Origin of the sequence: Candidatus Pantoea floridensis (assembly GCF_900215435.1) — a bacterium.
GTDB classification, from domain to species: Bacteria; Pseudomonadota; Gammaproteobacteria; order Enterobacterales; family Enterobacteriaceae; genus Pantoea; species Pantoea floridensis.
Genome location: NZ_OCMY01000001.1, coordinates 2,526,424 through 2,641,766, shown reverse-complemented (window position 1 = coordinate 2,641,766; position 115,343 = coordinate 2,526,424). Strand labels below are relative to the sequence as shown.

Annotated in this window: 92 protein-coding genes, 1 tRNA gene and 3 pseudogenes (1 of these 96 running past the window's edge); 32 read left to right on the top strand and 64 right to left on the bottom strand. The window is 54.4% G+C overall.

Annotated features, from left to right (window positions below):
* The 5 genes in view from CRO19_RS12470 to CRO19_RS12450 are tightly spaced (at most 48 nt apart) and all read right to left on the bottom strand, a layout consistent with a single transcriptional unit that may run on beyond the window.
* Window positions 1-213: the 5' portion of a heme ABC transporter ATP-binding protein gene (locus CRO19_RS12470; RefSeq protein WP_097096084.1), read on the bottom strand. 567 nt of this gene lie to the left of the window's left edge; only the first 213 of its 780 coding nucleotides appear in the window; the start codon lies at window positions 211-213; its stop codon lies beyond the left edge, outside the window.
* Window positions 210-1,208 (bottom strand): FecCD family ABC transporter permease, encoded by a 999-nt coding sequence (locus CRO19_RS12465; RefSeq protein WP_097096083.1) that lies wholly within the window; start codon window positions 1,206-1,208, stop codon window positions 210-212. The genes CRO19_RS12470 and CRO19_RS12465 overlap by 4 nt, the downstream gene beginning before the upstream one ends.
* A complete protein-coding gene (locus CRO19_RS12460; RefSeq protein ID WP_097096082.1) occupies window positions 1,201-2,022 on the bottom strand; it encodes a heme/hemin ABC transporter substrate-binding protein in 822 nt (273 codons plus the stop codon). Before CRO19_RS12460 ends, CRO19_RS12465 begins: the two co-directional genes overlap by 8 nt.
* Entirely contained in the window at window positions 2,019-3,050 is a 1,032-nt protein-coding gene (locus CRO19_RS12455; RefSeq protein WP_097096081.1) for a hemin-degrading factor, read from the bottom strand. Before CRO19_RS12455 ends, CRO19_RS12460 begins: the two co-directional genes overlap by 4 nt.
* A 48-nt stretch (window positions 3,051-3,098) precedes the next feature.
* Entirely contained in the window at window positions 3,099-5,420 is a 2,322-nt protein-coding gene (locus tag CRO19_RS12450) for a TonB-dependent receptor domain-containing protein (protein WP_097096080.1), read from the bottom strand.
* A gap of 230 nt (window positions 5,421-5,650) precedes the next feature.
* On the opposite strand from CRO19_RS12450, the gene CRO19_RS12445 reads away from it, so the two are divergent.
* Window positions 5,651-5,938 carry an Rdx family protein gene (locus CRO19_RS12445; protein ID WP_097096079.1) on the top strand — a complete coding sequence of 96 codons (288 nt, stop codon included), beginning with the start codon at window positions 5,651-5,653 and terminating at the stop codon, window positions 5,936-5,938.
* A gap of 60 nt (window positions 5,939-5,998) precedes the next feature.
* Here the strand turns inward: CRO19_RS12445 and CRO19_RS12440 are convergent, their stop codons facing one another.
* The 7 genes from CRO19_RS12440 to CRO19_RS12410 all read right to left on the bottom strand — a co-directional run bounded on the left by CRO19_RS12440 (window position 5,999) and on the right by CRO19_RS12410 (window position 11,942).
* Complete coding sequence (locus CRO19_RS12440) at window positions 5,999-6,538, bottom strand: PadR family transcriptional regulator (protein WP_097096078.1); 540 nt, start codon at window positions 6,536-6,538, stop codon at window positions 5,999-6,001.
* A gap of 91 nt (window positions 6,539-6,629) precedes the next feature.
* Entirely contained in the window at window positions 6,630-7,412 is a 783-nt protein-coding gene (locus CRO19_RS12435) for a siderophore-interacting protein (protein ID WP_097096077.1), read from the bottom strand.
* A gap of 423 nt (window positions 7,413-7,835) precedes the next feature.
* Window positions 7,836-8,021, bottom strand: a complete 186-nt coding sequence (locus CRO19_RS12430) for a hypothetical protein (protein ID WP_320204479.1) — start codon at window positions 8,019-8,021, stop codon at window positions 7,836-7,838.
* 210 nt (window positions 8,022-8,231) lie between these two features.
* Window positions 8,232-9,098, bottom strand: a complete 867-nt coding sequence (locus tag CRO19_RS12425) for a helix-turn-helix domain-containing protein (protein WP_097096075.1) — start codon at window positions 9,096-9,098, stop codon at window positions 8,232-8,234.
* Between the two features lie 247 nt (window positions 9,099-9,345).
* Window positions 9,346-9,513 carry a DUF2474 domain-containing protein gene (locus tag CRO19_RS12420; RefSeq protein WP_097096074.1) on the bottom strand — a complete coding sequence of 56 codons (168 nt, stop codon included), beginning with the start codon at window positions 9,511-9,513 and terminating at the stop codon, window positions 9,346-9,348.
* A gap of 1 nt (window position 9,514) precedes the next feature.
* Window positions 9,515-10,519: a cytochrome d ubiquinol oxidase subunit II gene (cydB, locus tag CRO19_RS12415; RefSeq protein WP_097096073.1), complete on the bottom strand. Its 1,005-nt coding sequence runs from the start codon at window positions 10,517-10,519 to the stop codon at window positions 9,515-9,517.
* Window position 10,520: 1 nt separating this feature from the next.
* Window positions 10,521-11,942 carry a cytochrome ubiquinol oxidase subunit I gene (locus CRO19_RS12410; protein ID WP_097096072.1) on the bottom strand — a complete coding sequence of 474 codons (1,422 nt, stop codon included), beginning with the start codon at window positions 11,940-11,942 and terminating at the stop codon, window positions 10,521-10,523.
* A 565-nt stretch (window positions 11,943-12,507) separates the two neighbouring features.
* On the opposite strand from CRO19_RS12410, the gene yghX reads away from it, so the two are divergent.
* The gene (yghX, locus tag CRO19_RS12405; RefSeq protein ID WP_097096071.1) at window positions 12,508-13,398 is read left to right on the top strand and encodes a YghX family hydrolase; all 891 of its coding nucleotides are present in this window, start codon (window positions 12,508-12,510) and stop codon (window positions 13,396-13,398) included.
* Between the two features lie 136 nt (window positions 13,399-13,534).
* Here the strand turns inward: yghX and CRO19_RS12400 are convergent, their stop codons facing one another.
* Entirely contained in the window at window positions 13,535-13,900 is a 366-nt protein-coding gene (locus CRO19_RS12400) for a winged helix-turn-helix transcriptional regulator (RefSeq protein ID WP_097096070.1), read from the bottom strand.
* Between the two features lie 101 nt (window positions 13,901-14,001).
* On the opposite strand from CRO19_RS12400, the gene CRO19_RS12395 reads away from it, so the two are divergent.
* Entirely contained in the window at window positions 14,002-14,856 is an 855-nt protein-coding gene (locus CRO19_RS12395) for an SDR family oxidoreductase (protein ID WP_097096069.1), read from the top strand.
* Window positions 14,857-15,234: 378 nt separating this feature from the next.
* A complete protein-coding gene (gene treF / locus CRO19_RS12390) occupies window positions 15,235-16,932 on the top strand; it encodes an alpha,alpha-trehalase TreF (protein ID WP_097096068.1) in 1,698 nt (565 codons plus the stop codon).
* Between the two features lie 44 nt (window positions 16,933-16,976).
* Here treF and CRO19_RS12385 read toward each other — a convergent pair.
* Window positions 16,977-17,794, bottom strand: a pseudogene (locus tag CRO19_RS12385) (alpha/beta fold hydrolase).
* 134 nt (window positions 17,795-17,928) lie between these two features.
* Window positions 17,929-18,876, bottom strand: coding sequence for a sensor domain-containing diguanylate cyclase (locus CRO19_RS12380; protein ID WP_097096067.1), 948 nt, complete (start codon window positions 18,874-18,876; stop codon window positions 17,929-17,931).
* 377 nt (window positions 18,877-19,253) lie between these two features.
* On the opposite strand from CRO19_RS12380, the gene CRO19_RS12375 reads away from it, so the two are divergent.
* The 4 genes from CRO19_RS12375 (at window position 19,254) to CRO19_RS12360 (ending at window position 25,079) form a co-directional block, all read left to right on the top strand.
* Complete coding sequence (locus tag CRO19_RS12375) at window positions 19,254-22,505, top strand: transporter substrate-binding domain-containing protein (protein WP_097096066.1); 3,252 nt, start codon at window positions 19,254-19,256, stop codon at window positions 22,503-22,505.
* A complete protein-coding gene (locus CRO19_RS12370; RefSeq protein WP_097096065.1) occupies window positions 22,502-23,203 on the top strand; it encodes a response regulator transcription factor in 702 nt (233 codons plus the stop codon). The genes CRO19_RS12375 and CRO19_RS12370 overlap by 4 nt, the downstream gene beginning before the upstream one ends.
* 130 nt (window positions 23,204-23,333) lie before the next feature.
* Window positions 23,334-24,398 (top strand): mannonate dehydratase, encoded by a 1,065-nt coding sequence (gene uxuA, locus CRO19_RS12365; protein WP_097097649.1) that lies wholly within the window; start codon window positions 23,334-23,336, stop codon window positions 24,396-24,398.
* Between the two features lie 258 nt (window positions 24,399-24,656).
* Window positions 24,657-25,079 carry an ester cyclase gene (locus tag CRO19_RS12360; RefSeq protein WP_097096064.1) on the top strand — a complete coding sequence of 141 codons (423 nt, stop codon included), beginning with the start codon at window positions 24,657-24,659 and terminating at the stop codon, window positions 25,077-25,079.
* Here the strand turns inward: CRO19_RS12360 and CRO19_RS12355 are convergent.
* The 14 genes from CRO19_RS12355 to CRO19_RS12290 form a co-directional block, all read right to left on the bottom strand.
* Window positions 25,076-25,498: a MarR family winged helix-turn-helix transcriptional regulator gene (locus CRO19_RS12355; protein ID WP_097096063.1), complete on the bottom strand. Its 423-nt coding sequence runs from the start codon at window positions 25,496-25,498 to the stop codon at window positions 25,076-25,078. The genes CRO19_RS12360 and CRO19_RS12355 overlap by 4 nt on opposite strands.
* 44 nt (window positions 25,499-25,542) lie before the next feature.
* Window positions 25,543-26,805, bottom strand: coding sequence for a beta-ketoacyl-ACP synthase II (gene fabF / locus CRO19_RS12350; RefSeq protein WP_097096062.1), 1,263 nt, complete (start codon window positions 26,803-26,805; stop codon window positions 25,543-25,545).
* A gap of 10 nt (window positions 26,806-26,815) precedes the next feature.
* Entirely contained in the window at window positions 26,816-28,372 is a 1,557-nt protein-coding gene (locus CRO19_RS12345) for a DHA2 family efflux MFS transporter permease subunit (protein WP_097096061.1), read from the bottom strand.
* Window positions 28,369-29,409: an HlyD family secretion protein gene (locus CRO19_RS12340; RefSeq protein WP_097096060.1), complete on the bottom strand. Its 1,041-nt coding sequence runs from the start codon at window positions 29,407-29,409 to the stop codon at window positions 28,369-28,371. The genes CRO19_RS12345 and CRO19_RS12340 overlap by 4 nt, the downstream gene beginning before the upstream one ends.
* A complete protein-coding gene (locus tag CRO19_RS12335; protein ID WP_097096059.1) occupies window positions 29,406-29,951 on the bottom strand; it encodes a winged helix-turn-helix transcriptional regulator in 546 nt (181 codons plus the stop codon). The genes CRO19_RS12340 and CRO19_RS12335 overlap by 4 nt, the downstream gene beginning before the upstream one ends.
* Window positions 29,952-30,196: 245 nt before the next feature.
* Window positions 30,197-30,889: an amino acid ABC transporter permease gene (locus CRO19_RS12330; RefSeq protein WP_097096058.1), complete on the bottom strand. Its 693-nt coding sequence runs from the start codon at window positions 30,887-30,889 to the stop codon at window positions 30,197-30,199.
* 15 nt (window positions 30,890-30,904) lie between these two features.
* Window positions 30,905-31,591: an amino acid ABC transporter permease gene (locus tag CRO19_RS12325; protein ID WP_320204511.1), complete on the bottom strand. Its 687-nt coding sequence runs from the start codon at window positions 31,589-31,591 to the stop codon at window positions 30,905-30,907.
* 87 nt (window positions 31,592-31,678) lie between these two features.
* On the bottom strand, window positions 31,679-32,494 hold the full coding sequence (locus CRO19_RS12320; protein WP_097096056.1) for a transporter substrate-binding domain-containing protein: 816 nt from the start codon (window positions 32,492-32,494) through the stop codon (window positions 31,679-31,681).
* 20 nt (window positions 32,495-32,514) lie between these two features.
* Entirely contained in the window at window positions 32,515-33,252 is a 738-nt protein-coding gene (locus tag CRO19_RS12315) for an amino acid ABC transporter ATP-binding protein (protein WP_097096055.1), read from the bottom strand.
* A gap of 10 nt (window positions 33,253-33,262) precedes the next feature.
* On the bottom strand, window positions 33,263-33,829 hold the full coding sequence (locus tag CRO19_RS12310; RefSeq protein ID WP_097096054.1) for a peroxidase-related enzyme: 567 nt from the start codon (window positions 33,827-33,829) through the stop codon (window positions 33,263-33,265).
* Window positions 33,826-34,308: a CMD domain-containing protein gene (locus CRO19_RS12305; protein WP_097096053.1), complete on the bottom strand. Its 483-nt coding sequence runs from the start codon at window positions 34,306-34,308 to the stop codon at window positions 33,826-33,828. Before CRO19_RS12305 ends, CRO19_RS12310 begins: the two co-directional genes overlap by 4 nt.
* Entirely contained in the window at window positions 34,305-35,759 is a 1,455-nt protein-coding gene (locus CRO19_RS12300; RefSeq protein ID WP_097096052.1) for an NAD(P)-binding domain-containing protein, read from the bottom strand. The genes CRO19_RS12305 and CRO19_RS12300 overlap by 4 nt, the downstream gene beginning before the upstream one ends.
* Before the next feature lie 368 nt (window positions 35,760-36,127).
* Window positions 36,128-37,087: a LysR family transcriptional regulator gene (locus tag CRO19_RS12295; RefSeq protein ID WP_176519151.1), complete on the bottom strand. Its 960-nt coding sequence runs from the start codon at window positions 37,085-37,087 to the stop codon at window positions 36,128-36,130.
* 290 nt (window positions 37,088-37,377) lie between these two features.
* Complete coding sequence (locus tag CRO19_RS12290) at window positions 37,378-38,286, bottom strand: LysR family transcriptional regulator (protein ID WP_097096050.1); 909 nt, start codon at window positions 38,284-38,286, stop codon at window positions 37,378-37,380.
* A 131-nt stretch (window positions 38,287-38,417) separates the two neighbouring features.
* Between CRO19_RS12290 and CRO19_RS12285 the strand changes: the two genes are divergently transcribed.
* The 6 genes from CRO19_RS12285 to CRO19_RS12260 all read left to right on the top strand — a co-directional run bounded on the left by CRO19_RS12285 (window position 38,418) and on the right by CRO19_RS12260 (window position 44,905).
* A complete protein-coding gene (locus CRO19_RS12285; RefSeq protein WP_097096049.1) occupies window positions 38,418-39,728 on the top strand; it encodes an MFS transporter in 1,311 nt (436 codons plus the stop codon).
* Between the two features lie 14 nt (window positions 39,729-39,742).
* Window positions 39,743-40,831 (top strand): tartrate dehydrogenase, encoded by a 1,089-nt coding sequence (locus CRO19_RS12280; RefSeq protein ID WP_097096048.1) that lies wholly within the window; start codon window positions 39,743-39,745, stop codon window positions 40,829-40,831.
* Window positions 40,832-41,323: 492 nt separating this feature from the next.
* Window positions 41,324-41,506: a con-10 family general stress protein gene (locus tag CRO19_RS12275; protein ID WP_007893075.1), complete on the top strand. Its 183-nt coding sequence runs from the start codon at window positions 41,324-41,326 to the stop codon at window positions 41,504-41,506.
* A 68-nt stretch (window positions 41,507-41,574) separates the two neighbouring features.
* On the top strand, window positions 41,575-42,087 hold the full coding sequence (locus CRO19_RS12270) for a ferritin-like domain-containing protein (RefSeq protein WP_097096047.1): 513 nt from the start codon (window positions 41,575-41,577) through the stop codon (window positions 42,085-42,087).
* A gap of 138 nt (window positions 42,088-42,225) precedes the next feature.
* Window positions 42,226-42,843, top strand: a complete 618-nt coding sequence (locus tag CRO19_RS12265; RefSeq protein ID WP_097096046.1) for a glutathione S-transferase family protein — start codon at window positions 42,226-42,228, stop codon at window positions 42,841-42,843.
* A 10-nt stretch (window positions 42,844-42,853) separates the two neighbouring features.
* Window positions 42,854-44,905 carry a 2Fe-2S iron-sulfur cluster-binding protein gene (locus CRO19_RS12260; protein ID WP_097096045.1) on the top strand — a complete coding sequence of 684 codons (2,052 nt, stop codon included), beginning with the start codon at window positions 42,854-42,856 and terminating at the stop codon, window positions 44,903-44,905.
* 31 nt (window positions 44,906-44,936) lie between these two features.
* Here CRO19_RS12260 and CRO19_RS12255 read toward each other — a convergent pair whose 3' ends face one another.
* Together CRO19_RS12255 and CRO19_RS12250 are read right to left on the bottom strand one after the other, a co-directional pair.
* Complete coding sequence (locus tag CRO19_RS12255) at window positions 44,937-45,563, bottom strand: response regulator transcription factor (protein WP_097096044.1); 627 nt, start codon at window positions 45,561-45,563, stop codon at window positions 44,937-44,939.
* A gap of 292 nt (window positions 45,564-45,855) precedes the next feature.
* Window positions 45,856-48,501 (bottom strand): autotransporter outer membrane beta-barrel domain-containing protein, encoded by a 2,646-nt coding sequence (locus CRO19_RS12250; RefSeq protein WP_320204478.1) that lies wholly within the window; start codon window positions 48,499-48,501, stop codon window positions 45,856-45,858.
* A 750-nt stretch (window positions 48,502-49,251) separates the two neighbouring features.
* Between CRO19_RS12250 and CRO19_RS25765 the strand changes: the two genes are divergently transcribed.
* From CRO19_RS25765 to CRO19_RS12210, 7 genes and pseudogenes are all read left to right on the top strand, one after another.
* The gene (locus tag CRO19_RS25765) at window positions 49,252-55,353 is read left to right on the top strand and encodes an Ig-like domain-containing protein (protein WP_099686968.1); all 6,102 of its coding nucleotides are present in this window, start codon (window positions 49,252-49,254) and stop codon (window positions 55,351-55,353) included.
* 90 nt (window positions 55,354-55,443) lie between these two features.
* A pseudogene (locus tag CRO19_RS12240) lies at window positions 55,444-55,863 on the top strand (DUF3577 domain-containing protein).
* 228 nt (window positions 55,864-56,091) lie between these two features.
* Entirely contained in the window at window positions 56,092-57,987 is a 1,896-nt protein-coding gene (locus tag CRO19_RS12235) for an AAA family ATPase (protein WP_097096042.1), read from the top strand.
* A gap of 291 nt (window positions 57,988-58,278) precedes the next feature.
* Window positions 58,279-58,821: pseudogene (locus CRO19_RS26240) on the top strand (TIGR03759 family integrating conjugative element protein); the annotation flags it as partial.
* 479 nt (window positions 58,822-59,300) lie between these two features.
* Complete coding sequence (locus CRO19_RS12220) at window positions 59,301-59,819, top strand: DUF2778 domain-containing protein (protein WP_097096041.1); 519 nt, start codon at window positions 59,301-59,303, stop codon at window positions 59,817-59,819.
* Window positions 59,797-60,060 (top strand): hypothetical protein, encoded by a 264-nt coding sequence (locus CRO19_RS12215; protein ID WP_176519150.1) that lies wholly within the window; start codon window positions 59,797-59,799, stop codon window positions 60,058-60,060. The genes CRO19_RS12220 and CRO19_RS12215 overlap by 23 nt, the downstream gene beginning before the upstream one ends.
* 1 nt (window position 60,061) lies before the next feature.
* Entirely contained in the window at window positions 60,062-60,553 is a 492-nt protein-coding gene (locus CRO19_RS12210) for an Hcp family type VI secretion system effector (RefSeq protein WP_097096040.1), read from the top strand.
* A 132-nt stretch (window positions 60,554-60,685) separates the two neighbouring features.
* Here CRO19_RS12210 and CRO19_RS12205 read toward each other — a convergent pair.
* Window positions 60,686-60,761, bottom strand: a tRNA-Phe gene (locus CRO19_RS12205).
* 195 nt (window positions 60,762-60,956) lie between these two features.
* On the opposite strand from CRO19_RS12205, the gene CRO19_RS12200 reads away from it, so the two are divergent.
* Window positions 60,957-62,279: a methyl-accepting chemotaxis protein gene (locus CRO19_RS12200; protein WP_097096039.1), complete on the top strand. Its 1,323-nt coding sequence runs from the start codon at window positions 60,957-60,959 to the stop codon at window positions 62,277-62,279.
* 9 nt (window positions 62,280-62,288) lie between these two features.
* Here CRO19_RS12200 and mrdA2 read toward each other — a convergent pair whose 3' ends face one another.
* From mrdA2 to CRO19_RS12145, 11 genes are all read right to left on the bottom strand, one after another.
* On the bottom strand, window positions 62,289-64,163 hold the full coding sequence (gene mrdA2, locus CRO19_RS12195) for a peptidoglycan DD-transpeptidase MrdA2 (protein WP_097096038.1): 1,875 nt from the start codon (window positions 64,161-64,163) through the stop codon (window positions 62,289-62,291).
* Window positions 64,164-64,433: 270 nt separating this feature from the next.
* Window positions 64,434-65,147, bottom strand: a complete 714-nt coding sequence (gene deoD, locus CRO19_RS12190) for a purine-nucleoside phosphorylase (RefSeq protein ID WP_097096037.1) — start codon at window positions 65,145-65,147, stop codon at window positions 64,434-64,436.
* A 33-nt stretch (window positions 65,148-65,180) separates the two neighbouring features.
* Complete coding sequence (gene deoB / locus CRO19_RS12185) at window positions 65,181-66,404, bottom strand: phosphopentomutase (protein WP_097096036.1); 1,224 nt, start codon at window positions 66,402-66,404, stop codon at window positions 65,181-65,183.
* Between the two features lie 94 nt (window positions 66,405-66,498).
* The gene (deoA, locus tag CRO19_RS12180) at window positions 66,499-67,821 is read right to left on the bottom strand and encodes a thymidine phosphorylase (protein ID WP_097096035.1); all 1,323 of its coding nucleotides are present in this window, start codon (window positions 67,819-67,821) and stop codon (window positions 66,499-66,501) included.
* Window positions 67,822-67,979: 158 nt separating this feature from the next.
* A complete protein-coding gene (deoC, locus tag CRO19_RS12175) occupies window positions 67,980-68,759 on the bottom strand; it encodes a deoxyribose-phosphate aldolase (RefSeq protein ID WP_097096034.1) in 780 nt (259 codons plus the stop codon).
* Window positions 68,760-69,053: 294 nt separating this feature from the next.
* Window positions 69,054-69,833 (bottom strand): TatD family hydrolase, encoded by a 780-nt coding sequence (locus tag CRO19_RS12170; RefSeq protein WP_097096033.1) that lies wholly within the window; start codon window positions 69,831-69,833, stop codon window positions 69,054-69,056.
* Complete coding sequence (locus tag CRO19_RS12165) at window positions 69,830-70,882, bottom strand: patatin-like phospholipase family protein (RefSeq protein ID WP_097096032.1); 1,053 nt, start codon at window positions 70,880-70,882, stop codon at window positions 69,830-69,832. The genes CRO19_RS12170 and CRO19_RS12165 overlap by 4 nt, the downstream gene beginning before the upstream one ends.
* Before the next feature lie 174 nt (window positions 70,883-71,056).
* Window positions 71,057-71,218, bottom strand: coding sequence for a DUF1328 domain-containing protein (locus tag CRO19_RS12160; RefSeq protein ID WP_007893192.1), 162 nt, complete (start codon window positions 71,216-71,218; stop codon window positions 71,057-71,059).
* A gap of 93 nt (window positions 71,219-71,311) precedes the next feature.
* The gene (osmY, locus tag CRO19_RS12155; RefSeq protein WP_097096031.1) at window positions 71,312-71,926 is read right to left on the bottom strand and encodes a molecular chaperone OsmY; all 615 of its coding nucleotides are present in this window, start codon (window positions 71,924-71,926) and stop codon (window positions 71,312-71,314) included.
* Between the two features lie 261 nt (window positions 71,927-72,187).
* The gene (gene prfC, locus CRO19_RS12150; protein WP_097096030.1) at window positions 72,188-73,777 is read right to left on the bottom strand and encodes a peptide chain release factor 3; all 1,590 of its coding nucleotides are present in this window, start codon (window positions 73,775-73,777) and stop codon (window positions 72,188-72,190) included.
* Window positions 73,778-74,063: 286 nt separating this feature from the next.
* Entirely contained in the window at window positions 74,064-75,167 is a 1,104-nt protein-coding gene (locus CRO19_RS12145) for a M20 peptidase aminoacylase family protein (protein WP_097096029.1), read from the bottom strand.
* A gap of 238 nt (window positions 75,168-75,405) precedes the next feature.
* On the opposite strand from CRO19_RS12145, the gene ftnA reads away from it, so the two are divergent.
* Window positions 75,406-75,912: a non-heme ferritin gene (gene ftnA, locus CRO19_RS12140; protein ID WP_097096028.1), complete on the top strand. Its 507-nt coding sequence runs from the start codon at window positions 75,406-75,408 to the stop codon at window positions 75,910-75,912.
* 108 nt (window positions 75,913-76,020) lie between these two features.
* Here the strand turns inward: ftnA and CRO19_RS12135 are convergent, their stop codons facing one another.
* From CRO19_RS12135 to CRO19_RS12085, 11 genes are all read right to left on the bottom strand, one after another.
* On the bottom strand, window positions 76,021-78,864 hold the full coding sequence (locus tag CRO19_RS12135) for an EAL domain-containing protein (protein ID WP_097096027.1): 2,844 nt from the start codon (window positions 78,862-78,864) through the stop codon (window positions 76,021-76,023).
* A 202-nt stretch (window positions 78,865-79,066) separates the two neighbouring features.
* On the bottom strand, window positions 79,067-80,803 hold the full coding sequence (locus tag CRO19_RS12130; RefSeq protein ID WP_097096026.1) for an ABC transporter permease: 1,737 nt from the start codon (window positions 80,801-80,803) through the stop codon (window positions 79,067-79,069).
* Between the two features lie 2 nt (window positions 80,804-80,805).
* Window positions 80,806-81,792: an ABC transporter substrate-binding protein gene (locus CRO19_RS12125; RefSeq protein WP_097096025.1), complete on the bottom strand. Its 987-nt coding sequence runs from the start codon at window positions 81,790-81,792 to the stop codon at window positions 80,806-80,808.
* 24 nt (window positions 81,793-81,816) lie between these two features.
* The gene (locus CRO19_RS12120; protein ID WP_097096024.1) at window positions 81,817-82,884 is read right to left on the bottom strand and encodes an ABC transporter ATP-binding protein; all 1,068 of its coding nucleotides are present in this window, start codon (window positions 82,882-82,884) and stop codon (window positions 81,817-81,819) included.
* A 152-nt stretch (window positions 82,885-83,036) separates the two neighbouring features.
* Entirely contained in the window at window positions 83,037-84,737 is a 1,701-nt protein-coding gene (gene olsF, locus CRO19_RS12115) for a bifunctional ornithine lipid synthase OlsF (protein ID WP_097096023.1), read from the bottom strand.
* A gap of 132 nt (window positions 84,738-84,869) precedes the next feature.
* Complete coding sequence (locus CRO19_RS12110) at window positions 84,870-85,574, bottom strand: proteasome-type protease (protein WP_097096022.1); 705 nt, start codon at window positions 85,572-85,574, stop codon at window positions 84,870-84,872.
* Between the two features lie 20 nt (window positions 85,575-85,594).
* The gene (locus CRO19_RS12105) at window positions 85,595-86,392 is read right to left on the bottom strand and encodes a transglutaminase family protein (protein WP_097096021.1); all 798 of its coding nucleotides are present in this window, start codon (window positions 86,390-86,392) and stop codon (window positions 85,595-85,597) included.
* Window positions 86,389-87,318, bottom strand: a complete 930-nt coding sequence (locus CRO19_RS12100) for an alpha-E domain-containing protein (protein WP_097096020.1) — start codon at window positions 87,316-87,318, stop codon at window positions 86,389-86,391. The genes CRO19_RS12105 and CRO19_RS12100 overlap by 4 nt, the downstream gene beginning before the upstream one ends.
* On the bottom strand, window positions 87,312-88,751 hold the full coding sequence (locus CRO19_RS12095) for a circularly permuted type 2 ATP-grasp protein (protein ID WP_097096019.1): 1,440 nt from the start codon (window positions 88,749-88,751) through the stop codon (window positions 87,312-87,314). The genes CRO19_RS12100 and CRO19_RS12095 overlap by 7 nt, the downstream gene beginning before the upstream one ends.
* A gap of 111 nt (window positions 88,752-88,862) precedes the next feature.
* A complete protein-coding gene (locus CRO19_RS12090; protein WP_097096018.1) occupies window positions 88,863-89,471 on the bottom strand; it encodes a hypothetical protein in 609 nt (202 codons plus the stop codon).
* Between the two features lie 529 nt (window positions 89,472-90,000).
* Complete coding sequence (locus CRO19_RS12085; RefSeq protein ID WP_097096017.1) at window positions 90,001-90,693, bottom strand: FliA/WhiG family RNA polymerase sigma factor; 693 nt, start codon at window positions 90,691-90,693, stop codon at window positions 90,001-90,003.
* Between the two features lie 884 nt (window positions 90,694-91,577).
* Between CRO19_RS12085 and CRO19_RS12075 the strand changes: the two genes are divergently transcribed.
* Window positions 91,578-92,060, top strand: coding sequence for a YlaC family protein (locus CRO19_RS12075; RefSeq protein WP_097096015.1), 483 nt, complete (start codon window positions 91,578-91,580; stop codon window positions 92,058-92,060).
* On the opposite strand, the gene CRO19_RS12070 is transcribed toward CRO19_RS12075, so the two are convergent.
* The 3 genes from CRO19_RS12070 to CRO19_RS12060 all read right to left on the bottom strand — a co-directional run bounded on the left by CRO19_RS12070 (window position 92,057) and on the right by CRO19_RS12060 (window position 97,901).
* A complete protein-coding gene (locus CRO19_RS12070) occupies window positions 92,057-93,469 on the bottom strand; it encodes an aminotransferase-like domain-containing protein (protein ID WP_097096014.1) in 1,413 nt (470 codons plus the stop codon). The two genes, CRO19_RS12075 and CRO19_RS12070, sit on opposite strands and share 4 nt — an antisense overlap.
* 97 nt (window positions 93,470-93,566) lie before the next feature.
* The gene (locus tag CRO19_RS12065) at window positions 93,567-95,657 is read right to left on the bottom strand and encodes a putative bifunctional diguanylate cyclase/phosphodiesterase (protein ID WP_097096013.1); all 2,091 of its coding nucleotides are present in this window, start codon (window positions 95,655-95,657) and stop codon (window positions 93,567-93,569) included.
* A gap of 159 nt (window positions 95,658-95,816) precedes the next feature.
* Complete coding sequence (locus tag CRO19_RS12060) at window positions 95,817-97,901, bottom strand: putative bifunctional diguanylate cyclase/phosphodiesterase (RefSeq protein WP_097096012.1); 2,085 nt, start codon at window positions 97,899-97,901, stop codon at window positions 95,817-95,819.
* A 548-nt stretch (window positions 97,902-98,449) separates the two neighbouring features.
* Between CRO19_RS12060 and CRO19_RS12055 the strand changes: the two genes are divergently transcribed.
* Genes CRO19_RS12055 through CRO19_RS12035 form a run of 5 tightly spaced genes read left to right on the top strand, consistent with a single transcriptional unit; the run spans window position 98,450 to window position 103,672 of the window.
* Window positions 98,450-99,019, top strand: coding sequence for a spore coat protein U domain-containing protein (locus CRO19_RS12055; protein ID WP_097096011.1), 570 nt, complete (start codon window positions 98,450-98,452; stop codon window positions 99,017-99,019).
* Window positions 99,020-99,041: 22 nt separating this feature from the next.
* Entirely contained in the window at window positions 99,042-99,557 is a 516-nt protein-coding gene (locus CRO19_RS12050; RefSeq protein ID WP_097096010.1) for a Csu type fimbrial protein, read from the top strand.
* A gap of 25 nt (window positions 99,558-99,582) precedes the next feature.
* Entirely contained in the window at window positions 99,583-100,281 is a 699-nt protein-coding gene (locus CRO19_RS12045; RefSeq protein ID WP_176519149.1) for a fimbrial biogenesis chaperone, read from the top strand.
* A complete protein-coding gene (locus tag CRO19_RS12040; protein ID WP_097096009.1) occupies window positions 100,281-102,710 on the top strand; it encodes a fimbria/pilus outer membrane usher protein in 2,430 nt (809 codons plus the stop codon). Before CRO19_RS12045 ends, CRO19_RS12040 begins: the two co-directional genes overlap by 1 nt.
* On the top strand, window positions 102,707-103,672 hold the full coding sequence (locus CRO19_RS12035) for a Csu type fimbrial protein (protein ID WP_097096008.1): 966 nt from the start codon (window positions 102,707-102,709) through the stop codon (window positions 103,670-103,672). Before CRO19_RS12040 ends, CRO19_RS12035 begins: the two co-directional genes overlap by 4 nt.
* Before the next feature lie 88 nt (window positions 103,673-103,760).
* Here the strand turns inward: CRO19_RS12035 and CRO19_RS12030 are convergent, their stop codons facing one another.
* The 3 genes from CRO19_RS12030 to exbB all read right to left on the bottom strand — a co-directional run bounded on the left by CRO19_RS12030 (window position 103,761) and on the right by exbB (window position 106,419).
* Window positions 103,761-105,080: an MFS transporter gene (locus tag CRO19_RS12030; RefSeq protein ID WP_097096007.1), complete on the bottom strand. Its 1,320-nt coding sequence runs from the start codon at window positions 105,078-105,080 to the stop codon at window positions 103,761-103,763.
* Between the two features lie 182 nt (window positions 105,081-105,262).
* Window positions 105,263-105,685: a TonB system transport protein ExbD gene (gene exbD / locus CRO19_RS12025; protein ID WP_097096006.1), complete on the bottom strand. Its 423-nt coding sequence runs from the start codon at window positions 105,683-105,685 to the stop codon at window positions 105,263-105,265.
* 5 nt (window positions 105,686-105,690) lie between these two features.
* Entirely contained in the window at window positions 105,691-106,419 is a 729-nt protein-coding gene (gene exbB, locus CRO19_RS12020) for a tol-pal system-associated acyl-CoA thioesterase (protein ID WP_176519207.1), read from the bottom strand.
* Window positions 106,420-106,679: 260 nt separating this feature from the next.
* On the opposite strand from exbB, the gene metC reads away from it, so the two are divergent.
* Both metC and CRO19_RS12010 read left to right on the top strand, forming a co-directional pair.
* On the top strand, window positions 106,680-107,870 hold the full coding sequence (metC, locus tag CRO19_RS12015) for a cystathionine beta-lyase (protein ID WP_097096004.1): 1,191 nt from the start codon (window positions 106,680-106,682) through the stop codon (window positions 107,868-107,870).
* A 97-nt stretch (window positions 107,871-107,967) separates the two neighbouring features.
* Window positions 107,968-108,630: a DedA family protein gene (locus CRO19_RS12010; RefSeq protein ID WP_097096003.1), complete on the top strand. Its 663-nt coding sequence runs from the start codon at window positions 107,968-107,970 to the stop codon at window positions 108,628-108,630.
* On the opposite strand, the gene CRO19_RS12005 is transcribed toward CRO19_RS12010, so the two are convergent.
* A complete protein-coding gene (locus tag CRO19_RS12005) occupies window positions 108,631-109,551 on the bottom strand; it encodes an AraC family transcriptional regulator (protein ID WP_097096002.1) in 921 nt (306 codons plus the stop codon).
* Between the two features lie 205 nt (window positions 109,552-109,756).
* Between CRO19_RS12005 and dkgA the strand changes: the two genes are divergently transcribed.
* Complete coding sequence (dkgA, locus tag CRO19_RS12000; RefSeq protein ID WP_097096001.1) at window positions 109,757-110,584, top strand: 2,5-didehydrogluconate reductase DkgA; 828 nt, start codon at window positions 109,757-109,759, stop codon at window positions 110,582-110,584.
* Between the two features lie 62 nt (window positions 110,585-110,646).
* Here dkgA and ftsP read toward each other — a convergent pair whose 3' ends face one another.
* The 3 genes from ftsP to parC all read right to left on the bottom strand — a co-directional run bounded on the left by ftsP (window position 110,647) and on the right by parC (window position 115,243).
* Window positions 110,647-112,074: a cell division protein FtsP gene (gene ftsP / locus CRO19_RS11995; protein WP_097096000.1), complete on the bottom strand. Its 1,428-nt coding sequence runs from the start codon at window positions 112,072-112,074 to the stop codon at window positions 110,647-110,649.
* 119 nt (window positions 112,075-112,193) lie between these two features.
* On the bottom strand, window positions 112,194-112,931 hold the full coding sequence (locus tag CRO19_RS11990) for a 1-acylglycerol-3-phosphate O-acyltransferase (RefSeq protein WP_097095999.1): 738 nt from the start codon (window positions 112,929-112,931) through the stop codon (window positions 112,194-112,196).
* Window positions 112,932-112,972: 41 nt separating this feature from the next.
* Complete coding sequence (parC, locus tag CRO19_RS11985) at window positions 112,973-115,243, bottom strand: DNA topoisomerase IV subunit A (protein ID WP_097095998.1); 2,271 nt, start codon at window positions 115,241-115,243, stop codon at window positions 112,973-112,975.
* Between the last annotated feature and the right edge of the window lie 100 nt (window positions 115,244-115,343).

Below are 115,343 nucleotides of genomic sequence, written 5' to 3'. Positions count from 1 at the left end.
CCATGCATTTAACGGGCGATCGCCGAGCCAGCATTCCCCTGCTTCTGGCATGAGAAAGCCAGTTAGCAGTCGTAGCAGCGTGGATTTCCCTGCGCCGTTCGGACCAATCAGCGCGACCATTTCACCGGGCTGTAAGCTAAGCGAAACGTCATCGATTAAGGCGCGCGCGCCGTGGCTAAAGCGCAGACCGCGCGCCTGCAGGCAATCACTCATTCATCCCCCTTGGGCTCACGCAGAATCAGCCAGAGAAACCACGGGCCACCGAGCAGGCTGGTTAACAGGCCAACCGGCATTTCTGCCGGGATCACCACCGTGCGCGCCAGCGTATCCGCCAGCAGCAGCAAAATCGCGCCCGCCAGCGCCGAGCCCGGCAACATCCAGCGATGATCGCTGCCCAGACAAAAACGCATCAGGTGTGGCACCACTAAACCCACGAAACCAATAATGCCGCTCACCGAGACCGCTGTTCCCACCAACAACGCACTCAGCACCAGCAGTTGACGCTGCGTACGCTTCACATCGATGCCCATATAATGCGCATCTTCCTCACCGAGCTGCAGCAAGTTGAGGCGACGCGCGCGCAGTTGGATAGCAATCAGCGCCGGCAGAATCAGCACCGCACACACCGCCAGACTCGGCCATTGCGCCGCGCTCAGGCTGCCCATGCCCCACAGCGCCAGCTGACGCAGCTGCTGATCGTTACTCAGCCAGGAAAGCACGCCAACCGCCGCACCGCACAAGGCATTAATCGCGATGCCGACCAGCAGCAAACGCGACAAATTGCCCAGCGCCAGGCGGCTAAAACTGAAAATCAGCAGCGTGACGACCAAGCTGCCGATGAAGGCGGCAATGCTCGGCAGCCACAATGCCAGCAGCGGCGGTAAGCCGAGCGGAATAACGATCGAGAGCGCTACCGCCAAACCGGCACCGCTGCTAATGCCGAGTAAACCGGGATCCGCCAGCGGGTTGCGAAACAATCCCTGCATCACCGCGCCCGAAACCGCCAGCGCCATGCCGAGCAGCACCGCCAGCAGCACGCGCGGCAGGCGGATATTGATCCAGATTTGCCACGCCATATCGCTCAGCGGCGCGCGCCATAAGGTACGCATCGAAAGTGGCATCGCGCCGAAGTTGGCGGCCAGCAGCATGCACATCACCATGCTAATGCCCATCAAACACAGCCAGCGCAGCACGGATGCATTAGTCATGTTTTGCGGCTTCAGCGGCACGGCGCAACTTCACAATCGCACCCGGCGTATCCAGGCCAAAGCTCAGCAGCGCCATCTCATCCACCACCAGCAACGCGCGATGCTGACCGGCCGGCGTCATTGCCAGCCCCGGCAGCGCCCACACTTTCTCTTCGCCGCCCAGCGTGCGCAGACCATCTTCGCCCACCACGATTAAATCCGGTGCTGCCGCCACCACGCCCTCCTGCGACAGTTGCTGATAGTGCGGCACCGCGGCCATGGCGTTGATCAGTCCCGCGCTGCGAATCGCACCGTCGGCGCCGGTTTGCGCACCGGCCGCCTGGGTACGCATGCCGCCGTGCGCCATAATAAACAGCACTTTGATCGGTAACGGTTTTTGCGGGATCTGTGCGCGCTGCTTGTTCACTTTTTCAATCAGCGCGTTAGCTGCATCTTCACGATGCAGCGCCTTGCCGATGGTGGCGATTTTTTCCGCGATAGCATCAAGGCTATTTTTACCGGTGACATCCACCACTTTTACCCCGGCTTGTGCCACCTGCTCTAATACCAGCGACGGCTTGGCCAGCTCGCTGCTCAGCACCAATGTCGGCTTCAGCGCCAGAATCCCTTCGGCGTTCAGCTGGCGCATATAACCGACATCCGGCAGCTTATTGGCCTGCGCCGGATGCTGGCTGGTGCTGTCGCGTGCCACCAAATTCGCCTGCGCATCCAGCGCATAGATAATCTGCGTGACATCGCCGCCGATGGAGATGACTCGATCCGCCGCGAAGGTGGGCAGCGTCAGCGCGCAAAGCAGTGCCAGAAGTCGTCTCATGCGGTGGCCCCTGCGCTGTTCAGCGAGGTCACCTGCTCGCGCCAGCGCGCCTGTTCCGGCGTGCCTTCGCTGCGCTGGCCATACAGCTGCGCAATCTGCGTGCCGTCAGCAGCGAACAGTTCAAGACTGGTGACGAAGCCGTCGCCGCTCGGTTTGCGTGTCACCCAGCTTTCACTGATGCGATCCGCCATCAGATGCAGCGTGAAGGTGGGATTGAAGATGTTGATCCAGTTCTCCATCGGCATCAGCTTCTGCACCGCGCCGGTGAAGATCTGCGTGCAGCCACGATTGCCAATGAAAATCATGATTTCGTTGCCATCCTGCTGTGCTGCATCCAGCAGCTGCGCCAGGGAATCATTACTCACCTGACGCGCCAGATCGTCCGGCACCGCGTGGAATGCCTGCGGGCGTGAGAGATTATGACGCTTCAGCAGCCCAAAGAACTGATGCACATCGGTCATCGCACGCCATTCGGCCTCCACTTTGCTGGCATCCACCGTGCGGCTGTATTGCGCCGCGCTGGCGGGCTGCGGATCTACTGTCGCCGCGCGCTCCACCACAAACCCGGCAATCAGCGCATCCCAGGCGGTGATATCGGTGTTGTCGGTGACGTAGATTTTCAGTACCGCATCGGCGTGGCGATCAAAAATCTGAATGCTTTGACGTTCGCCGTGTGCGGTCTGCTCACGCAGAAAGAATGCGCTGTGCCACTGATTGAGAAACAGGCGCTGATCGAGGGCACGCGGATTGAGAATCAGCCCGGCATGTTCGCCAAGATGCAGGTTTTCATACTTGCCCACCTGCTCGTGCACCGCATACTCATTGCGGGTGATACTTTTGGTCTCGCCGACAGCGGACAGCGCCGCCAGCAAGGCGGGAAAATCGGCTTTTAATGCCTGCGCATCCTGACTAACGCGGGCTTCGCACAGCTGTGCTTCGCCAATGCCCATCAATGCCGCCAGATCGCGCGCGTACTTTTTCGGATGCTCGCCTTTCAGCGCCAGATAGTGTTCGTAACGTGGGTTCATTGCCTTGCTCCATGAAAATGCCCTGCGCCACCGCAGGGCGAAAAGGGATTAGAAGTCGACGTTCACACCCAGCTGGAAGGTGCGGCCAGGCATCACTGCCAGATTGATGTCGTTGCGTTCCTGGGCATTGCTGCTGGTCAGCGTACGACTGCTGGTGTAATCCCAGTATTTGCGATCGGTAATGTTGTAGATGCCACCGCTCAACTTGACGTTTTTCGTCGCCTGCCAGTAAGCCGTGGCATCAACCATGCCGTATCCCGGCACGCGCATATAATCGGTGGTGGCATCGGTGATCGGCGTGCCAGTGTTGGTATAGCTTTCGCGGTTGGTGGCGGTAGCCTGCTTACCTTTCACAAAGGTGGCGGTCAACGCGGCGCCATAGCCACGCGCTTTGTCATCCCACGCCAGTCCAACAATGGCTTTCAACGGCGCGACGCTGTCGAGATCGATGTACTTGTCACCGGCATAGCTGGACTTCGATTTCCCTTCGTTATAGCCCAGCGCAAAGGTGCTGCTCAAGCCATCCACCTGCGGGAACCAAGTGCCGTAATTCACTTTGGTTGAGATCTCAGCACCATAAATGTAGGCCTTATCGCGGTTTTCAGCCTGATAGCTGGTGTAGATGTTGCTCGGTACGTTGACGAACATCTCCGGATTAGTGGCGCGACGATAGCGGGTATAAGCGATGAAGTTTTTATACTGGTTGTAGAACACCGACGTGTTAACCGTTACGCCTTCGGTGGCCTGACCTTTCAGGCCCCACTCGAAGTTGTTGCTGGTTTCGGTTTTCAGATCGGTATTACCAATCAGCGCATACTGCGCGCTACCGGCATAGCTGGAACCGAGGTTCCATGAGCCATACAGCTGGCTGGTGGTAGGGAACTGCACGCCGCGTTTATATTGCAGATAGGTGGTCAGCGCGGGCGTCAAATCGTACTGGAAGGTCAGTGATGGCAGCACCTGAGTATCGGAGTTGGTTTTGCCGTACAGCGCATCAACCTGCTCTTCGGTCAGCACCGCGCTGCCATTGGTAAGATCGCCCAGATCCTTCGGCTTAGTGCTTTGATACATCACGCGTACGCCGGGAATGATCGCGAAGTTGTGGCTATCAAGATCGAAGTTGATCTTATCCTGCAAATAACCGGCCACCGCGAAAGTGCGGCTGTCGGCCTGCGGTTGCGTGATGGCGCTGAAGGTACTGGGTGCCGGTTCCTGACGGAACGGACGCTCGCTGTTATCCAGACGCGCATTGACACCGGCGCTGAGCTCATGACGTCCCAGCGTTTTGGTACCGCGCGTGTCAAAGCCGTAAGTATCGACATTGAAATCGGAATAGACGAAGCCGTACTGACTGGCGCTGGTTGGCAGATAGGTATTGTCGTGCGCCTGCGTTTGCTGCCAGTAAACACGCGTGGTCAACGTATCGATGAAGTCATTGTACGGCGTCCACTCATCCGCCAGATTGATGCCCCAGCGGCGCGTATCACTCTGCTGCTGCGCGCTGCCCCACACGGTGTTACCGCTGGTGTCCCAGGTATCGTAGTGACTGTGATTGGTTTTGTGATAGTAATCGAAAGTGGCGCTCAGCTTATGCTGATCGTTCGGCTGCCAGATGCCCGACGTCATAAAGGCATCGGAGTGCCAGTTAGCTGGATAGGCGTCTTTCACGCCGCTGTTATTTTCGGTTTCCTGACCGTCGCGGCGGCTATATACAAACAGGCCGCGCAGCTCGTCATCACCCGCTGCAGCAGTAATGCCGTTGTGCCAGCTGCGGTTCGAGGAGTCATAATCACTCTGGTAACCGAAGTACGTATTTTTGTCGCTGCTAAGGTAGTCATCGGCGGTTTTGTTGTGAAACGACACGTTACCGCCGATAGAGGTGTTGGGTTGATCGACCGCCGTGGCGCCCTTCTCGATATCAACGCTGCCGAACATGTAGGGATCGATGTAGTCGCGGCCAATCCCAAAGGTATTGTTACCGGTGCGGCTGACGTACGGACGACCGGTAGCATCCGGAATCGGGATGCCATCGATATCCATACCCACGCGGTTACTCTCCAGGCCACGGATGTTATAACCGGTGTAGCCCGCGCGGTCGAAGCCACTTTTGCCCGCCGATGAACCGCCGCTGGAGCCGGTTGCGCTGATCAGCGGTTCATAACGCATGATCGAACCGAAGTCATTGGCGCCGCGTTTTTGCAGTTCTTGCGCTGTAATCGTGGTTTTATTGCCGGCCTGCTGTTTTGGCGCAGTGACGGTCAATACCGGTTCATCGCTGGCGGCGTAGCTGCAAGCGGCATGAATAGCCGAAGATAAAATGGCAACTTTGAAAAGACGTTGCTGAGTGAATCCCTGAAAGAGTGAAGACATGCGCGAAATACCCGGTTAATTGTTAGTATTCGCTCACTTGCTTGCTGCCAGAAAGTACGGACTTTGATGCAAAGACCATAAAAAGTTGCGGACTTATTTTATGTAATAAATGATTGCGACAGAAATGTAATGCAACTGGTAATCATTATCAATAGCATTTACATTAAGATGTATCTTAGAGCGCACGATTTGTTAACTTGTTTATTATCAATAATTAAGCAGAGACATCTATGATTCAGAAACCGTCCATCACTATTCATTACTGCACACAATGCAACTGGCTGCTGCGCTCCGCGTGGATGGCGCAGGAATTACTGCATACGTTTGCTGAAGATGTAGGCGCAGTTACGCTTAAACCGGGCACCGGCGGCGTGTTTGAGATCAGCATTGATGGCCAGGTAATTTGGGAGCGTAAGCAGGAAGGCGGATTCCCGGATGCGGCGGCGTTGAAGCAGCGCGTGCGCGATGTTTGCTGGCCGGATCGCGCGTTGGGGCATGTGGACAAGAAGAAGAGTTGAGGTGATTGACGTGTGGTCATTGAAACGGTCGCCATGAATGGCGACCCTACGGGCGATCTGCTAACTTTTGGCGATTTTCTCCGCCGCGTCGTGCAGCGCGCTGATCACCCTCTCCAGCGCCTCAGCCGAAATATCTTCCTGCGCCAGGCGGTGATTCAGCGTGTGTTTTATCAGGTGAATCGCCTGCTCAACCTGCGGAATATTGCGGTTATTCACCAGAATCGCCAGCGAGGTTAAGCGCTCAATAATCGCTTCCACACTGTCACGATTCTCCGCCAACAGTGCCGCCCCGCTCTCATTCAGCGCATAGGCTTTACGTGATGCCTGCGCATCGACCACGCGAATCGCGTCCATCTCTTCAAGCAAGGTGAGATTGGGATAAATGATACCGGGGCTAGGGGAATATTCCCCTTTGGAGAGTTCTTCAACCGATTTGATCAGCTCATAGCCGTGCGCAGAGCCGTTCGCCAAAAAGTGCAGCATTAACAGTCGGATATCGCTGGCATCCAGCATCCGCTCCCGACGCTTCTTACGTGCGCCTGCACAGATGGTCCGCTGTGCGTGGTCGGACTGCCATGGAAAATCCCGCTGCTGTTTCATTGCCTTCCTGAGCGTCAATTAAGGGAGGTTGATAGTAGTCTGCCGCATGGCAAAATTCAACACAGGCGGCAGCGGGCGGCCCAGTCGGGAATTATTTCTGATGCCAGTAGGCCACAGCGCGCACGTAATCGGTGTGCGCACCGCGTCCTTGAGTAAAGTAATCGCTCAGCAATTTCACCGCCTCACCTTCGCCCGTTAGCCAGATGAAGTAGTCGTCAGCGGGCAGCGCAATGCTTTCTAAGCGTGCAGTTAGCGGGGCCAGGTTATCCGCCTGCATAGTACCGCTGCCAAGCCAGTTCACCTGCACTTTCGGCAACTCGCCAAGATAATCGCGGCCGGTCGCTTCATCGACATACGCCAGCAGATGGATCGCCTGCGCCTGCATCTCAGCGTAGCGACGCTTAAACGCGGGCAGGCCGGTTTCATCACAAACGTAAATCTGGCAGGCATAATCGACGGGCACGATAAGCGAACCGCGCGGACCGCCCATGGCAATTTGATCGCCCGGTTTGGCTTCATTAGCCCAACTGCTGGCCACGCCGCCCTCGTGGATGTAGAAATCGATGGTCAGTGAATCGATGCCGTTAAATTCCAGCGGCGTGTAATCACGCGCGGCAGGACGTACCCCGCCCGGCCAGACAATACCGTCATCCGTCATCTTCGGTAGCGCCAGTTCAGCGCCGGTTTTTTCCGGGAAGAATACTTTGATGTGATCGTCAAACGACGGCGAATTGAAGCCTGCCAGATCGTTGCCGTTGAACACAATGCGCCAGAATGCACCGGCAATCAGCGTTTTGCTCACCACAGTGATGTGACGGAAACGCAATTCATTACGTACGCGACGCGGTACGCGTGCGGAAGGGGTAGTTTGCAAGCGTTGTCTCCCTAAAAGATAGTGAAAGTCATTCTCATCTGATGGCGTCAGAATAGTTATGATATATCTTCGATGCAATGCCGAAAAATGCTATTGGGAGAATCAAAAGGTCAAAATAGCGCGATGAATCACGCCGCTACGGTGAAGTGCGATCGGGGATGCGGAGCAAATTTAAGGCAGGAAGTTAGCGTAATACCGCTCACTTAAGCAAAAAATGCCTGTTTATGCAGGTGCGCATGAATGCGCACCCTACAAAAATCCGGCGATATCCACGTAGGGTCGCCATTCATGGTGACCGAGTCACGCTTAAGTAACGAGCATTAAGGATTGGTAGCGGCGCAATTTATTGCGCAATGCAGAGATAAGGATTAATGCCGAGACCGTGCACAGGTTGCGACGGTCTGGACCGGAATTATAAGGGTATTAAGCCTGATGGTTACCGCAGGTGACGAAGCTACCCTCATCCTGGGTATGGTTCGGCAACACATTGTCGCCCAGAATTTCATGCTGTGCACAACGCGGTTGATGCGGATGCAGGCCACCCGGCGGTGAAAAAGGCTCGGCCATCTGTGCACTTGCCAGCGAAGAAAACGCTACAAGCGCTGTCATAAGGAACAACGGTAGAAGTCGCATAATTTTTTTATCTGTTCACTATAGCGGTCCGGAATGGACCAGAAATGCAGGTGATTATCCAGCCTGATGCGTGGCGGCTGGTGATTTACGCGGCCAATCAGGTTTCGATGAAGAATTTTACGCCAATCAGGGCGATGAGTTTATAAAATCGTGCGGTTTGTCACGGTTTACCGCACGAATTATGCATTAGTTAACCGCTACAGGAATATAGAACGTCCCTTGCAGCAGATCGGGCGTGCTGTATTTCAGATCCAGTTTGAGTAAATCTTTGCCCGCCCGTCGCGCCACGCCCAGCGCTGGCAGATGGTTGTAATAGATCTCGGCGGTAAAGGCGTTGATCTCTTCCGGCGCGCCGTGCCAGTTTATTTCCGCATACAAGCCCTTTTCACCGGTCCAGTTCTGCACATTACGTGGAAGTACATCGGCATACTGACTCTCCAGCGCCTGGAACAGGCTAATATGCTGCTGGTCGGCCGAATTCACGCCGGGACTAAACTGGAACCCCAGCCAGCCACGGTTCACGTGCTGACCCGCAAAGGCAATAAAATCGCGCGTGTGTTGCGCCACAATATGATTGTGGTGATCGATGTATTCGCCAAAACGGCACTCCCACTCAATCACCTCGCCACACAGCTGCAGCTCCGGCTTCTCCACCAGATGCGCATTAACCCACTCACGCTGAGTTGAGATGCGGCTGTGGAAATCCTTCATCAGCATATCCGGGATGCGGCGATAGGCACCTGGCGTCATTGAAAAATGACTTTTAAACACTCGGGTAAAATTCTGCTGATTATCAAAGCCAAAGCGCACCGCAATATCGATCAGCGGCATGCTGGTCAGACGCAGCGCCATCGCCGCCATCGTTAAACGACGTTTGCGCGTGTAAGACGCCAGCGTTTGTCCGGTCATCTCTTTGAACATGCGCTGCATGTGCCATTTGGAGTAACCGGATTTTAGGGTAATCAGATCGACGTTGAGTTCGTCAGTCAGATTCGCCTCGATCCAGTCCACCAGATCATTGATGTACTGTTTTTTTAGATTCAGGCTGAGCATGGTTTTGATAATCGAATGAAGTAGTTAACGTAATGAATTTGCGTTATTCGTCACATAAATATAACAAAAACGTATTACTAACGTAAGGAAGAGTAAACGTACCGAAGCGGGAAAAGCATTAATTGCTTAGGTGACTAACGTTTTTCTCTGCGTGGAAATAGAAAAGGTCGCCATGAATGGCGACCTTTCGACAAAGCAGACCTGTGTTAGTAGGGTGCGCATTTATGCGCACCTCAGTGCAGATAACTCAGTGCGAGCGCATGCCCGCTGCCGTCATCATCATACGAAACAGTGATGCCACTACACCCAGTGCCAGCACGCTTGCGCCGTAAATGATCACCAGCCACATCAACTGTTTCCACCACGGAATCTTCGTTTCTGAGTGAGTTTTCATGTTGCTGACCTCGGTTTGCATATCAATGGTATCCTTCGTCGGCTTTGATTTTTCCGCGGAACACGTAGTAACTCCAGAAGGTGTAACCCAGAATTACCGGAATAATCAGCAAGCCACCCACCAACATAAACGCCTGGCTACTCGCCGGAGAAGCGGCCTGCCAGATAGTGATAGAAGGTGGAATGATGTTCGGCCAGATGCTGATGCCAAGGCCCGAGAAGCCAAGGAAAATCAGCGCCAGCGTTAGAATGAACGGCGAGTAATGCGCTTCGCGTTTAATCGCACGCACAATCCCCCACGAACACAGCACCACCAGCACCGGAACCGGCAGGAACCAGAACAGGTTAGGACGCGTGAACCAGCGCTGCGCGATATCGGCGTGCGTCAGCGGCGTCCAGATGCTGATAATTCCCACCACCAGCAGCAGCGTCAACGTCAACGGCGTGGCCAGCGCCGACATTTTACGGTGCAAGTCGTGTTCGGTTTTCATGATGAGCCAGGTACAGCCCAGCAGCGCATAGGCGATGACCAGACCAACGCCACAGAACAGCGGGAACGGCGCCAGCCAGCTCATTGCTGAGCCCGCATATTCGCGGCCAACCACCGGGAAACCATTCAGGATCGCGCCAACCGCAACGCCCTGGCTGAAGGTCGCTAGCAGTGAACCGGCAATGAATGATTTATCCCAGAACGCACGGTGTTCCAACGTGGCTTTGAAGCGGAACTCAAAAGCAACACCACGGAAGATCAGGCCAATCAGCATCGCCGTTAACGGAATCGACAGCGCATCCAGCAGCACCGAATACGCCAGCGGGAACGCGCCATACAGCGCCGCGCCGCCCAGTACCAGCCAGGTTTCGTTACCATCCCAAACCGGCGCAACGGTGTTCACCATCATGTCGCGTTCAACAGGATCTTTATTGAACGGCAGCAGCAGCCCGATACCCAGATCGAAGCCATCCATGACGATGTACATCAAGGTGCCAAAGACGATGATGGCAAACCAGATAATTGAAAAGTCGATCATCTTAGTGCTCCCCACTCTTTTCGCTATGGGTTTTCGCCGCCGACAGCGGACGCGCTGGCGTGTGATGCTGACCCGGACCACCGTGATCAACCTCTTTACCTTCACCGGTCACCGGACCCTCTTTGATCAGACGCATCATGTAGAGGTAGCCCACGCCAAATACCGACGAGTAAACCAGAATGAATGCCAGCAGGCTGATGCTCATGTGCATATCGCCATGCGCGGAAACCGCATCAATGGTGCGCTGTACGCCATACACCACCCACGGCTGACGCCCAATTTCGGTAGTGAACCAACCGGCCAGAATGGCGATCAAACCCGATGGCCCCATCAGCAGCGTGAACCATAAGAATGGACGCGAATGATACAAGCGACCTTTGAAACGCAGCCACAGGCTGACCACGCCCAACGTAATCATCAGCAAGCCCAGCGCCACCATCACGCGGAATGACCAGAAGATGATGGTTGAGTTAGGGCGATCCTCTTTCGGGAAGCTCTTCAGCGCAGGAATCTGCTTATCCAGGCTGTGCGTCAGAATCAGGCTGCCGAGATACGGAATCTCAACCGCATACTTCGTGCGCTCCTGATCCATATCCGGCACGCCAAATAGAATCAGCGGCGAGGCTTCACCCGGTTTATTTTCCCAGTGGCCTTCAATCGCAGCGATTTTCGCTGGCTGATGCTCAAGGGTATTCAAACCATGCGCGTCACCAATCATCGCCTGAATCGGCGCGACAATCAGTGCCATCCACAGCGCCATGGAGAACATCTTACGAATCGCTGGATTGTCATTGCCGCGCAGCAGATGCCACGCGCCCGATGCACCAACAAAGAAGGCGCTGGCAAGGAAGGCACCCACCGACATATGGAACAAGCGGTAAGGGAATGAGGGGTTGAAGATGATTTTCAGCCAATCTTCCGGTACCACAATGCCGTTCTGAATGATGTAGCCCTGCGGCGTATGCATCCAGCTGTTCGAGGCGAGGATCCAGAAGGTGGAGAAGATGGTGCCGAGCGCCACCATGCAGGTTGCAAAGAAGTGCAAGCCAGGGCCGACGCGGTTCCAGCCAAACAGCATCACACCGAGGAAGCCCGCTTCAAGGAAGAAGGCGGTCAACACTTCATAGGTGAGCAGCGGGCCGGTAATACTGCCTGCGAACTGCGAGAAACCACTCCAGTTGGTACCAAACTGGTACGCCATCACCAGACCGGATACCACGCCCATACCGAAGTTAACGGCAAACGCTTTCGACCAGAAATGGTAGAGATCGCGATAGGTCTCGTTACGGGTTTTCAGCCACATTCCTTCGAGCACCGCCAGGAAACTGGCGAGACCGATGGTGATGGCTGGGAAGATAATATGGAAGGAAACAGTAAAGGCGAACTGTATCCTTGCCAGATGAAAGGCATCTAATCCAAACATTGCTTACCTCATTGCCACAAATTACACCGAATTTTTACTTATATTTAACAAGCAGATCGCAACGCAATATTTCGCCTTGCTTAAAGAAATGTCGCACCAATGTAAAAGGAAGCCGTGCGAACGAAAATAAACAGTGGAAGTCGGTAAAACTATAACAGTGTTTTTTGATTTCGATCATTGTTTTCCTTGGAAACTAATACTTTAAAATCACTACGTTAAGGTTAATCACCCTCATTCATTGTGACAATATTGTTATTATTTTCAGGTAATTGCCGCTGCACTTATCAGGTAAATACTTCATTTATTTATTTTTTAGTGCGGAGAATAGATCGATTATTTTTCCCAGGGCGATTTCAGCTGTAAATATTTCCGGACAGGCGCAACGGATCTAAAATGTTAATTAAAAGATAATATTTTTAGAGCAAATGGATATATTCCTGCTGAATATTTTCCACATGAGGTTAATCGGTAGTGGTTAACCCATTGAGTCATAACATTTGCCTGCGGGGACGAGCTGTGCTTTTTTAAAGCAGCAATCAACCCGTTAATCCGCGAAGGAGTGGTTATGACCCGTCTTACTGCACAGGATTTCCCTCAGGAATTGCTCGAACTTTACGATTACTACGCTCATGGCAAGATCAGCAAACGCGAATTTATTTCTCTGGCGGCAAAATTCACCATTGCCGGGATGACGGGTGCCACGTTGTTGAGCGCAATGAGCCCCAACTATGCGCTGGCGCAGCAGGTTGAATTTACCGATCCGGCGATCAAACCCGAATACATTCACTATCCGTCACCGCAGGGTCACGGCGAGGTACGCGGTTATCTGGTGCGTCCGGCAAACGCTACAGGCAAAGTGCCCGCCGTAGTGGTCGTGCATGAGAACCGTGGCCTGAATCCTTATATCGAAGATGTGGCAAGGCGCGTGGCGAAAGCGGGTTATATTGCGCTGGCGCCAGATGGCTTAAGTTCGCTGGGGGGTTATCCGGGTAACGATGACGAAGGTAAAACCATGCAGGCCAAAGTCGACCCCACCAAACTGATGAATGATTTCTTTGCTGCGGTAGATTTTCTGATGCACCACGAAGCAGGCACCGGCAAAGTGGGCATTACCGGTTTCTGCTACGGCGGCGGCGTTGCCAATGCGGCGGCGGTGGCGTTTCCCGACTTAGCCTGCGCCGTGCCATTTTATGGACGTCAGCCCAAAGCCGAGGACGTGCCGCGTATCAAAGCTCCGTTGCTACTGCACTATGCGGCGCTGGATAAAGGGATCAACGAAGGCTGGCCCGCCTATGAAGAAGCGCTGAAGGCGAACCACAAAATCTTTGAAGGCTATGTTTATCCCGGCGTGAATCACGGTTTTCATAATGATTCGACGCCGCGCTACGACAAAGCCGCCGCCGAGTTGGCCTGGAGCCGCACGCTGGGCTGGTTTGAGAAGTATTTGCACGCCTGATGCCGTAAGAGTGCCATGAATGGCGACCCTACGCGGATACAGCCGGTTTTTTGTAGGGTGCGCATTCATGCGCACCTGCATAAAAAGATATTTTTTTGCTTAACTGGTCGGCATTACGCCATTTATGGCGACCCGATTAATGCGCAGGCTTCAAAATGCGATGCACGTTGCTCTCTAACCAATCCGCCAGCCCAACCACCTGCCCTTCCACTTCATGCCCTAAAGACGTCAGACGATACTCCACATGCGGCGGCACCACTTCATAAGCAATACGCTCGACAAAACCATCTTCTTCCATATAGCGCAGCGTCTGCGCCAGCATACGTTCACTCACGCCACCAATCTTGCGGCGCAGTTCGCTAAATCGCAGCGTTTCTTCGCGCAGCGCTAATAATATCAGTACGCTCCAGCGGCTGGTGATACGCTTGAGCACCTCGCGTGACGGGCAATTGACATTAAGCAACTCGCCACGGGTAAATTTATCACTCATCTTTTCAGACACTTAAACCATCTCCGCCAAACTAACAAATCTGTAAGTACTTACTAAAAGTTAGTTTATCTCGTAGGCTGTTTGTAAACCAGCTCAAACTGAAGGAGAACATCATGATTGCGATTACAGGTGCCACTGGCCAACTGGGCCGTTTGGTCATTACCGAATTACTGAAAAAAGTGCCGGCCAGCGACGTGATTGCGGCGGTGCGTTCACCCGAGAAAGCGGCGGATCTCAAAGCGCTGGGCGTCACGCTGCGTGCGGCGGATTACAGCAAACCGGAAACGCTACAGAGCGCCTTTGCTGGCATAGATAAAGTGCTGCTGATCTCCTCAAGTGAAGTCGGCCAGCGCGTTGCCCAGCACAAGGCGGTGATCGACGCCGCGAAAGCCGCAGGCGTTAGTTTAATTGCTTACACCAGCCTGCTGCACGCCGACACCACCCCATTAGGATTAGGCATTGAGCATCGTGCAACGGAAGCGGATTTGAAAGCCTCTGGCGTTCCCTACGCGCTGCTGCGCAACGGCTGGTATACCGAGAACTATGCGGCGAGCATTGCGCCCGCCCTGGCACAACACGCCTTTATTGGCGCAGCTGGTGAAGGTCGCATCTCATCGGCGGCGCGTAGCGATTATGCAGCTGCGGCGGCAGAAGTGATCAGCCGTGACGATCAGGCTGGCAAAGTGTATGAGCTGGCCGGTGACGACAGTTATACGCTGGCGCAATTCAGTGCCGAAATCGCTAAACAGTCGGGTGAAAAGGTTGAATACATCAACCTGCCGCAGGCGGAGTTCGCCGCGGCGCTGAAAGGTGCCGGTTTGCCGGATGGACTGTCTGAGATGCTGGCAGATTCAGATGCCGGAGCCGAAAAAGGTGGATTGTTCGATGATAGCCATACGTTGAGTAAACTGATTGGCCGCCCAACCACGCCGTACGCGGATGTGATTAAGGCAGCGCTGAAGAAGTAAGGTGCGCTTGGTCCCTCACCCCAGCCCTCTCCCGCACGCAGGCGAGGGAGCCGATCGAGTTCGTCTCAGCCGCTGAACATTCCCTCTCCCGCCGGCGGGAGAGGGTTAAGGTGAGGGGAAAACCGCTCAGCTCCCGCTGCGTTTGCCATAAATTGATCAAGCCATCTCGCTCTTTTTTAGTCTTATTTTAGCGATTTTCTTAATTACAGATAATTCTGGGCAGCTATTTAAACATCCATCTCAAGCACTGCTTTCATTTCCTGAAATATAGCCCGTTGTAATCGCTCAAAATTCATAAAAACAGGCTATCCATCGACATGATTTATTACGTTCATAGATAAATCGCATTGTTGTTTAGCCCTCTCAAACCTCTATAATTTGTCCTTTACGCATTCAAGACTTTACCAGGAGGCTGCTATTAATACTAACCAACAGCAATATAACGCTTTCGAGGATCGACGCGCAGATGCTGAACTGGAGTATCAATATAATCCTCATGAATTTGTTCGTGAAGGTGTGCAAGATTCGGAGCCAGAACCCGAGCTGATCGAAGGTCTGCCCGCGCCGGATGCGCTGACGCCTGCCGATCGCTACATGGAGCTGTTTGAGCAGGTGCAAACCTCGCACATATTTGCCGACAGCAAAACGTTTCCAGACTGCGCACCCAAATTCGATCCGCTGGATATTTTAATTCGCTTCCGTCGCCGTAAACGCGCAGCGGATTTTGATCTTGAAAGTTTTGTGCACGAACATTTTTATTCACCGCAGGTGAATGAGAGCTTTTATGTTTCTAATCCGGATAAAACCTTAACGGAACATATTGACGACCTGTGGCCCGTGTTAACCAAAATGCCACAGCAGCATTTAGCACACTCATCGTTACTGCCATTACCGAAACCTTACGTGGTGCCCGGTGGCCGTTTCGGGGAAACCTATTATTGGGACTCTTACTTCAGCATGCTGGGCCTTGCTGATGCGGGGCGCGACGATTTGCTGCGCCACATGGCGGATAACTTTGCCTGGCTGATTGATAATTACGGCCACGTGCCAAACGGCAACCGTACTTACTATCTCAGCCGCTCGCAGCCGCCGGTGTTTGCGCTGATGGTTGAGCTGTTCGAAGAAGATGGTATTCGCGGCGCGAAACGCTACCTCGATCAGCTGATGAAGGAGTACCAGTTCTGGATGGACGGCGCGGGCGAGCTGATGCCGCATCAGGCTTATCGCCATGTGGTGCGCATGCCCGACGGTTCGCTGCTAAATCGTTACTGGGACGATCGTGATACGCCGCGAGACGAGTCGTGGCTAGAAGATATCGAGACCGCGAAAAAATCGAGCCGCCCAGCGAACGAAGTTTATCGCGATCTGCGTGCCGGGGCGGCTTCGGGTTGGGATTACTCCTCACGCTGGCTGCGCGATCCGCAGCGCCTGGCGAGTATTCGCACCACACAATTTATTCCGATCGATCTCAACGCGTTCCTCTACAAACTGGAACTGATGATTTCAACGCTGTCGCATGCCAAAGGCGAAGAGCTGACGGCGCTGGCATGGCAGAAAAAGGCCGATGGCCGCAAGCAGGCGATTCACCGTTACCTGTGGGATAACACCGCCGGGGTTTACCGTGATTACGACTGGCGCCGCGAGCGTTTCGGCGCCTTCACCGCCGCGGCGGTTGTGCCGCTGTTCCTCGGCCTCGCTTCGCCGGAACAGGCGCATTTGCAGGCGGTGGCGCTGCGTCAGTTGCTGCTCACGCAAGGTGGCTTGTTAACATCCATGGTGGAAAGCGGCGAGCAGTGGGATAAACCCAATGCCTGGGCTCCGCTGCAGTGGATGGCCGTTGTCGGTTTGAATCACTACGGTGAAGAGACGCTGGCGACAGAAATTGCCGTCAACTGGCTGAATACGGTGAATAATTTCTATTCGCTGCATCATAAGCTGGTGGAAAAATACGACATCAGTGGCGATCGCGCCCGTCCGGGTGGCGGCGGTGAGTATCCGTTGCAGGATGGCTTCGGCTGGACCAACGGTGTCACCCGCAGGCTGATGACAATGTACGGGCATTTGCTGGCGGATTGATAAACGCTGTAGGGTCGCCATTCATGGCGACCTTTTAACATCAATTACTTCTGCAAAAACGCCAGCAGATCCGCATTCAACCGATCCTGATGCGTCACCGCAAAACCATGTGGACCATTCTCGTAAACCTTAAGCTCCGATCCTTTAATCATCTCATGGACCAGTTTGCCGGTGGCTTCGAACGGCACAACCTGGTCATTGCTGCCGTGAATCACCAGCGTCGGCACATCCACTTTGGCAATATCTGCGCGGAAATCGGTCTCAGAAAACGCCGTCACGCAATCGATGGTGCCTTTCAGCGATGCCAGTAGCGCAATGTTCAGAGTTTGCGTCAGCACGCCGTCAGAAACCGTTTGCCCCGCGTTAATGCCATAGAACGGCGTTGCGAACTCTTTAATAAATTGCGCACGATCTTTGCGTAAGCCATCTTTAATGCCGTCAAATACCGATTGCTCAACGCCTTCTGGATGATCGGCCGTTTTGCCAAAGATCGGCGTTACCGCCCCCAACAGCACTAAACTTTTCACCTTCGCCGTGCCGTAGCGGCCGATATAGCGTGATACATCGCCACCGCCCATTGAAAAGCCCACCAGCGTCACATCATCTAACTGCAGATGTTCAATCAGGCCGTGAATATCATCGGCAAAGGTATCGTAGTTATAACCCTCCCACGGTTGATCGAGCGACCGAAGCCGCGACGGTCAAAAGCAATCACGCGATAGCCACGTTCGGCGAGAAAATTTAGCTGGCTGTCCCACATATCAGCATCCAGCGGCCAGCCGTGACTAAACAGCACCGGCTGGCCCTTACCCCAATCTTTAAAATAAAGATTAACGCCATCTTTCGTCTTAAATGAACTCATTCGTTTGCTCCGTTAGTGAGTGATGTCGTGTGTCTGCCAATAAAACTACATCGAACGACGGGCGGTTTACTGTAAGCAAGTTTAGGCGCCATGGCGGCGGATGGGAGAGAGGTGGGCGTTTTTTTTCGGCAGCGTTAACCCGCTAAGCCAAATCCTTGCTTGCCGTTTTTCTTAATCTGATACATCGCTTCGTCGGCGCGGGTTAGCGCATCCTCAAAACGGTCGAGCTCCTGTACCTGGGCGATGCCTATTGATGCGCCAATTTGTGCATGCCCGTTATCAACATCAAACGGCAGTAGCGCGGCATCCAGCACCGCCTGCAGCATAATGCGCACTTTGGGATAATCGATAAGGAAAGGGATCAGTAGCACAAACTCATCGCCGCCCAAGCGTCCAATCACCACGTTGGGCAGCACCACGGCGCTGATGCGCTGGCTGAGCTGAATTAACACTTCATCGCCGCTGCGATGACCCAGCGTATCGTTGACGTGCTTAAAATTATCCAGATCGACAAACGCCACGCACAGCGGCCCCTTTGCTTTCATCTGATTAAAATGGCTGGGCAGCGCATGGCGATTGGTAAGGCCAGTAAGCGGATCGTGATGCGCCAGCGAGGAGAGCTGCGCTTCGTACTCTTTCTCTTTGGTCATATCAATGTGCGTACCGGTCACCTTGATAGGATTACCTTGATCATCCCATTCGGTCACGCGCCCGCGATCCAGCACCCACTTGATGTTGTCGTTCTTACCGAGCATGCGATGCAGCGCTTCGTAGTAAGGCGCGCGGCCCTCAATATGATCGTAAAAGGCTTTCAGCACGTCGTCGGCATCGTCGGGATGCAGGCATTCACGCCACACATCAAACTGGGCTTTGGTTTCTTTTGGCTGAAAACCGAGCATGGCGCCCCAGCGGCGGTTGAAAATCACTAACTTACCGCTCGGAATATCCAGCTGCCACAAGCAAAGCCCGGTACCATCCAGCGCAGCACTTAACTTATTACGCGCGTCATGCGCTATACGCTTTAAGCGCGCATTGTGCTTTTTCAGGATCTGGATCTGCTGACGCAGCGCTTCTTCTGACATGGTTGGCTGAAGGCGAGGAAATAAGCGCTATTTTGCCTGCCAGGAAGTTTCTGTAAATAAAACAAATGAAAAGCCGATTAGTAGCGGTAAATTGCAGCAACCTCAGGAGTAACGTCGAATGTAACCGGCAAAAACAGCGAACTTCACTAATTTAAGCGCCAGCTTTTAGTAAAATCCACTCACATCCGCTACCCGCCAATGGCGATTCGATAGCCCCATTCAGCCGTCATTTACCAGAATTTTCTCAGCTGCCATTTAATTCCTGCTTAACAGCGTGCCGCTGTGAGATGTCATTGGGCGCGTCAAGATTGCGCCAGAAAGTTGCACAGCCACGCTGGCAGTGCATGACGCCGTTAGCGAAAAGGAAGAGATGAGTCGTGGTAATACGTATTCTAAGCATGATCGTTCTGTGGAGCCTCTGTCTCTCAGCCTGGAGCGCTGCCCCATTAACTTTCACGCCACGTTACGGACTCGTCTCTCCTGAAGTGTCGCTGAGCCCATCGAGCCAACGCTGGCTGTCGCGTCATCCCGTGCTGCGCGTTGGCGTATGGAACAATGCCATTCCGCCCTATATGGTTGAATTTGAAAAAGGAACTTACGAAGGCTTATCGGCTGACTACCTGGCCATCATCGCTAAAACCATGAACCTGCCGGTGAAGATCACGTTATATGACACCCGTCAGCAAATGGTGGATGCGCTGCGAGCCGGCGAGATTGATCTCACTCCCTATTACACCCAGGCAGCCAACCAGGACACACACCTCGAACTGAGCATCCCCTATTCGCTGGCACAGAGCGTGTTAATTAGTCGTCGTCAGGCAAAATTTGATCGGGAATTGAAAGACGCTAATTACCGACTCATGTTTTTCGGCGATACCGCACTCAAAAACTTATTACATCAGCGTTATCCAAAGGCCTATTTAGTGCCCGCTTCACCGCATTTATGGGCGTACACCGAAACAGCATTGAGCAACAACACGGTGTTTTGGAGCAATACCGCCACGCAGCGTTACTTATCGCAACGCGGCCTGCAAAATATTATTGAGTCACACGACACGCCCTACACCAATGACGTTGATGCCCGTTTTGCCACCCGCGCTGACAATCATCCGCTTATCACCGCCATTAATGAGATTCTCGCCAATATCCCACTGCGTAACGCCGTGCAAATCGCCGAGGCCTGGGGCCTGGATTATCGCTCGGTAGTGAAAAATCATCCCCTCGATCTCAGTGATGAAGAGGCTAAATGGCTGGAGCAGCATCGCGATATCACCGTATTTTACGATCCCTCGCACCTCCCTTTTACTTTTGTCGATGCCAAACAGCGCGTGGTGGGATTGAGCGTAGAGCTGCTCAATCTCATCTCTCAACGCACGGGAATTCATTTTCAATACCAGGCGACGCATGGCTTAAACAGGATGCGTGATGCGCTGGTCAAGCAGCCTCATTCGCTATTGGCGGTGAGCGACGCGGCTTCGCAACAAAATAAACATATCCGCTATTCGCGCTCATATATCTATTCACCCTGGGTGGTCGTCACGCGAAAAGAGAGTAAATGGCACAGCCTGGATGAGATGGCAGGCAAACGCGTGGGTCTGTATGAACGCGTTTATTATCGTAACGACCTTCGTCGTAGCTGGCCGGAGGTAGATTTTGTTGAAAATGCCGTCTCGATTGATTTTCTCGGGCAGCTGCAGGATAAGCAGGTAGACGGTTTTATCGTGCCTTATGAATCGGCACAGTTTTTACTCAATAATCACTTCAATGACCGTTTCAAAGTGGCGTTTGTCGCCCCATTACCGATGTTTCGCATGGCAATGGCCGCCAATGTTGCGGATAAACATCTCATTTCAATCCTGAATAAAGCGCTGTCAGATATTCCGCAGCCCACCATCCAATCGCTGATGGAACGCTGGATTAAGTACACGCCGCCCGCCACCAGCACCTCATGGCAGAGCTATCGCAGTTATATGCTGCGTTTCGGCATAGGCGCTGGCCTGTTTTTGCTGTTCTTCCTGTGGCGTAACCATCTGTTGAAATCCTCACTCGCGAAGCAACGCAAGCATGAAGAGGAGATGGGCCAGCAGCTGCACTACATCGAGACACTGCTGGAGGATGTGCACAAAGCCAAGCGGGCAGCGTTACGTTCCAGCGAGGCGAAAAGTACCTTCCTCTCCCACATGAGCCACGAAATCCGCACGCCGCTGGCGGCGCTGATTGGCCTGCTGGAAATCGAGCATTTGGGGCAGAGCGATCAGCAGCAGCGGCAGAAGAATATCGATCTGGCGTGGCAATCCTCGCGTTCACTGCTTTCGCTGGTTGGCGACATCCTTGATCTGGCGAAAATCGAATCCGGCCATTTCAGTATTCGCCCGATGACGATGTCGCTCAGCGATGTGATTCACGACACCGAAGCGCTATTCCACCAGGTGGCACTCAATAAAGGCATAGCGCTGAATGTGATACTCGAAATTGACCAGGATTGTGTGATGTTTGATCCGGTCGCTTTAAAGCAAATCTTGTCGAATCTGGTGAGTAATGCCATCAAATTCACCACCAGCGGCGCAGTGGAAGTCGTACTGTATCAAGCGGATACCAGTAAACCCGACTATGTGCTGGAAGTGTGTGACAGCGGCTCGGGTTTAACGCCCGAACAACAGCAGGCTATTTTCGATCCCTTTATTCAGGTTGATCAAGGCACTAACCGCGTCAGCGGTACCGGACTTGGGCTCAATATTTGCCGCCGTCTGGCGGCGATGCTGGAAGCGGAGCTGCACGTAGAGAGTGAGCCTGGAGTAGGCAGCGTATTTATGCTGCGCTTCAGCGCTCAGCCCAGCACGCTGTTTGAAGCAGAGGTTGAGCCTGAGCAGGTAGATGACATTGCCCACGTATCACTGCGCATGCTGATTGTTGATGATAACGCCACCAACCAGCTGCTGTTGGCACAGCAGCTGCGTTACGCCGGGCATCACGTTTTAGTCGCGGATGGCGGTGAAGCGGCGCTGACATTATGGCGTGAGCATGAAATCGATCGCGTAATCACCGACTGCAACATGCCCGGCATGGACGGCTTCGAGTTTACCCGTCAGCTCCGTATAGAAGAGAAGCGCCTTAATCGCCGCATCGTCCCCATTTATGGCCTCACGGCCATGGCGGAAGAGCGCGTTGCCCAGCTCGCCATTCAGGCGGGGATGAATGGTTGCCTGTTTAAACCGCTGGAAAGCACGCAGCTGCTGAAAGTGGTGACGGGAGCAGCACCGACTCATTCACGCCCTGACACATTACTCACGCTGGAAAACCTTGCGGCCAACGATCCGCAAGCCTGGCACGATTTGGTGACCACCGCCCAGCAGCAGAACGCGCGCGATCTTGCGCAGCTAAAGCTGGCGACGGAAGAAGCGAATTTTGCCAGCGCACGCCACGCCGCACACCAATTGCTCGGCAGCGCCAAGCTACTGCATGCCGAAGCGTTACAACACAGCAGCCTCGCTGCCGAGCAAGCGGCTGAGGAAGAAGATCATGCGCTGCTGCAGCAGCAATTGCCAGCGGTTATCGCTGCCGTGGCGCAGCTGGAAGAACTGTTCCTACATACACTAGAAAAAAACCACATTGATGAGGTGAAACCATGAAAGAAACTGCGATTTGGCAGGTCGCCGTATTAGATGACCATCCGCTGATTGGCAAAGCGATTCAGTATCGCCTGGCACAGGAACCCGAGCTGGAGCTGGTGGGTACTTTTGCCCAGCGTCAGCAGCTGATGAGTTTCCTGCAGCAGAATTCGGTGGATGTGCTGGTACTCGATTACATGCTGGGCGAAGAGGATCTCGACGGCTTGCAGATGGTGAAACAGCTTCGCCTGCGCTATCCCGATTTGAAAATTCTGGTCTCCTCGTCGATGGAGAAACCGGCCATTGTCCAGCTGCTGTTAAAAGCGGGTGTACACGGTTTTATCGGTAAGAGCGAAGAGCAGGAAGTATTAGTGACTGCTATTCATCAGGTGTGCCGCAACAAGCGTTTTCTCACCTCAGAGATGTTGCTGGAGATGGATAAGTTCCAGGAAAGCGATCGGGAGATGCATGACTACTTAATGCCACGCGAACTGGGTGATGAGCTCAAACTGCTGCTGCGCGATCTCAGCCCACGCGAGATCGAAGTGATCCGCTGCTATCTTGATGGCTTGAGCATCACGCAGATCGCGGTGAAATATGCGCGCAGCCGCAAAACCATCAGCGGGCAAAAGCAGACTGCGCTGCGCAAACTGGGGCTGCGATCCGATCTGGAATTATTCAAATACAAGGATCACTTCAGCGGCGTGCTGCACCATTAAGGCCGAACCTGGCGGATAAATTGTGTTCTGTGACGCGGATCAAGGCTTATTGTTGGTGCCGTGTTGTCAGCATGTTTACTAGAATGGTAGTTTATCAGTCATCACAGACACGATGACGGTGGATGACATTATGCAGCTGACAATGCGTTGGTTTGGTCCGAAAGAAGATAAAGTTTCGCTGGAATATATTCGCCAGGTGCCGGGCGTACGTGGCGTGGTTGGCGCGCTCTATGACGTGCCGGTGGGTGAAACCTGGCCTGTCGAAAAGATTAATGCGCTGGTTGAGCAGGTGCACGCCGCCGGTCTGACGGTGGAAGTGATCGAAAGCGTCAATATTCATGACGACATTAAAATCGGCCTGCCCAGCCGCGATCGCTACATTGAAAATTACCAGCAGAGCATCCGCAATCTGGCCAACGCGGGCGTTAAGGTGATCTGCTACAACTTCATGCCGGTGTTCGACTGGATGAAGACCGACATGAACTATGTTTTGCCCGACGGCTCGCTCACCATGGCTTTCGAGAAGAAAGGCATTGATAAGAGCCTTGATGAAGTGGTGCAGGAAGTGCTCGGCAATGCGAATGGTTTCGCCCTGCCCGGCTGGGAACCCGAACGTCTGGCAAAAGTGCAGGATCTGTTTGCCCAATACAAAGATGTGGATGACGCAAAGCTGCGTGAAAACCTCGCCTACTTCCTCAAGGCGGTGATCCCGGTGTGTGAAGAGGTGGGCGTGAAGATGGCGATCCATCCGGACGATCCGCCGTATTCGATCTTTGGCCTGCCGCGCGTGGTGAAAAATCGCGACGATCTTGACTGGATCTGTAACGTGGTGGATTCCGAAGCTAACGGCATCACGCTTTGTACCGGATCGATTGCGGAAGATCCCAGCAATGACGTGTACGCCATTCTGGCCGAGTTCTCCCGCCGCAGGCGCATTCCCTTTGCCCACGTGCGTAACATCAAAATTATTCAGGACAAAGATTTCTACGAGTGCGCGCACCCAACGGAGTACGGCTCGCTGGATATGTATAAAGTGCTGCAATCGATGTACGACAACGGCTTCGATGGCTACATCCGCTCGGATCATGGTCGCTTTATCTGGGGCGAAACCGGTCGTCCGGGCTATGGTTTGTACGATCGCGCGCTGGGTACTACCTACCTGCTGGGGCTGTGGGAAGCGCTGGGTAAGCGTTGAGTTTGGTGCGTTTTTTTCCCTCACCCTAACCCTCTCCCGCCCGCGGGAGAGGGAACCGATCGCGCCCCATCGAACATTATCTCACTCCCTCTCTTTCACGGAAAATGGCTCTTTCTGCTCCCTCTCCCTGTGGGAGAGGGCTGGGGTTAGGGCATCAGAATGCAGCAAACTCCGTATAAAGCACAACTTAACAAATCCCTGCTCCTCGTTTGCCGTTAAATATATACAGTTAAACTGTATATATTGCGGAGAATCACCATGTCTGAACAGAACAAAGCCGTTGTGCGTCGCTTTAACCAACAAGTGATCGCCGAGGGGGATCGTCAGGCCTTTGATCGGCTCGTCGCCGCACACTTCGTTAACCGCTCAGCACCCGCGGGCGCACCCAACGATCGCGAAAGTTTGTGGCACACCTTCGATCGGATCCTGCGCCCCGCGCTCTCCAATTTACAGGTGAATATTGAGGAGCAAATCGCCGAGCGCGATTGGGTCACTACGCGCAAAAGCATTGGCGGCGTTCACAGCGGATCGCTGATGGGCATTGCGCCCACCGGTTTAGCCGTGACGATCGCCGTGATCGATATGGTACGCATTGAAAACGGACAATACGTTGAACATTGGGGGATGAACACGCTGGCGGCGGTGATCAATCACCTGCGTAGCGCCAGCCCGTCGGTTTAAAGCAGCTTGCGCAATGCAGCCAGGCCTTTCTGCAGATCGTCACGATCGGATTGCTCAAGGCTGGCGTTAATGCGCGCCGCAATCCACTCCGTGCGCTGTTCGCGTGCCGTGACCAGGTGTGCGCGTGCGCAATCCCTCAACACAATCACCTGCGCTCGCGCGTCCTGCGCGCTTTTTTGCCGCAGTACCAAACCTTGCGACTCCAGCTCGTTAATCACCAACCGCATACTTTGATGCTTCACGCCGCGCAGCCGCGCGAGCTCGGCGATGGAGAGCGACTGATGGCTTTCGAGCAAGTCTAAGGTTTCATACTGCGAGGTGCGCACGGTCGCAGTACCAACCCGCACGTTACGCACGAAGTGGCTGACAAGCTGACGGAGCTCTTCCGCCAGCTGCTGAGTTTCGGATTTCGGAGTCAAAGGGGGCCATTCCTGCACGCTATCGTTGCCCCATTATAGGAAATCTATCGCCAGGCTTTAAACAACAAACTGGCATTAACCCCACCGAAGCCAAACCCATTCGATAGCGCATAGGTCATCGCCGTTGGCTGCGCGGTGAGCGCCACCAGATTGAGCCCGGCCGCCGCCTCATCCGGATTTTGCAGGTTCAGCGTGGGCGGCGCAATCTGGTCGCGTAGCGCCAGAATGGAGAAGATCGCCTCCACGCCACCCGCCGCTCCCAGCAGATGTCCGGTAGCGGATTTGGTTGAGGTGATCGCCACTTTGCTTCCCGCGAAGAGCGAACGGATTGCCGCCAGCTCGCCTTTATCGCCCACCGGCGTCGAGGTGGCATGCGCATTAATGTGCTGTACCTCCGCAGCCGCAATGCCCGCCTGCGCCAGCGCAGTTTCCATCGCCCGGCGCGCGCCTTCACCATTTTCCGGGCCGGCGGTGAGATGATAAGCATCGGCGCTGGTGCCGTAGCCCACCAGCTCGGCCAGCGGCGTAGCGCCGCGCGCCTGCGCATGCTCCAGCGATTCAATCACCAGTAACCCGGCGCCCTCGCCCATCACAAAGCCATCGCGGTCGCGATCGAACGGACGCGAAGCCTGCTGCGGACGATCGTTAAAGCCGCCCGACATCGCCTTTGCGGCGGCAAAACCGGCCAGGCTGACGCGATGAATCGCCGCTTCGGTACCGCCACACAGCGCAATATCCGCCTCGCCGCTGCGAATCAGTCGCGCCGCATCGCCAATCGCCTGCGCCCCCGCCGCACAGGCGGTCACCGGGGCACCAATCGGTCCGCGAAAACCGTGCGCAATCGAGACGTGTCCCGCCGCCAGGTTGGCGAGAAACGAAGGAATGGTGAACGGCGACAGACGGCGAGGTCCACGCGCTGCGGTGGTTTCTACCGCGTTGGCGATTTCGTTAAAGCCGCCGATGCCGGTGGCGATCACCGTGGCAGTACGCTGCTGCTGTGCCACATCCTGCGGCGACCAGTTGGCCTGCGCCAGCGCTTCATGGGCAGCCACCAGCGCGAACTCGATAAAGCGATCCATCTTCTTGCGATCTTTGGCGGCGATAATGCCGTCGGGGTTAAAACCGTGCTGCGCATCCTGCTCTGGCGTCGGCACCTGGCCCGCTACTTTACAGGCGATATCCTGCACCATCTCCGGCGGCAGCGCGCTGATGCCGGATTTTCCCGCCAGCAGCGACTGCCACACCGCCTCCGTGCCGCAACCCAGTGGCGAGACCAGCCCCATGCCAGTAATAACAATACGTTTCATTGATAACTCCTTAAGCCGCAGGCTTTTTCATAAAAGGAACCAGCAGCGCGGCGATACAAAATCCGACCATAATCAGCCAGAATGCGTCTGAAAATGCCTGCGTGCGCGCCTCGCGGAGCGTCAACTGCGCCAGCGATTGCAGCGCCGCAGTGTGCGCCGCATCCGAACTCAGGCCGCTGCCGATGAGCGCCAGCGTGCGTGATTGCAGATAGTCACCCAACGTCAGGCTGGCAGAGTTGAGATGGTCAGCCAGACGGCTGAAGTGCAGATTGGTACGATCGTTGAGCACCGTGCCACACAGCGCGATACCGATAGCGCCACCGAGGTTGCGCATCAGATTAAACAGCCCTGAAGCTAATTTTAGTCGCGCCGGGGGCAGGCTACCCAAAGTCAGCGTTACCGTAGGCGCCACGGCAAACTGCTGCGCCATGCCGCGAAACGCCTGCGGAAACAGCAGCTCTTTGGCGCCCCAGTCGTGGGTGATCGGCACAAAAAAGTACATCGACACGCCAAAACTCATCAGGCCAAACGCCAGTAGAATGCGCAGATCGACGCGATTCGCCAGCCAGGCATACAGTGGGATCGACAGGATCTGAAAAATACCGGTAGAGAAGATCGCCATCCCGATCTCCAGCGCGCTGAACCCTCGCACCTGGCTGAGAAACAGCGGCGTGAGATAAATGGTGGCGAAGATGCCGACACCGGCCATAAATGAGAAGTAACAGCCGAGGCTAAAACCAGGATCTTTCAGCGCGCGTAAATCCATGATGGGTCTGGCGTGATGCAGCGTACGAACAATAAAAAACACGCCGCATACCAGTGCGATCCAACCAGTGGTCGCGATGGTGCTATCGTCAAACCAGCCCCAGCGCGGCCCCTCTTCCAGCGTGTATTCCAGACAGCCGAGCGACGCCGCTAGCAGCACAATGCTGAAGTAATCGGCGCCACGCAGCAGTTCACGATTCGGCGCGTCGATTTTCACCAGCAGCGGCACGGCAACAGTAATGTAAATGCCGGGAATGATGTTGATGAAAAACAGCCAGTGCCAGCTGTAGTTGTCGGTAATCCAGCCGCCCACCGTCGGCCCTAGCGTCGGCGCCAGGGAGGCCAGCGCGCCCACCGTGGCCGCCGCAATCACCCGCTGCTTGCCCTGAAAAAAGGCAAACGCGGAAGTGAACACCAGCGGAATCATCGAACCGCCGGCTAATCCCTGCAGCGCGCGGAAGGCAATCATGCTTTGAATGTTCCATGCCCAACCGCACAGCAGACTCATGATGGTGAATCCGCAGGCCGAAGTGGCAAACAGCCAGCGCGTTGACATCACGCTCGCCAGCCAGCCGGAGAGCGGAATGATGATGATCTCCGCGATCAGATAACTGGTCTGCACCCACACGGTTTCATCATCGCCGGCCGACAAACCGCCACCGATATCACGTAGCGACGCCGACACGATCTGGATATCCAGCAGCGCGATAAACATGCCGATGCACAGCGTGGCGAAAGCCACTATTTTCTTGCTCACCGGCATTTGCGCCGGCGCCACCAGCGGTGCGGCGACGCTGCTCATCGCGCGCTTCTCTCATCCACCGTGACCGTCACCGACAAGCCGGGACGCAGCAGGCCGAGCGCCGCATCATCGCCCTCCAGCATGATGCGCACCGGCACGCGCTGGACAATTTTGGTGAAGTTGCCGGTAGCATTTTCTGCGGGCAGGATACTGAAGCGTGAACCGGTTGCCGGGGATAAGCTGGCAACGTGGCCGCTAAAGGTCCGGCCTGGTAACACATCGGCAACGATGTGCGCCGCCTGTCCCGGCTGCATGTTCGCCAGCTGGCTCTCTTTGAAATTAGCGTCGATCCATAAGCCGTGCGACGGCACCAGCGACAGCAGCTGCGTGCCGCTGCTGACGAACGAACCGGACCACGCGCGACGGTTGCCCACCACACCCGCAAAAGGCGCACGAATTTCGGTGTACTCAAGATTGAGCTTCGCCATCGCCAGCCCGGCCTGTGCTTTGGTCAATGCCGCTTTCGCCTGCAGTTCACGCGCGTCTAACACCTGAAGCTGTCGCTCCGCTACCGTTTTATCGGCGCGGGTTTTGCTCTCTTCGGCAATCGCCTGATGGTAATCGGCCTGCGCATGATCGCGGATCTGCTGCGACACCGCCGCACTGCTGGCCAGCAGGGTGTAGCGCCGCTGATCGGAGGTGGTTTTTTGCGTCACCGCCTGCGCCGCCAGCAGCGAGGCGTGCGCACCGGCAATGGTGGCGAGCTGCAGCTGGCGAGTGGCGGCGATATCACTCAGCGCCGCTTGCTGCGCGGCCACTTCACCCGAGGCCTGCTCCACCGCCGCGAGATAATCACGGTTATCCAGCTGAACCAGCAGATCGCCCTGCTTTACCTGCGCGTTATCCTGCACCGCAATGGTGTGAATATAGCCGGAGACTTTAGCCGAGATGGCGCTGATATCCGCGCCGACGTAGGCATCATCAGTTGAAGGCATAAAGCGCGCGGTGTGCCACCAGTAATAACCGTAACCGGCCAGCGCGATACCTGCCGCCGCCAGCGCCAGCAACAGCGCAGATTTTTTGCGCGTCAGCATCATGATTGCGGCTCTGTCAGCGAAGGCGGCGCAAATTTCTGGGCGTTATCACCGGCGCGTTTTTTCTGCAGATAGTCATGGCGATAGTGCATCATCGGCACCGCCGCCGGGCCGGGTACCATCTGATATTTGTCCAGGGTAAGCGGCTCACCATTCTCGCTATCGACCAGCTGCATCTTCACCGGACGCTGCGTGGCGGTTTCTATCAGCTGTATCTGGCGTCCTTCCGGCGAGAAGTGGGTGCTGCCCCACTCTGCCAGCGCCAGAATCACGCTGCGGAAATCACGTCCGGCAGGCGTGAGGTGATATTCATAGCGCGCGGGGCTGGTGCTGTAACACACCTTCTGCAGCAGGCCATCTTCAACCAGCTCTTTCAGCCGACGCGACAAAATGTTGGGTGCCACGCCGCTGCTTTTCTGGAACTCATCGAAACGCGTGAAGCCAGCCAGCGCATCACGCATGATCAGCATGCTCCAGCCATCGCCAATACGGCCCAGGCTGCGCGCGATGGGGCACGGCATATTGTAGAGGGGTTGGTTTTTCATGATTGGGTATCCGCATCTTTCTGATGCGGGATACTGTTACAGAGTGACTTTCATTTTGCAAGTAACTTGCATAATGAAAGTTATGATAGCGATAAAAAAGGTGCGCATAAATGCGCACCCTACAACGACTCGGTACGGATTTGTCGGGTCGCCATTTATGGCGATAAAAAAGGTGCGCATAAATGCGCACCTTACGTGATTGGGTATGCGGGTTTTGTAGGGTCGCCATTTATGGCGACCAGGATTTACGTCCGCACCCGCAGCGCAGCCTCAATCTTGTCGGCAATCTTGGTAACCACATAAGCAATCACCATGTAGAACACCACCGCAATCAGGAAAGCTTCGAGGTAGTAGAAATTCAGCGCCGCAGTCAACTGCGCCTGAGCGAAGATATCCACCACTTCGATAGCAAACGCCAGCGACAGCGCTTTCATGATCACCATAAAGGCATTCGCCAGATCGGGGATCGCCGCCACAATAATTTGCGGAAACATCACGCGGCGGAACAGCTGGCCGCCGCTATAGCCCAGCGATAGCGCCGCATCCGATTGGCCGCTATCAAACGAATTCAGCGCGCCCTTCCACACTTCCGCCTGGAACGCCGCCACGCAGGCGCTGAGCGCGACAATGATAATCACCCAGTTCGGCAGCGAGTGCGCATTCACTTCCACGCCAAACAGTGTGGCAACAAAGTGCAGCGCCGGTGGTAAACCGTAATAGGCGAGGAAAATTACCACCACCATCGGCACGCCTTTAAAGGCAATTTTGTATGCGATCACCAACTGGCGCAGTACCGGAATGCGGCGATGCTCGACAAAGGCAAACAGCCCGCCGAGCAGCGTTGAGCAGATAAACACCGTCACCGCCATCAGCAGCGTAACCGGCACCGCATCGAGAATGCTCCAGAAGTCTGGCAGCAAAACCTCAAGATCAAACATGGTTGCTCCCCTTTATCAGACGCTGGTGAATTTAACGCGCGCAGCGGTTTTTGAGCTGTACTTCGCGTGACGTTGTTCGAAGAAACGGATAATCAACCAGGCCACGCCGCACAGCAGCGAATAGAGCACCGCCAGCACCAGATAGGTACCGAACTGATATTGGTTGTAGTCACGTTCCATAATCAGATGCGCCGTCGCCATGACATCCGCCGCACCGATGTACATCACCAACGCCACGTTATGAATTAGATAGATAATCGCATTGCCGTAGCCCGGCAGCGCATAGTGCACCGCCTGCGGACCGACAATGCGCAGCATTTTCTGGCGAAAGCTGTAACCCATGCTGTCGGCGGCGTCATGCTGGCCGCGCTCCACGGCAAGAAACGCCGGACGCATCACTTCCGACAGATAACCGCCGTGGTAAAGACTCAGGCCAATCATCGCCGCGATATTGGCGGTGACAAAATCGCTGAAACCAAACTGCTCGGCCACCAGCGGCAGGCCATAAAAGGCGACAAACAGCTGCAGCACCACCGGCACGCTGCGCGCGTACGAGACGTACAGATCCACAACCTGGCTAATTACTGGGATGCGGCGCACGCGGAACACGGTGGCGATCAGCGCCAGGAAGAACCCGACGATCATCGCAACAAACATTATGCCGAGCGTCAACGGCAGCGCCGAGAGCAGCTCGGGAATCATCGAAGTCAGATTCACGGTGAAACACTCCTGCTAACAATGAAGCAGCGCCCGGCTCAGCACCGGGCGCAGCGGCTTCAGGTGAATCGCTTACTTCATGTATTTAGTGACGTCTTCGCCGAACCACTTCTGCGCCAGCTTATCCAGCGTGCCGTCGGCCTTCAGCTGCTGCAGCGTTTTGTTGATGTCATCGTTCAGCGCCTGGTTTTCAGCAGAGCGGTGAATCAGCACGTAAGTGTTGTTGATGGCCACCGGCTCGCTGGCTTTGATCGCCAGCTTCTGGTTGTCGATCACCGTCTGCTCGCCGAGGTTAGAAGGCAGGATCAGCGCATCATATTTACCGCTTTGCACTTCTTTCAGGCGATCCGGATACGGCACGCCGGCGCTCGACGCCTTGATCGCCACTTTGTCGTTCGGATTTTCCTGCTGCCACTGGGTCACAAATTTGTATACGCCGCCGCCAGCAGTCACCGGCACGATGTTCTTACCGACCAGATCTTTCATGCCGTTGATGTTGCTATCGCTGCGGCTGTAGATCTTCATCAGGCTGGCGCCGATTGGCGCATCCGGGATCAGGAACTGTTTGCTGCGGGTCGGCGCTTTGTAATAACCGCCGGTCGCCATGTCATATTTACCGGTCGCCAGACCGGTTTCCTGGGCGATATCCGCCGCCCCTTCCATGACGAATTTGTACTGCGGCAGCCTGGCGTTGATGGCTTTCAGCACGTCCGGCTCGTAACCCTGCGGCTCGTGACCAATTGCGCCCCACGACAGCGGTTTCGATTCCGCCGCGGTGGCGATTTTGATGGTGCGCACGGCGTCAGCAAAGCTGTTACCGCTAATGAGCGCCAGTGCGATGATGCCAGGCACGGCCAGGCGACGTAATGTGGTTTTGATTGCAGGCATGTGGTTGATTCCTTTAATTATTAGAATACGCGTTCTGAGTTGAGGAACTGAGCAAGGCGCGGCAGGGTGGGATTATCGAACATCTCAGTCGGGCTGCCCTGCGCGGCCACCACGCCCTGATCCATAAACACGATGCGATTGGAGATGCTTTTCGCGAACTGCATCTCGTGCGTCACCAGCAGCGAGGTAATGCCGGACGACGCCACGTCTTTAATCACTTTCAGCACCTCGCCCACCAGCTCCGGATCGAGCGATGAGGTCGGTTCATCAAACAGCATCACGTCCGGACGCACCGCCAGCGCGCGGGCGATGCCGGTACGCTGCAGCTGGCCACCGGAAAGCTGCGACGGATAGTGATCCAGCTTGGTGCCCAGACCGACGCGCTCCAGTTCTTGCACCGCGATATCGCGCGCCTGCTGTTTGCTTTTACGCTGGATGACGATCAGCGGATCCATCACGTTTTCCAGCACCGTCATATTTTTGAAGACGTTGAACTGCTGGAACACCATCGCGGTGCGCAGGCGGATCGCCTGGATCGCCGCTTTGTCCGGAGCCTGATAATCCATGCGGATCTGATCGAGCTGAATAGTGCCGGACGCCGGTTTCGCCAGATAGTTAATGCAGCGCAGCAGCGTGGTTTTACCGGTGCCGCTTGGCCCGATGATCGACACCACGTCGCCGCGTTTTACCGATAGATCGACGCCTTTCAGGATCGGCGTGCTGCCATAAGCGAGCTTGATATCGTTGAGTTCTAACATGCAGCAGCCCCTATTTGTTCAGGTCAGCATGGCCAAGCACATGCATCAGACGGTTGGCCCAGCCAAAAATGGCGATGGCGTGGATCAGATCGATAATCTCCTGATCGTTCATGCCGACCGCGCGCAGTGCCGCCATATCCTCGGCGCTGGCCTCTGATGGCGTGACGGACAGATGACGGGCAAAACGGTAGATCGCCGCATCGCGCTCGCCGAGCACATCGGCACGATCGAAGTAAATCGCACTCACTACCGCATCACTTTCTGCCAGCTGCGCATGGCGGCGCGCATGCACCACCGCGCAATATTTGCAGCCGTTAACGATTGAAGCGCCCAGCGCACCGAGCTCGCGATCTGCACGATCCAGCCCGCCATCGACATACATAATGGCGTTGAACAGCACGGTACGCGCCACGTAGCTGTCGGGATCGTGCGCCAGCGTGCGCACATACTCGGAGATCTTCTTGTTCGAGGGCGTCACTTTCATCGCATCAAGCTGCGCGGGCGTGGCATCTGCCACCTCAACCGGCGCGATGTAAGGATGCCAGTGCAGCGGCTTGAGATTAACCGACGGAATCATGCAGACCTCAACAAACGTAATCCGGCCGCGACGCGCGTCTGGAAGTTAACAAAAGCGATCAGCTCTGAGAGCGCCACGATCTGTGGATTACTCAATCCTGCCTGTTCCAGCAGGCGAATGTGCTGCTCGGTGGCGTTCATTGGCTGCTGCGTGACGAGATCGGCATGCCGCGCGATAGTCGCCAGCGGTTCGGCGAGATCGCTGGCACCGGCCGCCAGCGCCAGCAGCGCGTCTGATGGCTGCAACGCCGCCAGCTGCGCCTGATAATCGCGCTGCAGCTCGGCATCGCCATTCAACTTCGCCATGCGCTGCGCCAGCGCAAAACGCACATCCGGTGCTAAGCCCTGATCATCATTAGGTGCCAGCACCGATATACGGCACTGTTCTGCGCCATCAACAAATTCCGGGCGCAGGCGGCGCGTGCCGTACAGCGCATCTTCAGCGTTTAAGCCGACTGCGCGATCAATTGCGTCACTCACTGCGCGTTCTCCTGGTTGAGTAAGGGCGTGGAATCCACCCATTCATCGCCCTGCAATTCAGGGGTGTCAAAAGCCTGTAAGTTGGCGTAATGCTGCTCGACGTCTTCAGCAAACAGCGACGCGCTGATGCCGCGCACCAGACGATCGACACCGGCGCTCACCGCCGGAATATCACCGGAGACTTTGCCGTGCGTCAGCATCGCCGCATCGTTGAAGCAGTGAATATGCGCCAGTCCGGGACACGCGCCGGGCGTCAATTCGCGGAACTCAAAGGCGGGACCGAGATCCGGCGCTTCGAGCAGATTGGCACGCGGCGCGCCCATTTCTGGCTGATAACGCCCGTCGCGCCAGCTGCGGATGTGCGGTGCGATGGCGGCAAACTCTGGGCGTCCGTGGAAATCGTTGCTAAAGCCAGTGGCGGCAATCAAAAAGTCGTAGCGCAGCGCGCCCTGAGTGGTTTCGATCAGCAAACCCTCGGCCTGCTGTTTTACCGCTTTGATGCCGCAGTTGAGGAAGAAGCGTGCATTGGCATGACGTGAAACGCGCAGCGTCGAAGAACGCGGCGGTGGCGTTTGCGTGGTAGCAGTGTAATCCACAAACTTCCATTTCCACGCGTCCGGCAATTGATACATCCCGTGCACCACGCCCTGGCTGCCGATGCCGGTCATTTTGTTAATGCGCGGCATCTGTGGGCGACGGATCAATAGATCTACTGCACCGGCACCGTTTTCCAGCGCGGTGGCGGCGTTATCCATCGACGATGCACCCGCGCCAATCACCGCAATGCGTTTGCCCTGCAGGGCCGCGAAATCAATGTCGTCGGCGGAGTGCGCCCAGAATTTGCGGTCAATGCCTTGCAGGAAGTCCGGCACGGCAAAACCGCCAAGGCCAGAGCGTCCGGTAGCCAGCACCAAACGGCGGGTGTAAATCCGGCCGGTTTCGGCACCACTAAGATCGAGCGCGATTAACTCACCTTCGAAAGTAATAATGGTGACGCGCACATTGTTGCGCACCGGCAGATTCAGCACCTTGCGATACCAAATCAGATAATCCATCCACTGCGCTTTGGGAATTTTATCCAGCTCCTGCCAGGCTTCTTTGCCCCATTGCGCGGTGAACCACGCGCGGAACGTCAGCTGCGCCATGCCGAGCGCCGGGCCGTGTAATGTCTTTGGCGATCGCAGCGTTTCCATGCGCGCAAAGGTCACCCACGGACCTTCCAGCCCGGCGGGCGCGGCATCATAAGCCACCACGTTACTGATGCCGGTTAGCTGCAATTTGGCCAGCGCCGCTAGGCCGCACATACCGGCACCGATCACCACCACATCACGCACCGGGGCGCCATCCTGCGTGCGCGCTGGCACCCAGGATTTTGCAGGCAGTTCAAGATATTCCAGATCCTGCTGCAGCTGAGCTTCCAGCGCGGCAAGACCGTCGGCAGCATTCGTCATACGCGTTTTCCCTGAAATAAGCGGCAGCCAGCAAGCGGGCGAAACCACTAAAGTACGTTGGTGACTATGTATTTTCATTATCTCGATAACACATAGTTAGTGTGCTTTAATCACCAAATCACATAGTAAGAGCTAAGGTTTCGCATAATCCTCTTGCCCTAAAACGGAGTCAACAATCTCGCTCAGCTTTTGACCAATGGATTTCTTATATCTTATGCCGAAATTGTTATAAGCGAGGTGGGAGCTGGCTGGCGGTCGCCATAAATGGCGACCCTACGGGTTGGTCGTCATTTATCATGGGAAAGAGCTGCACGAGGCGATTGTAGGGTCGTCATTTATGACGACCTTGTTGATACCCGCACTGTTGTTTAATCCTGATTAATCAGGCGCATAATGCGCGGATGCTCGCTGGCAGGCAGACGCTCAAAGCCTGGCAGCAGATGAGCCGCAGCGTCGGCTAAGGCCTCCACCAAGGCCTGTGCAGCGGTGGAGATTTGTCGCCCCTGCGGCGTGATCACGCCAAAGTAGTACGGAATATCCTCCTCCAGCGGACGAATCACCACACCGGCCAGCGGCATGCCCCAACCGGTCACCGGCTCAAGGATCGCTACGCCCAATCCGGCGCGCACACAGCCGAGAATATTGGCGGAGGAGTTAGTCTCGATGGTTTCCTGCAGCGGCGTTTTGACCTTTTTCAGCGCCTTTTCATAGCGCCCGCGCAGACGCTGCGGGCTCCACGGCGCAATCAAACGGCGTCCCGCCAGGCTGCTGAGCGACAGCCGCGTGTGCGCCGCCAGCTCATCGTTCTCCGGCAGCGCCACGACGCACTGCGACTGCCCAATCCAGTGCAGCTCTACCGCGTGATGCTCCAGCGGCAAGCTGCACAGACCGAGATCGGCCTCTGCGGTGATCACGGCATGCGCGGTATTAACTGCGGATTCGCTGATGATCTGCACTTTGTTCTGCAAATTGAGCGCGGCCAGCGCCTGCGGCAGCAATCCCGCCGCCAGCGCGGGCGTGGCGGCAATACTCAGTGGACGATGCTGCTGATGGGCGATCTCCTGCGCACGCAGGCGAATTTGCTGCAACGAGAGCAGCGCTTTCTGCACGTATTGATGCAGCTGCAATGCCTCTTCCGAAGGATGGATACGCGGGCCGTTGCGGATAAACAGCGGATAACCGAGCGACTGTTCCAGTTCCTGAATCAAGCGCGACACCGCCGGCTGCGAGCGATTGAGCGCCTTTGCTGCCGCCGTAACGCTACCGGCAGAGATCACCGCCGAGAAGGCCTCCAGCTGCCGCAAATCCAGGTCGTTTAAAATAGTCATCGCGCGATTTTTCCCTAACTCATTGATCACTCCCGACATTGGCGCGGGAAAGTTTTCATCATAGAGAGAGTCGCGGCAATTAGCCACTGGGTGGACAGTGCGCTTTGTCCCTCACCCTAGCCCTCTCCCGCAGGCGGGAGAGGGAACAGTCCTCTGCGGAATTCAGCATTTTTCTCCCACCTAATCATTCCCTCTCCTTCTGGGAGAGGGAACCGTCCTCTGCGGAATTCAGCATTTTCTCCCAACTAATCATTCCCTCTCCTTCTGGGAGAGGGTTAGGGTGAGGGAAATCACAACTTCTCCGTCAACTCACATTCATTCTCATGCAGCAGCCGCAGCATCTCGAGTAAAAACGCGTCTTCGTTGCCCTTTTGCCAGGCAATACTGAGCGGCAAGCCTTTGATTTGTTCGGGCAGATCCAGCGCTATGTAGCGCACGCTGTCGCTGTTCATCGTGCGGTACGACGCGGGCACCACGGCCAATCCCAAACCGGCCGATACCAAACTCAGAATGGTTTGTTTCTCTTCGGCGAACTGCGCGATGTGCGGCGTGAGTCCCGCCAGTTTGAACAAACTCATCGTCAAATCGTGGCTGTGCGGGCGCGTGCGGCGATCGGGAATAATCATCGCTTCATGCTGGAAATCCACCACCGCCACCCGTTCGCGCTGCGCCAGCGCATGCTGAATTGGCACCGCCAGCACGCAGCTTTCACGGGTAATAAAGCGCACCGCTAAAGACGCATCAATACTTTGCGGTTCGCGGATAAAAATCATATCCAGCCAGCCCGATTTTAATTTCGGAATTAAATTAATGGTTTTGTCTTCAATAATATGAATATCACTGTGCGGATGCAGCGGCACAAATAAGTTAAGCAACGCCGGAACTAATCCGCGCGCGGCGCTATCGATGGCACCAATGCGTAATGTACGACGCTCATCTTTTAATCCGACTTTAAATCGCTGCGCCAGCGCATCAAATTGATCGATTAATTTGCTGGCCTCATCAAAACATATCGCGCCTTCGGCGGTTAATGAAACATTACGCGTCGAGCGATTTAACAAGCGCACGCCAAGGTCTTCTTCCAGTAAACGAATGAAGCGAGAAAGTGACGCAGGCATCATTTCCATTCTTTGAGCAGCGCGCCCGAAATGGAGTTCTTTACCCACGGCGACAAAACAACGCAATTGATTTATATCCACATTTCCCTCGCCCGTTGATTATGCAAATACTTTATATAATCCACGCCTGATGATCCCCCAAAGCAAAACTGCATACTGAACGCGAAGACAAAAAAATAATACTACCCCTACACAATCTGGAGCACGTTAATATGAACTCTCACCTCGAAAAAAGGGTGATGCGTAAAGTGACGTTACGCATTGTGCCCTTCATCATGCTGCTCTACTTCATCGCCTTTCTCGATCGCGTCAATATTGGTTTTGCTGCATTAACCATGAATCAGGATTTAGGTTTCTCGCCCACGGTGTTTGGTTTTGGTGCCGGAATTTTCTTTCTCGGTTATTTTCTGTTTGAAGTACCGTCGAATTTAATTCTGCACAAAGTCGGCGCACGCATCTGGATCGCCCGCGTGATGATTACCTGGGGATTAGTCTCCGGCTGCATGGCCTTCGTGCAGGGCACCACCAGCTTCTATGTGCTGCGCTTCCTGCTCGGCGTAGCGGAAGCCGGATTCTTCCCCGGCATCATTCTCTATCTCAGCTACTGGTTCCCGGCGGCGAAACGCGCGCAGGTCACCGCTATCTTTATGGCTGCCGCACCGCTTTCGACGGCGCTCGGTTCGCCAATTTCTGCTGCGCTGCTTGAGATGCACGGCCTGCTAGGCTACGCCGGCTGGCAATGGATGTTTGTGCTGGAAGCCATCCCGGCGCTGCTGTTCGGCATCGTGGTGCTGTTCTACCTCACCGATCGGCCAGCAAAAGCCAAGTGGCTGAACGATGAGGAGCGCGCCTGGCTGGAAAACACCCTGCGGGCGGAAGAGCAGGCGCGCGCCACTAGGCAGAGCCACAGCAGCGCATGGCGCGGACTGGCCGATAAGCGCGTGTTAGCGCTGGCGCTGGTCTATTTCGGCACCTCGGCGGGCTTGTACACGCTGGGCATCTGGTCACCGCAAATTATCCGCAGCTTTGGCGCATCCTCAATGGAGATCGGTTTCCTCAATGCCTTCCCGGCGGTAATTGGCGTGATCGGCATGATCCTCTGGGCGCGCCATTCGGATCGCACCAAAGAGCGCAGCTGGCACGTGATCGGCGCCTGTTTACTGGCGGCGGCCGGACTGATTTATGCCGGCAACGTCAGCACGCTGTTTACGGTGATTATCGCCCTGACGCTGGTCACCGTTGGCATCAGCGCCGCCAAACCGCCGCTGTGGAGCATGCCGACGCTGTTCCTCAGTGGTCCAGCGGCGGCAGCGGGCATCGCCACCATCAACTCGATTGGCAACCTCGGCGGTTTTGTCGGCCCGATGATGATTGGCGTGATTCGCCAGCAAACCGGCAGCTACAGCTGGGGACTCTATTTCGTGGCGGGACTGCTGGCGATCTCCGCCATCGTGGTTCTGCTGCTCTCCACCCGCGGCAATAAGCCGCAAACGGCGGAGCTTCCTCATCCTCATACTCATTAATCTGGAGATACAACATGCGTAACTATTCGATTGCCGCTATTCCCGCAGACGGCATTGGCCCGGAAGTGATCTCTGCCGGTGTGGAAATCTTGCACGCGCTAACGCGCCAGGATCCGCAGCTGAAGTTCAATGTCGAGACCTTTGACTGGGGTTCGGATTACTACAAACAACACGGCGTGATGATGCCGGAAGATGGCCTGCAAACGCTGAAGAAGTTCGATGCGATTTACTTCGGTGCGGTGGGTGCGCCTGACGTGCCGGATCACATCACGCTGTGGGGTTTGCGTCTGCCGATCTGTCAGGGCTTTGATCAGTACGCCAACGTGCGCCCCACCAAAATCCTGCCGGGCGTGACGTCACCGCTGCGCAATCGCGGTCCTGGCGATCTTGATTGGGTCATCGTGCGGGAGAACTCAGAAGGCGAATATTCCGGCAACGGCGGGCGGGCGCACCGTGGTTTGCCGGAGGAAGTCGGTACCGAAGTGGCGATTTTCACCCGCGTCGGCGTAACGCGCATCATGCGTTATGCCTTCAAACTGGCGCAGTCGCGCCCGCGCAAACTGCTCACCGTGGTGACCAAATCCAACGCCCAGCGTCACGGCATGGTGATGTGGGATGAGATTGCCGCCGAAGTGGCGATCGAGTTTCCGGATGTGCAGTGGGACAAAATGCTGGTTGATGCCATGACGCACCGCATGACGCTGCATCCACAAAGCCTCGACACCATCGTGGCCACCAACCTGCACGCCGATATTCTGTCGGATCTGGCGGGTGCGCTGGCGGGCAGCCTCGGCGTGGCGCCGACCGCCAATATCGATCCCGAGCGTCGCTTCCCGTCGATGTTCGAACCGATTCACGGCTCAGCGTTTGATATCACCGGCAAAGGCATTGCCAACCCGATCGCCACCTTCTGGACCGCAGTGCAGATGCTGGAGCATCTCGGCGAGCGCGACGCGGCGGCGCTGATTATGCAAGGCATCGAGTTTGTCTGCGCCAAAGGCATTTTGACCCCGGATGTCGGCGGCACGGCCAACACCGCCGAGGTGACGCGTGCGGTAGTGCAGTTTATTACGTCCAAAGCCAGCGTGGCAGAAGCCCTCTGATTTAACCCAGTGCGGGTTGAATCATCCCACCTTCCATAGCGGCGCAATGAATTGCGCCGCTATGGCTCGTGCATACTGTGATTCGACGTGTGTCGACTGGAGAAAAATGGCGGTGCACAGGTGCTGGTGAAATTAAGTCGCCCGATATAAGTAAATAAATGATTCATAGCCCTTACAAGAAAAGGGCTAATAATCCGATTCACAATCATTTCTCAGCATAACAAAAAAGTAATATTAATGATGATTGATTTCATCAGCTTGGTAATTAAAAATAAATATAAGCGGTACGGATAATTACCTGGCACACAATCAAGCCAGGAAAATTTATTTATTCTTACGCGAAAAATAATTAAGCAAACTCTAAGAAATAATCGAGCCTTTTCAATACCGATAAGATAACTCCTAATTAGTCCGCCTTGTGCGTTAGGCTTTAACGACTAGCCTTAAGGTGTAACTGAAATAATAGTTATCTAACTTTTTGAGGCAATAATCATGACAACACCACGTGGCGGTTCTGGCAATTTTGCCATGGACCCAGAAAGAGCCCGCGAAGCGGGAAAAAAAGGCGGCCAGCTTAGCGGCGGTAATTTCCGTAATAATCCGGAACGCGCTATTGAAGCAGGGAGAAAAGGCGGAAAAAAAAGCCGTCGCGTCGTGGATAAATCGCCTGAGTAACGTCTCTGCGGCTAGCAATTAATAGGTGAAATAGCCGCAGCACCCTATTTTCAATAAGGTAGCATATTATGAGCAATAACAGCGAAACACACTTTCTCGATTGGGTCAGAGATGCCCATGCCATGGAAAAACAAGCGGAAAGTATGCTGGAAAAAATGGCCTCACGCCTTGAGCACTATCCCGATCTCAAATTACGCGTTGAACAGCATATAGATGAAACTCGCCAGCATCAGGTGCTGGTACAAAGCGTAATTGACCGCTACTCCACCTCGCAATCGGTATTAAAAAATATCGCCGGCAAAATATCCGCTTTTGGTCAGGCGATGGGCGGCATGATGGTAGAGGATGAAGTGGTGAAAGGCGCGATCAGCGGAAATGTGTTTGAGCATCTTGAGATTGCCAGTTACACCTCGCTGATAGCCGCAGCCCAGCATCTCAACGATCATGAAAGCGTCGATATCTTTAATCGTATTCGTGAACAGGAAATTGCGATGGCAGAATGGACGCTGAACAATCTGCCGGTGGTGACGGAACAGTATTTGGTTCGCTCTGCCACGCCGGGCGTTGAGGCGAAAAAATAACGCCGAAGCGCACAGCATGACTCTTCCATTTTTCGCAATAATGACTTCGCTAATTCGGCTATTCTGCCGCTAAATCGTCTGTGCGAACCTTATGGCATGGCTCGGGATCGTCCCGAGCATCACCTAAGGAAGCACACGATGAAACTCTATCATTTCCCCCTTTCCGGCCATGCACACCGTGCACGCCTGTTTCTGTCGCTGCTCGGTTTACCGCATGAAATTATCGATGTTGATCTCAAAGCGGGCGAGCACCACACGCCGGAATTTCTCGCCATGAACCCGTTCGGGCAAGTGCCGGTGCTGGAGGATGACGGTACGTTTATTGCCGATTCCAACGCCATTCTGGTCTATCTGGCAAAGAAAACCGGCCGCAGCGAGTGGCTGCCGGAAGATGCACAGGGCGCAGCAGCGGTACAGCGCTGGCTGACCGTCGCAGCGGGCGATATCGCGTTTGGTCCGGCAGCAGCGCGCTTGATTACCGTGTTTGGACGGCCGTTTAATGCGGAAGAGGTCATCGCCCGCGCGCACCTGGTGCTGTCACGCATAGAAAACCACCTCCAGAACCGTGAATGGCTGGTGGGCGATGGCCCAACCATCGCTGACATCGCACAGTACAGCTATATCGTGGGCGCACCAGAAGGCAACGTCGACCTTTCCGGCTACCCGACGGTGAAGGCACTCTTGCGCCGTATCGAAGCGCTGCCGGGCTTTGTGCCCTTCCCGCAAACCGCTGCCGGCCTGCGCGGCGTCGCCTGAGCGTACCATTATGATTAAGAAACTGCCGGTGTGGCATCAGGGTGAAATAGCCCTTCAACAGCAGGCGGGCGTGGCGGAGCGCATGGCGGACGTGGGTCGGCGCGTGGTGCGCGATCACATGCCCGATCAGCATCGTGACTTCTATGCGCAGCTGCCATTTATCGTGGCAGGTAGCGTTGATGCGCAGGGCGATGCCTGGGCCACGCTGCTGGAAGGCCAGCCCGGCTTTATCTTCTCACCCAATGCCACCACGCTGGACATCGCAGCGCGTGCGGATAGCAGCGATCCGGCCGCGGCCGGGATGCAGGATGCTGCCCCGATTGGCCTGCTCGGCATCGAGCTGCACACTCGTCGCCGCAATCGCATGAATGGCGTTCTGACGGCAATTGGCGGCGGGTATCGCGTGCAGGTTGATCAAAGCTTTGGCAACTGTCCGCGCTATATCTCGCTACGCGATTTCCGCTTTGCCCGCGATCCGGCCGAGCGCTATGACGCAGCAGCAGAAACCCTGAGCGCGCTGGATGACGCAGCGCGCACCACTATCGGCACAGCGGATGCATTCTACGTTGCCAGCTATGCCGACCAGCCTCATCGGCAGGTTGATGTTTCCCATCGCGGCGGCAAACCTGGCTTTGTACGCATCGGCGATGACGGCCTGCTGACGATTCCCGATTTCAACGGCAATCTGTTCTTCTCTACCCTTGGCAACATCCACCTGAACGGCAAAGCGGGGCTGCTGTTTGTCGACTATGCCAGCGGCGACACGCTGCAGCTGAGCGGTGATGCCGAAGTGATCCTCGACTCGCCAGAGATCGCCGCTTTTCAGGGCGCGGAGCGACTCTGGACGTTTCGCGCGCGCCGCATCGTACGTCGTCGTGCCGCCCTCGCCCTGCGCTGGATGACACCGGCAGAGAGCATAGAAGCGAGCTCGCTGATGACGGGGGATTGGCAAAACGCCGCCGAACGTCTGCGTGCGGCGGAACTGGCTTCGCGCTGGCGGCCGTTTAAAGTGACAAAAATTGTCGAAGAGAGCAGCACTATTCGCTCGTTGTATTTACAGCCGGATGACGGTGCCGGCGTGCTGCCGCATCTGGCCGGCCAACATCTGCCGATTCGTGTGCAGCTGCCAGGTGCAGAGAAACCGCTGATGCGCGCCTATACGCTTTCGGTCGCGCCTGCGGATGGGTTTTATCGTATCAGCGTGAAGCGCGAGGGTGCGGTATCGCGTTATCTTCACGATGGGATTGCGGTTGGCGATACGCTTGAGGCGCGTGCTCCGGCGGGCGATTTCACTATCGATGCTAACGAAACGCGTCCAGCGGTACTGCTTGCCGCCGGCGTGGGCATTACGCCCATGCTGGCGATGCTGCGGCATCTGGTGTTTGAAGGCCAGCGTAAGCAGCGGATGCGGCCAACGGTTCTGTTGCAATCGGCTCGCTCTAAAGCCGAGCGGCCTTTCGCGCGTGAGCTTGATCAGCTGCTGGCACAGGCGCAGGGTGCCGTCAAATTGGTGCGTGTGCTAAGCCACACCACGGATGCGGAACAGGGCTTCGATTACGACATCGCTGGACGCATTGATATGGCGCTGCTTTCGCAGGTGCTACCGTTCAACGATTACGATTTCTATCTGTGCGGTCCGCCAGCATTCACGCAGGCGCTGTATGACGGACTGCGCGCTTACAATATCGCCGATCATCGCATTCATGCGGAAGCCTTTGGCCCTTCCTCGCTGCAGCGCACTCAGGATGTTGCCCGGCAGGATACGCCGCAGTTGCCAGTTGCAACCCAATCGGTGCCGGTGAAATTTATGGACTCATTAAAAGAGGCGCGTTGGACGCCGGATGCGGGTTCACTGCTGGAGCTGGCCGAAGCGCGCGGGCTGAGACCGGCTTATAGCTGTCGCGCCGGGCATTGCGGCAGCTGCAAAACCAAACTGCTGCAAGGCGCAGTAACCTATCAAACGGCCCCCAGCGCCAGCGTGGCGGACGATGAAGTATTGATTTGTTGCGCGCTACCCGCTCAACAAGAGGGAGAAAAGCAGGCGATACACCTGGCGTTGTGAGTATCAGGCTTCACACATTAACGGGCATTGATCAGTCCAGATTATGCCGGCGAGCAAAGTTAGCGAGTTCAACCTGATTACTCATACGTAACTTTTTAAGCAACCGGGTTTTATAAGTACTGATCGTTTTATCACTCAGCTTCATAATTTTTGATATATCGATGTTTTTCATACCGCTTGCCAGGTATTTCAAAATTTGCAATTCACGCGCAGACAGAAGAGAAACAAAATCGCCTTCTGAATCAGGGATCGACGACGTTTGTTTATTGTTCAATACGGGCATAGGAAAATAGCTGTACCCGGACTGGATCGCTCGAATGGCATCGTGCAGTTCGGAGAGATTATTCTCCTTGCTGATATAACCATTCGCTCCCGCTTTAATGCTAAGGTTAATATAATGCTGCTCTCTTTTCCCTGTCAGCACCAAAATATAACCGGAAAAACCAAGCCGACGTAATCTATTGACCACTTCAATGCCGTTAATTGAGGGGATATCGATATCGACAATAACCAGGTCGGGCTGTAACGTTTTTGCCATGCTAATACCTTCAAAGCCATCACCGGTCTCTGAGGCAACAATATACTCTTTACTTTCCAACAAAATACGCAGTGCAAGTCGGGTTACTGGGTGATCATCAATAATTAACACTCTTGACATAGGAAACGTCTCGAAAGGCAACTCATTATTATTGTCAGGGCAACTATGCTACGATCTTTAGCGGCATGACACACGCATAATTGGCTGTAGCATTACGCTCGCATTCAGAAAAGTCCTTCTTATTGCGCCACTTCGCCATATTATGGCTTTGAGCATCAGGAAATTCCCTACAGCTTACTTTTTAATTAACCACCAAATACATACGTACGTTCTTTTGCACTAAAAAGGCGATGAAAATACTCATCGCCTCTATTTTACTTGCTGACTACTCTTTCAAAAAATTAGCCAATCATTACCAACTCCAGCGTACCCCAACGCTGGCATTCCATGGTGTTTCGGTTTTGGAACCTTTGCTGTAATTCGCTTCGCTATAGAGTTGCACATCCTGAGTGAGCTGCGCGGATGTACCTAATGTAAATTTACCCTGCACGCCCGACATATCATTGTTAAAACCATTATCATTGATATGAACCTTGTTGTTTTTTGCAAACTCCTCAATGAGTGAGGCACGTATCCAAGGTTGAATTGTCATGCCATTTTCTAATTCAATATTCTTTCCAACAACACCATGCAATGCAGCCTGCTTAGAGGTTGCCATGTCACTATCGGCTTTAAGGCCATTATCTAAACGGTAGCCCGTGCCTTTGATCCATACGCTTGATAACTGCACTGATGGCTCAGCGAACCAGCCGCCATCAAAATCAATACGTTTACCCAATTCAACAGATAACCCGAATGCCGGCGTGCTGTAGCCACCTTTGGCGAGCTGGCCATCACTCATACGCGCGTTAGTATGGTTGCTGAAGTTGTTTGCTTTGATGACGTTATCGATAAACCAACCATCCTGCAGCAGGAAAGTGGAGTAACCGCCGATAAAGAAACTGTCGATAGTGCCGGAACTGTTGTGCGTAAACGCCAGGTTACTGCGGCTATAACCGCTGAACAGGCCCAGCAGCATTTGCGATTGCCCTACATCGATTGCGCTGTCTACACCAACAGAAATACCTGACTGGTTTTGGCTATACCCTTCGCCGTTGGCGTCATGCATTTTAAATTCGCCGCCCACGCCACGTACCCACGCACCACCCTTTTGTTTGCCCTGACGCACATCGCCCAGGCGAGTACGCAAGGTGGTCATTTCGCCATACCATGCGGAAGGCATCGCGTTAAAAATGCCCAGCGCGGTGGCTGTTGAAGGCGTCACAACGGGATCTCCGCCATCATCACCGCCGCCGCCCTCTTTAAATTTCTGGGCTAACACCCAATCGTTATCCTGATGCTTTAACTCGTACTGGTAGGTACCCGCATCCACGACGCCATTTTGCAAAGTAAACTGCTCATCGCCATTGCCAGCCGTTTTTACCACCGCCAGTACATCGTGCGTTTCACCCGGCTCCAGACCGGTATTGTTAATCGAGAGAACGTGATCGCCCGTGGCGTTTCCGCTAACGGTAATCAGATCACCCGTGAGTTTCTGCAGATCGGTTGTCATCGCAAACTGGCTATTGCCGGAGAGATCGCCCAGCGCGAGCGTTTTGAAGCCATCGTCGCTGTGGGCAAATTCAATCATACCCGCTGAAGCCAGCGATTTGAGATCGGAGTTTTTGGTCATCAACCAACGGCTGCTGCCGTCGATGGTCATAGCCGAACCGTTGAGTATGGCGCCGGTTAATTGCGACGATTGCGCAAGATCGACATCCACACGATTGTTACTTTCCGCGATGATGTCACCGCTCAGCAGCACATCATTTTCAGCCTTCAGGCTAACCCTGCTCGGTTGCGTACCGCTCTTACTGTCCAGCAAAATACCGTTACCCGCAATCAGCTGCGAACCATTCTTCACGGTTAAATCGAGTGCGGCGCCATCGGCCATCACCGCTGAACCACTTTTACTCACCAACGAGGTGTTATCTAACACAACGTTGCTGGTGTTAAACCCCGTATCGCTGGTGACATATAACGCTGGTGCATCTCCAAGCGTTTCCAGCTGGCTATTGCTGATATTAAAATTCCCTGAATGCGCGGCAAGAATATAAGCGTCCTGACCATGCGTGAGAGCCTGAATATGGTCAGCGTTAATGGTGCCGCCCGCATCAGCAAACAGGGTATGAGCGGCATTGCCGTAAGTGGTGAGTGTGGTATCTGAGAGGGTTACTGAAGAGTTATTGCCCGCCACAGATATTGCCGTGCCGTCATCATCCTGAGAAGTAATGCTACCACCGTTGAAGGTGGCAGTCGCATTATCGCCAACATTAATGCCAATGCCGCTATCCGTATTAATGATGGTATTGCTAATAGCAATATCGCCGGACTGCACATAAATGGCCTCGCCCTCGGACGTGTGAATATTACTATTATCAAGGGTCATTATGCCACGGCCATTACTGGCACTGTTAATTTCAATGCCGCGCGTTCTGCCATTGGCAGATATATTTAGCTCGTCTGCATTGACGCTGCCATTACCCAATAGTAAACCGCTATTGGCATTACCACGCATGACGATATCAACATTTTTAAGCGTCGCCTGGGAATCACTTGCGGTATTATCGACAAACAGCTTGAGGCCATTTCCCGCTTGCCCATTGCCAAATATATTGACATCTGTCGCCGTCAGGCTGCCATTTTTTAATGCGATGCCGTTGCCACCCACGCCGTCAGCCGTAATGGCAACACCGTTAAGATTGAGTGTGGCGCCATTGTCGGCATGGATTCCATCACTGTTATCTCCGCCCACGGTGATTGATCCACCGTTGATATTCACCGTGCCATTATCAACATTAATGCCATGCGAATTCGCGCCACGGGTAACCAGCGTCGAACTTTCTAAATTTAACGTACCAAGATCTAATACCTGGGCAGCAGCATAATTATCACCCGAAGTACGAAAATCTAACCCAGCAATAGTTTGTAATACGCTATTATCCCCGGATACATACAATGGATAATCTCCAACCGTACGACCAGAGTAACTCGTTGTCGCGGTTAAAGTAGTACCATCAGTCACTTTCCAGGGAGAATCCGCATAGGATAACGATGAAATACTCATCGTGGTGATAGCTATTAGACATTGGTGCGATAATAAGGATAACTTTAATTTAGGTAACATATTCTTACTCCTTGAACGTGTTTCTACCGTGAATACATCTGAAATAAAAAGACATAAAATCCTTCATGCAAGATTGATAAACATTCCTTTAAATGTCATTCGGAACGCTATCTTCCTTTTGTAGTCTTTTTCCCTATGGGGTGTAGGAGGAGGAGAGTTTTTGAAGTGATTTATTTTTTAAAATAAGGCGTATTTTTATTTAAAATAATCCCCATTACGGCGCGGAGAAATATTATAAACGAGTATTATTGCGGGGGAGTTTTTCATCAGCTATTAAAAAATTTTTCACATGCTAATTAAAATTATTTAATAGCACTAATGCTGTCGTCCTCTACTCAATGCCCTCGCCCCGCCAGATGCGAGTAAAGTGTGGATTGAGGTGACGTGAAATAATAACGAAAAATTTAACTTCTAAGCATCAACTTAATCCATTGTATTCATTGAATTTTTAATCCAATGCAAGAGAAATCATCCTGTCTCACCGCGTATTGAGCCACGTCTCATAAGCGCATTTTTTTGAATCCTTATTATAGCGCCGTTAGTTACGTACTGGATGTAGCTAAGTAATAGAGAGTCAATACCATGGAAGAATCGAAAAAGAGTAATGTGCACCGTTCCAGCCACGAGAACGCCACCGTCTCTGTTTTAACCGATGCGCCTGCAGCTGCCATCAATCATGCAGCAGATTCTGCGGTTGGGCAGATCTCAACCACCAACGCCGCGCTCGCAGAAGCAAAGCCGGTTCAGGTTTCGTATGTTGCCGATGACGAGCACGCTAAACAGGTCATTGCCGACGGCATAACCTACGACGCCACCCCACGTTTTGTTGGTACGGCTGAACCCTACACGCCCATCATCATTTACGATGGTGAAAATCAAATTGGTGTAACGACATCTGATGAGAACGGAAACTGGACGTTCACGCCAGCATCGCCCTTAGAAGTCGGGGCACGCAATCTTACTTTCAGCTCAGATAAATCCAGTGATTCCTTTAATTTTGTCTTACTTGCTGAGGGAACGACGGTGATTTCGCTGGATTATCAAATCGATGACAGCGGAGAGCGCAACAACACGATTGTGCCAGGCGATAAAATTCAGGACACCACCCCACGATTTGCCGGAACGGCCGATCCTAATACCACGATCACCGTCTACGACAATGGTCAACCGATCGCGGTAATCACCTCTGAAGATAATGGCAACTGGTCCTTCTTCCCGACGCTGGGAACTGGGGCACACTCGCTGACCTTCGATGCAGGCAATGGTAATACGACTAAACCGTTTACGTTTGAAATCGTCGGTACAGCGGAACCTGAAGTTCCTGTCATTGTGGAACCGGAAACGCCTATCGTTGTAGATCCAGAAATTCCTGGCATCCGGGAGCCTGGAGCACCCGTTAGAATTTCCTTTGTCGTCGATGATGAACGCAGCAAGCAGATAGTCGAGGGCAGCAAAAGTTACGACTCCACGCCACGTCTGATTGGTGATGCAGCGCCAAATACCTTAGTTACCATTTTTGATGGTGAAAAAATGGTCGGCAGCACTATGTCAGATGATAAGGGTTTCTGGAGCTTCACGGTCAAGCCTGCACTGGATGCGGGATCTCACCACCTGATCGTCACTACGCCAGGATCGATCGTTTCGTTTGATTTTGTTGTTCTTCCCGTAGGCACAACCCCTATCACCCTGACACCGCCAGTCGATGACAGCGGCGAACATAACAGCTATATCGCTCCCGGCGATAAAATCCACGACACTACACCACGCTTTGCTGGACGTGCCGATCCTGGCGCCGTCATTACCGTTTATGATAATGGCAAACCGATTGCTGAAATCACGGCTGAAGCCAACGGAAACTGGTACTTCTTCCCTGAAATGGGCGTTGGTGAACATAACCTGATATTTGATGCGGGTAATGGCAACACCACACAACCTTTTAATTTTGAAATCGTTGGTCCTGAAACCGTAGCAACAACCATTGATTACGGTATTGATGATTCCCGCGGCTATGAAAATTATCTTAACCGTGGCGACACCACTAATGACACCACACCACTTCTGCGCGGTCATGCTGCACCGAATGTAGAGGTCACCATTTTTGACAATGGCAAACCTGTTGGTACCGCAATGGCTAACAGCCGTGGCGAGTGGGAATTTACGGCCGAGCTGTCTGACGGCTCTCACAACATCACCGCAAAAGCCAGTACCGGTAATGAAAGCGATACCTTCAGCTTCACCATAGTGGACCCGCAGGGTGTGCAAATTAATATCGGTAACGCTTACGATGATACGCATGGCTATGAACTCGATATTGAGCGCAACGGCATCACTAACGATACCACGCCACGCTTTACCGGCAGCGCCGGTCCGAATGCAAAAATCACCGTATATGACAACGGTCAGCCTATCGGCACCGTTGATGCCAATGACATGGGCTATTGGACCTATACAGCAGATCTGAGCAGCGGCGCGCACAGCATCACCTTTGAGGCAGGCAAAGGCAGCCTGAGCGATGCGTTTAACTTCACGGTAGTCACACCGGAAAGTCAGCCAATCACTGTCGATCACGCCTACGACGATACGCGCGGCTATGAACGTGAATTTGACCGCAACGCCACCACTAATGACACTACACCGCGTTTTACCGGGCGTGCAGGTCCGAATGTAAAAATCACTGTGTATGATAATGGGCATCCGGTTGGTGAAACTGTTGCAGATTCTGCAGGTTACTGGACCTATACGGCGAAGCTGGGCGCTGGCGCGCATAGCATCGCCTTTGAAGCAGGAAAAGGCAGCCTGAGCGATGCATTTAGTTTCACTGTGACAGCACCGGAAAGTCAGCCAATCACCATTGAAGCGGTGAACCAGGACATCAATTACGGCTGGGAACCGATTGGTGAGAACGGCACCACACGTGACACCACGCCGCGCTTTAACGGCAAGGCCAGCCCGAACGTGCAGATCACCGTGTATGACAACGGTCAGCCTATCGGTATCACCACCTCAAACAGCCGTGGTGAGTGGGTCTTCACGCCGGAACTGGGTGGCGGTGCGCACAGCATCAGCTTTAAGGACGCGCAGGGCAACGAGAGCAAACCGTTCAGCTTCACCGTCGATGCAAACATCACCATTGAAGCGGTAAATCAGGACATCAATTACTTCTGGGAACCGATTGGTGAGAACGGCACCACACGTGACACCACGCCGCGCTTTAACGGCAAGGCCAGCCCGAACGTGCAGATCACCGTGTATGACAACGGTCAGCCTATTGGTGTCACCACCTCGAACAGCCGCGGTGAGTGGGTCTTCACGCCAGAACTGGGTGGCGGTGCGCACAGCATCAGCTTTAAGGACGCGCAGGGTAACGAGAGCAAACCGTTCAGCTTCACCGTCGATGCAAACATCACCATTGAAGCGGTAAATCAGGACATCAATTACGGCTGGGAGCCGGTTGGTGAGAACGGCACCACACGTGACACCACGCCGCGCTTTAACGGCAAGGCCAGCCCGAACGTGCAGATCACCGTGTATGACAACGGTCAGCCTATTGGTGTCACCACCTCGAACAGCCGCGGTGAGTGGGTCTTCACGCCGGAACTGGGTGGCGGTGCGCACAGCATCAGCTTTAAGGACGCGCAGGGCAACGAGAGCAAACCGTTCAGCTTCACCGTCGATGCAAACATCACCATTGAAGCGGTAAATCAGGACATCAATTACGGCTGGGAGCCGGTTGGTGAGAACGGCACCACACGTGACACCACGCCGCGCTTTAACGGCAAGGCCAGCCCGAACGTGCAGATCACCGTGTATGACAACGGTCAGCCTATTGGTGTCACCACCTCGAACAGCCGCGGTGAGTGGGTCTTCACGCCGGAACTGGGTGGTGGTGCGCACAGCATCAGCTTTAAGGACGCGCAGGGCAACGAGAGCAAACCGTTTAGCTTCGCGATTACAACACCAGAAAGCCAGCCAGCCACTATCGATCGCGCATTTGATGATAGCGGATGGTCCGATCGTGAAGTCGGCGACAATGACTCGGTCAAAGACACATCGCCACGTTTTAACGGCACGGCGGCACCGAATACGCTGATCACTATTTACGATAACGGTGTTGAGATCGGCTCTGTCGTCTCGAGCTGGGGCGGACGCTGGAACTTCGAGCAGGAACTCGGCGGCGGTAAGCACATCATTACGGTGCAAGCCGCAGGTGGCAGCATGAGCGATCCCTTTACTCTGTATATCAACGCACCTGTTGTGGAGCCAGAAGTACCGGTTGAGCCAGAAGTGCCAGCAATCCCCGTCACTATCGATCGCGCATTTGATAATAGCGGATCATATGATCGTGAGGTCGGCGACAATGACTCGGTCAATGACACATCGCCACGCTTTAACGGCACGGCGGCACCAAATACGTTGATCACTATTTACGACAACGGCGTTGAGATTGGCTCTGTCGTATCGAGCTGGGGCGGACGCTGGAACTTCGAGCAGGAGCTGGGTGGTGGTGAGCACACCATTACAGTGAGAACCGCTGACGGCAGCGAAAGTGATCCGTTTACGCTGTATATCAATGTACCCGTAGAACCGGTAATCCCAGTTGAGCCTGAGCCACAGCCTGAACCTGAACCTGAACCTGAACCTGAACCTGAACCTGAACCTGAACCACAGCCCGAGCCTGAACCCGTTCGTAAAACCAGCATCAATTACGGTCTTTCAGATGTCGGTAACAAAATTGGTTATCTGAAACCACATGATGTGATTCAGGATGACAAGCCTTCGTTTGTCGGCTTTGCAGAGCCGAACAGCCTCATTACCATATATGATAATGGTGTAAAAATAGGAGTGGCGAGAACATCTGACCTTGGTACATGGTCATATATTGTTCATGACTATCTGGGACAGGGCTCACACAACTTTGTGGCAAAAGCTGACAATGGTCAGGAAAGCGATCCGTTTGAGCTGGTGATAAAAGTACCGGTGAGTGCGAATTCTGTGTACGCCAACTCCGGTGAGGAGTCGGGCTGGAATTCAACCTCCGATACCACGCCGGATCTACGCGGCGGCGGTCCGAAAAATGTTGTTATCAATCTTTATGAAGATGGAAACTGGATTGGTTCAGTTAAGACTTTAGCCGACGGAAGTTGGACCTTTACCTTTACCGATCCACTGAACGTTGGCCCACATAGCATCGTGGCAGTCGCGGAAGCAGGCAACGCCAGCGAGACTTACACATTCAACATCACCGCTCCGACGGTAGTTGAGCCGCCTGTTGAACCGGAAATTATCTCCACCGTCGAGTCAGCATACGATAGCGTTCTGGAGTCAGGGCTCATTCCTGCGAATGGCAAGAGCGATGACAGTGTTCCACGCTTTACTGGACATACCTTACGGTTTGCAGTAGTGAAAATCTTCGACAATGGCATTGAGATCGGTGAAACGCGCGCTGATGGTCAAGGTTTCTGGACATTCAAACCTGAAACCGCGTTGCCTCTTGGTGAGCATAACATCACTGCAGGACCAGATGCTGAACATCAAGGCCCAGCCTTTACCTTCACCGTGGTTACCCCTGATCCAGAAAACCCACTACCGAAAGGCACAACTTATGAAGTAACCGCTGCCTACGATAGCGTGCTTGAATCGGGACGCATTCCTGAAAATGGCGAAAGTGATGACTATACCCCACGCTTTACCGGAAAGGCTGATGCATGGGCTGTAGTGAAGATCTTCGATAATGGCATTCTGATTGGCGAAACGCGCGCTGAGGGTAATGGCTTCTGGACGTTCAAACCAGAAACAGCATTATCACTGGGTGAACACAACATCACCGCAGGCTCGAGTCCCGATTATCACGGTAAGGCATTTACCTTCACCGTGGTTCCTGCGGAAGCGGACCGTATTTTAGTGCTGGAAGGAGTGAGTAGTTTCGATGGCGGTACTGAGCATTTCGGTATTGGCCATAGCTCACCGATTTACGACAACACGCCATCCTTAAATGGTATCGCGGCAGTAGGCTCGGTAGTCACCATCGCCATTAACGGTAAAGAGCTCGGCACTGCAATCACCAATGAATATGGTCGCTGGACCTTCGACGTCAAGGAGCCGTTAGAATCAGGCGCGAATCTGGTGAAAGTCACCGGCCAGGGTCAACAGGAAAGCGTTGATTTTAGCTTCGAACTCAAGTCACCAAATGATATTGAAATCCGTTGCGGCGCCTACGACGACGAACAGGGCGATAGCTATATCGTGCCTCGTAGTACTACCTCTGACTCAACCCCAACCCTGAAAGGCGTTGCTGGCCAAGGCATCATGTTGGAAATTTACGACAATGATGAAAAGGTCGGTGAGGTGCGGACAGGTCAGGATGGCTCGTGGTCATTTACACTACCTGAGCGTGATGATGGGGCGCACACCGTTGTGGTTAAAGGTCTCTATCTTGAGAGTCACCCGCTTAACTTTACGGTGCAAGCTGAGTCTAATGAATCAGCGCTGAATATCTCAGCTGCCGATCTTCTCAGTTCCCCGGAGCAAGCGCTGTTTAGTGAAGAAGTTGAAGCACAGCAGCCTGCTGCAAAACCACTGTCTATCGCGCAAGCCGATATGACCGTAGAAACGCAGTCTGGTGTGGTGAACAACAGCGCGTTGCCGCTGATTGAACCTGAAGAGCAAAACTACACAGCAATGTGATGTTTTACTTCATTAACAGGTAAGTAAAAACGGATGGTTCGCCATCCGTTTTTTTATGTCTGAAAAGGCGAATATTACGGATGAGCACCAATGAAAAAAGGGTATCAGTGCTATCTGAGCAACATTCGCAGAATTGAAACCCTCAATGGCCGCTTTCTTAGTATGGTGATTAATACGCTGAGCAGCCCCACTGACAGCCCAACCTATGTGCGCTTTGATGCCACTGTCGCCAGTAAGGAAGCAACGGACCTTATAGACCGCTAACAGAAAGCCTTGGGCGAGGGCTAGAGAGTACTGTTTGGGCTTACTCTCAGCAACCTGACATTAGACATTTTCACACTCAACAAAGGTGATCATGCAGGCGAACAGCGGGTGGGCCTGAAAGCAAGACTGATTGAGTTCGATTGGATCAAGATTGGTCAGGCGATGGTTTATAAGGCTGAGCGTGTGAAGTCAACGCCACCGGCTCAGACTAAGCCTAGTCAGAGCTATGCTGCTAATTCATTTTAACTACACACCCATTGAAATTAAGTTGCATTTTTTCACTTATTATAAAAATAAAAAACTTATTTATAAGAACTACTCGGGATTAAAAACCATAACTTCGCTGTCCAACCAACTAAAAATCAATCAGTTAAGCTTACTTGATACATTAATTAAACTTAAATATTATTGTTATTTTTCCTGGGTTAGTGATATTTAAATATTAACTTATCATTTCATATCAGGAGGATGTAGATGAGACTTCACAAAGTAAACATCAAAAACTTTAGAAAAATAAAAGATTGCGAGATCTTTTTTGAAGATGCCACATTCTTAATTGGTTCTAACAACTCTGGTAAATCTAGCGTTTTCGCAGCACTTGAATATCTTCATGGCAATAAAAACCTTCAAAGAGATGACTATTCTAAGTTTGTAAAGGTTAAAGGGGAGGAAGTTCAAGTAGATGATCAATCTGAAAGCCCTGATGAAACAATTGGTGATGAAGAGATTAAGGAAAAAGTAGAATCTGATGGTTTCCAGTATGAGGATAAAGTTGAAATTATTGCCGAGTATCATAATATACCCGAAGAAGCTAAAGACTGGCTGGGATTTAAAGGCCGTGTAATTTTAAATGATAAAGCAAAAGCTGGAGAAAGTCCTTACAAAATCGTTTATAAAAAAGTTTGGGACATAAAGCTATCCAAACCGAACGTATTCTTAAAAGAATACAATATATATCCTAAAGAAAAATATAAAGATGCAACCACCGTACAAGACCTTATTGGAGATGACTTTTCTGAAGAATTATTGAAAGACATGTTTGGTGAAAAGAAATTAAAAAGCAAGTTGTCATTGAAAGATATAAGTGCGACACTAAAAGGCCTTAGTGACTATTGGGAAGTAAATGAGCAATCTGATGCGGACTGGGTTGAAAATCCTGGGGGTATTCCAGGTAACGTTTTATCTAAACTCCCTAGGGTTGTTATAATTCCTGCTGAGTCCTGCCTTTCTGAACTAGAGAGTAAATCAGGATCATTGCACCTATTGATGACTGAACTTTTTGCAGCAGTGCGGAAAAAGTCAATAAACTATCAACAAGCTCAAACTCTTTTGAATGCTTTAGCTAAGGAAATGGACCCTTCTGACGCAAACACCGACTTTGGTAAACTAATGCGTGACTTAAACGGAATGGTAAAATCAGTATTCCCTGAGTCAAGTGTTCATGTTGGTGCTTCTTTGGAGGACGCAGAAAAAGTAATTCAGCCTATATTTAATGTTGAAATGGAGAGTAACGTTAAGACTCCCGTTAAATATCAAGGGCACGGGATGATTAGAGCAACTGCATTTCAGCTTTATCGTTTTGCGCATGATTTTTACAATCGCGAGGCTCTGATTCCAAGATCTACAATCTTCTGTTTCGAAGAGCCGGAAATCTATCTTCACCCCGCAGCTGCTAATCAAATGAGGGATGCACTGTATAGCCTTGCTGGCGCAACTTGCCAAGTGGTAGCAACCACTCACTCTCCATACATGGTTGACTTATCAACTGATAAAAAAATGAGCCTTACTAAATTCAGCAGGTTAGAATCTGGCTTTACTAAAACCAATGCATTTAATTTAACAGACGCTTTTAAAGATATTGCAGGTGACGAAAAGCTTAATTTAAAAATGCTCTTAAAAGTTGATGATTGTGTTTCGAGAGTATTCTTTACTAATAAGTGTATCTTCGTTGAAGGAGATACTGAGGAAGTTGTTATCCGTGAAACAATCAAAAGATTAACTAAAAATGACAGAGACAGCGTTATTGGTAATTGTGAAGTAATAAGAGCAAGAGGAAAGGCCGTGTTCATTTCATTGGCGAAGTATCTAAACGCACTTGATGTGAATTATATTATACTTCATGATGAAGATAGCCAGAAAGCAGGAGCGAGAATATTTAATGATCTGATTCTTAATGTTTCCACTGCACAAAGAAGAATTATGATAAGAGATTGCATAGAAGATATTCTAAACTATCCGCCCCCATCTTCAGACAAACCTTACAAAGCTCACAAACACATCAGTGATAATTGGACTGATTTTAATTCCATCCCAGAAGCATGGAGAGATGTTTTCAAATTACTGCACTCTCCATACCTAGATCATATCTGATAAATCACCCACGCCATCTCATCAAAAGATGGCGTTAAAAAATCACCCCATAATTTACTTTTCATTTCTCATTTGTTTATCTTGCAATATCACCCTCCATTAAAATAACCTCAATTACATCTTCACTTCTATGGGGTTAGGTTATGAATAATAAAGTCATTGCTATCCGGTTTATGATCGTTTTTTTCTCGTTCCTGCTTATGGCTCTGGCAATAAAGAGTCTGCTTATAGCTCAACAAATATAACTATTAATAGCCTAAATTTTAGCAAATGGCATTCACTTCTAATGAAATGAGCAAACAAGAAAACTATCGTTATGACCTTATTATGAAAGATGTTCGAGGCATTCAATCTCTAAATCTTGATCCAATGTCTGCATTGGGTATTGAAGCCCGCAACAACGCCGAACTATGTGTTAAATAGGAATACTAGCGCACCTAAAAAGAACTCAAATTCCAGCGCGAAGTTGATGCTGCCTGAAAGCGCCTGATATCCAACATGCTGCCGGCGAATATGGGCAACGCAGCAGGAATCGCGCATGACTCAGGCGGCCGGCTCGCGCTGTTCGTGCGCGCATCAGATTGCCAGCGCTGCGATGCTCGCCTCTCTGCCGTCCTCGCCGATAAACGCCCCGTTGATATTTACCTTGTCGATAGCGAAGGCAGTGATAAGAAACTTCGTAGCTGGGCGCAACAACACCCCATTCCTACCGAACAAGTCCGCTAGCGCCGTATCACCCTGAACAACGATGCAGACCGCTGGATGCTACGGCAAGAGGATCATGCCGGTTCTTCTGCAACAGGGGAAAGCGGATGGCATATCGCTGCGTTCTAACCGCCGCTTTGTTGCTGAGTGCCGCCAGCTCAGTGGCATCAACCAACATACAAAGCGTGCCGTCAGGTTATCAGGAAGTCGCGCTGCAGCATGGCGCTCCAGGTGAGTCGCTCTACCCATTAGCAATGGCTGAATCATCACGCAAGCTGCCACACAGAACGCGATCGTGGCCCTGGACATTCAATCTCCCGGACAAAGGCTATCGCTACGATAGCAGGCAAGCCACAGTAGCGGTAAGGCAGATTTGTACTCAAGAGAAACTGTGCCTTCTAATTAATTTGAGTTGTCAGTGCAAGTTTTCATATAGGTCGCGAGCTCAACATCAACCGTACATAGCCGAATTTTTTCTCCCGGCGGCCATAAATAATGTGGGCGGCGAAACAAAATTGATTACATCCCCTTATTATTTCTGGCTCTGAATATCCGCCAGAAGTAACATAACCCACAGTTACTATGTGGGTTCAAATGAGGGGCAGGTAATGGCACTTCAAGGGACATTGATTCTGAACGACGCAGATTACGCACCGTTAAACATCTATGGCGTCGGCGTTTTTATGGCGTTTTCTGGTAATGGCGCTTACCGAAATCGAGGAGGCTGCGGCGCAGTTGCGGGTGACGGTCCACTGCCACCGGGGAAATACTGGGTTATCGATCGCGGCGCAGGTGGCTTCTTTGGTAAGCGAAAGGCGGAAATACAGGATGCCTGGAACAAATACGTGAAAGGCGTAGCCTTTGGTCGAAGTGAATGGTTCGCACTATACCGAGAGGACGCAGCCATTGACGATGAAACATGGTATGAAGGCGTGCGCCGCGAATTATTTAGGCTTCATCCGGGCACCATATCAGAAGGCTGCATTACCATTCCCCATAACTCTGACTATGCACGAATCCGTCAGGCATTTATGAACACTTCAATGGTATCCGTGCCAAGTAAGCCTTCGTTGATGGCCCGAGGATTAATTGAGGTTGTCGCCAATGGCTCAAACACTTGCCCGTAGGGCCGCAAAATGCATTTTATTCCTGTTAATAATGCTTGTTGTGGGCAGATCGCTCGGTGGCGCTGAAACCTATATCTCCCAGTATTTTGCCCGAAAGGTTGCTGTATTTATCAGTGGCGCATCCAATATTGAAACCCTCTACGACGCCTATTTCTACATTGATTTTGTCATTGTGGTGTCCATCACCACGGCTGTTTACTTAATAACCATGAAGTTAATCAATAAAATAAGGAGCAAGTGAAATGCCAATCCCTCCGTATATGTGGCTTAAAGATGATGGTGGAGCAGATATTCGAGGATCTGTCGATGTTCACGATCGTGAAGGCAGCATTGAAATTATCGGCATGAGCCACGGCATTAACCTGCCGGTGGACGGCTCTAACGGTAGAATCACCGGCACGCGCCAGCATTCATCAATGATGATTGAGAAAGAAGTGGATAGCTCCACGCCTTATCTATACAAGGCTGCGGCCACCGGACAGACGCTTAAAAGCGCTGAGCTTCGCTTCTATAACATCAGCGATGCAGGCCAAGAAGTGTGCTATTACACGGTGCTCATGGAAAACGTGAAAGTCACCGGTGTTAACTGTGGCGTGGCCAACGTGAAGCTGGCTGGCAATGACAAACTAAACCATACGGAAAGCGTCAGTTTGCAGTATGAGAAAATTACCTGGCGCATTGTAGATGGCAATATCCAATTCACAGATGCATGGAACGAACGTCCTACTGCTTAATAGAATAAATGTTACCTTTGGCGGTTCCGATAACTCAGTACCGCATCGAGCAATAATCGCCGCAGGATTGTTTGAAGAGTGTCTAATCTCAGAAAAGCAAAAACCCAGCCATAAGCTGGGTTTTCTAAATGTTGGTGCCCGGACGCGGAATCGAACCACGGACACGGGGATTTTCAATCCCCTGCTCTACCGACTGAGCTATCCGGGCAACGGGGCGCATTAAACCCTACTCGCGCCGCACCGTCAAACGCTTTTCGGCAAAAATCCGCTGACTGATGCCTTTTAAAGCAACCGCCAGACCAACCGGTAAAAATACCTCCTCACCTACTAATATTAGCGGTGGATTTTTGAGCATTTGTGCCGATAACCGTGCTGACAACTCATACCAATAATAAGGTCCACCATGTTCAGCACCATTACATCAGGAATCCTGTCACGCCTTGCGTGGCAGAAACGCGGTCATAGCGTAGCAACGCTCAATTCGTTGCAGGATGCTATCGCCATGGTTGAATTCACCCCCGAAGGGAAGATTCTCACCGCCAACGATCTGTTTCTTGAGCGCATGGGGTATACGCTCAACGAGATCGTCGGCCAGCATCACAGCCTGTTCTGCACCGCCGATCAGATCACCTCTCCGCACTATCGCGACTTCTGGCGGCGCCTGAACCGTGGCGAAGGTTTTAGCGACAAATTCCTGCGCGTGGCGAAACACAGCCGTCCCATCTGGCTGGAAGCCAACTATGTGCCGGTGCAGGATCGCAGCGGCCGGGTGATTAAAATCGTCAAGCTGGCAAGCGATATCACCGCGCGCATTATGGATGCGCAGGAGCAGCGCGCGATGACCACTGCCATAGAGCGCTCCATGGCAGTGATTGCCTTCAACTTGCAGGGCGAAGTGTTGATGACCAACGACAACTTCCTGAAAACCATGGGATACAGCGCGGCGGAGGTGGTTGGCGTGCATCACCGCCAGTTCTGTCCGCCAGAGATGCGTAACAGCGACGAATATCGCCGCTTCTGGCACAAGCTCAATCAGGGCGAATTTATCTCCGGTCAGTTTCAGCGCGTGAACAAACGCGGCCAAACGGTGTGGCTGCGCGCCACCTACAACCCGGTGTTCAATGAAGCGGGTGAGCTGTACAAAGTGGTGAAGTTCGCCACCGATGTCACCGCTCAGGTGGAGAAGAATCAGCAAGAGCGCGAGGCCGCGCAGCAAGCGTACCAAACCGCGCTGCAAACCAGCGAAAGCACGCGACTGGGCGCAACGGTAATTGAAAACAGCGTGCAGACCATGAACGATTTAGCGGGCGAGCTGCATGGTATTTCCGGCGATATCAATAATCTGAGCGAATCCTCCGATCGCATTGGTGCCATTGTTGAGAGCATTCGCCGCATCGCCGATCAAACCAACCTGCTGGCGCTCAATGCCGCCGTTGAGGCGGCGCGCGCCGGCCAACACGGCCGCAGTTTTGCCGTGGTCGCTAATGAGGTGCGTACGCTGGCGGCCAATATCAACCGCGCCACCACCGAGATTGAGAATAGGGTGCAGCAGAACCACACATTGGCGGAGAAAGCGCTGAAAGGTATCGCATCAAACCTGAAGCGCGCCGACCAGGGCGTGGTGCTAGCGCAAGAAGCCGGCGGCATGATGGCCGATATTCGCGGCAGTTCCAGCGAAGTGGTACGCGCCATCGGCCACGTTACGGATGCATTGAAAGAGGGCTAAGTCACTTATCTACTGCGCCGCTGTTGCTAACGGCGGCGCTGCAGCTGGCGGCACAAAGATATGGTCGAGGATGTTGCGCATCAGCGGCGCCGCCGTCACGCCTTCATTACCGCCGTTCTCCAGAATCAACGCCACCGCCACTTTCGGATCGTTAAACGGCGCAAAGGCGGTGTAGAAGATGTGATCGCGCAGACGCATCGGCGTCATTTTGGCGTTATAGATCTGATTCTGCTTCAGACTGAAAACTTGTGAGGTACCCGATTTGGCCGCAATGCCGTAAGGCGCGGTATGGAAATATTTGTAGCCCGTGCCGTTCGGCGCGTTCGCCATGCCGAACATGGCGTGACGCACCAGCGACCAGTACGGCGATTTGGCATCGCCAATCTGCGCCTGCGGCAGTTTTGGCTGATAGAGCTGCACCACCGTGCCGCGCTGCGATTTCTCCAGCAGATGCGGAGTGATGACGCGGCCGTTATTGATCAGCGCCACCATCGCTTTCACCATCTGAATCGGCGTCGCAACCCAGTAACCTTGCCCAATGCCCACCGACACCGTATCGCCTTGATACCATACGTGTTTATGCACCTTCTGCTTCCATTCGCGGCTTGGCAGTAACCCAGCATACTCTTCGTTGAGATCGATGCCGGTCGATTTGCCATAGCCAAACTGGCTTAGCATGGTGTGGATGCGATCGATGCCCATCATAAAAGCAACCTGATAGAAGAAGGTATCCGCCGATTCCTCAATAGCACGCGTCACATCCAGCATGCCGTGGCCCGATTTTTTCCAGTCGCGGTATTTACGATCGGTGCCCGGCAGCGTCCAGGTGGGTGCGCCGAAGAAGGTGGTACTTGGGGTGATCACTTTATTGAGCAGCGCCGACATCGCCATATAGGGTTTGACCGTGGAAGCCGGCGGATACAAGCCTTGCGTGACGCGGTTGATCAGCGGCAGGTCTTTATCCTGCAACAGCGTTTTATACGCTTTATAGCTGATGCCTTTGACGAACGGGTTAGGATCGTAACTCGGCGCGGAAACCATCGCCAGCACGCTGCCGTCGTGCGGATCTTCAATCAGCGCCGCCGCGCGTTGCCCTGCCAACTGACTCTCCACGTACTGCTGCAGGTGCAGATCGAGCGTCAGCGTGATGTTCTGGCCCGCAACCGGCGGCACCTCCTTCAGCACGCGCACAATACGCCCGTGGTTATCCACTTCCACTTCCTGATAGCCGGTTTTGCCGTGCAGCAGCGCTTCGTAATAGCCTTCAATGCCCTGCTTACCAATGTTGTGGTCGGCGGCATAATTCTCGCCCAGCCCTTGCGCGTTCAGGCGTTTGTAGTCGTTGTCATTGATTTTAGAGACGTAACCGAGCACGTGCGCCAGGTCCGCGCCGTAAGGGTATTCGCGATCCTGGTAGGTATCGACGGTGACGCCTGTAAAGCGGAACTGATTGACGGCAAAGCGCGCCACTTCCTCATCCGTTAGCTCAGCTTTCAGTTCGACCGGCTTATAGCGGCTGCTCTGTTTGAGATCGTGCTCGAAGGTTTCGATCTCTTCTGGCGTCAGATCAACAATCGGCGTCAACGCCTTCAGCGTCTCCTGCATATTGTCGATTTTGTACGGCGTGATGTGAATGTCATACCAGCTAACGTTACGCACCAGCGGAATACCATTGCGATCGAAAATCAGACCACGAGTCGGCGCGATAGGGATCATTTTGATGTCGTTTTCGTTGGATCGCGTCTGGTAATAGCTGTGCTCATCAACCTGCAGGCGATACAGGTTAACGCCTAAAATGGTAAAGCAGATGACAACCAGGGCAAAAGCGACAATCGCACGGCGGGCAAACAGCTTTTCTTCTGCTTCGAAATTACGGAAATTCATCAGGTGGGCTTAGTCTCTTTGTTATCACGCTAATGATAAGCAGAGATCGTTTCAGAGCCAGCACGAAGATGCACAAGCCTGGGTAAAAGTGTGTCAGATGTTTACGGTGGGAAGCCAGGTCGCCATGAATGGCGACCCTACGTTCGTTGTAGGGGCGGCATTTATGCCGAGCCTACGTTCGTTGTAGGGACGGCATTTATGCCGAGCCTACGTTCGTTGTAGGGGCGGCATTTATGCCGCCCTGGTTCATATGCGCAGCAAGGGTAGAAATTAATCCCCCAGCAGCACCGACTCCAGCGCGATCTTAATCATATCGTTGAAGGTGGTCTGGCGTTCAGCCGCGGTGGTCTGCTCGTGGGTGCGGATATGATCCGACACGGTGCAGATAGTCAGCGCTTTCGCACCAAACTCTGCTGCCACGCCGTAAATACCCGCCGCTTCCATTTCCACGCCCAGGATGCCGTACTTCTCCATCACGTCGAACATCTGCGGATCTGGCGTGTAGAACAGATCGGCGGAGAAGATGTTACCTACGCGCGCCTCAACGCCCAGCGCTTTCGCTGCGTCAACCGCGTTACGCACCATCTCGAAATCAGCAATGGCGGCGAAATCGTGATCCTTGAAACGCATACGGTTCACTTTGGAATCGGTGCAGGCACCCATACCAATCACCACGTCACGCAGTTTTACGTCAGCGCGCACGGCGCCGCATGAACCCACGCGGATGATCTTCTTCACGCCGAAATCAGTGATCAGCTCTTTGGTGTAGATCGAGCAAGATGGGATACCCATGCCGTGACCCATCACAGAAATCTTGCGGCCTTTATAGGTACCGGTGAAACCGAGCATGCCGCGCACGTTGTTCACTTCCACCACATCTTCGAGGAAGGTTTCAGCAATGTGCTTAGCGCGCAGCGGATCGCCAGGCATCAGTACGACGTCCGCGAAATCACCCATTTCTGCATTAATATGAGGCGTTGCCATGTTTATTTTCCTTATAAAAATTGGTGCGCTGTTTTACAGCATGCTCTTGCCGTAGTCCATGCTGGACAGGCCGAAATATTTTGCGATGGTCTGGCCGATATCGGCAAAGGTATCGCGATATCCCAGCGATCCAGGCTTCACATGCGGGCCGTAGATCAGAATTGGAATGTGCTCACGCGTGTGTTCGGTACCTTCCCAGCTTGGATCGCAGCCGTGATCGGCGGTGAGGATCAAAATGTCACCCTCTTTCACCAGTTCCATCAGCTCGGGCAAGCGACGATCGAACAGCTCCAGCCCGCCCGCATAACCGGCGATATCGCGACGATGTCCCCACGTTGAGTCAAAATCAACGAAGTTGGTGAACACAATCGAGGTATCTGGCGCTTTCTTCATCTGCTCAATGGTGGCGTCGAACAGTGCATCTAAGCCGGTGGCTTTCACCTTCTGCGTGATGCCCTGCTCGGCGTAGATATCGGCGATTTTACCCACCGAAATCACTTCGCCGTCTTTCTCGTCGACCAGTTTTTTCAGCATGGTCGCCGACGGCGGTTCAACGGCCAGATCGTGACGGTTGCCGGTACGCTCGAAGTGGCCGGCTTTGTCGCCAACAAACGGACGCGCAATCACGCGGCCAATGTTGTAGCCACCGTTCGTCAGCTCTTCACGAGCGATTTCGCACAGCTCATACAGGCGATCGAGGCCAAAGGTCTCTTCGTGGCAGGCAATCTGGAACACTGAATCCGCCGAAGTATAGAAAATCGGCTTACCGGATTTCATATGCTCTTCGCCGAGCTGGTCGAGAATGACCGTTCCTGAAGAGTGGCAGTTGCCAAGATAGCCCGGCAGATCGGCACGCTTCACCAGAATATCCAGCAATTCCTGCGGGAAGCTGTTCTCTTTGTCGCTGAAATAGCCCCAATCAAACAGCACCGGCACGCCAGCAATTTCCCAGTGGCCCGACGGCGTATCTTTACCCGACGACAGTTCGCTGGCGTACGCGTACGCACCGATGATTTCCGCGTTGGGATCGAGGCCTGGCGGGAAACGACCGGTGGAAAGCTCAGCGGCTTTGCCGAGTCCTAATTTAGTCAGGTTAGGTAAGTGCAGCGGGCCTTCGCGACCTTCATTGGCGCGGCCTTCGAAACACGCTTCGGCGATATGGCCGAGGGTGTCCGATCCTTCATCACCGAATTTATCGGCGTCTTTGCTAGAACCGATCCCGAAGGAGTCGAGAACCATAATAAAAGCACGTTTCATGCAAGTCTCCTGCGCAATGCGCGATGACAAGTCAAAAAAAAGCGATCAGATCAGTATACCCGAACGGCCGCTGCCTGGCACGCGGAAGCGTGCGTTATTCGCTCACGCGACGATAAACGACCGGTGTAATTTCGGGGGCCGCGTCGCTCAGCGTAATCGCGGCTTTCACCGCGGCGGCGGCCTGCTGCCACTGCGCTTCAGAGCTGGCATGAATAATCGCCAGCGGACGCTGCGCGTCTATCGGGGTGCCGAGCGTGGTCATATCGCTTAAGCCCACGCTGTAATCAATGCTGTCGCTGGCGCGCTGGCGACCACCGCCGAGTGACACCACCGCCATGCCGAGCGCACGCGTATCCATGGCGCTGACAATACCGGCGCTGTCGGCATACACCGCTTTGCTTAAGGTAGGTGCAGGTAAATAGTTGTCCATCCGCTCGATGAAATCTACCGGGCCCTTTTGCGCCGCTACCATGCGGGCGAACACTTCAGCAGCTTTGCCGTTATCCAGCACCTGCTGCAGTTTTTTGCGCGCATCGGCGTCGTTTTCCGCCAGTTTGCCGGAGATCAGCATTTCTGAGCACAGCGCCATCGTCACTTCCAGCAAACGTGGATTCCGCGCAACGCCGGTCAGGAATTGCACCGCTTCACGCACTTCCAGCGCGTTGCCGGCGGTAGACGCCAGCACCTGGTTCATGTCGGTAAGCAGCGCGGTGGTTTTACATCCTGCACCGTTCGCCACGCCGACAATCGCCTGCGCCAGATTTTCTGACGCTTCGAAGGTCGGCATAAAGGCACCGGAGCCCACTTTGACGTCCATCACCAGTGCATCCAATCCTTCCGCCAGTTTTTTGGCGAGGATCGAGGCGGTGATCAGCGGAATCGAATCAACGGTGGCGGTGATATCGCGCGTGGCGTAGAAACGCTTGTCGGCCGGTGCCAGCGAGTTGGTCTGGCCGATAATGGCGATACCCACGTCTTTAATAATCTCGCGGAAACGATCGTCGCTGGGGAAGATATCGAAGCCGGGAATCGCTTCCAGTTTATCCAGCGTGCCGCCGGTGTGCCCCAGGCCACGACCGGAGATCATCGGCACATATCCACCGCAGGCCGCTACCATCGGGCCGAGCATCAGCGAGGTCACATCGCCCACGCCGCCGGTGGAGTGTTTATCCACAATTGGGCCGTTGAGGTTGAGCGATTTCCAGTTCAGCACCGTGCCGGAATCGCGCATCGCCATGGTTAGCGCTACGCGCTCTTCCAGCGTCATGTCATGGAAGTAGATAGTCATCGCCAGCGCGGCGATTTGACCTTCCGAGACGCTGTTGTCGCGCACGCCGTTAATAAAGAAGCGAATCTCTGCTTCACTCAGCGCCTGGCCGTCGCGTTTTTTACGAATAATTTCTTGTGGCAGGAACACGGTTGCCTCCCTGGAGGAGTAGAAATTGAAATGATACGGCAGCTAGCACCTGCCGTAGCGGCGCGATTTATCGCGCGATGTTAAGTCGGGGCTGAAGCGTAAAAACCAGCGCGATAAATCGCGCCGCTACGAATCGCAGAACCATCAGCGAAAGAGATTTAGTAGCCCGCTTTACTGGTCGCGGTTTCGTGGCCCAGCGTATTGAGCAGGCTTGCCAGCAGGCTAGAGGCGCCAAAGCGGAAATGACGCGCATCCGCCCAGCCTTCACCCAGCGTGTCGTCAGCCAGCTTCAGATACAGCGCCGCATCTTCAGCGGTACGTACGCCGCCCGCTGGTTTAAAGCCGACCTGCTGCTGCACGCCTTTATCGCGGATCACCTGCATCATGATGGCCGCCACTTCAGGCGTGGCGTTGACCGGCACTTTACCGGTGGAGGTTTTGATGAAATCGGCGCCCGCATCAATTGAAATCTCAGAAGCCGCACGAATCAGTGCTTCATCTTTCAGCTCACCGCTTTCGATAATCACTTTCAGCAGCACATTGGCGTCTGCGCAGGCTTTTTTACAGGCTTTCACCAGTTCAAAACCCACGTCGCGATTACCGGCAATCAGCGCGCGATACGGGAACACCACGTCAACTTCGTCGGCACCGTAGGCGATCGCCGCGCGGGTTTCGGCCAGCGCAATCTCGATGTCATCGTTGCCGTGCGGGAAGTTGGTGACGGTAGCAATGCGAATTTCTGGTGTACCCTGCTCGCGCAGCGCTTTACGCGCCGCCGGAATGAAGCGCGGATAGATACAGATTGCAGCGGTATTGCCGGCCGGCGATTTCGCCTGACGGCACAGCGCGATCACCTTCTCGTCGGTGTCGTCTTCGTTCAGGGTTGTTAAATCCATCAGTTGCAATGCGCGCTGTGCTGCTGCTTTCAGGTCGGTCATGATGCTCTCCAAAATTCAGATCGGCGGGCACAACCCACCGGGGAATGTGATAATTCTAACAATTACCGTGACAACGAATTGCGTTTCATGTCACACATGAACAGAAAACCCGTCATTCATATACAATAATTTAGTGATTAACATCACAAATAATTGCCAATCAAGCCAGAATACCGCCCAGCTCGCCATTGTTAGTATTATCACAAAAAAGGATGCAAAAGTGTACTGTCGGCTCTATCACTGTAGCTAATCAGACGTAAGGTGGCGTAAATGCAGATTTTGTCGGGTGGGGAATCAGGCTGGCAGCGCAAAAAGACGCAGGCTGTTATGCCATAACGCATTGGCGATGGTTTCAGGGGATTCACTGCGCAGCTGGCACAGCACATCAAACACATTACGCGCCCGCTCGGGGCGATTCGGCTGGCCCTGAAAACCCTGCAGCGGCATATCCGGCGCATCGGTTTCCAGTAACAGCGACGCCAGCGGCAGATGGGCGATGGTATTGCGGGTTTTGCTGGCACGTTCATAGGTGATAGTGCCGCCGACGCCAATCGCGTAGCCGAGCTGAATAAAGCGATCAGCCTGCTGCTGGCTACCGGCGAAACCGTGTACCACGCCACGACGCGGCAGATCGTGACGACGTAAATGCATGGCTAACTGATCGTGGGTGCGACGTGAGTGCAGAATGACCGGCAGATCGTACTGCTTCGCCAGCCTGAGCTGCTTATCGAGCAGCCGCGTCTGCTTAGCGAATTGCGCATCTTCCATGTAAAGATCGAGACCGATCTCACCGATCGCCACGCGCTTGCTGTCTGGCTTTTTCAGCCAGCTTTCCAGCGCCTCAAGATGCGCATCTTCCTGATGCTGCGCAATATTAATGGGATGCAGGCCCAGCGCGGCATACAGCGCGTCATGTTGCTGCGCGAGCTGGCTAACCCGAGCGAAACGGCTGGCATCTACGCTGGGCACAATAATGCGCTCCACGCCCGACTGCGCGGCACGCTCAATGCTAGCGTGCGCATCCTCAACAAATGGGGGAAAGTCAAAGTGGCAATGCGTGTCGATAAATCTCATGCCAGCGAACCTTTATTAAAATCTGCATCGTTTTCCGCCAGCGAAGGCGTAATTACAACGCGATTATCTGGCGCATTCGCTACGGCTGCCGGCGGCGTTACCGTGATCTGACGGACAAACGGCTCGGCGTCGCTCAGCCATTGCCCAAGCGTGGCGAGGAAATAACGCCCGCTGCGCCGACCTAAATGGTAATCCTGATTCAGCGACGACATCCTGCTGCCGAGCGCCATGCTCGCCAGCGGTTTCGGCGGACAGATTTCAATGATGCGCAGATTATCCGGTGGCTGCTCAATAAACTGCTGAATCTCGCGATAGCTCTCTTCATGCTGATGCAAGATGTTGATCATCGGCTGCAAGGCGCTGTCGGACAAAAAACGCTCCATGCGTTTAAACCACTTCGGCGTGTATGACATCTGCGAAGGTACGGTGCGGATCACCACAATAGTGTCTGCGCCTCGTCGTGCCGCTTCACGCACCGGAATCGCATCGCTGATACCGCCATCCAGATAACTTACGCCGTCCATCTGCACGCCGCTGCGGTAAAAGCCGGGAATGGCGCTGGAGGCCTTAATGATGTCATGCCAGTTGGTGCTGGTAGGATTGAAATACTCCGCGCGATAATCATCGCTGCGGCAGGCGCACATATAGAATTCGCTGCCTTTGGCAAACAACCCTTCGGCGGTAGTCAGCGCCAGCGGAAACTCCTGCTTGGTAATATCGATTAGCCAATCGAGATCGATAAGATGCCCACCGCGCACGAAACGCAGCGGATCAAAAAACAATTTGCTGGTGGTGTAACGAGAAATCACGCGCCGCGCGTAGCCGGGCTGGCCACAGACAAAGGCAGACAAGTTTTGTGCACCGGCTGAAGTGCCGAGTAATAGCTGAAAGGGATTGAATCCTGCGCGTTGAAACTCATCGAGTACACCTGCAGTGAAGATACCGCGCTGACCGCCGCCTTCGCATACGAGGGCAATTTTATTGGCTTTGAAGGGCGCTAATGCAAGCGGTTCAATAGAACCCAACGTTAATGGAATACGCGTACCCATGGACATCCCTCAGTGTTTTGCTCTGAGGGAGCTGCCAGAGGCAGCATCCCGGAGAACCAGTCATTGTCGTTCCCTGACCAATTGCTTCTGCAATCGTCGCGGCTTCGTAGTATGCCGCAAATGACTGGTCTCCGCTTTAGGTGACTCGCGGGTTAACGTCTAAGACGCAAGTAGTCAGGGTCGTTTGCGCCCGGTAAACAGGCTCACGAGGAACAGAATAATACCGACAATGAACACAATTTTAGCTGCCCATGCTGCCGTACCCGCCAGACCGCCGAAACCTAATGCTGCAGCAATCAGAGCGATGACCAGAAAGATAATACCCCAACGAAACATAAGCCTCTCCTTTACCATTGTGAAAATCGAACTGCTTATTTACACCTTTGTTTTTATTACGAAACGGCATCAGATGATGCCGTAACGCTCGCGTTAAGATTTCACCTTCAGGTCATTCTTCACGCTTTTCACGCCTTCAATGGCTTTAGCGATTTTCTCTGCACGATCGGACTGTGCCTGGTTCGCCACCTCTCCAGATAACTGCACGACGCCATCGGTGGTTTCCACCTTCACGTTGCGCGACGGTACGATGTCATCTGCTAAAAGCTTAGCTTTAATTTCGCTGGTGGTGGCGGTATCACCGGCATAACCCTTCAGCGAAGCATTTTTGCTGTCTTTAACGTGTAGTTTGTCACTGACGGATTTCACACCTTCGACTTTCTGCACCAGCGCGACGGCTTTTTCCGCCTGATCCTGAGAAGCAACGAAGCCGCTCAAGGTCACTACGCCATCATGCGTTTTGACGGAGATATCCGTGCTTTTAATCGCTTCATCATCCACCAGCGCTGCTTTAGCTTTGGCGGTGATGCCGCTGTCATCCATATAACCATCGACTTTTTTCATAGAACTATCGATTTTCGCACCCGCGCTGTCGGAGGTTTGCTGTGCTTTCTGCGACATGGATTCATCGGCAAAAGCGGCACCGCTCAACAGAGCAGAACCCGCCAGAGCAGCAATCAGGGTTTTGGCAATCTTAGTCTTATTCATCGATATCATCCTTCTATCAGTTAACTCATCCGTTATCGCGGATGCGCCAGCAACGAACGGCGTTGCTGAGTTGATGGACGTAATGAAACCTGAAAGGTCTCTTTTCTCGTCCGACAGGATAAGAGTAGTAGGGATTACAGCTTTTGCTGACTCTTGTGGTTGATATATCGCCAAAAAGAGAAAAAAACAGCGGAATTAGGAGGAGTCTGTAACAAAGAAAACAGGGCCAGTGAAAATTACTGGCCCTGCTGATAACGCCAATTAGTGCTCGCGCGTTTTGCGGAAAGTCACGTCAGGATAGCGTTCCTGCGTGATGTTGAGGTTTACCATGGTAGGTGCGATATAAGTGAGGTTATCACCGCCGTCTAGCGCCAGGTTAACTTCGTTTTTACGCTGGAAATCGTCGAATTTCTTCGCGTCGTTACACTCAACCCAACGTGCCGTAGAGACGTTGATCGCTTCGTAAATCGCCTCAACGTTATATTCGCTTTTCAGGCGCGCCACGACCACTTCAAACTGCAGCACACCAACCGCGCCGACGATCAGATCGTTGTTATGCACCGGGCGGAACACCTGCACGGCGCCCTCTTCCGACAGCTGAACCAGCCCTTTCAGCAGCTGTTTCTGCTTCAACGGATCGCGCAGGCGAATACGACGGAACAGCTCTGGCGCGAAGTTCGGAATGCCGGTGAACTTCATGTTTTCACCCTGGGTAAAGGTGTCGCCGATCTGGATAGTGCCATGGTTGTGCAAACCGATGATGTCGCCAGGATACGCTTCTTCAACGTGCGAACGGTCACCCGCCATAAAGGTCAGCGCATCGGAAATCACCACATCTTTACCGGTACGTACCTGACGCAGCTTCATGCCTTTTTCATATTTACCGGACACCACACGCATAAATGCCACGCGGTCGCGGTGTTTCGGGTCCATGTTTGCCTGGATCTTAAACACGAAGCCGCTGAACTTCTCTTCTTTCGCTTCCACCAGACGCGCGTCAGTGTTGCGTGGCATCGGACGCGGTGCCCAGGAAACCAGGCCATCCAGCATATGGTCAACGCCGAAGTTACCCAGCGCGGTACCGAAGAACACCGGCGTGATTTCGCCGCTCAGGAACAGCTCTTGATCGAACTCGTGCGATGCGCCCTGCACCAGCTCCAGCTCGTCGCGCAGCTGCTGAGCCAGATCTTCGCCTACCGCCGCGTCCAGCTCTGGATTCGCCAGGCCTTTAACGATGCGCACTTCCTGAATGGTGTGACCTTTACCGGTTTGATACAGGTAGGTTTCGTCGTTATAGAGGTGATACACCCCTTTGAACAACTTGCCGCAGCCAATCGGCCAAGTGATTGGCGCGCAGGCAATCTTCAGCTCGCTCTCCACTTCATCCAGCAACTCCATCGGATCGCGGATGTCACGGTCGAGTTTGTTCATGAAGGTGATGATCGGCGTATCGCGCAGGCGTGTGACTTCCATCAGCTTGCGGGTACGATCTTCAACACCTTTCGCGGCGTCAATCACCATCAGACAGCAGTCGACCGCCGTTAGCGTACGGTAAGTATCTTCGGAGAAGTCTTCGTGTCCTGGGGTATCCAGCAGGTTCACAAGGCTATCGCGATACGGGAACTGCATCACCGAGGTGGTGATGGAGATACCACGTTGTTTCTCCATCTCCATCCAGTCTGATTTTGCGTGCTGATTGGAGCCGCGGCCTTTAACGGTACCGGCGGTTTGAATCGCCTGTCCGAACAGCAGCACTTTTTCGGTAATTGTGGTTTTACCGGCGTCCGGGTGCGAGATGATCGCAAAGGTACGGCGGCGCGCCACTTCTTCTAAAAAGGGGGCATTCGACATGAGTGAATTCTTCTTCAAGGGCAGCGCGCGGGTGGCGCGCTGCGATAAATCGTTTCGGGGTCATTCCGCGGGATAACGCGGCCAATGGTGACGCAGCGGCGTCAGTTCACAGCAAGATATGCGCGATCTACATTGGCGGCAGTCCTGAAGTCCCATCAGTATTGAGGCGGCATAGCATACAATATTTCGCGGAGGGGGGAAATCGTCGGATGGCCGGGCTTGTAGGGTGCGCATTCATGCGCACCAGGGAGCGTCCAGGTCAGCATAAATGCTGACCCTACGTGTTTCAGCCCAGAACCCGCACCGCCGCCGCTTTAAAGATCTTCACGCCAATCTCCAGCGAACTCAGCTCAAAACGCATATCAGGATGATGCAGGCCCGGCACCAGATTGGTTCCCAGTCCCCAGAAACCGGCTTTCAGCTGCGGATTTTTCACCGGATAATAAAAGAAATCTTCGCTGCCCGGCGTGGTTTTGGTCTCCAGCAGCCCCGCTTCGCCCAGCACATCAACAATCGCCGCGCGAATCACCGCGGTAGCTTCCTCATGGATCTCCGCGGCAGGCATCTCTTTCAACACCACCACATCGGCCGTGGCGCCCAGCGCCGCCACGCTGTGCTGAATCGCCAGCGTCACCTTCTCTTTCAGCAAGTCCATCGGCGCGTTTTCCTGCGACCGCAGATCCCACACCACGCGCGCCTCATCCGGTACCGAGTTGGTGACACCGGCATCGCACAGGAAGCGCGTCGCTTTGACGCTCCAGGTTAATCCCGGCGGCAGATGGATGGCGTTCACCGCCTGCACCGCTTGCACTGCCGCATCCAACGCGTTGACGCCCAAATGTGGCCGCGCCGCATGCGCGGGAGCCCCTTTAATGGTGGCTTCCAGCGTGCTGCAGGCAGAATAGATCACCGCCGGCGTCGCCTGTCCCACATGGCACTCTTCCAGCGGACGCACGTGAAAGCCGAGGATCATCTCCACGTCATCAAGCGCGCCGCCCTCAATCATCGCCAGCGCACCGGCCCCCAGCTCTTCCGCGGGCTGGAACAGCAGCTTCAGCCGCCCTTTCTTGATTGCCCCCTCTTTCAGCAGCTCCTGCGCCGCCGTTAGCACCACCGACGAATGCCCATCGTGGCCGCAGGTATGACGCGCGCAGGGCACGCCATCAATAATATGACCTAGCGCATCCATGTCCGCCCGCAGCGCCAGCACCGGGCCGGGCACGCCGCTGTCAATTTCCGCCACGATACCGGTCGTGTTATTGATACCGCGCGTGACCTTCATGCCAGCGCTTTCCAGCTGGTCGGCAATATAAGCTGAGGTTTTAAATTCCTGAAAACCCAACTCGGGGATTTCATGCAGAAAATGGTAATGCTCTAAGACATTCGACACCGCTAAGCTCCTGACAAGTAAAGGCAAGCCCCAGCATCGCCCGATGTGCCGCTATAATCAATCCAGCGTGAATGAAAATTAGTCAAAACTGAGAACTCTTCGCATTCAACAAGTGGAATAATTCCATTTACAATCAATAAGATAAACTCAACCTTTTTACGGAAAACCCTTCACAAAAAAGTATAGATTGATGCATAATTCATCGCACTTCACCTGATAAATTAAAAAGGAATCAGCCATGTTAACTGCTGAAATGACCTCTCGTTTAAACGACCAACTGAACCTGGAATTCTTTTCTGCCAACCTGTATCTGCAGATGAGCGCCTGGTGCAGCGATAAAGGCTATGAAGGTGCCGCTTCATTCCTGAAAATGCATTCACGCGAAGAGATGCAGCACATGCAAAAGCTGTTCGATTACGTTAGCGATGCAGGTGCCCTTCCGGTTCTGGGCAGCATTGCTGCACCGGCAATTAGCTGGACCTCGTTGAATGATGTGCTGGAAGAAGCGCTGAAGCATGAGCAGCTGATCACCAAAAAAATCAATGAGCTGGTGCATTCGGCATTAACCACGCAGGATTACTCAACCTTCAACTTCCTGCAGTGGTACGTGGCAGAGCAGCATGAAGAAGAGAAGCTGTTCAAAACCGTGCTGGATAAACTGGCGCTGGTGGGCAATAAAGGCGAAGGCCTGTTCCTGGTGGACAAAGATCTCGGCCACATGTCCGTTGACGGCCACGGCGCATAAAAAAAAAAGATTACACACAGCAAAACCGCTAACGCCCGACATGTCGGGCGTTTTTTTATAGCTTCGCAGGGAAGATTGTAAGGTCGCCATTCATGGCGACCAGGATAATTAATCCAACGCTTTCAAACGCAATTCCGATGGCTGTGGACGCCCAAAGAAATAGCCCTGGAACAACGTACAGCCCTCTTCGCGCAGCTTGGCAAACTGCTCGCTGCTCTCTACACCTTCGGCGGTGATCTGAATATCGAGACTGCGGCTCATGCCGGTAATGGCGCGGATAATCGCCAGCGCTTCGCGGCTATCGCCCATATCGTTGATGAACGACTTATCGATTTTGATCTTGTCGAACGGGAACGATCGCAAATAGCTCAGCGATGAATAGCCGGTGCCAAAATCATCGAGCGCAATCTGCACGCCGAGGGTTTTCAGGCTTTGCAGCGTGCGGATATTACCGAGCGTATCGTCCAGCAGCACCGATTCGGTGATCTCCACCTCCAGCCGATGCGGCGCAAGCCCTGATTCCCGCAGCGCGCCTTCGACCACCGAAACCAGCGAGCTGTTCTTGAACTGCAGCGGTGACAAATTCACCGAGACCGATTGCTCCGTACCCCAGCTCTGCGCTTCGCGGCAGGCTTCATACAGCGCATACGCGCCGAGCATATGGATCAAGCCGGTCTCTTCGGCGATGGGGATAAAATCATTCGGCATGATCAGCCCCTTAATCGGGTGATGCCAGCGCATCAGCGCTTCATAGCCAATAATGCCGTTCTCATCGGTGATCGGCTGGTAATAGAGCTTAAGCTGGCGGCCAGTAATGGCTTCACGCAGATCGTTCTCGATCACACGACGGCTGCGCGCCAGATCGTCCATCGCCAGCGTGAAGTGTTCAAAGCGGTTGCGGCCATTGCGCTTGGCTTCGTACAGCGCCATATCGGCGCAGCGCAGCATATGTTCGGGGGTATTGGTGGTTTGTGACGTCAGCGCAATTCCCACGCTTAAGCCCACCGACAAATTATGCCCTTCAATGTTCACCGGTGGACGAATCGCTTCTATGAGCCGCTGCGCCACCATCGCCGCTTCATCCGCACCGCGAACATTCGGTAGCACAATGGCAAACTCATCGCCCCCAATGCGTGCCAATGTATCGTGATCGCGCAGGGCGCTGCGCAGGCGTTTCGCCACCACGCGCAACAGATCGTCACCAATCTGGTGGCCCAGCGCATCATTCACATTCTTGAAGTTGTCGAGATCGAGACAGAGCGTCGCGCTGATGTGCTTGTTCTGGCTATCAACCCGCAGCGCTTCGCTCAGCTTCTGGCGGAACAGCACGCGGTTTGGCAGGCTGGTGAGGTTATCGTGGTGCGCCATATGGCGGATACGCGCATCCGCTTCGCGCTGATCCGTTACGTCTTCCACAATCAGCATCACGTAGTTTTGACGCATATCCTTGCCGCTGATGGTGGTAGCGCGGGTATGCAGAATGCGCTCGCCGCCGGCGGTTAGCAGCAGCTGTTCCCGTGAATGAATACCTTCGCTGCGCAACGCCACATCCGCCAGGCTGTTGAAGTAATCCCCCAGCTCCGGCGACATACATTCGTGCGGGCGTTTATGCATGATCAGCGCTTTGTTGATGCCAAACAGCTGCTCGGCTTTGTCATTTACCATCAAAATTTCACGGCTGATGGCGTCTTCAACAATCACACAAGAGGGAATATTACTGATGATGGTGTCGAGAAAGCCGGATAACTCCGACATTTTCGCGCTCTGCGTCTGCGCCAAATCCCGCGCGCGCAGCAGCTTTTGCTCATTCTCACGACGCTCGGTCACGTCGCGGGTAATTTTGGCGAAGCCAATCAGTTTGCCGGTTTCATCGCTAATCGCTTCGATAACCACGTGCGCCCAGAAGGCGGAACCGTCTTTACGGTAGCGCCAGCCTTCATCTTCAAAACGCCCGGTTTTCAACGCAATCCCGAGATTCGCTTCAGGCGCATTGGCATTGCGCTCGGCTGAACTGTAAAACACCGAGAAGTGTTGGCCAATAATCTCATCGGCAACATAGCCTTTGGCACGCTGTGCACCGCTATTCCAGTTCACCACTCGGCCCTGCACATCCAGCATATAAATGGCGTAATCGCGCACGCCCTCAACCAATAGGCGGAAGTTTTTCTCTTGCTCCTGCTGTTTGCGCAGTAGCGCCTGCTGCTCGGTACAGTCGCGGGTGATTTTAGCGTAGCCGATCAGCTTGCCGGCATCATCACGAATTGCGTCAATGATGACGTGCGCCCAAAAGGCGCTGCCGTCTTTGCGATAACGGTAACCTTCATCCTCAAATCGACCGGTTTTAAACGCGGTGCTGAGGTTCTTCTCCGGGATGTGATTGAGGCGATCCTGCGCACTGTAGAAGCGCGAGAAGTGCTGCCCAACGATCTCTTCCGCCACGTAGCCTTTTGCGCGCTGTGCGCCTACGTTCCAATTTTCAACGTTGCCGTCCAAATCGAGCATGTAGATGGCGTAATCGCTAACGCCCTCCACCAGCATACGAAAACGCTGCTCCTGTTCCCGCTGTTTCCGCTGTAATGCCTGTTGTTCGGTGCAGTCGCGGGTGATTTTGGCGAAGCCCAATAGCTCACCGTACTCATCACGAATGGCGTCAATCACCACGTGTGCCCAAAACGCGCTGCCGTCTTTACGATAGCGCCAACCTTCGGTTTCGAAACGTCCCGTCGCTGTAGCGATGGAAAGCCCACGCTGCGGTGCGCCGTTCTTACGATCGTCTTCGCTGTAGAACAGCGCAAAATTCTTCCCAACAATCTCGTCGGGCGTGTAGCCCTTGGCGCGTTCGGCCCCGGTGTTCCAGTTCGCCACGGTGCCATCGGGTTTGAGCATGTAAATGGCGTAATCCACTACGCTCTGCACCAGGAGTCGGTACATGACGTCAGAGTTATTATTCATTGTTATTCGCCTATTGCTGGCCTGGTGTTATGCAGAATTTTTAAGAAAATTCTTAATTATCATGCAGACTTAAGCGCAAATACGCAGCGCTGACAAGCGCTATTCGCCCACAGACAAATGTTGGTAGGTAGATTATCGGCAGTGGCGAGAAAATGTTCAGCGGGATACTTAACCATTCATCATGCGTTGACGGAAACGCCCGTTACGCTTGCCAGGGAAGAACGCCTTGCGGCAGGCGTCGCGCCAGATAGGTGGCGAGCGTCATCAATAAGCAAACCACAACAATCATCAGGCAGCCCACTGCCGCCGCCAGCGAAGCCGATCCGCCTTCGTCAAGAAACACAATGGTAGGTCCAATGGTTTGGGTTTGCGAAGTGACCAGCAATATCGAGACCTGAATTTCATTCAGGGCGGTGAGAAAGACCAGCACGCTGCCCGCCAGCGCGGCGGGCGCAGCCAAAGGCAGCAGAATATCGCGCATGCGCCGCATAAAGCCGGCACCGCACAAACGTGCCGCTTCATCCAGCGCCGGCTCCAGCTGTGCGAATCCGGCCAGCGTCGGACGCAGCACCAGCGCGAGGAAGTTTGCCAGATAGGCGGCGAGGATGATCCACACCGTGCCGTACAGCGAAACGTTGACGATCGGCAGCGGGCGCAGGAAGAACAGCATCGCCGCCACGCCGGTCACAATTCCCGGCAGCGCGTAGGTGAGTTCACTCGCCAGCCACAGGCCGCGCACCAGTTTTGTACGACGCCAGCTAAGGAAGTAAGCGAGGAATAACGCGCAAACCGTCAGAATCAGCGCCGCTAGCGTGGTCAATCCCAGACTGGTGAGGAAAGCCTGACGCACAGCCGGATAGCCCCACAAGGCGGCGCGGAAGTTTTCCAGCGTCAGCGTTTGCCAGGTCAGCGCCTGGCCAAAGCCGCGGGTTAACGCCGTGATAAGCAAGGCACTGAGCGGTAAAAGTAGCGTCAATGCCATCCACCACCACGCCAGCGCTTCAATAGCCACACGGGCGCGCCCCAGCGATTGCTGCCACAGGCGCGGTGCGCCGTTAACGCGCACATCATGCCGCCCGCCCAGCCACGCGCTGGCCGCCATGCCCGCCAGCGTAATCGCCGCGATCAGCAAGGCGTATACCGCCGTATTCGGCAGCGCACTCGGGCCAATACCATTGAGCTGCTGATACACTAGCGTGATAAGCGTTGGCACGCGCGCCGGAATGCCGAGCAGGGCCTGAATACCAAAATTGCCTGCTGCGGCAACAAAAGTGAGGGCGGCACCGGCAAAAATCGCCGGCCGTGCCAGCGGCAAAATAACGGTGAATAACACACGCAGGCGCGTCGCCCCGCTCGCCTGCGCCGCTTCGACTAAGTCTGCCGGTAAACGGCGCAAACCGGCGCGCACGGTGAGAAACACCAGCGGCGCATTGTGCGTCCCCAGCAGTAGCACAATGCCGGTAAGGGAATAGAGCGGTTGTTCACCCGGCGCAAACCACGGCAGCCCCATCGTGGCACACAGCAGCGCCAGCGGACTGCCCGGTGCCAGCGCCTGTAGCCAGGCCAGCGCCGTGACCTGCGGCGGAATCATCAGCGGCAGAATAAAGGCAAATACCCACGCGGTTTTGCCGCGCAGGTTGCTGAGCGCCACCAGCCAGGCGGCGGCGGTGCCCAGCACCACGGAAATCAAGGTGGAGCTGAGTGCGATAAGCAACGTGTTGCCGCTGGCGATAAGCACGCGATCGCTGGTCAGCAGACGCGCTAACCGCGCCATGTCCGGCACGCCGGCAGGCGCGATAGCGGTCCATACCAGCCGCAGCAGTGGCGCGACCGACAGTAAACCAATCAGCACTACCATCAGCGCCAGAACCAGGCGTTCGCTGTTAACGCGTTTACCGCCGCGCGCCGCGCTGCGCCATTCGTTGCTGACCACGCTCATGCTTAGCCGCCGAACAGGGCGGTGAATTGATCGCGCACCGCGGCGTCTTCTTTAATCGCTTTCGCGACGTCAGGCGACAGCAGCTTGATCTGGTCGATCGGCGTGAAGCCTGCTGGCGCCGCAACGCGATCGTCCACCGGACGGTTGCCCTGTTCGACCACGAGTTTCTGGCCCGGCTCCGACAGCATAAAGTTCACAAACGCCTTGGCGGCAGGCAGATTATGCACCGACTTCATGATGGCTACCGGCTCGGTCACATAGGAAACGCCTTCTTTCGGATAGACCAGGTCAACCGGGGAGCCTTTTTTCTTCGCCAGAATCACGTCGGCATCGGTGATGATGCCGTATTTATCCAGCCCGCTGGCGACGGCTTTCAGCGCCGGGCCGTTACCGCCCTGCGGCGCCACGCCAATCGCCGCAAGCTGCTTATAGAAGTTCCAGCCAATGGACGGCGTGTTGATGTCGGTGTGCAGCTTGTAGAGCGCCGCGCCGGAATAGAGCGGGCTAGGCACCGCAATCTGCCCCTTGTTGGCTTCAACCGCCAACGCGTTCCAGCTATCAATCGGCTGCGCGTGCTGCGTGTTATAGGCAATCACCGTGGCGATGATTTTGGTGCCAAAAAAGGTTTTATCTTTATCGTAAAACGCCGGATTGATATGGCTGAGTGGCGCGTCGCTGTAGCGGTAGAGCTGGTTTTCATTCTTGAGCGCGCCAAGGTTAATGGCATCGGCAATCAGCAGTACATCGGGCTTCGCCTGGCCGCTCATCATCTCGGTGCGCAGCACATTCATCAATTGCGTGGTGCCGTTACGCGTCCACTCCACCTGCACATTCGGATAAGCTGCTCTGAATGCATCCATGGTCTGCTGAGCAATTTCCGGTGCCTGCGAGGTGTAAACCACCAGCTTTCCCGCTGGCGCGTCGTCGGCATGGCTGACGGCTGAAACGAGTAATCCGGCTAACATCAAAACGTTAAATGACGTACGCATAGCATTTCCCTGAGTTGATAACGATTAAGAAGGCAGAATCCAACCGTCGCGCAGCGCCACACCCAGCGTAGCGTCGACAACGGGTAAAGGTGGCCCATCCAGCAGCAACGTGATGCGGGTTTCAGGTGCCGCCAGCGGCGTGACAATCAGCTGATAATGGCCGCCGCGATAAATCACCCGCTGCACCTGGGCGGCAAACTGCGGTTCGCCAGGCTGCGCCAGGCGGAAGTCCACCGCATGAAAACTGGCTTGCCCGTGCGGCTGCGGGCGCTGCTCAGGCGCGCAGCGTAATGACACGCGCAAACCGCACAGCGTGGCCTGCGCGCGGCCTGCGCCGAACGGTTCGATGTCGTGGATGGGCAGCACTTTGCCGTCATCAATAAAGCGGGCAACCATCTCATTCGCCGGTTCACGCCACAGCGTGTGCGGCGTGGCAAACTGCATCACGCGTCCGCCATCCATCACCACGATGCGGTCGGCCAGCGCCATGGCTTCATGCTGATCGTGAGTGATATAAAGCAAAGTCGCGTGGCTGTGATGGTGGAAGCGGCGGAACTCCTCTTCCATTGTGGCGCGCAGGTGCACATCAAGATTCGCCAGCGGTTCGTCGAGCAATACCAGCGTTGGCTGCGCGACCAGACAACGCGCCAGCGCCACACGCTGACGCTGGCCACCGGAGAGATCGGCGGGACGACGCGTGGCAAAATCCTGCAATCCCACCAGTTCCAGTGCCTGCTCGGTGCGGCGTTCGCGTTCTGCACGCGCCACGCCATTGACTTTCAGGCTGTAGGCGACATTTTCCGCAACCGTCATATGCGGCCACAGCGCGTAGCTTTGGAATACCACGCCAAGCTGACGATCTTCCGGCGGCACGTGCACGCCCGGAGCCGCAAAGCAGCGATTGCCAACGTGGATTTCCCCGGCATCGGCGGTTTCAAATCCGGCCAGCAGGCGCAGTAACGTGGTTTTGCCGCAGCCCGACGGGCCTAATACGGCGATGAATTCTCCCTGCGCAATCTGCAGCGAGATATCTTGCAACACCGGCTGCGCCGCAAAGGATTTGCACAGCCCGCGCAGTATGATTGATGCCATGTTTCGGGCCTTTCTTAATCAGTCCGGCTAAGACCCTACGACACTGTGATGACGATTCCATGACATTGAGCCTGGTCGCCATAAATGGCGACCCTACATAAACATACGATCCCCGCCACCTCGCCGTAGGGTCGCCATTTATGGCGACCAATTCACAGATGCATCCCGATATAACGCTCATAGCGCGCGGGCTTCACCCGGGTGAGATCCACCAGCACTAACCCATCAATACAGTGGTTAAAATCGGGGTCGCTGCCGAAATCGATAAACTGCACGCCGCCCGGTTCGCATACCTCCGAATACTGTTTGTACAGCGTGGGAATAGCGGTGCCGAGGTTGGCCAGCAGGTGTTTAAGGCGTCGCAAATCTTCGCTGTAATTATCGCCGGTGAACTGCGCCAGCACTTCCGGCAGCGATGCTGGATAGGGGCGACGCGAGGTTGCCAGCGGCAGTTCGGTAGGGAAATAGAGACGATAGAACGCCACCAGCAAATCGCGCGCCGCCAGCGGCATCCCGCCGGAGATCGATACCGGGCCGAACAGATAGCGGGTTTCGGGATATTTGGCGATATAGGCGCCAATCCCCATCCACAGATAATCAAGGCCGCGTTTCCCCCAGTAAGCGGGTTGAATAAAACTGCGGCCCAGCTCGAGACCTTGATGGATGATCGGCAGCATACGCTCGTCGTAGTGGAACAGGCTGTCGCTGTAAATGCCCTCCAGTCCGCGACGCGCCAGCTGCTCGGCGCCCGGAATAAAGCGATAGGCACCGACAATTTCCAGTTCATCGTCATCCCACAAAATCAGGTGATAATAATCATCATCGTATTTGTCGAGATCGCGACGGCGCCCGCTGCCCTCGCCGACCGCGCGGAACGCCACTTCCCGTAAACGGCCCAGCTCGCGCAGCAGCGGTACCCAACTCGCGCCATTACGTCGCCACAGGTAGATCTGTTTGCCATCCGGCAGCGTGCCGAGTCGTTCGCCCTCCAGCAGCGCTTTTTTCAGCTCGGCACGATCTTCCGGGCGGGCAATCGCCGCTGCGGTCTGGAACAGGCCGCGTCGCCCCTGCCCGATGCGATACAGATGCTTACGCAGCCGCTTCGCCAGCTCTTTGCCGGGCGTATGGCCATCATGCCAATGCGCAAAGGGGATCTGCTCGCCGATATGCAGCTTGATGCGCGCGCCGCGCTGACGAAACATCTCACGTACCAGCATCAGCAACGCCAGCGGTGCGGCAATTTTCGCTGCTGCGTAAAATGCCAGGCTGTTACGCCCCACCACATGCACCGGTACGATAGGCGCGCGCGCGCGCGCGGCGAGACGCAGAAAGCTGTGATGCCAGTGACGATCGCGCACGCCTCGACTGGTAAGCCGCGAGACTTCACCCGCCGGGAAGATGATCAGTACACCCTGATTATCAAGATGCTGCTGCATGCGCGTGAACTGTTCGCGGCTAGTGCGGTTGCCCATGTTATCCACCGGCAGCATCATGTTGTTGATCGGTTCCAGCATCATCAACATGCGGTTGGCCACGATCTTCACATCGCGCCGCACCTGCGAAACGGCCGCCAGCAGGGCTAATCCATCCAGGGCGCCCAGCGGATGATTAGCGACAATCACCACCGGGCCACGCGTGGGGATTTGTTCCAGATCGCGCTCGCTCAGTTCACAACGCACATCCAGGTGCTCCAGCACTTGCTCCACCATATCCACGCCTTTGAGGTGGCGATAGCGGGCAGCAAATGCCTGGAATTCATGTTCGCGAACCGCCCATTTCAGCGCGTTTTTTTGCCAGTTCGCGGGTTGGTGACCGGGCCAGTACGTATCGAGAAGCTGATCAACTGAAAACATTATTCACCTTTTTATGCGCAGCGATTAATCGCTTCGACGTTAAAACGGCTTGTTTTCAGATTTATGACCGGGATGCACTAACCGAGGAAAAAATCAGAAGGGGCAAACGCGGCGAGGCGTCTGCCATTCAGGCTACAGCTGCAGGGGGGGCAACTGCGAAAACACGCTCAATAAGCCTTTGCTCCACAGCTGACGAATCTGTGAAAAATAGGGGTGTTGCTCGGTGATGTGATACTGCTGGTTATCGCTGAAACTGTCGGTGTGATACACCATCACATCCAGCGGCAGGCCCACGGAAATATTACTGGCGAGCGTCGAATCCATTGAGATCAGCGCACACTGCATGGCCTGGCTAAGCGGCGTTTCATAACGCAGCACGCGATCGATAATCGGTTTGCCATATTTGCTCTCGCCAATCTGGAAATAAGGCGTGTCGACGCTGGCCTCAATGAAATTACCCTGCGGATAGATCTGGAACAGACGCGGCTCCTCGCCACGAATCTGGCCGCCCAACAGCAGCGTGCCGCCAAACTCTTCGCCATCGCGTTTGATCACCTCCCGCAGCGTTTCCCCCACCATCAGCGCAATGTCATACAGCGATCGCCCATTGAGCAAATTGGGCTGTTCGCTATCGCCGTTGTTACGTCGCAGCAGGCTGAGTACGCTCTGCGTGGTGGCCAGATTGCCTGCGCTTTGCAGCACCAGCGTGCGTTCATCATCCACCTGAAAAACATGCAGTTTACGGAACGAGGAGATATGATCAACGCCCGCATTGGTGCGCGAATCGGAGACAAAAATCATCCCTGACGATAAACGCATTGCCACACAATAAGTCATAGTCGTGCCTATTCAGATTGCTACTGCGCATGCACCTGCAGCACCGCAGCCACCGCCAGCATATCTTCACCGCCGCCGCCCAGCCGCATACCGCGCACCGGACATGCATCGAGATAATCCACGCCAACCGCCAGCCGCAAATGCTGACGCGTACTGCGGGTATTATTGGTGATATCAAAGCTGTGCCAACTGCCATCCAGCCAGGCTTCAACCCAGGCATGAGTGGCGACGTGCTCAACGTTTTCAGTATAGAGATAGCCGCTGACATAGCGCGCCGGAATGCCAAGGCTGCGACAGCAGGCGAGAAAAACGTGGCTGTGATCCTGGCAAACACCGCTGCCGGCAGCAAATACTTTCGCTGCGGCATCTGTTACCTGAGTGCTGCCAGGACGATACGGCATTTTCAGCAGCAGTTCGTCCATGAGCTTTTCCAGGCTGGCCAGCGGCTTCTCTGGCCGCCAGTAGCGCTGAGCAAAATCGCGAATCTCGCCGTTGGGCTGGGTTAACGGCGTTGAGCGCAGAAACACCAGCGGCGATAGCGCGCATTCCGGATCGGGTGCCCACTCGCCGTCATCGAGGATCTCCACCACCCCGCGCGCTGCGATAGCCAATTGCTGATGCGGCGTATCCAGCGTCAGCACATGCATCACATTGCCGTAGGCATCTTCTGTACGCGTGGCGGCACACGGCAGCTCCAAATCCCACGAGATAATCTGCTGATGCACCGAGTTTTGCGGCGTCAGGCGCAGATACTGGGTGCTGAGTTTTACCTGCTGCTCGTAGGCGTAGCTGGTTTTATGCTCAATGTTCAGTCTCATTTCGCCTCCAGATAGGTGTGATTAATACTCTCGGCCAGCGCGTTAAGACGCGTGAGGAAGTGATTGAGCCAGCGATCTAACCCTTCGTGCGTCAGGCTTTCCCACGTGCTGAAACGCATCTCCGCCAGTAGCACGGTGATCAGATAACGTGGACGATCTTCGCCGCTGCTGCCGATCTGCTCCAGCTGGGTAGCGATCTCATCAATGCAGGAGTGCAGCGATCGCGGACTTTCGCTGCGCAGGATCAGCATCTCGTTCACCAGATCGGGAAACAGCTGCTGCTTAAAGATAGCGTTATAGGCTTCGCGCGCTGAGACTGCACGCAGCAGGGTATCGAGACAATAATATTCGCGTACCGAATCCGACTGCTGCTCCAGCAGCTGCTGATTCACACTCAGCAAACGCGCGGTGCCATCGCTGCGCTCCATCAGGGTGCCGATACGGATAAAACACATGGCATCGCCGCGCAGCAAAGTGCCGAACATCGCGCCGCGAAACAGGTGCGAGCGCTCTTTAACCCAATCAAAAAAGGTATCGGCATTGGCGCTGGTAATACCGCGTCGTCGCGTATTGCGCATTTCAATCCAGGTGGAATTAATGCTCTCCCACACTTCCGATGACAAACTGCCGCGCACCGCATGCGCGTTGTTCCACGCCTCCTGCCAGCAGCTGAAAATACTGCTCGGATTGCGATCGTCGAGGGCAAAGAAGTTGAACAGCTGCGCCATGGTGAAACGGCCGTTGAGGGTTTCAAACAGCTCGCGTGTGCCGGTAAGATTGAGCGGCAGCAGCAGCTCATCCCCCTGGCTACCGCGCACCGGCATCAACGATAAGCGATTGGTGACGTCTAACACACGAGCGAGTTGTTCCGCGCGCTCCAGATAGCGCGCCATCCAATAAAGACCACTGGCGGTGCGGCTTAGCATGATGCGTCATCCTCCAAAACCCAGGTATCTTTAGTGCCACCGCCCTGCGACGAGTTCACCACCAGCGATCCTTCATTTAACGCTACGCGAGTTAACCCCCCGGGCACCAGCCGAATGTCGGCACCGCACAAGGCAAACGGTCGCAGATCGATATGGCGCGGCGCCAGGCCGTTATCAATAAAGGTTGGGCAAGTGGAGAGCGAAAGCGTGTCCTGCGCGATGTAGTTTTCCGGTCGCGCTTTGAGGCGATCGCGGAAATCACTCAGCTCTTGCTGGCTTGCCACCGGACCAATCAACATGCCGTAACCGCCGGCGCCATGTACCTCTTTCACCACCATTTTGCTGAGGTTAGCAAGCACATAGGTGAGATCCTGCGGTTTACGACACTGCCAGGTGGGCACGTTATTGAGGATCGGATCTTCATCGAGATAGAAGCGGATCATCTCCGGCACATAAGGATAGATCGATTTATCATCGGCAACGCCGGTGCCGATGGCGTTAGCCAGCACCACGTTGCCGGAGCGATACACCGACAGCAGACCGGGCACCCCGAGCATTGAATCAGGACGAAACGCCAGCGGATCGAGGAAGGCATCATCCACGCGACGGTAGATCACATCCACCTTGCACGGCCCGGCGGTGGTGCGCATCATCACCGCGCCGTCCTTCACGAACAGGTCGGCGCTTTCCACCAGCTCCACGCCCATCTGCTGCGCGAGGAAGCTGTGTTCAAAGTAGGCGCTGTTGAAGCGGCCTGGCGTCAGCACCACTACCACCGGATCGTTAACCGGCGAGCTTTCGCGCAGGGTTTGCAGCAGGTGCGAGGGGTAACGCTCTACCGGCGCGATATGCTGTTCGGCGAACAGCTCCGGATAGAGCCGCATCATCATTTTGCGGTTTTCCAGCATGTACGAGACGCCGGACGGCGTGCGCAGATTGTCCTCCAGTACGTAATAGTCGCCATCGTTATTACGCACCATATCCACGCCGACAATGTGCGCATATATGTTGCGATGCAGATCGACTCCCTGCATACAGGGCTGATACTGATCGTTAACCAGCACCTGTTCGGCGGGGACAATTCCGGCTTTAAGGATGTGTTGCTGATGGTAGATATCATGCAGGAAGGCGTTAAGGGCCTGGACGCGCTGGCGGATGCCGCGGTCGAGCATTGCCCATTCTCGCGCAGGTATGATGCGCGGCACGCTGTCGAAGGGAATTAAACGCTCCGCTCCACCATCGTCACCGTATACGTTGAATGTAATGCCCACACGATGAAACAGCAGTTCCGCCTCTTCGCGCTTGCGCGCCACTGCATCGACGTCCGCCTGCTGTAACCATTCCCAGTATTGCTGATAATGAGCGCGGTGTTGGCCATCGCTTAGCAACATCTCATCATAGAAGTGCGATGCTATCTGGTAGCTTTCTTTCATGATTTACCCGGCGCTTGTCAGAGGACCTCACTCTCTCCTGCACAAACTGTGCCAGAGGCTTGCCCCGGCATGGCACACGCGCCGCGCGGACGATTACGGCTGATTTGCACCTTACTGGTGCATCAGCTGCTGCGCGATTGGCAGCCAAATCTCCGTCATCGCGCCATCGCCACCGGTGAAGGGATCGCGATGCGGCAAGGGAACATGCTGGATCTTCTCCTTCGACGCACGTAAACGCGATGGCTCATCACGCACGGTTTCCGGGGACATCCCTTCAGGATAGGCGCCCACGGTGAAAAAATCCTCAGAGGCAAATACCTGCTTATGGCCCACTCCGGCGGGGATCAGCACCGCATCGCCTTCGCGTAGCGTCACCATGCGACCGCTGTCCCCACCAAACAGCACTTCCGCCCAGCCGGCGCCGACGCCTAAGACTTCATGCGTGTTGGGGTGATAATGCGTATAGGGGAAGATCGGCGAGCGCCAGGCAGCGGGCCAGCCGTTGCGGGTAAAGGTTTTTTCAAACCAGGCCGCGCTGTCTGCCGCTTCATCTTCATCCGGCACGATACCGGGCCAGATAATCAGCGGCAGCGGATTGTTAGGCACGCCACCGGACGGCAGCGATAGCATCAAATGTTGCGGATTGCTGGACGATCCAGCGGAAAAGGTGCCGGCGGCGAAAGACATCAGTAACAGCAGGCTGGAGTTGTTGGCAGTCATACTCTTTCTCCGGTTAACCACATGGCTTAATTGTGGCTTACCTCACAGCCATTGCAATGTGCGCCCGCCGACAAAATTCACATAAAAGAATGATTTAGCTAACTAAAGCCAAATTAGTTGGCAACATATTTAACATTTCGTGCCGCCATTCTGCAGTTACCCTAAATGACAATCCTACAAGAGATCCGGCGCTGTTGTAGGGTGCGCATTTATGCGCACCTGGTCGCCATCAATGGCGACCCTACGAGGTTCCGGCGCTGTTGCCGGGTGCGCATTAATGGCGCCCCTGCGAGACTTCCGGCGCTGTCGTAGGGTGCGCATTTATGCGCACCTGGTCGCCATCAATGGCGACACTACGAAAGTTCCGGCGCTGTTGTAGGGTGCGCATTAATGCGCACCAGGCAAATTACAGGCAAAAAAAAGCCGGTGGATTTCGCCACCGGTCGAACCCACAAATGGATTCAAAGGCACTGACAGGTTATCGCAGGCATTTAGCGTTCTGATGTCAGAACGTTAATTGCAGGATGCTCTACTCAAAGAATTGTTTAATCTTCACGCCAATCTTCTTATTAATCTGGCAGACGCGCGCTTCGGTGAGCTCGAGCACCAGCGCAATCTCTTTCAGGCTCATTTCGTGCTGGTAATAGAGGCTGAGAATCAACTGTTCGCGCTCGCTCAGCGAAGCCAGCGCGGTCTTTAGCGTGCGCTGAATGCTAATTTCCTCTTCCAGCGCACGTCCGCTTAACACACTGCTCAGCGCTTCGCCTGCCAGCAGATCGTCAAAACTCTCCATCGCGCTAGCGGATTCCAGCAGCAAATACTCCTGCACCTCTTCCGGACTGAGCTTGAGGTGTCGACGCAACTCTTCTTCGTTCGGCTCGTGGCCGAGACGGCGCGTGAGTGCGCGCACCGCATCATTGATTTTGTGCGTTTTCTGCCGCAGACGTCGCGGACGCCAGTCGTGCAGACGCAGCTGATCCAACACCGCTCCCCGCACGCGCTGTAAAGCGTAACCGGCAAAATGATCGTCAGGACGGCCATAACGACGTAGCGATTCAAGCAGCCCCATAAAGGCAATTTGTTCCAGATCGCCACGATCCATCACCGCATCCGTTTGGGCGGAGAGCTGCCGTACTACGCGCTTCACCAGCGGCTGCCACTGTTGCAGGTAGCGCGTCTCTTCAACAGGCGTCAGTTCGGTGACTTCATTGAATACGCTCATGAAATCTCCTCACGACAAAACCCGTCTGGCGACGGACTTGAACGACTGATAGCGATTTGACGGAGATTTCACTGTATCCGGAGTCGATATAATCAATACATGCTGATGGATATATTTCTCAGGCAGATTCATAGGGAAACCCGCCTGAGAAATAAAGCGACCATCATTATTTTTCTGTATTGCCCCACCGATACTCATAATAAAAAACGTCCTGAACGCCGATTAAAAATCGCGCCTTTATTAATAAAAGCGTTGTCTTATTACGTATGCCAATGCATGCGAGTTAAAAAGATAACAGCCATACTTAACGCTATTAATACGGACTCCGCATCAGCCGCTATTGATAACTAATAGCCACCGTTACCTTTAATGGCGATGAGTATACGCATCAGAATATTCTTAGCTATAAGGTTTAATGAATTAAAATATTAATCAAGCAAAATCAATAATTTGAATAAATTAATTAATAATTAACACCGTTAAAAAAACAATAAATCATTAATTTTCACCATTTTTTGTAATATTGAGAATTGTTTCTATTTTCATGAATGAAGTAATCGGTAACCTAAACACCCACCTTAATAGCGCATACTGCTCAGCAGGTAATAGCCGGATCGAGCAGGTAGCGTGGTTAATTGAGGTGATGCACGCTGATGTGATGGAGATCCACTATTTCCCACGCGTCGATAAAACAGCGTTGCTCTGAACATATCCTCTGTAACCAAACCCTCTCACCGCGCGTCGGCGCCTATTGCGCTATAAGGTCAACGTGCAGAACCAGCCGCCCCTTCAACAACTGTTATAAAAAAACACCGTAAATCTGTCACTAATTCGCTTCACTGTTATGTGCTTTACTGGCAGGTAGTAATAATTAGAGGTGAACAATGGACGCGATCAAACAAATCCTGCTCGACGAAATCGCCACGCTGAACCGTGAGGGACGGCGCGATAATTTGCCGCGCTTTAGCTTTTCCTTCCTGAAAACCCATCCGGGACTCTGGGCCATTATGTACCTGTGCTACGCGCTGTGCGTGGCGCTGATCTTCTCAACCGACATGCTCGGCTGGCCCGCCTTTTGGTTTGCCACTGTGTTTGTGCTGGTGATGAGTGTATTGATGCTGATGGATATCAATCCAAAATATCGCTTCGAAGATATCGATACGCTGGATTTGCGCGTTTGCTATAACGGCGAATGGTATTACGTGCAGCCGGTTTCCCAGCAGGCGCTGGACAAAATTCTTGAGAATCCGCAGACGCCGGATCGCGTGCGCAGCGGCATCGATCGATTGATGAAGCAGAAGGGCGAAGTGGATTTCTACGACGTTTATTATCTGACCTGGGGCCACCAGCAGGCAGCCCTGGTTTAACGATGTAATCCAGCTATCAATTTGCCCAGTGTTTCTACCGCCGCCTCGGCACGTGCATCCCACGGCCAGGCGGTGTTAAAGCGAAAACAGTGGCTAAAGCCCTCGCTGCTGGAAAACAGCTGGCCGGGAGCAATACTGATCCCCTCCTGTAGCGCCAGATGATACAGCTGCGTGGTGTTAATCTGCGCGGGCAGCGTTACCCAGAGAAAATAGCCGCCCGGCGTATCGCTAATCCTTGCCGCTTCCGGCAATACCCGTCGCAGCGCCTGTTGCGCCAGCTGTTTACGTTTTGCCAGCGTCTGACGCAGCTTCTTCAAATGCGCATCGTAGCTACGCGTGCTGAGAAAATCGGCTAACGCCAGCTGCATTGGTGCACTGGTCGATAACGTGCTCATCAGCTGAATACGCTGCACGCGCTGCGCATGCCGACCAGCGGCTACCCAACCGACGCGAAATCCCGCCACCAGATTTTTCGAGAAGCTGCCGCAGTGCAGCACGTTGCCCTCACGATCAAAGGCTTTGGCCGGCAGCGGCTTATCTTGTCCCTCATACAAATCGCTATACACATCGTCTTCGATCATTGCCACGTTATAGCGCGCCAGCAGAGCCACCAGCTGCTGTTTACGCTCTGCGCTCAGGGTGAAACCGAGTGGGTTTTGCCGGTTGGTCATTAACCAGCAGGCTTTCACCGGCCAGCGCTGCAGCGCCTGCTCCAGCTCAGCCAGATCCATGCCGTGTTCAACATCACTGGCGATGGCAATGGCGTTCAGCTTGAGGCGTTCAATGGCCTGCAAAGCGCCATAAAAGGAGGGATTCTCGAGGATGACCCAATCACCGGGTTCGGTAACGGCTTGCAGGCTCAGATTGAGCGCTTCCATCGCGCCGTTGGTGATGACGATATCATCCGGCGATAGCGTAATGCCCTGTTGCGCATAGCGCTGAGCCAGAATTTTACGCAGCGCTTCATTGCCCGGCGGCAAGTTATTCAGCGCATCCGTGGGCTTCAGATTATGGGAGACTTTCACCAACGAGCGCATCAACTGGCGCTGGGGGAACAGTTCAGGATCGGGAAAAGCAGAGCCAAACGGCATGATGGCGGGATTACGCGTGGCCTGCAGCACGTCAAACACAAAGCTGTTGGTATCCGCTTGGTCGGTTTTCGCCACTTCACGGGTGGGCAGACGGGGACGACTTTCTGCGGCGCGCGGCGCCACGTAATAGCCCGATTGCGGCTTCGACACAATCCAGCCCTGGCTTTCCAGCACCTCATACGCGTGCATCACCGTCATCAGGCTCAGCCCGCTCTGCTCAGCCTGCTGGCGTAGCGACGGCAGTTTTTCACCCGGTGGCCAGATACGTGCCTCGATTTGCGTGCGAAGCTGTTCCACCAACTGCTGATATTTCGCCACCCGAACTCCCATGTAGAGGATTTGGCGGCTAGTTTCCCTCACCCTATGCCTCTCCCGCAAGCGGGAGAGGGAAGGAATCGGAGAGACAACGTGCTGGCTAAGTGACGCGCTCCAGCTCTAACGCTTCTGCATAGAAATTCGGCAGTTCGCCAATGCGTTCTGGCGGGACCGGTTTGCCCAACAAATAGCCCTGCAAGGTATCGCAACCCAAGCCGGTAAGAAACGCCTGCTGATCCTGGGTTTCTACCCCTTCGGCCACCACCTTTAGATGCAGCGACTGCGCTAAGGCAACGATGGCGGAAACAATAGTGGCATCTTCAGACTGCGCCTGAAGTTCATTGACGAAAGCGCGGTCGATCTTCAGTTCACTCGCCGGTAAACGCTTGAGATACAACAAACTCGAGTAGCCGGTACCGAAATCGTCAATCGAGGCTTTGACGCCCATATTGGTGAGCTCGGTCAGAATGCGTACGCTCACTTCAGGATCGCGCATCGCCGTGGTTTCAGTCACCTCAAGCGTTAAAAGCTCCGCCGGGATTTGGTGCTTATCCAGCGCTTCGGTCACGGTTTCCACCAGATTGCTCTGCTCAAACTGGAGCGCCGACAGGTTCACCGCTACGGACCAATGCGGATGCCCCTGCAGATGCCATGTGCGCAGCTGGCGACAGGCTTCGTTAATGACCCAGTTGCCAATGTTCACAATCATGCCGGTTTTTTCCGCCATCGGCAGGAAGGTATCCGGGGCCAGCAGGCCACGCGTAGGATGTTGCCAGCGCAGCAGCGCTTCAAAGCCGAGGATCGGTCCGCTCGGTGCGCAGTATTTAGGTTGGTAAAACAGCCGCAGTTCCTGATTATCCAGCGCTTGCCACAGATCGTTGTTCAGCTGCAGCTGCGACTGCGCCAGGGTGTTCATCGACTGCTGGAAGAAGGTGTAACCGTTGCGGCCATTATTTTTAGTGTGATACATGGCGGCATCGGCATTAAACATCAGCTCGCGGTCGTCTTTGCCATCCCCCGGATAAACGGCAATGCCAATACTCAGTGACACCACCAGCTCATAGCGCGAGATGTCAAACGGGCGATCGATGGCCTTCACCAGCGTATCCGCTACCGCCGCCGCATCGTTCGGATCATCAATTTCCAGCAGCAGCACAAATTCGTCGCCGCCCATCCGCGCCAGCGTGTAGTGCCCTTTCATCTGGTCGGTCATACGCTCGGTGACGCCAATCAGCAGATTATCACCAACGTGATGGCCAAAGGCGTCATTGACTGCCTTGAAGCCATCCAGATCCATAAACATCAGCGCAAACTGTGATTTCTCGCGGTTCGCTTTATTGATGGCTTGTTCAAGGCGATCTTCCAAAAGAATACGGTTGGGCAAGCGCGTCAGGTTGTCGTGCAAGGCCAGCTGGGCCAGCTCGCGGTTAGCTTCGGCCAGTGATTGCGCCAGAATTGAGGTGCGCGCCTGCATGCGGGCATCCAGCATCGATACCAGCAAGGTAATGCCAAGGATCGCCAGCGTCACCACCGTGACCACAATTGCCAACCAGTTACTGTTTACGCCCATGTGCGTGGCGTGGCTGTGCATCGGAAAGTTGGCGGCGGCCATGCCGGTATAGTGCATACCTGCAATGGCACAGCCCATCACCACCGATGCCCCGAGCCGCAGCAGCGTCACGCGGCCATGTCCTTCGCGCAGGTGAAACGCCAGCCACAGCGCCGCGCAGGAGGCGACCATGGCGATGGCCACCGACGCGGCTACCCAGCCCCAGTTCCAGCTAATACCCGGTGCAAACATCAGCGCCGCCATGCCGGTGTAGTGCATGGCAACGACCCCGGAACCCAGCACCAGTGCCCCGCCAATTAATCGTGTCCAGGGAAGTTCCTTCGTCGCACAAGCCAGCCACAGGGCAAAAATCGAGGCCAGCACCGCCACCACCATTGAGGCGACGGTGAGCAGGGGATCGTAGCTCATCACCATATCGAGGCTCATCGACAACATGCCGATGAAGTGCATTGCCCAGACGCCGACGCCCATGGCGAATCCACCGCCAAGCAACCAAACCAGCGCCACCTTGCCAGTTGAGGAAGCCACGCGTCCTGCCATATCAAGCGCAGTAAACGAGGCCAGCATCGCTACCAAAATCGAAACGATGACGGTAAATGAGTCATACGAAGTCACTAACATAGTGATTTCCTAAGTTGAAGCCGTTTTAAGTCAGCTGTGGTGTGGTTAAAAAGAGTGAAATCTATTGGTTTTATTGTAGGAATTATCGGCAGTTATCCTGCCGATCTGAGCCGATGAACGATGAAACCTTCCAATGCGGAAGAACACAAAAAATGATTATTACGCGCCAGAGGACACGACGTTATCCGTAAATGCCAGCGCAGCGGTAAACTCCCCGATGCGCTCCGCCGGAGTCGGTTTACCCAGCAGATAGCCCTGTAAGGTATCGAAGCCTAAACCGGTTAATAAGCGCTGCTGCTCTTCCGTTTCAACGCCTTCTGCCACCATGCGCAGGTTCAGCGAGCGAGCCAGCGTGAGCATCGCGCTGACCACCGTGGCGTCTTCGCTATCCGCGCGCAAACTATTAATAAAGGCGCGATCGATTTTCAGCTCGCTCGCTTCCAGATGTTTCAGATGCAGCAGATTGGCATAGCCGATGCCAAAATTATCGATAGCCACTTTCACCCCTAGCCGATGCAACTCGGCAATGCGCTGCTGGCTAAACTGCGGATTGCGCATGGCGATATTTTCAGTAATTTCCAGCATCAGCGCCCCGTCGGGGATCTGATGACGCTGCAGCGCCTGGTGCAGGCTTTCAATCAGATCGCGCTGTTGGAATTGCAGCGCCGAGAGATTGACCGATACGCTCCAGTCGCCGTTGCCTTCATCGCGCCACTGTTTTAGCTGGCGGCAGGCTTCGTTGATCACCCAATTACCCAGCGCCACAATCTGGCCGGTTTTCTCGGCTCGCGCCAGAAACATGTCCGGCATCAGCAGCCCACGACGCGGATGCTGCCAGCGCAGCAACGCCTCAAACCCCATCAGCACCGTGCCTCCGGCGCGAAATTTAGGTTGATAGAACAGACGCATTTCCTGGTATTCCAGGGCATTCCACAGATCGTTGGCGAGCGCCAGCTGATGCTGAGCAACAGCACTCATGGCCGGTTCAAACAGGCACCAGCCGTTACGCCCGCTGTGCTTGGTGTGATACATGGCGGAATCGGCGTTGAACATCATCTCCTGCTGGCTGCGCCCGTGCTGCGGGAAGATGACAATGCCGATGCTGAGCGAAACACGCAGCGAATAACGATCTAACTCAAAGGGGACATCAATGGCTTGCACCAGCTGCTGCGCCAGATTTGTCGCCTGATGAACAGCGTACTGCGGGCACAGCAGCACAAATTCATCGCCGCCTAAACGCGCCAGCAAAATATCTTCACTGACTTCCGCCTGCAAGCGATCGGCCACCGCAATCAGCAAGCGATCCCCCACATGATGGCCCCAGGTATCGTTGACCGCTTTAAACCCGTCGAGGTCCATAAACATCAGTGCGAAGGTTTCATCCTGCAGCGTAGCCTGCTTGATCTGTGTGGTGAGCTGCTGCTCTAGCATCACGCGGTTCGGCAGCGCAGTGAGGTTGTCATGCAGCGCAAGCTGGCGCAGTTCGCTGTTGGCGCGCTTCAATTTGGCTGCAAGACGCGCCGCGCGCAGCTGAGCGTCCAGCATTGAAATCAGCAGCGTCAATCCAAGAATACTCAGCGTGATAATGGTGACCCACACCGCCAGCCCCTCTTCACTGACGCCGTGATGCTGCATCATCATCGGCTGGCTGTAGTCCGCCGCGGCCATACCGGTGTAATGCATGCCGGCAATGGCAATACTCATCACCAGCGCCGCACAGACACGCAATATCAGCAGGCTTTCCCCCTGGCGTAGATGAAAGGCCAGCCACAGCGCGGCACCGGACGCCGCGTAGGCAATCACCACGGATAACGTCACCAGCGGCATATTCCACCTAATCGCCGTCTCAATCATTAGAGCGTTCATGCCGATGTAGTGCATGGCAATCACGCCGCTACCGAGTATTAACGTGCCGCGCATTAAGCGCCGGCGCGTGAGGTGACTGCCCTGCACGCTTTGGGCAAACGCGAAGATAGACGTCGCAATAGCGACCAGTAAGGAGAGTGCCGTGAGCGGGATGTCATAGCGCATGGTCACCGGCATCATCATCGCCAGCATGCCAATAAAGTGCATCGCCCAGATGCCAATGCCCATTGCGGTGCCGCCGCCCACTAACCACAGTTTTGCCAGGCAACCGCGGGATACGGCGACGCGGCCTGCCGTATCTAATGCGGTAAAGGCGGCGATGAAGGCCACAATCAGTGAAACGGAAACCAGAACGCTATCCCAGGTAACCAACAGCATGTGCGCTCCTAAACTCAACCTGCTACGGAGCAGGTTTGGTGTCATCAAATAAAAACAAGGAAGATAAAGCGCCGATTACGGGCGAATAATGACCATTAGCGGCGAAACAGTGAGAATGCCAGGTCCAGTAAAAACTGGAACTCTCATGCTATTTATTTTTATTTTCATCATCAGTCATCGGGTGGAAAATTAATAATATCTGATTAATGCACGAACATAGCATTGAACCGACGCGCGTGATAGAGGGGGAAATCGCCGGCTGTTTAGTTTTTTTAACTGGCCGCCACCCCTTGTTATTACTGAGTTATCGGCGAAAAACGTCAATTGATTAGGGAAAAAATGAACCCTGGGTGCACAAGGCCAGATTTGCTGATCTATAGTAAAGAAAACTGATATAAATCATTAATGCACCATCCAGGAATTTTCTTAGGTGGTAGGCGCTTACGCTGTCGGGCCAAATGCGGCTCTTGTTTGATTTCGGATGTATTTTCATAAATGAATGACCAGGTGAAAAAGCACTGACCTTGGATAATCAGTAAGGAATGATTATGAAACTCAAGCTTTTTCTTGTGGCTTCTAGCCTAAGCGCCGCCCTTGCTCCCACCGCTGTTTTTGCCGCCACCACAACGGGAACCATCAATGCCACATTGACGCTTACCACCGGTTGTTTAGTGAATGGTCAGTCTGCAACGACCGGGGTTAACTTCGGTACCCTGAACTTCGGTAGCAGCGCAGCCACCTTCGATACATTGAACGCGACGTTGGTTGGCGCATCTGGCAACGGCATATTCGTTCGCTGTACCACCGGGCAAACCTTCAACGTACAGGTCACCAGCAGTAACGCCGCACCGGCGACCATTTACGGCACGGTGAGTGGCCAGCCACGCTACCTGATTCTCGGCTCCAACAATACGCAGGGCATTGCCTATACGCTGTATAGCGATGCCGCATTTACCACCGCTATCGCCAATAACACCAATATCGCCCCCAGCGGCACTACCGACCCGACGTTGGGTACCAACTACGCCATTTATGGTCGCGTGGTGGGAGGTGGCTTTAACCCGCTGATCCCAGCTGGTACCTATACGGACACGATTAACGTGGCGGTGAATTACTGAGAGAAGCGTAAGGGTTCTCAGGGTGGCCGTGGTGCAGCGTGGGCTGCACTGTGCAGGTGGCCTTGCCCTGCTGATAGGGAGTGTCTCCGCCTGGGGGTTGCCGACGGCAACCTTTCAGGTCTCAGCATCAGTAGTGGCAGGTTGTGTCGTATCCGGTACCAATACCGGGGTATTCGGCACGCTTAATTTCGGCACACAACCGGGCGTGTCCTCCAGCAGCGTCAGCGCCAGCTATGTGCAAAGCACCACCATCACGCTCGCCTGCACGCCAGGCACCGCTGTCAGCATGAGCATCAACGGCGGCAACAACTACACCGCGACCCGCAACCTCAAACACACCAGCAACACCAATACCGTGGCGTATAGCTTGTACAGCAATGCCGCTCATACCACGGCGATTCCGGTGAACAGCGCCGTTGCGCTGAGCTACAGCAATGCCAATAACATTACGCTGCCTATTTATGGCCTGCTAACGCTACCCGGCCCGACGCGCGCCGGGACGTATACCGATACCTTAACTGTCACCCTGAGTTGGTGACGTTAGTACCATGAAGGATGACAAAATGATGAACCTGCGCGCCCTGATACTCTTGTTATGTGTGGCACTAACACCTGCGGTGAAGGCAGCCAATTCACTGATGGTTTGGCCCATCGATCCGGCCATTGATCCCGAAGAAAAAGCCAGCGAACTGTGGCTGGAGAATCGCGGCAATGCCACCACCATGATGCAGGTACGCATCTTCAGCTGGCAGCAAATCAACGGCCAGGAACAGTATCAAACGCAACAGCAAGTGGTGGCGAGCCCGCCGATGGTGCGTCTTGAACCGGGGCAGAAACAGCTGGTGCGTTTAATCAAGCAAACGCCACCCGCCGCCGGACGTGAAATGTCGTATCGCGTGGTACTGGATGAAATCCCCACGCCGCGCACGCCGGGGGAAAACCAGGCGGGTCTTACCTTCCAGATGCGCTATTCGGTACCGTTATTCGTCTATGGCAACGGCGTCACGCGCGATACGGCACAACCGCAGTTGAGCTGGCAAGAGGTAAACAGCGGCGGCAAGCGCTGGCTGGAGCTGACCAATCGCGGCAACGGTCACGCGCGATTAAGTAATGTCACCATCGGCGGACGCCGCATGGGTAACGGTTTATTCGGTTACGTGTTGGCCAACAGTAGTCATCGCTGGCCGTTAACCAGCAGCGTGAGCGGTGAACTCTCGGCCGAGATGAATAAAGGCCACTGGAGCAGCGCTGCCGCGCGTTGATGAAGTTTACGCCGCATCCCTGCGCGCTGGCGGTTGCCAGCGTGCTTTGCATCAGCCCGATGATCAGCAGTGCCGAGACCTTCTCTGAGCTGCCGCCACCGCCTGCGCTGGAGAATAGCGCCAGCGGTCAGCAATATATGCTGGAACTGGTGGTGAATCAGGGCGGGCGTGGCGATATCGTACCGGTTGAACGCAAAAACGGTGATTTCTGGCTACGACGCGGGGATTTAGAGCGTGCCGGTATTCCTGCCGAGAAGCTGCAAGGTCAGCAGATCGATGTGAATCAATTAGCCAAAGTGGAGTATGACGAACAGCGCCAACGCCTATTGCTCACGGTACCCGCCGCGTGGCTGCCGGGACAGACCATTGGTCAGCAACAGAACGCACCGCGCTTTCCGGGGCGCGCCAGTAACGGTGCCCTGCTCAACTACGACTTCTACGCCACGCGGACGGATAACGCCGGTTCGCGTCTTTCCAGCTGGAACGAACTGCGTTTCTTCGGACCGATTGGCCAGTTTTCCACTAACGGCGTGTACGTGCAGCAGCTGGAAGGCGGCGTTTCCGGTCAGCAGGAAGGCTATATTCGTTACGATACCTGGTTTAGCAATGAAAACGAGAACGCGGCTATCAGCTGGCGCGCCGGGGATTTGGTTACCGATGCCCTGAGCTGGAGCAACAGCGTGCGCCTCGGCGGCGTGCAGATTGGGCGTGATTTCAGCGTACGGCCCGATCTGGTGACCTATCCTTTGCCGGCGTTTTCCGGCCAGGCGGCAGTCCCCTCCTCGGTCGACCTCTTCATTAACGGCTACCGCAGCGCGCAGGCCGACGTGCAGCCCGGCCCGTGGTCGCTCACTAACGTGCCTTTCGTCAACGGCGCCGGTGATGCGGTGATCACCACCACCGATGCGGTAGGCCGACAAATCACCACCACGCTGCCGTTTTACGTCTCCAGCAGCTTGCTGAAACAAGGGTTATCCGATTATTCGTTCTCCGCCGGTGCGATACGCGAAAATTACGGCGTGCAAAATTTTGATTATGGCGCTGCAGCGGCGAGCGGCTCCTATCGCTATGGCTTAACGGATTGGTTGACGCTGGAAAGCCATGCGGAGGGCAGCAGCAGCGTTGCCATGGGCGGCGCAGGCGGACTGCTGAAGCTCGGCAGCTGGGGTGTGATTAATGGCGCGCTGGCGCAGAGCCAGATGGCTGGTGATCCCGGCACCCAGTACAGCTGGGGTTATCAGTACAACAATAGCTGGTTCAGCCTTGGCACTCAGCACATTCTGCGCACCGCCGATTTCGGCAATCTCGCACTGGTGGGCAGCCGCGGCGACAACGCGAACACCAGCTACTCGCTGTCGCGGCGCAGCGCACAATACACCGCCAGCGTGTCGCTGAATGATTATGGCAGCCTGGGGCTGGCATATATTGATATCGCTGGCGGCAGCGGCGATCGCACGCGCTTGATGAATCTCTCATGGAGTAAAAATCTGTGGGGCAACAGCAGCGTGTATATCTCCGCCAGCCGCGACCAGCAACAGGGTGACTGGAGCGGCGCGATTTCCCTTGTGATCCCATTTGGTGAGCAGAGCAGCGCATCAGTGAGCATGGAGCGCGATCAGCAGGGCAACAATAATCAGCGCCTGTATGTTTCACGCGCGATGCCAACCGATGGCGGCTTCGCCTATGATGCGGCGTGGGCCAATCAGGGCAGCGACAGCGGCGATTATCGCCAGGCCAGCTTACGCTATCGTAATAATAAAATTGATACCTCCGCCGGTTTTTACGGCGATAACGATAACACCACGCAATGGGCCGATTTCACCGGTTCGCTGGTGTTGATGGATAACCGCGTCTTTGCCGCCAACGACATCAACGATGCGTTCGTCGTGGTGAAAACCGACTATCCGGACGTTACGGTGCGTTACGAAAACCAATCGATGGGACGCACAGATAAACAGGGTTATCTGCTGGTTCCGTCCATCAGCAGCTACTACGGCGCGAAATACGACATCGATACGCTCGATCTACCAGCCGATCGCACTGCGCCAAAGGTCGAACAGCGCTTCGCTGTGAAGCGCAAAAGTGGCTATTTGCTCAATTTCCCGGTGGAGCGTCTGCGCGCTGCCAGCGTCGTGCTGCATGACAGCAGCGGGCAGCCGCTGCCGATTTCCAGCCAGGTATTACGTCCTAATCAGGCCACCGAATACGTCGGCTGGGATGGCATTGTGTGGATGGAAGATCTCGGCGCCAGTAATCCGATACATGTGGTTACGCCGGATGGACGCAGCTGCAATACGCAGTTGGATATCGCTGACGGCCAGCCAAAAGCGCTGCAAACTTACGGGCCGCTTACCTGCCCGCTGCCGCCGCCAGCGCAAGGTTCTGCGGTGAGTACCGCGGATAATTCACAGTCAGGGATTTCACCATGAAAAGGCTTCTGCTCCTGCTGGTGCTGTTTTTATTGCCAATGACCAGCTTTGCGCTCTGTACCTTATCGGCGCCGACCGCCACATTCGGTTCGGTCACCACTTTCTCCGTGGGTTCAACCGCCAATACCACCTCAAGTACCACCAATGTTAACTGTGGTTCGGGCACGCTTTCGTTGTTGGGTAGCGATAACATTACTTACGCTTTTACCACCGCCTCCAATCTGAGCGGAAACCGTGCAGCGCTGAAAACTGCGGCCAGCGGCACCGACAGCATCCCGATTCAGATGTGCATTGATAGCGCCTGCGCCACCGAATTACAGCAGGGTGGCAGCTATCGCTGGAGCTCAGCGTCCTTGCTCGCACTGGGAAACAGCCTCAACTTCAATATTCCGCTCTTTTTCCGCACCGTGCCCGGACAGGTGGTGGCGGCAGGCACCTATACCACCACCATAACGTTGACGGTAAGTTATACGGTGTGCGCGGGAGTAAACGTGGCGGGATTGTGCGTGGGAACCGTGCAGACCAGCACCGGCACGGCAATGCCGATTACGGTTAATCTGGTGATTACCAACGACTGCACCACCATTACCGCACCCAATGTCAGCTTTGGCAGTGCACCGCTGGTGGGGAGTTTTTCTACGGTGCAGCAAACCATTAACGTGGTGTGTTCGAAAGGCAGCACTTATACCGTGGGTTTGAGCAACGGCAGCTACTACAGCGGTACCACGCGCCAGATGGCGAGCGGCACCAATCGGCTGGCTTACGATATCTACAAAGGCACTACCACCACGTCTCGCTGGGGGCCAACCGGCACCGATCGCTGGAGCAGTAGCACCTCGACCTCGTTGAATGCCGATACCGTGACGCGCAACTTTACTTATACGGCGCAGATTTTGACCACGCAGAATACGCCGGCGGCGGGGAATTACACCGATAGCGTGGTGGTGGATGTGTCGTTTTAGTATGGAGATGGGGATCAGGTCGCCATGAATGGCGACCCTACAATGTATGCATCGGTTTTCGTAGGGTCGCCATTCATGGCGACCAGGTTTACGACGCGCTTAGAGAGACTGCGCCGTGACGCGCCTGATACTGCTTCACCATGCGGCCAATCAGCAGCGTACCAATCAATCCGCACACCGCAGCAAACGACAGCCACACGCCCGGCATTGCTTTATCGCCCGTGGCATGAATCAGATAACTCGATACCGCTGGGGTAAAACCGCCAAACAGCGCAGTGGCCAGACTATAAGCCATTGAAAAACCGGTGGCGCGCACCTCGGCTGGCATGATCTCAGCCAGATAGACCACCATGGCACCGTTATAGCTGGCATACAGGAACGATAGCCACAGCTCTGCTTCAACCAGATGGGCGAAGGTCGGCGATCCAACGAGCCAGTGCAGTACCGGCCAGGTGGTAACAATCATCAGTATCGTGAAAATAATCAGCAGCGGGCGACGACCGACGCGATCCGATAGCGCCCCCATCACCGGTAACCAAAACAGGTTGGATATGCCGACAAACAGCGTGACGAGGAAGCTCTGTTTGTCGCTCATCATCAGCACGGTTTTGCCAAAAGTGGGCGTGAAGGCGGTGATCATGTAGAACATCACGGTGGTGGTCACCACCATTAACATGCCCGCCAGCACCAGCGCCCAGTTTTGACCTACTGAACGCACGATCTGGCTCATTGAGGGATGATGCTTACGCTGGCTAAACGCTTCCGTCTCTTCCAGCATGCGGCGGATATAGAACAGGAATGGCACAATCATACAGCCCACTACGAACGGAATACGCCAGCCCCATTCGGTGACGGCGTCTTTCGCCAGCAGGTGGTTTAATCCCAGGCCAAGCAGCGCGGCGAAGATCACCGCCACCTGCTGGCTGCCCGATTGCCAGCTAACATAAAAGCCTTTGCGCCCTTTCGGCGCCACTTCGGCTAGGTAAACCGATACGCCGCCCAATTCAACGCCGGCGGAGAAGCCCTGCAATAAGCGTCCCAGCAAAATTAAAATCGGCGCGGCGGCACCCAGCGTGGCATAGCCAGGCACCAGCGCGATGGTTAACGTCCCGATCGCCATCAAACCCAGCGTCAATAGCAGGCCTTTGCGACGCCCGTGATGATCGATGTAGGCACCGAGAATGATTGCTCCCAACGGGCGCATCAGGAAGCCAGCACCGAAGGTCATCAGCGTGAGCATCAAAGAGGCAAAGGGATCATCACCGGGGAAAAAGGTTTTGGCGATCGCCGTGGCGTAATAGCCAAATACCATGAAATCGTACATCTCAAGGAAGTTACCGCTGGTAACGCTAAAGATGGTTTTGGCACCGCCCTGCGACGACTTTTGTAAAGAGTGACTTGAGCTCATATTGTCCTTCCTGGTTTTTCTTCCGTTTTAACGTGCTAAGCCAGGAATAGATGTGATCTTCTTCACCATTGCAGTTTACAAAAATGAGACCAAAAGTAACAAGGAATTAACAAGTTGAGTGCGGGACATAAAAAAAGGCCGCCATGAATGGCGACCCTACGAGAAGGTTGGGTGAGATTAGCTTACTTCTTCACCGTTTCCATGCCCATCAACCCAATTTTCAGGTAACCGGCTTCGCGCAGCTGATCCATTACGCTCATCAGCGTGGCGTAATCCACGGATTTATCCGCCTGGAAGAAAATGGTGGTGTCTTTGTTGCCTTCTGTTTGAGCCGTCAGCGCATTCACCAGCGTCTCTTTCGTCACCGCATCGTTACCGATATAAATCTGCTTGTCTTCCTTGATGGAGAGATAAACCGGTTTTTCCGGACGCGGCTGAGGCGCGCTGGTGGAAGCGGGCAGATTCACGCGTACATCCACCGTCGCCAATGGCGCGGCAACCATAAAGATGATCAGCAAAACCAACATGACGTCGATAAACGGCGTCACGTTGATTTCATGCATTTCGCCATCGCCTACCGAATCATCGTTTAAACGCATCGCCATAATACTTATCCTACGCGCAGTTTCTGTGCCGCTGCCGGACGGTTGGCTTCTTTTGCGGTATCAACGTTGCCGAGGTCAAGGTCGCGGCTCTGCAGCAGCATGACCTGAGCGGCCACATCGCCCAGCGAGGCTTTGTAGCTGGCAATCATACGTGCGAAGACGTTATAGATAACCACCGCAGGAATCGCCGCAACCAGACCAATGGCCGTTGCCAGCAGCGCTTCCGCGATGCCGGGTGCTACTACAGCAAGATTGGTGGTTTGCGTTTTAGCGATACCGATAAAACTGTTCATGATCCCCCATACGGTACCGAACAGGCCGATAAACGGCGCGACCGAACCGATGGTGGCGAGGAAGCCATTGCCGCGACCGGCATGACGGCTGAAGGCCGCAACGCGACGGTCCAGACGGAAGCTGGTGCGCTCTTTAATGCCGTCGAGATCTTCAGTGCCGGCTGACAGCTCCAGCTCATTCTGCGCATCATTGAGCAACACAGCGCTGTGGCTGTTGCCTTTGAAGTTTTCAGCAGCACGGTACGCATCGTTTAACGATCGGGCTTCGCCCAGCGCCTGCTGTTCGCGCTTCAGGCGACGTTTCGCCCCGCTCAGCTCAGCAAACTTACCGAAGAAAATCGCCCAGGTGACGACAGACGCCATTAACAGGCCAATCATCACAATCTTTACCACGATATCGGCATGCTGATACATGCCCCAAACGGAGAGATCCGTTTGCATCAAATCACTGGCTACCACGCTGCATCTCCAACTTCTGTTGCACAGTTCACGATTGAAGCGCGGATCATAGCAAAAAAAGCGCCCGAAGTGATAGTGGTTCTCATTACTATTTACAAAGCAAAGATGTCATTTATTTCCACCATTTAGCTGACGTTATGCACAATACTGGCCTCACTCTGATAATCCGCATTCAGGCTCAACCCACTACGCTGATTCGTGGTAACGTGGATGTTTTGTGGGAAATGTCAGGTAAGGCAGTAATGGCAACGAAAAAAATAGACACCACGCTTGTCAGCGCGGGACGCAGCAAACGTTACACTCAGGGCTCAGTTAACAGCGTGATTCAACGCGCTTCCTCACTGGTTTTTGATACGGTCGCCGACAAAAAACGCTCCACCGCCGGTCGCGCTAAAGGCGAACTGTTTTATGGCCGCCGCGGCACCCTCACCCATTTCTCGCTGCAGGATGCCATGACCGAGCTGGAAGGCGGCGCGGGTTGTATGCTCTATCCCTGTGGTGCCGCAGCGGTATCGAATGCCATCTTGTCCTTCGTGGAAGCCGGTGACCATATTCTGGTAAGCGGTGCGGTCTACGAACCGACGCAGGATTTCTGCTCAAAAATTCTTAGCAAGCTGAATGTCGCTACTACCTATTTCGATCACTGCATCGGCAGCGAAATCGGTGAGCTGGTTCAGCCTAATACGCGCGTGGTCTTCCTCGAATCGCCGGCTTCCATCACCATGGAAGTGCAGGATATCCCGGCGATTGTGGCTGCGGTGCGCGCGAAAGCGCCAGACGCGATCATCATGATCGATAATACCTGGGCGGCGGGCGTATTGTTTAACGCGCTGGAGCATGGCATTGATATTTCGATCCAGGCCGGCACCAAATACATTATTGGGCACAGCGATGCGATGATTGGCACCGCCGTGGCGAATGAGCGCTGCTGGGCGCAGCTGCGCGAGAATTCGTATCTGATGGGCCAGATGGTCGATGCCGATACCGCCTATATGGCGAGCCGAGGCCTGCGTACGCTGGGGACGCGCCTGCGTCAGCACGAAGAGAGCGGATTGCAGGTAGCCGAGTGGCTGGCCGCGCAGCCGGAAGTGGCGCGCGTTAATCACCCGGCGCTGGCCCAGTGTAAAGGCCACGCATTCTGGCAGCGCGACTTCAGCGGCAGCAGCGGTCTGTTCTCTTTCATCCTGCATGAAAAATTAAGTCGTGAGCAGCTGGCAAACTACCTCGATCACTTCCACCATTTCAGCATGGCTTATTCATGGGGCGGCTATGAATCACTGATTCTGGCCAATCAGCCTGAGGAACTGGCGGCGATTCGTCCGGCGGGTGGCGTCGATTTTGACGGCACCTTAGTCCGTTTGCACATCGGCCTTGAGCATGTGGATGACCTGCTGGATGACTTGAAAGCCGGCTTTGCTCGCTTAAAAAATTAAACAGAACATAAACCACGCTGTGGTGACGATGAGAGATCAACGAATGCCATGCCACAGAAGGTTAAAATAGAATCCTTGTGACTCGATGGAATAGCTGATGGGTGTTTTACATGAGATTGTCCAGGCGCTTTGGCATCAGGATTTTGCCGCGCTGGGTAATCCGGATGTCGTGTGGATTGTCTACGGCGTGATGTTTTTGACGCTGTTTCTGGAAAACGGTTTATTGCCCGCCTCGTTTCTGCCGGGTGACAGCTTGCTGTTACTGGCGGGTGCGATGGTGGCGAAAGGTGTGATGGATTTCGTGCCGACCATTGTGATTCTAACCACCGCGGCCAGCCTTGGCTGCTGGCTGAGCTATCTGCAAGGCCGCTGGCTGGGCAACACCAAACTGGTGAAAAGCTGGTTATTGCATTTACCGGCGCAATATCACCAGCGCGCGTGGAATATGTTTGATCGTCATGGCCTGATGGCGCTGCTGGTGGGCCGCTTCCTCGCCTTTGTGCGCACGCTGCTGCCGACCATGGCGGGTATTTCGGGTTTGAAAAACGGCCGCTTTCAGCTGTTTAACTGGCTCAGCGGCCTACTGTGGGTGGGGATTGTGGTGACGTTGGGCTACGGCATCAGCCACGTGCCTTTTATCAAGCGCCACGAAGATCAGGTGATGGCTATCCTGATGATCCTGCCCATCGCGCTGCTGTTTATCGGCCTTGCCGGCAGCATTGTGGTGATTTGGAAAAAACGCCGCCAGAAAGTCTCGTGATTACGACGCGGCGTCAAACGGTAATACCGGTACGGTTTGACGCACGCGGCTCGCCTCCTCTCCCGGCGTCACGCCGAAATAGCGCTTAAATTCCCGCGAAAATTGCGACGGGCTTTCATAGCCCACGCGCACCGCTGCCGCGCTGGCTTTCATGCCATCCTGCAGCATCATCAGACGCGCCTGATGCAGGCGATAGCGTTTGAGATACTGCAGCGGCGAAGTTTGCGTTACCGCTTTGAAGTTGTGATGAAATGCCGAAATGCTCATGTTCACCTCGGCCGCCAGCATGTCCACGCTGAGGCTTTCGGCAAAGTTGTTTTCGATGCGACGTAACGCGCGAGCAATTTGGCTGAACTGCGTCTGACGATTCACCAGCGACAGCAGCGCGCCGCCAATGGGACCGATTAATACGTAATAGATGATTTCGCGGACCAGCTGCGGGCCGAGCACGCGGGCATCACGCGGATTGTTCATGACATCCAGCAAGCGCTCAGCGGCGCAGAGCATCTCATCACTCATGAACGCCGAGTGAATACCTGACGTTTGCGCCTGCGGCTGGAACTGCTCGTCATCACCAATATCCATCAGCAAATCCTGCAGACTGGCGATATCGACGCTCAAACACATGCCCGCCAGCGGCTCTTCCAGCGTGGCTTCGGTTTCACACTCCACCGGCAGCGGCACGGTGAGCATCAAATATTTGGTGGCATCGTAGTGAAAGACGGTGCTGCCGAGATAACCGGTTTTGCGCCCCTGAAAAAGAATCACAATGCCGGGCTGATACATCATTGGCGTACGCGGCAAGGTTTCGCAGGCATAGATTAACCGCACGTTTTCTACTGCGCACAGCGGTTTATTCAGGTCGCTCATCAAAGCAACCACGCGCTGCGCCAGCTGGCGACAAAGGACGTCGTTGGACATGGTTCTCTCACTGGCAGCCAAAAACGCAGTGTGCCGTAACGCTGCTCAAAACTCCATCATGCCGGAGAATCAGGCAAGATTTTTGCAGAAATCGCCCAGGCAAAAGTGCTGCTCGCTTGCCACAATGATCCGCAGGCAAGGTTTGTTGACTAGACTTAAGCACATCTTTTCTACGGTAAGTCACTGCAACTGATAAGGAGCAATTATGGCAGAGCAACCCATCATTAAATTGCGCGACGGCAACATGATGCCGCAGCTTGGCCTTGGCGTTTGGCAAGCAAGCATTGAAGATGCGCGCAACGCGATACTGGAAGCGTTGAAAGTCGGCTATCGCTCCATCGATACCGCGGCCATCTATAAAAATGAGGAAGCGGTAGGACAGGCGCTGCAGGATACTGACGTGGCGCGCGAAGACATTTTTATCACCACCAAGCTGTGGAATGACGACCAAACCAACTGGCAGCAGGCGATAGAAACCAGCCTGCAGAAGTTACAGCTGGAGCAGGTCGATTTGTATCTGATGCACTGGCCGTGCCCGGAGAAAGATAACTACGTCGACGCCTGGAAAGGGATGATTGAGCTGCAGCAGCAGGGCTTAACCAAAAGCATCGGCGTGTGTAATTTCCACGAGACGCATCTCAAGCGTTTGATCGACGAAACCGGCGTAACACCGGTGGTGAACCAGGTGGAGCTGCATCCAATGCTGCAACAGCGCACGCTGCATGCGTGGAATGCGCTGCACCAGATTCAAACCGAATCCTGGAGTCCGCTGGCGCAGGGCGGCAAAGGCGTGTTTGATCAGGAGATCATCCGCGAGCTGGCGAAGAAGTACGGTAAGACGCCCGCACAGATCGTTATCCGCTGGCATCTGGATAGCGGTTTAGTGGTGATTCCTAAGTCGATCACCCCGGAACGTATCCGCGAGAATTTCCAGGTGTTTGATTTCAGGTTAGATAAGACCGAGGTGAGTGAGATCAGTAAGCTGGATAGCGGGAATCGTCTGGGACCGGATCCGGATGCGTTTAACGGCTAGCGTTTTGAAAAGGTCGCTATTCATGGCGACCCTACGGTGCGCATACATGCGCACCGTTTTAATTAAGACGTAGGATTCACCAATAACTGCCCCGCCGTACCGCGATCCGCCATCTCTAGCGCCTGGCTGTAATAGACAAACGGGAAGTGATCCGACGAACTCTGCGGGAAGCTCACCAGCAGCTCAACGCTGCCATCCACCCACACCGTATCTTTCCAGCCGCGATCTTCACCCATCGGCTGCGCACCATTCACATTCTTAATCAGGAACATCACGCCCTGAATATGCAGTGATTGCGGACGATCGGCGTGAATAATCCAGCGCTCAAACGTACCCTGCTGCACGGTGGTGTCAATTCGATTCATATCCCACAGCACGCCGTTAATACCCGGCTCGCTGTCACCAATGCGGAATTCACGCGTGCGTACCGCTACGCCGTCGAGAATCTGATCCGCCAGCAAACGCATTGGCAAATTATCCGTCACCAGTGGCAACAAACCGGTTGGGCGCAAGCTTAGCACCAGCGTGTTGGTCAGAATTGAGGATGGCTCAAACAGGCCGCGCAGGCGATCCATAATGCCCGCCGCCGTGCCGGCCGTAATCGAGACTTCATCCCCCTGCGACATGTCTACCAACACTTCGCGACGTTCGCCCGGCGCCAGTGACAGCAGCTGTACCGCAACCGGTGCAGGCAAGAACCCTTGATCGCTGGCGATTACCGTAAAGGGACGATTATCGGAGAAGCTAAGATCGAAACGGCGCGCGTTCGAGCCATTTAGCAGGCGCAGGCGCACCCAGCCGCGAGACACTTCCACATAGGGATTTTGTACCCCATTCACCAGCAGCACGTCGCCAATAAAACCGCCGTTGGACGGTGGGTTGTAAACCGGCGTGGCGAAATTATCGAGGCGCTTGTCCTGAATGATCAGCGGGAAATCATCGACACCGTAATGCTTCGGCAAAGGCAACGACTTGCTGACGTCATCTTCAACCAGCCACATGCCGGCCAGGCCATTGTAGACGTGCGGCGCCATGCGGTTTGGCGTGTTGGCGTGATACCACAGCGTGCCTGCACCCTGGCGAATCGGCAGCACTGGCGCCCAATCCGCGCCGGCGGACATCAGGCGCGGTGCGCCGCCCATCAAGGCGCCAGGCACCTGCAAACCGCTAACGGTCATGGATACCGGCTCGTTGAGGCGGTTGCTGTAAATCAGCTTCACATCATCGCCGCTGTAAACGCGCACCGTTGGGCCGAGGTACATACCGTTAATGCCCCACACCGGAACTTTGTTACTGTTGCCGCTAAATGACCAGTGGCTGCGCTGCAAGGTTAAAAACAGCGGCTGTCCGCGACGTGATTCAATCAGCGGAGGAATCGGAAGCGGCGTGTCGCCGATGGGCGCGGCAGCGCGGGCGGCGTAAGGCATAGCACCGGAAGCCAGTGCGATACCGGCAGATAGCTGAATAAACTGACGTCTGCTGCAAGACATAAAACTTCAGACCTTTTGAGCGTGGCGTGAAGACGCCGTGTCCATGTTGTTCTAATTAATTATTAGTTGCTGTGCTGCTTGAGAACGGGGCAGATGATCATCTGCCCCATTTTTGCTGGTCAGAGTTTACCGTTTTTTTCGCGCTCGGCGACTTCAGCGTTCAATTCTTCCAGTTTAGCCGACATTAATTCACGGCAGTGCGTGGCGAGCTTGCGCACCGAGGTGGTGGCAAACTGCGACGTATCGACCGGCGGCAGCATCTCAACAATCACCAGGCCGTTATTCCAGCGGTTCAGTTTGATCTTGTCATGAGTGTTGGAGACCACGATCGGAATGATCGGTACGCCAGCCGCCACCGCCGCATGGAACGCGCCGGTTTTGAACGGCAGCAGACCACGACCACGGCTGCGCGTCCCTTCCGGGAACATCCAGAACGAGATGCGCTTTTTGTTGAACTGATTGACCAGCTCACTGATGGTGCCGTGCGCTTTTGAGCGATTATCCCGATCAATCAGCAAGTTACCGGTTAGCCAATACAGCTGGCCAAAAAACGGAATCCACAGCAGGCTTTTCTTGCCGACGGTGACCGTTGTTGGCTGCACAATTTTGGCGGCGGTGATCATGTCGTAGTTGTTCTGATGGTTGGCGATGTAGATCGCGTTTCCGTAATGCGCGGCTTCTGGCGGCTTACGCAATTCCACTTTGACGCCAAACACCGTCGACAGACGACCCAGCATATGGCCGAACGTCGCCACGTGACGCGGATTACGCGGTGAAAACAGACACCAGATAATACCGATAATACTCACCACAATCGAATAAACAATAACAATAATTGCGCGTAAAATTAGTAACATAGATTCCTCAAATTGGGCATTCCATCCCCTGAACTAAAGCGTTACTCTTCGCTCGCGTCGGCTTTTGGACGCGCTGGTGCATTCACTTCTACGCTATCGATGCGTTGCAGCCCGCGCGCGATGCTGCCGCGACGACCGCGATCGGCACGTACTTTCTGCAGATCTTCATCACGCATAATCAGCTTACGTTTGCCGACATAGACGGTGATGGAAGCGCCCGGTGGCAGAATCAGCAGCCACTGGAGTTTGTCGGTGCCGGCAGCGATATCCGCTGACGGAATCGAGATGATTTTGTTGCCCTTGCCTTTCGACATTTGCGGCAGATCGCCGACCGGGAACATCAACATCCTTCCAGCCTGGGTAATCGCCAGCAGCATGTCATCGCCGGAATGCACCGCCATTGGCGTCATCACTTTAGCGTTTTCCGGCAGCGTCAGCAGCGCTTTACCGGCGCGATTGCGCGAAACCAGGTCAGCAAAGGTACAGATAAAGCCGTAGCCCGCATCTGATGCCATCAGCAGTTTCTGATCGTCGGGTTCCATCAGCACCTGCTCAATCACCGCGCCCGGCGGTGGCGTCAGTTTGCCGGTAAGCGGCTCGCCCTGCCCGCGCGCTGACGGCAAGGAGGTGGGATCCAGCGTATAGCTGCGTCCGGTGGAGTCGATAAAGGCCACTGGCTGATTACTCTTACCGCGCGCGGCAGCCAGATAGCTGTCACCCGCTTTGTAGCTCAAGCCCGCGGGATCGATATCGTGGCCTTTGGCGCTGCGCACCCAGCCCATCTGCGACAGCACGATAGTGACCGGCTCGGCGCTCACCAGCTCGGTTTCGCTTAGCGCTTTCGCCTCTTCACGTTCGCGCAGCGGTGAACGGCGATCGTCGCCGTAGGTTTGGCTATCGGCCAGCAGCTCTTTCTTCATCAGGTTGCTCATCTTGCGCTCGGACGCCAGAATCGCCTGCAGCTGGTCACGCTCTTTTTCCAGTTCCGCTTGCTCACCGCGAATCTTCATCTCTTCCAGTTTGGCGAGATGACGCAGTTTTAACTCAAGAATGGCTTCGGCCTGGGTTTCGCTGATCTCAAAGCGCGACATCAGCACCGGCTTCGGCTCATCCTCATTACGAATGATGTGGATCACTTCATCAATGTTGAGGAAAGCCACCAACATACCTTCAAGGATATGCAGGCGGCGCAACACGCGATCCAGGCGATAGTTGAGGCGGCGCGTTACGGTCGCGCGACGATACACCAACCATTCCGACAGGATTTCCAGCAGGTTTTTCACTGCCGGACGGTTATCCAGCCCGATCATATTCAGGTTAACGCGATAGCTTTTTTCCAGATCGGTGGTGGCAAACAGATGATTCATCACCTGCTCCAAATCAACACGATTGGAGCGCGGCACAATCACCAGCCGCGTCGGGTTCTCGTGGTTAGATTCATCGCGCAGATCTTCCACCATCGGCAACTTCTTGTTGCGCATCTGGTTAGCGATTTGCTCCAGCACGCGCGCGCCAGAAACCTGATGCGGCAGCGCGGTGATCACCACGTCGCCATCTTCCTTTTTCCACACCGCACGCTGGCGAATGGAACCGCGACCGCTTTCATAGATCTTACGGATTTCGCTGCGTGGCGTGATGATTTCGGCCTCGGTCGGATAATCCGGGCCTTGCACAATCTCCAGCAGCTCATTCAGCGTGGTATTCGGGCTATCGATCAGTTTAACCGCGGCTTCAGCCACTTCGCGCAGGTTGTGCGGCGGAATGTCGGTTGCCATACCCACGGCAATGCCGGTGGTGCCGTTCAGCAGAATGTTGGGCAGGCGTGCCGGCAACATTTTCGGTTCCTGCAAGGTACCGTCAAAGTTGGGGATGTAATCAGACGTGCCCTGACCGAGTTCACCCAGCAGGATTTCAGCGTATTTTGACAGGCGCGATTCGGTGTAACGCATCGCGGCGAAAGATTTCGGATCGTCCGGCGCACCCCAGTTTCCCTGGCCATCTACCAGCGGATAGCGATAGGAGAACGGCTGCGCCATTAACACCATCGCTTCATAGCAGGCGCTGTCGCCATGCGGATGGTATTTACCCAGCACGTCACCCACGGTACGCGCCGATTTTTTGAATTTGGCACTGGCATTCAGGCCCAATTCCGACATGGCATACACAATGCGGCGCTGCACTGGCTTGAGACCGTCGCCGATATACGGCAACGCACGGTCCATGATCACGTACATGGAGTAGTTCAGGTACGCGTTTTCCGTAAACTTGTGCAGGGCTAGACGCTCTGCACCATCCTGCGTCAATTCGCTCATTAAGATCGCATCCTCACTTCGTGGCCCGCAACGACGGGTCATCCGGCGCTCATTTGGCGAGGATATTACCTTATTCGTGCGATTTAGTCACAAAGAAGCC

Excerpts from the sequence above, each read along its gene's own strand:
- CRO19_RS12340 (WP_097096060.1), bottom strand. The coding sequence starts at position 29,409 with ATGATGCTGACGCGCAAAAAATCTGCGCTGTTGCTGGCGCTGGCGGCG.
- CRO19_RS12280 (WP_097096048.1), top strand. The coding sequence starts at position 39,743 with ATGCGTAACTATTCGATTGCCGCTATTCCCGCAGACGGCATTGGCCCG.
- CRO19_RS12090 (WP_097096018.1), bottom strand. The coding sequence starts at position 89,471 with ATGACTGCCAACAACTCCAGCCTGCTGTTACTGATGTCTTTCGCCGCC.
- CRO19_RS12010 (WP_097096003.1), top strand. The coding sequence starts at position 107,968 with ATGGGTGTTTTACATGAGATTGTCCAGGCGCTTTGGCATCAGGATTTT.
- CRO19_RS12455 (WP_097096081.1), bottom strand. The coding sequence starts at position 3,050 with ATGAACCCACGTTACGAACACTATCTGGCGCTGAAAGGCGAGCATCCG.
- CRO19_RS12265 (WP_097096046.1), top strand. The coding sequence starts at position 42,226 with ATGAAACTCTATCATTTCCCCCTTTCCGGCCATGCACACCGTGCACGC.
- CRO19_RS12100 (WP_097096020.1), bottom strand. The coding sequence starts at position 87,318 with ATGCTAAGCCGCACCGCCAGTGGTCTTTATTGGATGGCGCGCTATCTG.
- CRO19_RS12320 (WP_097096056.1), bottom strand. The coding sequence starts at position 32,494 with ATGCCTGCAATCAAAACCACATTACGTCGCCTGGCCGTGCCTGGCATC.
- CRO19_RS12220 (WP_097096041.1), top strand. The coding sequence starts at position 59,301 with ATGGCACTTCAAGGGACATTGATTCTGAACGACGCAGATTACGCACCG.
- mrdA2 (WP_097096038.1), bottom strand. The coding sequence starts at position 64,163 with ATGAATTTCCGTAATTTCGAAGCAGAAGAAAAGCTGTTTGCCCGCCGT.
- deoC (WP_097096034.1), bottom strand. The coding sequence starts at position 68,759 with ATGACCGACCTGAAAGCAGCAGCACAGCGCGCATTGCAACTGATGGAT.
- CRO19_RS12095 (WP_097096019.1), bottom strand. The coding sequence starts at position 88,751 with ATGAAAGAAAGCTACCAGATAGCATCGCACTTCTATGATGAGATGTTG.
- CRO19_RS12325 (WP_320204511.1), bottom strand. The coding sequence starts at position 31,591 with ATGATTCCCGAGCTGCTCTCGGCGCTGCCGTTGACGCTCGGCATAATG.
- CRO19_RS12270 (WP_097096047.1), top strand. The coding sequence starts at position 41,575 with ATGAGCAATAACAGCGAAACACACTTTCTCGATTGGGTCAGAGATGCC.
- CRO19_RS12235 (WP_097096042.1), top strand. The coding sequence starts at position 56,092 with ATGAGACTTCACAAAGTAAACATCAAAAACTTTAGAAAAATAAAAGAT.
- CRO19_RS12430 (WP_320204479.1), bottom strand. The coding sequence starts at position 8,021 with ATGACAGCGCTTGTAGCGTTTTCTTCGCTGGCAAGTGCACAGATGGCC.
- CRO19_RS12360 (WP_097096064.1), top strand. The coding sequence starts at position 24,657 with ATGTCTGAACAGAACAAAGCCGTTGTGCGTCGCTTTAACCAACAAGTG.
- CRO19_RS12075 (WP_097096015.1), top strand. The coding sequence starts at position 91,578 with ATGGACGCGATCAAACAAATCCTGCTCGACGAAATCGCCACGCTGAAC.
- metC (WP_097096004.1), top strand. The coding sequence starts at position 106,680 with ATGGCAACGAAAAAAATAGACACCACGCTTGTCAGCGCGGGACGCAGC.
- cydB (WP_097096073.1), bottom strand. The coding sequence starts at position 10,519 with ATGATCGACTTTTCAATTATCTGGTTTGCCATCATCGTCTTTGGCACC.
- deoD (WP_097096037.1), bottom strand. The coding sequence starts at position 65,147 with ATGGCAACGCCTCATATTAATGCAGAAATGGGTGATTTCGCGGACGTC.
- olsF (WP_097096023.1), bottom strand. The coding sequence starts at position 84,737 with ATGTTTTCAGTTGATCAGCTTCTCGATACGTACTGGCCCGGTCACCAA.
- fabF (WP_097096062.1), bottom strand. The coding sequence starts at position 26,805 with ATGAAACGTATTGTTATTACTGGCATGGGGCTGGTCTCGCCACTGGGT.
- CRO19_RS12130 (WP_097096026.1), bottom strand. The coding sequence starts at position 80,803 with ATGAGCGTGGTCAGCAACGAATGGCGCAGCGCGGCGCGCGGCGGTAAA.
- CRO19_RS12275 (WP_007893075.1), top strand. The coding sequence starts at position 41,324 with ATGACAACACCACGTGGCGGTTCTGGCAATTTTGCCATGGACCCAGAA.
- yghX (WP_097096071.1), top strand. The coding sequence starts at position 12,508 with ATGACCCGTCTTACTGCACAGGATTTCCCTCAGGAATTGCTCGAACTT.
- osmY (WP_097096031.1), bottom strand. The coding sequence starts at position 71,926 with ATGAATAAGACTAAGATTGCCAAAACCCTGATTGCTGCTCTGGCGGGT.
- CRO19_RS12035 (WP_097096008.1), top strand. The coding sequence starts at position 102,707 with ATGAAAAGGCTTCTGCTCCTGCTGGTGCTGTTTTTATTGCCAATGACC.
- CRO19_RS12160 (WP_007893192.1), bottom strand. The coding sequence starts at position 71,218 with ATGTTTCGTTGGGGTATTATCTTTCTGGTCATCGCTCTGATTGCTGCA.
- CRO19_RS12120 (WP_097096024.1), bottom strand. The coding sequence starts at position 82,884 with ATGGCATCAATCATACTGCGCGGGCTGTGCAAATCCTTTGCGGCGCAG.
- CRO19_RS12135 (WP_097096027.1), bottom strand. The coding sequence starts at position 78,864 with ATGAATAATAACTCTGACGTCATGTACCGACTCCTGGTGCAGAGCGTA.
- CRO19_RS12425 (WP_097096075.1), bottom strand. The coding sequence starts at position 9,098 with ATGCTCAGCCTGAATCTAAAAAAACAGTACATCAATGATCTGGTGGAC.
- CRO19_RS11990 (WP_097095999.1), bottom strand. The coding sequence starts at position 112,931 with ATGTTACTAATTTTACGCGCAATTATTGTTATTGTTTATTCGATTGTG.
- CRO19_RS12110 (WP_097096022.1), bottom strand. The coding sequence starts at position 85,574 with ATGACTTATTGTGTGGCAATGCGTTTATCGTCAGGGATGATTTTTGTC.
- CRO19_RS12335 (WP_097096059.1), bottom strand. The coding sequence starts at position 29,951 with ATGAAAAACCAACCCCTCTACAATATGCCGTGCCCCATCGCGCGCAGC.
- exbD (WP_097096006.1), bottom strand. The coding sequence starts at position 105,685 with ATGGCGATGCGTTTAAACGATGATTCGGTAGGCGATGGCGAAATGCAT.
- CRO19_RS12300 (WP_097096052.1), bottom strand. The coding sequence starts at position 35,759 with ATGACGAATGCTGCCGACGGTCTTGCCGCGCTGGAAGCTCAGCTGCAG.
- CRO19_RS12410 (WP_097096072.1), bottom strand. The coding sequence starts at position 11,942 with ATGTTTGGATTAGATGCCTTTCATCTGGCAAGGATACAGTTCGCCTTT.
- CRO19_RS12420 (WP_097096074.1), bottom strand. The coding sequence starts at position 9,513 with ATGCAAACCGAGGTCAGCAACATGAAAACTCACTCAGAAACGAAGATT.
- CRO19_RS12030 (WP_097096007.1), bottom strand. The coding sequence starts at position 105,080 with ATGAGCTCAAGTCACTCTTTACAAAAGTCGTCGCAGGGCGGTGCCAAA.
- CRO19_RS12380 (WP_097096067.1), bottom strand. The coding sequence starts at position 18,876 with ATGTCAGAAGAAGCGCTGCGTCAGCAGATCCAGATCCTGAAAAAGCAC.
- CRO19_RS12210 (WP_097096040.1), top strand. The coding sequence starts at position 60,062 with ATGCCAATCCCTCCGTATATGTGGCTTAAAGATGATGGTGGAGCAGAT.
- CRO19_RS12295 (WP_176519151.1), bottom strand. The coding sequence starts at position 37,087 with ATGACTATTTTAAACGACCTGGATTTGCGGCAGCTGGAGGCCTTCTCG.
- CRO19_RS12330 (WP_097096058.1), bottom strand. The coding sequence starts at position 30,889 with ATGTTTGATCTTGAGGTTTTGCTGCCAGACTTCTGGAGCATTCTCGAT.
- CRO19_RS12165 (WP_097096032.1), bottom strand. The coding sequence starts at position 70,882 with ATGGGTACGCGTATTCCATTAACGTTGGGTTCTATTGAACCGCTTGCA.
- CRO19_RS12445 (WP_097096079.1), top strand. The coding sequence starts at position 5,651 with ATGATTCAGAAACCGTCCATCACTATTCATTACTGCACACAATGCAAC.
- CRO19_RS12460 (WP_097096082.1), bottom strand. The coding sequence starts at position 2,022 with ATGAGACGACTTCTGGCACTGCTTTGCGCGCTGACGCTGCCCACCTTC.
- CRO19_RS12085 (WP_097096017.1), bottom strand. The coding sequence starts at position 90,693 with ATGAGCGTATTCAATGAAGTCACCGAACTGACGCCTGTTGAAGAGACG.
- CRO19_RS12200 (WP_097096039.1), top strand. The coding sequence starts at position 60,957 with ATGTTCAGCACCATTACATCAGGAATCCTGTCACGCCTTGCGTGGCAG.
- CRO19_RS12255 (WP_097096044.1), bottom strand. The coding sequence starts at position 45,563 with ATGTCAAGAGTGTTAATTATTGATGATCACCCAGTAACCCGACTTGCA.
- CRO19_RS12045 (WP_176519149.1), top strand. The coding sequence starts at position 99,583 with ATGATGAACCTGCGCGCCCTGATACTCTTGTTATGTGTGGCACTAACA.
- CRO19_RS12040 (WP_097096009.1), top strand. The coding sequence starts at position 100,281 with ATGAAGTTTACGCCGCATCCCTGCGCGCTGGCGGTTGCCAGCGTGCTT.
- exbB (WP_176519207.1), bottom strand. The coding sequence starts at position 106,419 with ATGCAAACGGATCTCTCCGTTTGGGGCATGTATCAGCATGCCGATATC.
- CRO19_RS12005 (WP_097096002.1), bottom strand. The coding sequence starts at position 109,551 with ATGTCCAACGACGTCCTTTGTCGCCAGCTGGCGCAGCGCGTGGTTGCT.
- CRO19_RS12105 (WP_097096021.1), bottom strand. The coding sequence starts at position 86,392 with ATGAGACTGAACATTGAGCATAAAACCAGCTACGCCTACGAGCAGCAG.
- CRO19_RS12170 (WP_097096033.1), bottom strand. The coding sequence starts at position 69,833 with ATGAGATTTATCGACACGCATTGCCACTTTGACTTTCCCCCATTTGTT.
- CRO19_RS12310 (WP_097096054.1), bottom strand. The coding sequence starts at position 33,829 with ATGATTCCGTCGGTTAATCTCAAGCCGCTGCACTGGCATCCTTACATC.
- ftnA (WP_097096028.1), top strand. The coding sequence starts at position 75,406 with ATGTTAACTGCTGAAATGACCTCTCGTTTAAACGACCAACTGAACCTG.
- CRO19_RS12465 (WP_097096083.1), bottom strand. The coding sequence starts at position 1,208 with ATGACTAATGCATCCGTGCTGCGCTGGCTGTGTTTGATGGGCATTAGC.
- CRO19_RS12260 (WP_097096045.1), top strand. The coding sequence starts at position 42,854 with ATGATTAAGAAACTGCCGGTGTGGCATCAGGGTGAAATAGCCCTTCAA.
- prfC (WP_097096030.1), bottom strand. The coding sequence starts at position 73,777 with ATGTCGAATGCCCCCTTTTTAGAAGAAGTGGCGCGCCGCCGTACCTTT.
- uxuA (WP_097097649.1), top strand. The coding sequence starts at position 23,334 with ATGCAGCTGACAATGCGTTGGTTTGGTCCGAAAGAAGATAAAGTTTCG.
- CRO19_RS12125 (WP_097096025.1), bottom strand. The coding sequence starts at position 81,792 with ATGCGTACGTCATTTAACGTTTTGATGTTAGCCGGATTACTCGTTTCA.
- CRO19_RS12215 (WP_176519150.1), top strand. The coding sequence starts at position 59,797 with ATGGCTCAAACACTTGCCCGTAGGGCCGCAAAATGCATTTTATTCCTG.
- CRO19_RS12345 (WP_097096061.1), bottom strand. The coding sequence starts at position 28,372 with ATGAGCAGCGTCGCCGCACCGCTGGTGGCGCCGGCGCAAATGCCGGTG.
- CRO19_RS25765 (WP_099686968.1), top strand. The coding sequence starts at position 49,252 with ATGGAAGAATCGAAAAAGAGTAATGTGCACCGTTCCAGCCACGAGAAC.
- CRO19_RS12055 (WP_097096011.1), top strand. The coding sequence starts at position 98,450 with ATGAAACTCAAGCTTTTTCTTGTGGCTTCTAGCCTAAGCGCCGCCCTT.
- CRO19_RS12440 (WP_097096078.1), bottom strand. The coding sequence starts at position 6,538 with ATGAAACAGCAGCGGGATTTTCCATGGCAGTCCGACCACGCACAGCGG.
- CRO19_RS12065 (WP_097096013.1), bottom strand. The coding sequence starts at position 95,657 with ATGTTAGTGACTTCGTATGACTCATTTACCGTCATCGTTTCGATTTTG.
- ftsP (WP_097096000.1), bottom strand. The coding sequence starts at position 112,074 with ATGTCTTGCAGCAGACGTCAGTTTATTCAGCTATCTGCCGGTATCGCA.
- CRO19_RS12315 (WP_097096055.1), bottom strand. The coding sequence starts at position 33,252 with ATGTTAGAACTCAACGATATCAAGCTCGCTTATGGCAGCACGCCGATC.
- CRO19_RS12060 (WP_097096012.1), bottom strand. The coding sequence starts at position 97,901 with ATGCTGTTGGTTACCTGGGATAGCGTTCTGGTTTCCGTTTCACTGATT.
- deoB (WP_097096036.1), bottom strand. The coding sequence starts at position 66,404 with ATGAAACGTGCTTTTATTATGGTTCTCGACTCCTTCGGGATCGGTTCT.
- CRO19_RS12450 (WP_097096080.1), bottom strand. The coding sequence starts at position 5,420 with ATGTCTTCACTCTTTCAGGGATTCACTCAGCAACGTCTTTTCAAAGTT.
- parC (WP_097095998.1), bottom strand. The coding sequence starts at position 115,243 with ATGAGCGAATTGACGCAGGATGGTGCAGAGCGTCTAGCCCTGCACAAG.
- CRO19_RS12285 (WP_097096049.1), top strand. The coding sequence starts at position 38,418 with ATGAACTCTCACCTCGAAAAAAGGGTGATGCGTAAAGTGACGTTACGC.
- CRO19_RS12370 (WP_097096065.1), top strand. The coding sequence starts at position 22,502 with ATGAAAGAAACTGCGATTTGGCAGGTCGCCGTATTAGATGACCATCCG.
- CRO19_RS12395 (WP_097096069.1), top strand. The coding sequence starts at position 14,002 with ATGATTGCGATTACAGGTGCCACTGGCCAACTGGGCCGTTTGGTCATT.
- dkgA (WP_097096001.1), top strand. The coding sequence starts at position 109,757 with ATGGCAGAGCAACCCATCATTAAATTGCGCGACGGCAACATGATGCCG.